Source organism: Shimia sp. (genome assembly GCF_022448905.1).
Classification (GTDB): Bacteria; Pseudomonadota; Alphaproteobacteria; order Rhodobacterales; family Rhodobacteraceae; genus Shimia.
In genome coordinates, this window is record NZ_JAKVCW010000005.1 from 55976 (window position 1) to 170301 (window position 114326).

The window sequence follows — 114326 nt, forward strand, 5'->3', positions numbered from 1 at the left end:
TGAAAGCCGGCGCACATGTCGGCGCGGTCTTGCACTGGCAGGCCGCCTTTCTCAGCGATGATGGCATCGCGCTGGCGCAGGAGGGCGGTTTTCAGGCCTGAGAAAGACATGTCACAGCCGGGACGATCCAAAAGTGGGCGCGGGAAGCGGAAGCGTTTGGGATCGCCTTTGGTGGCTTCAGCTTGCACGGCGGGGCCGCCGGGTTGGGGCATGCCCAGCAGGCGAGCGGTTTTGTCAAAGGCTTCGCCGGGCGCATCGTCGATGGTGCCGCCGAGGCGGGTGAAGTTTTCCGGGCCATGAGCAATCAAGAATTGGCAATGGCCGCCGGAGACCAAAAGCATCAGGTAGGGGAAGGCCACTTGATCGGTGAGGCGCGGGGTCAGGGCGTGACCGGCAAGATGGTTCACGCCGATGAGCGGAATGCCCAGGCTTGCGGAGAGACCCTTGGCGCACATTACGCCGGAAATGACACCGCCGATGAGGCCGGGGCCAGCGGTTACAGCGATGGCGTCCACATCTTTCAGGGACACATTGGCGGCCAAGAGCGCCTCCTCAACGCAGAGATCCACTTTTTCGGCGTGTGCGCGGGCGGCGATCTCCGGCACCACGCCGCCAAAGGGCGCATGCAGGTCGGTTTGGCCATGCACCACAGAGGCCAGGATCTCGGCGTCACCCACAATGGGTTGATGCAGGATGGCGGCGGCGGTGTCATCGCAGCTGCTTTCGATGCCAAGAATGGTGAGCGGGCCGTCCATGTGTCACAGGTCCTTGCCGTTGCGCGGAGGTTTGTTGGCAGGTAACACCACAGGGCGCCTCAAACAACCGTGGTGGGCCTTATGGCGGATGTGACCCCTTTGATTTTGCTGACCCGGCCATTGGCCGATGCAGAGCGGTTTGCCGGTCTGTTGGCGGATATGGGGATCACCGCAGAGGTCGCATTTTCACCGGTTGTGGAGATTGTGCCCACTGAGGCTCACGTGGACCTGACCACTATCTCAGGCGTGATATTCAGTTCGCGCAACGCGGTGGCGGAGGTTGCGGGGCATGACATGCCTGCCTGGTGCGTTGGCGAGGCCACGGCGGCAGCAGCGCGGGCCAAAGGCTGGCGTGCAGTGGCGGCGGATGGCGACGCGGAGTCGCTTTATGCGCGGGTTTTGGCCGATGCCCCCAAAGGCCCTTTGCTGCACATTCGCGGCCAAGTTGCGCGCGGCGATCTGGCCTGGCGTTTGACCAAAGTTGGGATAAAAACGGACGATGTGGTGGTCTATCGCCAAAAAGCACATCCGTTGTCGGAGCGGGCAAAACAGACGCTAATGCGGGAGAATCCGGTGATAGTTCCCCTTTTTTCGCCGCGCGCAGCAGCCCAATTTGCTGAGCAAGGGCCATTTAATGCTCCGCTTCATGTCGTTGTGATGAGTGAGGCCGTGGCGGAGGCATTGGGGGAATTTCCGGTGGAAACAGTTGTTTTGGCGGAGAAAAAAGAGGCAAAGGCCATGGCAAATGCGGTGGCGAGACTGTTAGACGCAGGGTGACGCATTGAGGCGCAAGGATTGCTCGCCTAGATTGGTGCTGCATTTGCAAAAAACGGATTCGAAAGGGTGACCTGTGGGAACCACGGATAAATCGGACAAGCCAAGCAAAGATCAGGTTGATCAACAGGATCAGACCGATACGCAAGCCGACGCAGAAGATGTGGTCGAGGACGCGGAAATTTTCGAAGAGATTGCGCCGGATGGGGCGTTAGATGACAGCGATGTGGACGCGGCCAATGACGCTGCGGATGGCGATGAGTCTGATGAGGCTCCCGTAGAGATTGAAGAGCCCACAGAGGACGCGGATGCAGAAGTTGATGCCGGTGAGGCGGAAGGTTCTGAAGCGGTGGACGCCGAGTCTCCTGAAGAAGACCCGGTTGCGAAGACACCTGCGCCTGTGCCAACCGCACAGGAGGCAGAGCGCAAGGGTGGCTTTGTGCCCATGGTGTTTGGCGGTGTGATTGCGGCGGTGATTGGATTTGGCGGCGCGGTGTATTTTGGCGACCAACTTGGGCTGGGCGCGGATACGGAGGCGGCGCTCAGTGAGATGACCACCAAGTTGGCGGCGCAGGACGATGCGCTTGCTGCCTTGAATGAGACGCTGGCCAAGACAGTGGACGTGTCCAACGGCGCGCAGGCTGCCTCTGGAGAGGCGGCGGCTCTGGTTGCGAAGATGGAAGAGGTCTTGGCGGCCTATACCACCGAGCTTGGCACGGTGTCTGAGGCAGTGGCGACGCTGGAAACGCGGTTGACCGAGATTGAGAAACGCCCGTTGAGCGAGGGGCTCAATGCGGCGGCGATTGCGGCCTATGAGCGAGAGGTGAAAGACCTCAAGGATTTGGTTGCGGCGCAGAAGGCTGAGGCGGCGGAGTTGAAAGACAAGGCGGACCTGTCTGCGAAAGCAGCGCTGGCGCGTTCGTCTGCCACACGCATTGTGGCGGCGCTGGAGAGCGGTGCGCCTTATCGTGCGGCTGTGGTGGATCTGCGATCGTCCACTGGGGAAGGCGTTGCCGCGGTGCTGGAAGATTATGCGGATAGTGGCGTGATCACCCTGTCGGCGCTGATCGAAAGCTATCCGGAGGCGGCGCGCGGGGCCCTGGCCAAGGCGCGGGAAGACAAAGTGGATGCGGGCACCGGCAATAAGCTGGGCAATTTCCTGAAGACACAGTTTGGTGCACGCTCGGTTGAGGCGCGGGAAGGCTCCGATACGGATGCTGTGTTGAGCCGGGCCGAAGCGGCGCTAAAGGCGGGTGATCTGACCGCGGCGCTATCTGAACTGGATACACTGGCCGAGGGGCCAAAAACCGTGATGGCAGACTGGGTTGCGCAAGCGCAGACCCGGGCCGCCGCGACGCAAGCCGCCGAAGATCTGGCGCAAACCCTAAACTCCAACTGAGGGTCGTTTCATGCTCTGGTCCCTGATTAAAATTATTGCGTTTGTTGCCATCGTCGCTGGGTTGACCTTTGGCTCGATTTACCTGCTGGAAAGCGAAGGCGGGGTGATGGTCACCGTGGCCGGGGTGGAATACAGCCTTGGGCCGTTTCAGACCGCTTTGGCGTTGATTGCGCTGGTGGCTGCGGTCTGGCTGTTCATCAAGGCGCTGGGATTGTTGGTGGCGACGCTGAAGTTCCTGAACGGGGATGAGACCGCGATCAGCCGCTACTTTGACCGCAACCGGGAAAAGAAGGGCTATCAGGCGTTGGCCGATAGTGTGACCGCGCTGGCCTCTGGCGAGGGGCGCACGGCGATGGAGAAGGCGCGGCTGGCCGAGAAAAAGCTGCACAAGCCGGAGCTGACCAACCTGATTGTGGCGCAGGCGGCAGAGATGAGCGGCGACACCAAGAAAGCGGAAGAGACCTATAAGAAGCTGCTGACAGATGAGCGCACGCGGTTTGTGGGTATTCGTGGGCTGATGAAGCAGAAGCTGGAGGCCGGAAACACCGAGGTGGCGTTGAAGCTGGCGGAGAATGCCTTTGCGCTGAAGCCGCGCCATGTCGAGGTGCAGGACACGTTGCTGCGTCTGCAGACTGAGAGCAAAGACTGGAAAGGCGCGCGTGGCACGCTGAACGCGAAGCTGCGCCATGGCACCTTGCCGCGCGACGTGCATCGCCGCCGGGATGCGGTTTTGGCGCTGTCTGAAGCCAAAGAGTTGATTGCGGAAGATGCCAGCATCGAGACGCAGGAACAGGCAATTGAGGCAAACCGCTTGTCACCGGATCTGATCCCGGCGGCGGTGATGGCAGCACGGGGCTATGTGGCCAAAGGCAAGCCGCGCAATGCGACGCGTCTGATCAAGAAAGCCTGGGATGCGCAGCCGCATCCGGATTTGGCAGCGGCCTTTGCTGAGATCGCACCAGAGGAAACGCCAGAGGCGCGGATCAAGCGGTTTAAAACCCTGACCAAGAACACCGCAGCCCATGCCGAAACCAAGATGCTGATGGCGGAGCTGTATATTGCGGCGGAGGATTTCCCAGAGGCGCGGCGTGCGCTGGGCGATCTGGTGGAAACGGACGCGACGCAACGCTCGCTGACCATTATGGCGGCGATTGAGCGGGGCGAAGGTGCAAATGATGCAGTGGTGAAAGGTTATCTGGCCAAGGCGCTGAGCGCGCCGCGTGGGCCGCAGTGGGTCTGTGACACTTGCCACAACATTCATGCGGAGTGGGCGCCGACCTGTGACAATTGCCACAGCTTTGACACGTTGAGCTGGACCGCGCCGCCGGAGACCGAAGGGTTGAGCGAAACCGGCGCGGCGATGCTGCCGCTGATCATTGGGGCGCTGGAGGATCACTCCGAGGCTGAGACCGAGGACGCGGAAGAGGCTGATGTGGTTGAAGGTGAGGCGACGGAAGCCCCTGCGGAGGCTGAAGAAACTCCGAAAGAAGAGCTGAAGTCTGCCTAAGGCTTTTGTTTGAGAGACATCGAAGCAGCGTCGCCTTTGGGCGGCGCTGTTTTCGTTTTTGGCGTCAGGAAAACCGCATTGGGCTCACCGGGGAGAGGTCGATGTTCGGCGGTGTTTCGGAGATCAGATCCGCCACCAGCCGTCCGGTTTTGGCTCCGCCGGTGAGGCCCACGTGTTGGTGACCAAAGGCAGCGTAGACACCGCTTTGCCCAATTTCGCCCACCATGGGTAGGCTGTCTGGCAAGGACGGGCGGAAGCCAAGCCATTCTTCGTCGGTTTCTGCGGTCATGGTGGGGAAGACCTCGGCGACGCGGCGGCGTAACAGGGCCAGTGGGGCTTTGGATTTCTTCTCCGACAGGTCGCCAAACTCCACGATCCCAGCGCAGCGCAATCCGTGCTGCATCGGGGTGGCGACAAATTTGGCAGAGGCAATCATCATCGGGTGGTTGGGCCGGATGGACGGCTCTTTGAAGGTGATATGATAGCCGCGTTCGGTTTCCAGCGGCACGGTGAAGCCCAGCTTGCGCATCAAGGGCTTGGACCAGATGCCGGAGGAGAGCACGGCGCGGTCACAGTCAAACTGGCCTTGATCGGTCATCACGGCGGTGACTTGCCCGCCTGAAAGGTCAAAGTCGCGCACCTCGGTCTGCACAAACCGCCCGCCCATGCCGGTGAACGTGTCCACGAGCGCCTGCACGTAGCCAGCGGGGTTGAGGATGTAGCCGTGGTCTTTGTTGACGGCGATGAAGGAGGTTTGGGCGTCGAGGATGGGTTCCAGTTCCTGCACGGCAGGGCCTTCGATGATGTCGGGGATAAAGCCAACACTGGCACGCAGGTCCCAGGTGTATTTGTCGGCCTCAAAGGCGGCGCGGTCTTTGTAGGCGTAGAGGTAATCGGTGTCGGCAATGAAGCGTTCGGCGGCGGTGCCTTTGGCGAGCGCCTTGTGTTGATCCACGCTGTCGCCAATCAGGTCGGCCAGCACATGTGTGAAGCGGCGGGCGTCTGTGTCGTTGGCAAAGCCGAGGTATTTCAGGAACCACGGGGTGAGGCGGGGCAAGTTGGCCCATTTTAAAAACAGTGGGAAATTTGGGTTCAGGAGATAGCCGGGCGCTTTGGTCAAAAGGCCAGGCGTGGCGTTTGGCACCACGGCGCAACTCGCCAACAGGCAGGCGTTGCCAAAGGAGGCGCCCATGCCGGGGGTGTTCTTGTCCAGAAGGGTCACATTTTTCCCTGCACGCCGCAGCCAAAGTGCGGTGGATGCGCCCACGATGCCTGCCCCGATCACCACCACAGTTTGCGGCATGTTTTGTCCCCTCAATCGTCTTGGGGACAGTGTTGCCAAGGGCCGCGCAGCTTTGCAATCAGAGTTGTGAGATCACGTCTTTGAGCTGGGACAGTTTGATCGGCTTGGCCATATGGGCGTTCATGCCGCTGTCCAGACAGGCGGCGCGGTCTTCCGGCGCGGAATGGGCGGTGAGGCCAATGATATGGGTGCGGAAATCGCCGTTGGCCCCTTCCAGGCGGCGGATTTCGCGGGTGGCGTCCAGACCGTTCATCACCGGCATGGAAACATCCATCAGCACCAGATCTGGGTGGACGTCTCGGTAACACTCGACCGCCTGCTCACCATCACTGGCTGAGTGGTGCGTAACACCCAAGCGGTTGAGGAAAATCTCGATCAACTTCCGGTTGGTCTTGTTGTCGTCCACAATCAATATGGTCTTGTCGGAAACAGGTTTGGTGAGTTCCGTGGCAACGCGTTTTTGAGCCGTACCATTGGCTGGCTGGTTGTCATGTATTTCCAGATCCGTTTTCCGACGGGTGTTTGCTTTGTGTGGCGTGGTCAACGCTTCGAGAAGCTTTGCGGTTTGAACCGGCTTGATCACCTCGCTATCTGTGAAGTCGTGTTCAGACCCGTTCTGATGGATGGCATCGTCCATCGGGCGCAGCGCAATCACGCGCGTGTGCGTATCCCCTTTGATGTGGTGAATCGCGCGGAATAGGTCCTCTCGGTCCATGTCGGGCAGTCCCATCTCCGTCAGGACGACATCATATGGCACGCCGTTGGTTGCCGCTTCGCGCAGGCTTTTTAGCGCCTCGTTTGCGGATTCAAAGGTGGTCACCTGCCCGTGCCAGGAGGACATTACCTCGTTCATCACAAACAGCGCTGTCGGTTCGGATTGCAGCACCATCACCTTCATATCGTTGAGGCTGGCGCCATCGATGGGGAGAGACGGCAAAGGCGTATCTGGCTGCACAAGTGGCACGTTGAAGGTGAAGGTGGTGCCGGTGCCGACAGTGGATTTTACCCAGATGCGACCGCCCATCAGCTCCACAAAGCCCTTGGCAATGGCGAGGCCGAGACCGGTGCCCTGGTGCTTGCGGCTGTAGGAGCCATCGACCTGCGTGAATTGGTCAAAGACGGTGGCCAGTTTCTCTTCGGGAATGCCGCAGCCGGTGTCACAGACATCGACCTGCATGAAGGGTTTGCCGTTCTCGTCTTTGAGGGTGGTATTGATCAGAACATACCCTTCCTCGGTGAACTTGAGGGCGTTGCCAACCAGGTTGATGATGACCTGCTTGAGCCGGGACTCATCGCCCAGCAACGATTTGGGCAAGTCCGGTTCCACACGTGTGATGAGATCCACGCCAGCTTGACCAGCTTGGTACGACAGCATCTGGGCAGTGTTTTCCACCAGCTCCAGCGGGCGGTAGGGCTCGTCACGCAGGGTCATGTGACCGCTGTCGATTTTAGAGAAGTCCAGAATGTCGTTGATGATGTTGAGCAGGGTGGTGCCGGAGGTGTGAATGGAATCCACCAGACCCAGCTGGTTGGCGGTCAGGTCGGTGTCTGACAAAAGTTCCGTCATGCCCAACACGCCGTTCATCGGGGTGCGGATTTCGTGGCTCATACGGGCCAGGAATTGTGACTTGGCCCGTTCGGCGGTTTTGGCCTGTTCTGCGACCACCTGAAGCTCTGCGTTTTTGGCGTTCAGATCGTCGGAGGAAATCTCCAGTTTGGTTTGGGTGTCTTCCAGGGATTTCACCCAGGCACGCAGGTTGCCCAGCATCAGGTTGAAGCTGTCGGCGAGGCTTTCGACCTCATCGTTGGTGCGGATCACGATGGACTGGTTCAGGTTGCCCTTGGCGGCGCGTTCGGTGGCGCTGTTGAGGCGGGCCAGTGGCTCGGTCAGGCGGCGCGAGATCCAGATCGACAGCAGGATGCCGGTGAGGGTGAAGAAAACGCCAAACATCAGGTTGCGGCGCAGCACCAGGTTGACCTCGCGGTTGGCAGCAGTGCCGTCCAGATCGAAGCGGATGGTGCCGTAGTTCACATTGCCATAGATTGCGGGCACGGCCACCTGAATGCGGCCCTCTAGGTTGCGGATATGGGTGGTTTCGGAGGCGACGGCCTCGGTGACCAGCGGATCTTCGACGCGGCCCAAAAACAGTGCGTTGCCTTCGGACGAGCCGTTCACCAGCAGGAAGCCTTCGGGGTCGATGAAGCGCAAGGCTAGGATGTCGGGCTGGCGCATCAGTTCCTGGTAGATGATGTCGAGCTCCGCCGGGCGGCCCTCAAACAGGTACGGCAGCGTGACCTCTTGAATGAGAATGCCGAGAGAGTCTGAGCGTTCTGAGAAGCGGGTGTGAACCAGTTCCAGCTGCGTGATGGTGTTGAGGTAAATCAGGGTAGATACAAAAGCCCCGATCATCAGACCAAAATACACGGTCATGCGCCGCCCAAGACCGTAGGTCAGGGACTTGCGCATTTTGGACATGCGGCTGTTGGTGTTGTCGTCAGCTGCGGCCATGGTCAGTCAATTCCCGCGTCTTCGAGATCCTGTAGAATCTCCAATATAGGTGCAAAAGTGCGTTTTGATCCCGCAGCAAATTCATCAAATCCCGCACTGTTTTGAAAGCTTTTGAGAACCGCTCGACCGTCTTCGGCTTTGTTCATGGCTTTCAGCGTGAAGCGCAGTTCGTTCAATAGGTCCTCAGACAGCCCGGGGCGATGCATCAGCACGCTGCGTGGGAACCTATCGGAGATGGCCAGAATGCGAAATTCGTCTGGGCGTGCTTCCATAAGATCAAGGTAGTTTTTCTGGTTTGTGGCGCCGGCGTCGGCGCGGCCGGAAGCGACGGAGAACATGGTGTTCTTGTCGTTGTAGGTCAGGAAGTAGCCAACCTCGTCACTGGTATGCGGGGCGCCGGGGGCGCGAAGCTGTTTCAGGCGCAGCCCGGTGTTCAGCAGCATATGGGCCGGCAGGATAAAGCCGGACGAAGAATCGTAGTCTTCTAAAGCGATGCGACGACCAGCCAGGTCTTCCAATGAGATGACACCACTGTTCACATGGGTGAAGATCACCGAGTAATAACTGGCCTGCCCATCTTTCCAATGGCGCAGGAAAGGCACGCCGCCGGAGAGTTGGGCCACTTTGGCGACCACCAGAGGGCTGTCGATGAAGATGTCCACTTCTCTGCGGGAAATTGCCTCGGCCATGAGCTGGGTGCTGGGGTGCACCACAAGGCGGACTTCGGAGATGCCAATCTCTTTCAATTCGTCTTCGAGGTAGGTGAGAAGTGGCTGGAAAATCCGCATTTGACCGCGGATGCCTTCGTTGAGAGTGCCCAAATTGAGAGTCTCTGCTTGCGCCCAAGAGGTGGTCAGCCAGGTCAGGCTGAAGACAAAGCAGAGTATGTTCCTTCTAAACATGGGCATCCGGGGTGATTTACGACCTCCTAATGGCGGTATTAGGAAAGTCTAAACCATCGCTTAATGAATGCCGCGATCGGGCGAATATCTGCAAATATGCGGTAAATTGCCCACGAATTTTTGTAAAAAAGCTTTCCGGCGCTGCCCAGAGCGCCGGAGAAAACTCACATGATTCGACTTCGCAGTGCACCATGAACAAAGATTGCCGCGAAAAGTCTTTTCACGCCAGATATTTGCCAGAGTAACACCAATTTCCCGCATTTCGGGAAATGGTGCATTAGTGTGCGTTCTTTTCGATGTGCTTGATTGGTCGATCGCGGTAGAGCAGCGACTGCGTGTCGGCGAACACATGCACTTTGGCGGGATCGGCTGTCAGCGAGACCTGTTTACCTTTCAGGTCGCGGTGGATGCCTTGCAGTTTGCCAATCACCGGCTCTGCATCGCCTTGCGGCTCAAAGTAGAGCAGGGTCACTTCGCCTAGGGCTTCGGTGATGTTCACGGTGCCGGTGTAGATTGCATCGCCTTCGGTGGTGACTAGGTCTTCGGGACGCACACCAATGTTGACCTGCCGCCCCATGTCCTCCGGCAAGGAAGGCACGGAGGAGGTGGCCGTGCCCCCAGCATCCAGCGCGATTGTGGTGGTCGCGCCGGTGCCAGTAATCTTGCCGGGGAGGAGGTTCATGGCGGGAGAGCCAATGAATTGAGCAACAAATTCGTTTTCAGGCCGCTCATAGAGCTCCAGTGGCGTGCCAACCTGGGCAATACCGCCGCTGGCCAGCACCACGATGCGTGTCGCGAGCGTCATGGCTTCGACCTGATCGTGGGTCACATAGACCATGGTGCTGTCGGGCATGGATTCTTTGAGTTGGGCAATCTCGATGCGAGTGGCCACACGCAGGGCGGCGTCGAGGTTGGAAAGCGGTTCGTCAAACAGGTAGACTTTGGGATCACGCACAATGGAGCGGCCGATGGCCACCCGCTGACGCTGACCACCGGAGAGCTCCTTGGGAAGGCGGTCGAGCAGGTTGTGCAGCTGGAGTGTTTTAGCGGCTTTCTCCACGCGCTCGTTGATCTCTGCGGTGCTCATTTTGGCAATTTTCAGCGCAAAGGACATGTTTTCGCGCACGGTGAGGTGCGGATAAAGCGCGTAAGATTGGAACACCATCGCAATGCCGCGCTCGCTGGGCGGCACATCGTTGACCAAAGTGCCGTCAATTTCCAGCGTGCCGGAGGTGATGTGCTCTAGCCCGGCGATCATGCGCAGCAGGGTGGATTTGCCACAGCCGGAGGGGCCGACAAATACCACCAATTCGCCCTTTTCGATCTCCAGATCGATATTGGCGAGGACGTTCACCGGACCGTAGGACTTTGCAACGTCTTTGAGAATGAGATCAGCCATTTCCTTTGTCTCCTCCGGCAAAGGCGGCTTGCCACGCGGGCAAGGTCACCTTTGCGCCATCTTGGCTCAGGGTGAAAGGCGCATTGGTGTCGATGGTCCAGTCGCCGGTGGGCAGGTCGAAGGTTTGTTCTTCGTCCGAAAGGTTGAAGGCGCAGAGTACGGCTTTGCCGTCATGTTCGCGCACAAAGCGGATGTGGGTCTCGTCCGCATGCAGCAGCTCGTAGATGCCTTTCAGTAGCGGCATTTGTTTTTTGCGGAAGGCAATCAGGTCGCGGTAGAAGGTCAGCATGGAGCCGGGGGTGCCGTCTTGCGCCTCAACCGATTTGGAGAGGTGTTCGGCGCTGACCGGCAGCCATGGTTTGCCTTCCGAGAAACCGCCGTTTTGGTTGTCCGATTTCCACACCATTGGGGTGCGACACCCGTCGCGGCCCTTGAACTTGGGCCAGAAGCGGATGCCGTAGGGGTCTTGCAGGTCCTCAAAGGCCACATCGGCCTCGTGCAGGCCAAGCTCTTCCCCCTGATAGATGCAGACGGAACCGCGCAAGGACATCAACAAAGCGGCATAGGTGCGCTGGGCGGCGTCAGACAGATTCCAGCGGGAGCCGTGGCGTTCCACGTCGTGGTTGGAGTAGGCCCAGCAGCCCCAGCTGTCGCTGCCAAAGCTCTCGGCGGTCTGCATGATCTCCGCCACACGGGTGCCGGTTGGGTGGGCCTGACAGAGCAGGGCAAAGTCATAGGCCATGTGCAGCTTGTCGCCACCGCCGGTGTAGATCGCCTGAATTTCGCTGCCGCGCTGGCTGTCGCCCACTTCGCCCACAGTGGTGATGGCGTCATATTCGTTCAGCAGTCGGCGCAAGTCTTGCAGGAAGCCGAGGTTTTCCGGCTGGTTCTTGTCGTAAAGATGTTCCTGATGGTTGTAGGGGTTCACGGCAGGCGCGATGTTGTCGTTGCGCTCTTCAACCGACAGGGCCGGGTTGTCGCGCAACTGTGCGTCACAGTAGTAGAAGTTCACCGTGTCCAGACGGAAGCCGTCGACGCCACGGTCCAGCCAGAAGCGGGCCACATCGAGCAGTTCCTGACGGACTTCGGCATTGTGGAAGTTCAAGTCCGGCTGTTCCGCGAGGAAGTTGTGCAGGTAATATTGCTGGCGGGAGGTGTCCCACTGCCAGGCCGGGCCACCAAAGATGGAGAGCCAGTTGTTTGGGGGCGTGCCGTCCAGCTTGGGGTCGGCCCAGACAAACCAATCCGCTTTGGCGTTGGTGCGGTTCGCGCGGCTCTCAATGAACCACGGGTGTTGGTCCGAGGTGTGGGACAGAACCAGGTCGATGATGATTTTGATGCCAAGCTCGTGAGCCTTGGCGATCAATCGATCAAAATCCGCCAGCGTGCCAAACATTGGGTCGACATCGCGGTAATCGGACACGTCATAGCCGAAATCCAACATCGGGGATGTGAAGAAGGGCGAGAGCCAGATGGCGTCCACGCCAAGCGAGGCCACGTGCGGCAGGCGCTGGATGATGCCGGCGAGGTCGCCAATGCCGTCTCCATTGCTGTCTTGGTAGGAGCGCGGGTAGATCTGATAGATCACCGCACCACGCCACCAATCGGGGTCTGTGATGAGTGCGGAATCCTGGGTCATGGTCGGGTCCTGATAAGTCATGGGTGTGTCCGGTATTCAGGCCCATTTGGGCCAAGTTAGTATCTGTTTGTTACTTGACGGAGCCAGCCAGAAGGCCGCGCACCAGGTAGCGTTGCATCGCAAAGAACACGAGCAGCGGCACCGAGATGGAAACGAAGGCGGCTGTCGCAAGGATTTCCCAATTGCCGCCGCGGGTGCCGAGCAGTTCGACAATCTGGTTGGTCATCACCGTGGTGTTGCCTGTGCTGTCGATCAGGAACACTTTGGCGACCAGCAGGTCGTTCCAGGTCCACAAGAACTGGAAGATGGCAAAGGAGGCCAGCGCTGGGAAGGACAGCGGCAGGATGATCTTTGTGAAGATCTGGAAGTCGGTGGCGCCGTCGACCTTGGCGTTTTCGATGATGTCGCGGGGCAGGCCGGACATGTAGTTGCGCAGCAGGTAGATCGCGAGCGGCAGGCCAAAGCCTGTGTGGGCCAGCCAGACGCCGAGGTAGCCTTTGCCGATGCCAATGTTGAGGTGCAATTTCAACAGTGGGATTAGCGCCAATTGAAGCGGCACAACGAGCAGTCCTACCACGGCCGCAATCAGCAAGGCACGGCCCGGGAATTCCATCCATGCCAGCGCGTAGGCGGCGAAGGCGGCAATCACAATTGGGATGATTGTGGCCGGAATAGTGACTGTCAGCGTGTTGAGAAACGCTTTGGTCATGCTGTCGTTGCTGTTGCCGGACAGGAGCACCTGATCATAGTTGGCGAGTGTGAACTCAGGCGGCAAGGTGGCGGTGATGAAAACGCGCTGACCGCGCTTTTTCAGCTCTTTGGTAGAAGTGAATCGGTAGTTGCCTTCCGCGTCCATGGTGAAGGTCTTGGTATCTTTGGTGAAGCTGGCCACCTCGCCCACGGCGTAGGCGTCCACAGCTTTGGACGAAACCCCAAAGCGAGTGATTTCTGTGCCAGTCTCGGGGCCATCTTCTGCCTCTTCCAGCAGATTGCCTTTAACCACCCAAAGCTCGCCCTCTTGCGTGGCAGCCTCAGCACCGCCGGTGCGCAGCTGCACCACCTGTTCAGAAGGGAACAAGGCTTTCCACCAGCCGGAGGCGGCAATTTGATCCGCGGTGCGGAAAGACGACACCAGTAGGCCTACGGTGGGGAACAGCCAGAGCAGTACAAGAACAACAACAGAGAGGTTCACTGCCCAGGAAAGACCGGATTTGCGTCCTGCGATATTATCCATGATCTCTCTCCTCAGCGCATTTCTTTGCGGGCCTGCACCACGTTCCAGATCAGGATCGGGGAGACGAGCAGCATGATGATGATGGCGCTGGCGGAGCCTACGCCCCAGTCGTTTGCGCGGAACAATTTGTCGTACATGTAGTTGGCCAGCACCTGGGTTTCCCACTGGCCGTTGGTCATCGCGAAGACGATGTCAAAGACCTTGAGCACGACCAGCGTGATGGTGGTCCAAACCACCACAATGGTGGGCATGATCTGTGGGACCTTGATCTTGAAGAAGATCTGGAACGGGTTGGCACCATCGACAATCGCGGCCTCGACGGTTTCCTCTGGGATGCCACGCAGGGCGGCGGAGAGGATCACCATGGCAAAGCCGGTTTGGATCCAGATCAGCACGACCATCAGGAAGAAGTTGTTGTAGAACGGAAGCGTCAGCCAAGTCTGGGGCTGGCCGTATGGGAAGTCCATGCCGATGATGTCGAGGATGTTGCGCAGCGCGATCACGGCAATATAGAGACTAACAAGGCCAGAAAAGGCGCGCAGGGCCTTCAGGACGATGTTGTCCTTGCCGTCTAAAATTGGGCGGAGCAGCAGCCAGCCGACATAGGCCACGATGGCGGCAAAGGCTGCGAGGATCAGGACAGGGACGACCTTCAGGAACAGGATGGACCCAAAGCCACCGTCAAATTGCATCCATACAGCGTTCAAGATGCCGATCTGCTCGTTGCCAGCCGGGCGGGCGTCATAGACCAATTTGAAGATCACCGAGGCGCCCACAAAAGAAATCGCCATGGGCATGAAGATCAGAGACTTGGCAAAGGCGCCCCATTTGATGCGGTCGGTGAGCTGGGCCGCCAAAAGGCCAAAAGCGGTGGAAGCGGCGGGGACAACAATCAGCCAGAGCATGTTGTTGCGCATGGCTTCCCAGAACTTGGGTTCGGCAAACATCTGTTGGTAGTTGGCGAGGCCGACAAAAGCGTCGTCTTGCGTGCGGTCTGTCAGGGACAGGCGCAGGGTCTCAAACACCGGGTAGCCGAGATAAAGGCCGAGGGCCACAATCGCGGGGCCAAGGAAGAGCCAAGGACGGACCATGTTGGCACGGTTGATGTTGCGCCCTGCGTTGGGGCCGCGTGCCGGAAACAGTACTTTGTCCAGAAATAGGTTGGAGAGGTAGAAATACCCGAGGCATCCCCCAACTCCGACAATGATGGTCACAAGACCCAGCACTGCTGGTGACATGACGCGCTCCCCCCCCGAGGTTTTAGTGGGCTCCCCCGCGCAGTGCGCGCGAGGGGGCAGTTTGTTGTCGTGTGTGAAGAATTACTTCAGCGCGTCCCAGCTATCCTGGATTTCCTGCGCCACGGTGGCGGCGTCTTTGCCGCTGGTGAAGTCAACCATGCCGGTCCAGAAGGAGCCTGCGCCGACACCACCTGGCATCAGGTCGGAACCGTCAAAGCGGAACGTTGTGGCGTTCACCAGAATGTCTGCCTGACCACGCAGCGCGTCGTTCAGGTAGGTTTCTGGGTTCACACCTTTGTGCGGGGTCAGGAAGCCGGACTGTGCCGCGAAGACTTCGTGGGCCACCGGCAGCTGGAAGAACTCCATCAGCGCGGAAGTGGCATCAGATGGATTGGTGATCGCCATCAGTGTGCCGCCACCCAGAACCGGGTTGCCGAGGTCTTTGCCTTCGTAGGATGGGAAGTAGAAGAAATCTACGTCTTCACCAAACTCGATGCCTTCTGGGAAGAACGCCGGCACAAAAGATGCCTGGCGGTGCATGTAGCATTCCAGAGGGGAGTTAAACATGCCTTTTGGGCTGTCGCGGAAGTCTGTGGTGGCCACTGCACCGGCGCCGCCGGAAACTTTGGCGTCATCACCAACAAACCAACCGAACTCTTCAATCGCAGCCACAACGCGCTCGTCGTTGAAGGCGATTTTGTTGGTGGTCCAGTCGTCGTAAACGTCTGCTGGCTGGGTGCGCAGCATGATGTCTTCAACCCAGTCCGTGGCTGGCCAACCGGTGGCGGCACCGGAGCCCAGACCGACACACCATGGGGTTTCGCCGTCAGCGACGATCTGCTCGGTCAGTGCGCGCAGGTCTTCCATGGACTCAGGCACTTCATAGCCTGCGTCTTCAAAGTTTTCCGGCACGTACCAAACGAGGGATTTGACGTTGACGTTGTAGAAGAAGCCGTAGTGCTGATCGGCGCCCATTTTGTCGGCGTAGGTGCCCAGATCAACCCAGCTTTGGCCTGCGCCGTAGTTGTCCACGGTCCATGGACCCATGGATGCTGGCAGCGGGTGCAACAGGCCGCGTGCGGCGAGGTCAGAGGCCAGACCTGGCTGTGGGAACACGGCGATGTTTGGGGCAGCGCCGGCTTCGGCGTCGATCACGATCTGCTGCTCAAAGCTGTCGGAGCCGGTGTAGATCGCCTCGGCGCCAGTGGCGTGGGTGAAATACGCCAGCACGGAGCGGAAGACGTCATCTTCGGGCTGCAACCACGGGCCAGCGACGGTCACGGTTTGGCCAGACAGATCCGGCGCGTTTTCGGCCCATGCGGTGTAGCTGTCCCAGTTGAAGGCGCCTTCGCCGGGCGCAAATTTCAGATGGCCGTCAGCCATCGCAGAGCCGGCGGTCAGGGCCAGAACGGCTGCGCCTGCGTAAAGAGTCGGTTTCATGAGAGTTCCTCCCAGTTTCATGAACTGGAAACCAATTTACCAAAGCGCTTTGAAAATTGCAACGGTGAAGAAAACGGCCTGCTTGTCACCATGATGCTTATGATTTATTAGGAAAAACGGGAGGAGCGCTGCGCAGATCGTGCAAAAACAAGAGAAAAGCACGACTCATTAATCAAAGCGCTTTGATAAATGAAAAAGAAGTCAATGAACCTAAAAGAGCTTTCGGACTTGCTGGGATTGTCCCAGACAACGGTGAGTCGGGCGCTCAATGGCTATCCGGAAGTGCGCGAATCAACGCGGCAGAAAGTGATGGAAGCGGCGCGGGCACATAATTACGCGCCAAACACGCGGGCCAAAACGCTGGCGACCGGAAAGGCCATGACCATCGGGCATGTTTTGCCGGTGTCCAAGAAGCACGAGATGGTGAACCCGATTTTTGCGGATTTCATCGCGGGTGCGGGAGAGATCTACTCGGACAATGGTTTTGACCTGTTGCTGTCGGTCGTCGATGACGATTCCGAGGAGGCGAGTTATCGCAAGCTGGTGTCGCGCGGCGCGGTGGATGGGATCATCGTGCACGGCCCCAAGGTGAATGACAGCCGGATTGCGCTGTTGCGCGAACTTGGCGTGCCCTTTGTGGTGCACGGGCGCTCCACCGAAATTGACGCAGACTATAGCTGGGTGGATGTGAACAACACCCGCGCGTTTCAGCGGGTGACAGAGTTTTTGTTAGACTTGGGGCACCGGCGGATTGCGCTGCTGAATGGTTTGGCGGACATGGATTTTGCGACGCGCCGTGGCGCTGGCTACCTCGCGGCGCTCGAAGCACGTGGGGTGCAGGTTGATCCGGCGCTGATGTTCCACGAGGAAATGACCGAGAACTTCGGCTTTGAAACCGCGCGCAAACTGCTGGCGGCGGACAATCCTCCTACGGCGTTTGTCGCGTCGTCGATTATTCCGGCCATCGGGGTGCGGCGTGCGATTTCCGATGCGGGATTGGAGATGGGCAAAGACGTGTCTGTGGTGATCCACGATGACGCGCTGAGCTACTTTAGCAATGATGGGGATGAGCCAGCGTTTACAGCTGTGCGCTCGTCCGTTCGCCAAGCCGGGCGACATGTGGCGCAGGCTTTGATCAACAAGATCGCAACGCCGGGCGCGCCGGTGCATCAAGAGATGCTGGAAGCGGTTCTGACCGTGGGGCGCTCGACTGGGCAGGCTCCAGCGTTGCGGCAAGCTATGGAACAAGAAAAGTAGAGACTGATGCAGCACAAACGCTCCGATTTTCCTGATGGGTTTCAGTTTGGCGTGGCCACGTCGAGCTATCAGATTGAGGGTCACAAATATGGCGGTGCCGGGCGCACGCACTGGGATGATTTTGCCGCCACGCCGGGCAATGTGGTGCGGGCTGAAAACGGCGCGTTGGGTTGTGATCATTACAATCGGCTTGAGGAAGACCTCGATCTGATTGCCGGTCTGGGCGTGGATGCTTATCGGTTCTCTACCAGTTGGGCGCGGGTGCTGCCGAAGGGGCGTGGCGCGGTCAATGAGGCGGGCCTCGATTTTTATGACCGGTTGGTGGACGGGCTGTTGGAACGCGGGATCAAACCGGCAGTGACACTGTATCACTGGGAGATGCCCTCCGCGCTGGCCGATCTGGGCGGCTGGCGCAACCGCGATGTGGCGCAGTGGTTTGGCGATTTCACGGAAGTGGTGATGGGGCGGATCGGAGACCGCGTTTGGTCGGTCGCGCCGATCAACGAGCCATGGTGTGTGGGCTGGCTCAGCCATTTTGTTGGGGCCCATGCGCCGGGTCTGCGCGACATTCGTGCCACCGCGCGGGCGATGCACCACATCATGTTGGCGCATGGTACGGCGATCCAGCGAATGCGTGGCTTGGGTATGAAAAACCTCGGCGCGGTGTGTAACTTTGAATGGGCGACCCCGGCGAGTGACTCGCCGGAAGATGTCGCTGCCGCCGCGCGCTATGACGCGATTTACAATCGGTTTTTCCTCGGGGGGATTTTCAAAGGGGAATACCCGGAACTGGCTCTTGAGGGGCTGGAGCCGCATTTGCCAACCGGCTGGCAGGATGATTTCCCTGTGATCAGTTCCCCGGTCGATTGGAGCGGGCTCAACTATTACACGCGCACGCTGGTGCATGATGATGCCGCAGCTCCCTGGCCGCGGTATCGGCAGAGTGTGGGCGACTTGCCAAAAACCTCGATGGGGTGGGAGATCTATCCCGATGCGTTGCGGGCGTTTTTGGTGCGCATGGCTCAGGAATACACTGGAAATTTGCCAATTTACGTGACTGAAAATGGCATGTCGGCGCCAGATGAGATTGCGGATGGTGTGGTCGCGGACCCGCATCGGATATCCTATCTCAACAGCCATTTGGCGGCGGCGAAAGATGCGATTGACGCAGGTGTGCCTTTGGCGGGCTACTATGTGTGGTCTTTGATGGACAATTACGAGTGGGCGCTGGGCTATGAAAAGCGGTTTGGTCTGATCCACGTGGATTTTGACACGTTTGAGCGCACGCCGAAGCAATCTTACCATGCTCTGGCAGAGGCGCTGCGCTACTGATCAAGCAGAGAGGCTGTCGAGTTTTTTGCGGAAAGCCAGAACGGTGGCGCGGTTGGTGATCTTCTGCGTTTTGGCAAAGCCGAAGTGGTGCAGATGCTCCGCCACCGGACTCGCCGTGCTGCAGGAGGCGTGGAACGACGTGATGCCGGTATTTTGCGCAAGTTCGGCCAGATTAGAGACTGATACGCCGCTGCCCACCATGATCTCGATCCGACCTTTAGCGGCCTCTTGCATGGCGCGCAGAGTGGCTTGACCGTCCACAGCGCGAGGGGCGCCACCGGACGTCAGGATGCGGTGAATCCCGAGTTCAATCGCCTGTTCCATGGCCGCCAGTGGATTCGGCAGCAAGTCGATAACCCGATGTAGGGTCACCTCAAGTCCTTCCGCCTCAGCGACAAGGTCACGCAGGGTGGGGAGGTCCAGTTGATCGCCTTTGGATGCACCAATCACAACACCTGCTAAACCGGCTTGTTTCGCGGCCTCGACGGAGGCGCGCATGGCTTTTTGATCAGCCACGTCATAGCAGAAATCTCCGGCGCGCGGCCGGATCATGACATGTGAGGGAATGGCGCTGTCCTGTGCGGCGGCAATCAGGCCCGGGCATGGGGTCAATCCGCCCACGTCCAGGGCGCTGCACAGTTCGATGCGGTCCACCACATCGTCGCAGGCGGTAAACCCAGCGGCGGTGTCGATGCAGACCTCAAATGTGAGACTATTCCGCGGCATCTGCGGTCTTTTGGGCCTCAAGTGCTTCGGTCAAAGTGGCACGCACAGCGTGATCGTCACCCAGAAGGAGCACGTCGTCGGTGCGGCGGTTTGCCAGCTGCCCAATGTCCGGCAGCCCAATGCAGGTGGCTGGGTTGGAGATGGCCATACGCAGCGCGGTTTCCTCAGACAGACCGACCTTGTGGATCAAACGCTGAACGCCTTCGGCTTGCGTGACATGCGCACCGGCCAGGCTGCCTTCTTTGTTGATCAGGCGGCCGTTCTTTAGCATCACACGATGGCCGTAGAGGTCAAAGTGATCGGGTCCCCCCACGGTGGCCATGGAATCCGACACAAGGATCATGCGATCGTTTTCCGGGCGCGCGCGCACGGCCAGACCCACCATGCTGTCAGCCACGTGATGGCCGTCACAGATGATACCAGAATAGATAGTTGAGTTGATCACTGCACCGACCGCGCCGGGTTCGCGGCTGGTCATTGGTGACATGGCATTGAACAGGTGGGTGGCGCAGGTGGCACCGGCCTCGATGGCCTCGTTGATCTGCGCGGCGGTGGCGTTGGTGTGGCCAATGGAGACCACAGCGCCAGTGTCTGCCAGCTTGGCGATGGTTTTCAGAGGGGTGACCTCTGGTGCCAGGGTGATCAGCACCGGAATGTTGATGTCGCGCAGATGGGTCACCACCGCCATGGTGCGGTCGTCAAACGGGCGCACGTAGTCTGCTTCGTGGGTGCCACGACGCTCTTTGGAGATATGTGGCCCTTCGATGTGCAGACCCATCACGCCCGGCAAGCCCTGCGCGGCGATGGCCGCATTGGCGGCGTTGTCCAGGACGTCGGCGCTGTCGGTGATCACTGTGGGCAGGAGCGCCACGGTGCCGAAGCGACGGTGGGCCTCTGCTATGGTGGCAATGCCGTCGCGTGTGGGAGTTTCGTTGAGAAACACGCCACCGCCACCGTTGACCTGCAAATCGACGTAGCCGGGCGTCAGCAGGCCGGAAACCTTGAGAGCATTCTTCGGGGCGGGTCCGATTTCGGTAATCTGACCGTCTTTGACGTGCACACCGACGCCAGTTTGAATGCTGTGACCGTCAAACAAACGGTCCGGGGCGATCCAACGATCGGTCATGGGGATACCTCAAAGAAATAGGGTTCCAGCGCCAGTTCGATTTGCGCATCGATCAGGCGTTGGGCGTGAGAACCAGACAATTGTTCGGCACGTTCCAGCGTGGTGGTGCCAAAGGCGGCGCGGACGTGCGCTTCAGACAGGGTGTCAGGGGTGTCCGAGAGGAGCTGCTGCACCGCGGCTTGCGCCTTGGGCTGTGGCCAGTAGTAGCGGATGCGGTCCGCAAGACCGAAGTGGCGCTGGCGACGCAGGCAATTTGTGTCGCCGTGGTAATGGCCTTGCCAATACTTTGGATCACTCAACATCAACTCTTCCATCGTGGCGCGCAGCACGCCGGAGGGTTGGCGCAGCGCATCCAGCGCATAAACCGCCTGCCGGTAAGCAAAGGTCAGCGCCGGGCCCACCTTCTGGAAGGCAAAGCCAAGTTCCGCAAGGCGCACATAGGTGAGCGGGCGTTGATAGTCGGTGGAGTGTGCTTCCAGGCATACAGTTGGGTGATCGGCGATGGCGGCGAGGAAGCCGGGATCACGATTGAGCGGCAGGTGATGCACGTCTGTGGGGCCAAACTCGACGCCGGGCTGTACCACGAGGCCGCCAATAGAGGACGCCAGTTCCCCAAAGGTGTCGATGTGGGCCTTAAGCGTGGCGGCGGCGTCCTGTGCGTTGGTTGGCGGGATGTCGCCATCTTCGTCAGCACGGGCACCTCCGGGGGGCGGCACTTCTGTACCGACCACAAACAGCAGATCGTCGCTTTCCTCCGCGCAAACACGGGCAAGATTAGCGGAGCGCTCTGCGGTTTGATCGTCGGTCAGTTGCGCAGCTTCGCCGGCGCAGCCTTCGGAACAATCGAGATGAATCTTGCCAAAGCCGGCCTTCACATAGTCGCGCACCAGAACGCGGGCTTTCTCCATCGCGTCATCGGCGGACATGGAGCGCCAGGCTTGTGGGCCAAGGTGGTCGCCGCCAAAGATGATGCGCTCGCGGGCGACATTGGCGCGGTCGGCAATGCCATAGACGAAACGGATGAAACCTTCGGGTGTGATGCCGGTGTAGCCGCCGTCTTGATTGACCTGGTTGGAGGTGGATTCAATCACGATCTGGCGGTCCAGTCGTTCGGCCAGCACTAGGGAGGCGCGCAGAACGTCGGGATGTGCGGAACAAACCGATGGGATCGCCACTGGTGTGCCAGCGCGGTTTTTCTGAATAATAGAACGCAGGGCGTGTGTCATAAGTTGGCCTCCTGCCAAGCGGCATACGCGGCCCCGCGGGCGCCGCTGCTGTCACCGCCTTGCGCCAAGGTCAGGCGGGCGGTGGAGAAATCCCCGATTTGGGCTTTTTGTGCGGCAACAGAAAGGTCCTGGATCACACCGTCGATCTGGCTCAGGCCACCACCCAGCACAATCACGTCCGGATCGGCGGTTAGAGTCAGACTGTGGATCATATCCGCGGCCAAAGTGCACCACACATCCCAGACCTCGGCCATGTCATCATGGCGGCGGGCGGCGATTTCCGGTGGCGTGACCCTCTGGCCCGTGAGGGTTTCAGCCAAAGCGGCCAAACCCGGCCCCGCGACATAGGTCTCGATGCAGCCCAAACGGCCACAGCCACAGCGGCGAATGGGCAGGTTGTAACGGGACACGATATGCGCGGGCGCAGAGGTGTGGCCGAACTCGCCGCCGGTCAAGGTTGGGCCCTGTAGCAGAGACTGATTCACCACAATACCGCCACCAATGCCGGTGCCAAGGATCAGGGACATGACAATATTCTGACCTTTGCCAGCACCAAACACCGCTTCGGACAAGGCCAATGCGCGGCAGTCATTCACGTAGGTGATGTGACGGCCGGCAGCAGCGTTGATGTCTGTTGGCAGTGGCTTGTCTGTGGCTGGCAGATTGGCGGTCAGGGCCAAGCCGGTTTGGGGATTGACCAGACCAGCGGCACCAATGCCAACGGGCAGTTTTTCACCGGACTCGGCTTCAGCCCAGGCCACCTGATTGGCCACGGTTTGCACCAGACCTTCATAGGTTTTTGGCGTTGGCTCGCGGTGGCGGGCCACCTCGTTCCATTCTGCATCAAACAGGCGGACCTCACATTTGGTACCGCCAAGATCGATCCCCGCAACGGTCATCAGCCCACTCCGTGCAGTTTCACACCAGAGACCACGCGCGAGAGCGTGCCTTGGCCAGTGAAGGGGTCGTCAACATTGAGGCCCAGATCTGCGGCCCATTTCACGCCGTCGATTTGCGAAGACGCAATGGACAGCGGTGCGGCCCAGGCGGTGCCAAAGGGCATGTCGATGGCGATGTCGCCTGCGGGGCCAATATTGGTCACACGGGCGTCTGGGAACTGCGCACGCAATTCTGCCACTAAGTCGGTGTCATAGGCGTTTGTTGGCGCCTGCGGGCTGCTGAACACGGTGATCGCGGTCACGTCGCGCACAAAGGATTTTGGACCGTGACGGAAGCCCAGCGAGCTGTCCCAGAGCGCAGGGGTTTGACCTGCAGTAAGCTCCATAACCTTCAGTGCAGCTTCACGGGCGGCAAAGGCCAGTGGGCCGGAGCCGACATAGACCGCGCGATCGGGGCGCGGGGTGCCAAACTGTGGCAGCAGACCTTCAAGCTGATCAGCCAGCGCGTTGAAGCGCGCTGGTACATCGCAAGGTTCGTCAAACAGCGCCAAGGCCGTCAGGAGCATCGTGGAGAAGCTGCTGGTCATGGCAAAGCCTGCGTCGTGGGTGACTTCAGGCAGGTTGATGACCTTCAGCGGGCTCGGCGATGTGCGGGTTGCGAGCGCGCCGTCGGGGTTGCAGGTGATGTGCAGCCGCGGGGCTTCTGGGGCCAAAGCGTCCAGAACATCCAGAGTGCCGAGGCTTTCAGCAGAGTTGCCGGAGCGGCCAAAGCTGACCACCAATGGGCGGTTGCCAGTCAGGAACGCTCGCGGGTTTGCGACCAGATCGGTGGAAGGGACCGAGCGGGTGCCCGGCACAGCTGCGGCGATGATATCGCCAATATACGCGCTTGTACCTGCGCCACAGAACCATACTTCGTCTGCGTTCTGCGCAGCAATCCAGCTGCGCAGGCCTGTTACGTCGAGCGCGTTGCCCCAGGCCCGCCAAACGGCAGGCTGCTGGTGAATTTCGCGCCACGTGGCCCAGGTGTCCAAGGTCGTGCTCATGTGGTCTGGGTCACTTTCGCCAGAGTTTCCGGAGTGTCCGGGTTCAAGCCCATTGCGAGCGCGGTTTCAAGGATGACCGGGTAGATCAGCGCAAGAAGGTAGGCGGCTGCGGCGGCTGGCTTGATTTCCGTGTCGATCAGGTCTGTCACGCGAATGCGATGCACGTCACAGCCAACAGCGGTGAAACGCGCTTCGGCTTGATCGAGGCTGTCTTGAATGTCGGCCTGGCCCGTGTCGAGGATCAGCACCATCATCGGGTTGGTCGCCAGTTGCAGCGGACCGTGCAGCACTTCAGACGCGGAATAGGCTTCGGCGTGCAGGGCGCAGCATTCTTTGAGCTTCAGCGCAACTTCGTGGGCGGCGCCAAAACCTGTGTCACGGCCAATCACATAGAAGTGGCGCGCGCGCAGGAAGGCGGCACGCAGGGCGGCGGCATCTGGCAGCGTGGAAGGCGCGGCGGCGATGGCATTTGCGGATGGCTTAACGTCGTAGGAAGACTCTATACCGGCCAAAAGTGCCATTCCAGCGGCCACAGAACCCACCACTGTTTTGGTGGCCGGAACGGCATTTTCAGGACCGGCTCCGATTGCGATGGTGGCATCAGCAGCAGCTTCCACAGGGCTGTCCGGGATGTTGGTCAGCGCCAGAACTTTGGCCCCACGGGAGGCGGCGCCTTTGGCGCTGCGCACGAGGTCTTCGGAGGCGCCGGACTGGCTCACCACCAGCGCGGCGGCGTTGTCCATAGACACACCTTTGCCGATGGAGAAAATCGACGGCGGCAGCGAGGTCACTGGCACGCCAAGTTCCCGCATAAATTCATAAGACAGGATGTTGGCGGCTGCATCGGAGGAACCGCGTGCAATGGTGTAGATCGCTTTCACAGCGTCCAGGTTTGGCAGCGAAACGTCTTGAGTTGCGGTCTTGGCAAAGACATCAAGTGCCTCTGCGCTCTCTTTGGCCATCATTGCGCCGTGTACGGGGCTGTTCATTGTCATTCTCGCAATCCAAACTTATCGAATTCGGCCCAAACAGGGGCCATGTTGATCATTTTTCCGTCGATGCGCGCTTCATCGAGCGCCATCGCGACAAGGCCTGCCTCCAGCGCGTCAACCACGCCAACCGGTAGGGTCTCGGTTTCGCCTCTTAGGAAGGCCACGATGTCGTCCACCATCATGTGGTCCGCGCCGTAGTGAGCCGAGGCCCGGGCGCTGTCCATTTGGGTGTAATCGTGGTCGGCAATCACCGAGCCATCGCGTGCGGTGGCTTTCAGATAGCCGCGGACAAAGTCGCCTTCGGCCATGCCCAGAGCGCCCATCACACAGAACCGGCGGTGCTCATCTGGCACGTTCAGGTTGGTGTGAAACGACAGGGAGGCGCCGCTCTCGTACTGCAAAATCGCGGTCTGATAGTCGATGATGTCGCCGTCTGAGTGGAACGGGTCATCAATGCTCTGCCAGACGCTTTTCTTGCGGTGCATGATTTCGTTTTCGGTGTTTGAGGCGGGCGCAAACGCCGGAACAAATGATTTGCGCCCGCCAAAGCTCGCGACCTGGGAGGGACGCGATCTTGTCACCATGTTGTAAATATCGATGTCGTGGCAGCATTTCTCGAGCATGAAGCCGCCGGACCACTGCACCATGCGCCGCCAGTCGCGCATGAAGAACGCGCCATGATAGGGAGCGATGTGCTCGTTGGCTTCCAGCGACGTGATCGGGCCAAGCTGATCCAGCACGCGGCGCAGATCGACCATATGCTGCGAATAGCGCAGCACTAGGCCGACCATAACGCTGTCGGTGCCATGCTCCGCCAGGAGCGCTGCCAGTTCCATGGTCTCCTCTTTGGTGGTGACCACAGGTTTCTCAGTAAAGATGCGCACGCCTGCAGCGAGGCCGATCTTGATATGCTCCAGATGGAAGCTGTTGGGCGAGCCGACAAAGAAGAGATCCGGCGCGGTTTCCGCCAGCATAGTCTCTACTGTGTCAAACTGGGGCACCTCGGTGCCGATCATGTCCAAATGGGTGGGTTGCGGGTCATAGAACCCGACAAACTCCACCTCCGGCATGGCCTCCTTGAGGATGGAGAGCACATGCCCGGCCCGAAGACCTATGCCTGCTGTGACAACGCGCATGGGAGGTCCTTACGCCACCAGAGCTGGCGCGGATTTGCGGCGCAGCACCTGACCATTTGATTGGAATACGTGGCAATCTTCTGGCGCCACGGACAGGCGCATGTTTTTGCCCTGCTGAATTGGTGCGTCACCGGACAGGGAGGCACAAAAGCGAGTGCCGTTGCCAATGGTACCGTAGGTGATCGAGACGCCGCCAAGGCGCTCCAGCACGTCTACAGTAATATCCAGACCTTCTTCGGCGAGGGTTACGTGCTCGGGGCGGATGCCCACTTCAACGGTGTCGCCTTTGGAAACGCCAGCGGTGTCCACGGGCAAGGACATGCGGTGGCCGCCTTCCAGTTCAACGGTCAGAGCGCCGGTGGTTTCCAGAACGGTGGCGGGCACAAAGTTCATGTTTGGCTGGCCGATAAAGCCCGCAACAAACTTGGTTGCAGGGTGGTGATAGAGTTCCATTGGCGTGCCGAACTGCTCAACCTGACCGCCGTTCAGAACCACAATGCGGTCCGCCATGGTCATGGCTTCGACCTGATCGTGGGTCACGTACACCATGGTGGCGTCGAGTTGGTTGTGCAGTTGGCTCAGTTCCACGCGCATGTCGCCCCGCAGGGCAGCGTCGAGGTTGGAGAGCGGTTCGTCAAACAGGAAGACCTTCGGGTTGCGCACAATCGAGCGGCCGATGGCGACACGCTGGCGCTGACCACCGGAGAGCTGGCTCGGCTTCAGATCGAGTTTTTCGGTGAGTTGCAGGATGTCGGCGGCGCGTTTCACGCGCGCGTCCATTTCGCCTTTTTCCATCTTCTGCACGCGCAGTGGGAAGGCAATGTTTTCGTAGACGCTCAGGTGTGGGTAGAGCGCGTAAGATTGGAACACCATGGAGATACCACGGTCCACTGGGGCTGCGTCGCTGACGTCTTCGCCGCCGATCACAATGGAGCCGGAGGTGGATTCTTCGAGGCCGGCGATGATGCGCAGCAAGGTTGATTTGCCGCAGCCGGATGGGCCTACGAAGACCACAAATTCTTTGTCCTCGATTGCCAGGCTGATGTCGTGCAACACCTTGGCCGAACCGAAGGACTTGTTGATAGCATTCAGGTTGAGCGTCGCCATGGGTCTGTCCGTTTGTCTGAGAAGTTTCGTGAGTGGAGGCACCCCGGGCACGCCGCGCAGTTTGGCGCGCCCGGAGCAGGGAGGAACCCTTAGAGGGCGTCGTCGAGCTCTTCAGCTGCGATGGTCACCAGGTTGTCGACGGTGTCGTCTTTCAGGATGATGCCCTGAACCATGTTGGTGAACACGGACTGCAGCGATTTGAAGTCTTCTACGAGCGGCTCTGGGCCACCGGTGGAGATCGATGCAGTGAAGATTGGCCAGATGCCGTCGTTGTAGTAAGGCTCGTCTTTGCCCAGCTTGGTGTAGTCGAGGATCGGTGTCAGACCCCAGCTGCTGTCCAGGTCGTACTGGCTGTCACCGGAGGTGATGCGCTGCGCCAGGTCGTGGGCCAGATCTTCGTGACCGGAACCTTTGAACACCACGATGGAGTCGGTGATCAGGATGGAGCCGCTCTCACCGGAAGGACCGGCAGGGATTGGCGCAACCAGCTGGTTGATGTCTTCGTTGTGCTGGCCGTGACCCCAAGGACCGGTCACATACATGGCGATCTTGCCGTCGTTGAACAGATCACGCAGCTGGCTGCGCTCCCATGCGGTTGGGCCGTCCTGTGCAACGTCTACGAGCTTGCCGTAGAATTCCAGCGTTTCGCGGGTCTCTTTGCTGTCCAGTTTGTTTTCGCCGGTCGCGCCGTCGATCACAGTACCACCGTTGGAGTACAGGTAGTTTAGGAACTGGTGCATTGTGTTGTCGAAGTCTTTGCCGGAGAGGCCAACGCCTGCAACTTCGGTGTTGTCCACAACGCCTTTGGCCATTGCGTACATGTCATCCCAAGTTGCTGGAGCCACACATTCCTGACCGGACTCTTCGATGATGCCACAGTTGATGTAGAGCGCTTTGGTGGAGAAGGCGTGTGGGTAGCCCCACTGAGTACCTTCGATGGTCACGGTGTCCAGAACGCCAGGCTGGTAAGGGGCTTCTGGGTCGATGTTGGCGGAAACGATCAGGTCGTTGTTGGCCAGCTGACGCAGGGTACGGGACCCCATGTAAGCGATGGAAGGTGGATCACCAGCGGCTGCCAGAGTCAGAGATTTGTCCTGGCAGGTGCCCCACGGAACCGCCTCGAGGTTTACGGACACACCTTCGTGGTCTTTTTCGAACTGATCAACAACAGCTTGGTCGGCTTCGCGAACTTCGCCGCCGCACATGATGAAGTGCAGTTCTTTGTCCGCTGCCAGTGCGCCGCTTGCTGCCCCAGACAGCAGGGCCGCGCCCAATGTGAGTTTCACGAGTTTCATAGTCTTCTCTCCCTTGATTGAACTCATTCTTTCACCGCGCCTGCCGTCAAACCGGCGACGAGGTACTTTTGTAGGAACAGGAAGATGAGCATGACCGGTAGGACACCTACCAAGGCCGCAGCCATCATTTCGTTCCAGGTCACCGACTGATAGCCGATGAATTCGAACAGACCGGCAGGCAACGGCTGCAGCTCACGGGTCTGGTTGAATGTGATTGCGAACAGGAACTGCTGGGCATAGGCGCCGATGAAGACGGCAACGCTCACCACGATCAGGCCAGGCACGGCCAGAGGCAGAACAACGCGGCGCAGGGTGTACATACGGGAGGCCCCATCGACAAAGGCTGCTTCTTCCAGTTCGCGTGGAATTTTCTCCAGGTAAGAGCGCAGCAGCCAGATACCGGTTGGGATCAGGAAGGCCACGCCAGGGACGATCATCGCCCAGTAGGTGTTCAGCAGGCCCATGGTGCGCAGCACGCGATACAGAGGGATCAGCAAAACAGCGCCGGTGAACATGTTCACGCCCAGGAAGATACCCAGAGTGATGTTTTTGAACGGGAACTGCAGGCGGGCATAGGCGTAGGCCGCAGGCACCACAAAGAACATCGTGATCAGGGTCACCGAGGTAGCGATGAAGATCGAGTTGAAGATGTAACGTCCCAGCAGCGGCACGGTCACCCACATGTCCTTATAGGCCTGGAAGCTGAAGTCGTCGGACCAGAACTGGTAAGGGCTGCGGAACAGGTGCTCCAGAGGGCGCAAGGACGCCATGAACATTTCGAAGAACGGCAGCAGGATGAAGGTCAGGAAGACAGCTAGGGCTGCGTAAATGCCCACCATCTGCAATTTGGAATAGCGATCCATCATATCACTTCACCCCGTAGCGTTTGTTGATTTTGTTCAGGAAGAACAAGTAGATGAGCGAGAATGCGGCGAGCAGGACAACGATGATCACGGCCCGTGCGGCCCCTTCGCCGAATTTGTAGTTCCCGATCGCAACTTTATAGGTGTCGATGATCAGGGTGGTGGTTGCGCCACGTGGGCCACCTTCGGTCAAAATCCAGATGATTTCGAAGCTGTTGAAGGTGAAGATTGCGGACAAGAGCGCCATGGAGACAATCACCGGCATGATCTGCGGAATGGTGATGCGGCGGAAGCGATACCAGCGCCCGGCGCCGTCCACCCAAGCGGCCTCATAGAGGTCACGAGACACACCCTGCATGGCGGCCAGGAAGAACAGGGTCACCATCGGAGTGCCAACCCAGACGTCGGTGACAACGGCGGAGTAGAAGGCGGAGGATTTGTAGGCGAGGAATTCAAACGGACCGTCGGTGATTCCCAGTTTCATCATCACGCCGGACAGAACGCCGAAGTAGCCATTATAGAGCCACAGCCAGCCGATACAACCAATCGCCATTGGGATGACCCAAGGCGGCATAACCAGGACGCGGAACAGGGCGCGGCCTGGAACAGCGGCATTCAGGAGTGTCGCGCCGATCAGGCCCATCACCAGCTTGATGCCCACAGAGAGGAACATCCAGTAGAAGGTGCGGACAACGGTTTGGTGGAATTTGCGGCTGTCGGCCAGGTCTTCGTAGTTTTCCAGGCCAACAAATTTCTCGCCGCCCAAACCGGCCTCCATAAAGGAGAGGCGGATTGTTTCGGCCAGTGGCCAGGCAACAATCACAGCGATGAAGATCATAGCCGGAGCCACAAGCAACCATCCGAAGAGTCCTTCAGACATGGAGCGGCTACGGGCGTCGGCGGCTGGTTGTGATGCCTGTGCGGATAGTTCGGCCATCAATTTCCCCCCTTGGTTTCGAGCGGCGAATCAGTGAGCGAATCACCGCGTTGCAATTATGGTACCTCAAAAAAGCCAAAATGCTACCAATATAATACCAAAATAGGCGTTGTGAAAATTACGGAGCTTTTACAATATGATATTAGATAGTTTCCAAAGGCCTCTTGCGTAACTTTGGTAGATTGGTACTGTTTTTTAAACCATGTCAGGAAACCAGATGACCATTGCAGACACGATCTTTAATCCGGAGACCTGGTACCGCGCGGGCCGTGGGCCGCGGTATCAACAGTTGTCTCGGCACATCGCGACGGAGATTCGCACAGGGCGTCTGCAACCGGGAGATCAGCTGCCACCGGAGCGCGATTTGGCAGAGAAAGCGGACATCAGTCGTGTGACTGTGCGCAAGGCTGTGGCGCAGCTGGTTGAGGAAGGTCTGATCGAGCAGCGCCGTGGCGCGGGCTCATTTGTTGCCGAAGCCTCGCCGCGTCTGGAGCAATCTTTGTCCTCGCTCGTGTCCTTTACGGAAACCATGCAGGCGCGCGGTATGACGGCCACGTCCAAGGTTCTGTCGCGTGGCTTGTTTTCCCCCAATCCGGACGAAATGGTCACGCTCGGGCTGGCGGCACACGAAAAGGTCGCGCGCATCAATCGGTTGCGCAGCGCGGGTGGTGTGCCCATTGCACTGGAGAACTCATCGCTTCCGCGCGACATTCTGCGTGACCCCGAGGAGATCGAGACGTCTCTCTATGCGCTTCTGCGCGAGGACAATAGCGCCCCAACACGTGCCATTCAGCGGGTCACCGCACTCAACTTGTCCTCCAACGATGCGGACCTGATGAAACTGCCGGAAGGCAGCGCAGTTTTGCAGATTGTGCGGACCGGGTACCTGAGCTCCGGGCGCCCCATTGAACTGACACGCGGGCTTTATCGCTCTGACATTTACGACTTTGTTTCCGAACTCAGATTGGACTGACATGCACTACGACAGCCGTATCACGGGCGACACCATCTCATGTGTTTTCACACCGGAGCGCGCCCTGACGGCCCCGGTTTTCTGTTTCTCCGGTATGGGGCCATTTGAGGCGCTTTCAGGTGGAACAGTGACAAAAACCCTGGGCAGCTACACCGAGATTGCCTTGCCAAATCTCAAGGCGAATGAAGCCTATACATTGGAAATCCAGTATGCGGGTGGGTTCAAACCCGCCAACCGCGCCTGGTTGCCACTTGGCCCGTATCTGCGCCATGGCAAAGAAATCATCGAACTGCCCAAGGCTGACTCCGGCTGCCGCCCGCAGATATTGCCGGATTTGGGCCCAATCGACGGCCTGCCGCTGGTGCCGCAGCCTCAAAGCTGGACACCAGCTGAAGGCGTGCTTGAGGTTTCTGGATTTGTCTGTGATCGCGCGGCGTTTGAAAGCGTGGCGGCCTTGGCCGCGCGTCGTGGTTGGTCTTTTGTGGGTGACACTGAGGTGTCGGTTGAGGCTGCAGACTTGCCAGAAGATGCCTATGAGCTGGAGATTTCTGAAGATGGCGTGACCCTGCGTGCAGGTGATTTTGGTGGCGAGTTTTACGGCGCGATCACCCTGCTGACGTTGCTGCAACACAGTGCGCTTCCCTGTGGTGTGATCAAGGATGCGCCTCGGTTTGCCTGGCGGGGTCAACATCTGGACACAGCCCGTCATTACTATGAACCGCAGACCATTCTGGACCTGCTCGACCTGATGGCGCTGTTGAAGTTCAACCGCTTCCATTGGCATTTTGCCGACGATGAAGCCTTCCGCTTGGAGATCGAGTGTTTCCCGGAGCTTTGGCAGAAGACGGCTATCTGTGGCGAAGGCCACCTGTTGCCAGCCCTGTTCTCCGGCGCGGTTGAGGCCGGTGGCAGCTATTCCAAAGACACCGCGCGGGAGATCATCGCCCACGCCAAGGCGCTCAACATTGAGGTGTTGCCGGAAATCGAAGTGCCGGCGCATGCGATTGCCCTGACCCATGTGTTCCCTGAGTTGCGCGATCCAAGCGACAACGGTGCTGAGGTCAGTGTGCAGGGTTACAAAGGTAATGCGGTGAACCCGGCGATCGCCCGCACTTGGGATGTGCTAGAGGCGATCATGGCCGAGGTTGGCGCGTTGTTCCCGTTCAACCACCTGCACCTTGGGTGTGATGAATTGCCAGAAGGCACCTGGATGGGCAGCCCGTTGGCGCGGGATCTGATGAAGCGTGAAGGCCTGGAAACCACTGATGACCTGCAGGGTTGGATGATGCAGAAGCTGGGCGCAAAGGCCGTGGAAAACGGCCAGCGGCCCTGTGCCTGGGAAGAAGCCGCCAAAGGCGCCAACGGCGGGATTGCCAATGGCGCGATCCTGTTCAGCTGGACCGGACAGGGGCCAGGTTTGGAGGCGGCGCGCAATGGCTATGACGTGGTCATGAGCCCGGCGCAGCACGTTTATCTCGACATGGCGCACACCAGCGACAAGGACGACTGGGGAGCGAATTGGGCTGCGTTTGTCTCGCTTACAGACACGATCAACTGGGAGCCGGTGCCGGAAGCGGACCTTGTAGAGCGCATCATTGGCGTGCAGGGCACCTTCTGGTCAGAGTTCACCACACGGGACGATCAACTTTGGCCAATGTTGATGCCGCGTATGTTGGGAGTCAGTTCCAAAGCCTGGCAGGTCGAGTGCGTGAGTGCCGACGACCTGATCCGTCTGGCGCATGTCTACAATAGTCTGCCGGGGGCAGAGGTCTGGACTGGATAAATCGGGAAAAATGGTGCCGCTGATAGGACTCGAACCTACGACCCCATCATTACGAATGACGTGCTCTACCAGCTGAGCTACAGCGGCGCCGATGCGGTGTATAAAAGTGCCCCGCAGCCATGGCAAGCCCATTTCAAAACGCGCGCTCCGGTGGGCGTTTTCTTTGTTAATAGTCGGGCTTTTCGACAATGTACCTGAACGCGAAATTTTCGCGAATTAAACATGTGCCATCAAGACACCTTTAATGCCTTTGCCTCTATTTAGTGGCAATGCTGACGCGCGGCGCAAACCTGTTTGGGGGCGCATGAGGCAGCGGTCGGTTTGGTCATTTTGAAGCGAAGAGGGTTTGGTATGCACGGTGATGACAACACACTGCTCTTCGTGGACGCTGTCTCTCAATCCTTTCGTCCGGCCAAAAGTGGCTGGTTTGGTTCCAAGGCGGAAACCCGTCCCATCCATAACGTGACTTTGCAAGTGGCGCAGGGGGAGGTTGTGGGCATCGTCGGTAAGCGCGCGGCAGGAAAACAGACATTGGCGCGGACCATCCTTGGTCTCACAAAGCCGGAAGTGGGTAAGGTGACCTTTCTGGGACAGGACATTGCCAAGCTGACCCGTGCAGACAAGCGCAAGTTGCGGCCTTTGATGCGGCAAGTGACGCCGCAATCGGTTGCGGAACTGGATGAGAGCCTGACCTCCCACGCGCTGTTGAGGGAGGCGTTGGTCGACGCCAAAGTCAGCAACGCGAACGAGCAGAAGCGGCGCATCGCAGAGGCCTTACGGCTTGTTGGTCTGGATCATGTTGCGGCGCAAAGTGAGCTTGAGGACTTGTCGCTGTTTCAGCAGCAGTTGGTGGCGATTGCCCATGCCATTGTGACCCGCCCACGGCTTGTGGTGGTGCAGGATCCCGCGCAAGGCTTGGATGTGTCGGTGCAGGCGCGCCTTCTGGATGTGCTGTTGAAGCTTCAGGATGAGCTACAGCTCTCCATGGTGATTTCCAGCACGGACATCGTGATGCTGGGCAGCCTGTGTGATCGGCTGGTTGTGCTCCGCTCTGGTGAGATTGTCGAGGAAGGGCTTGCGCAGCAATTGCTGGAAACGCCGCAGCATGCGCATTCAAAGATGTTGTTGCAGCAGGCGCGGGACAAAGAGCAGGCGGCATGACTATTCAGGAATGAGTTCCTGCCGTCCCTCTGCGGTGAGTTGCCAGACCCGCCCGTTTTCAAACACAGCCGCCGTGATCGCCTCGCCATAGCCAGCACCGGTGTCCAGATTCACGTGATTGCCAAAATGCGTGGGTCGCAACACCGGCGTGTGACCATGCACAACCAGCCAGGGGTGAGGGTGCGGATAGTTCAGGAAATCCTCTTTGATCCAGCACAAATCGTCATCCAACTGATCTTCCAAGGTGACTTCTGGGCGGATGCCGGCGTGCACAAACAACAAGGCGCCGTGCAACTTGGTATAGGGCAGCTGGGTTAAAAACGTGACGTGCTCATCAGGCACAGTGGCGCGGGCGGCGGCGTGGATTTCAGACAGGCGGGCTTCGGCGTCAAAGGTGAGGCCATAAGAGGCGAGGGTCTCGCGCCCGCCAAGGCGTTCATGCAGCCAATACAGATCGGGCCGCAGTCGCATGTCCACCCGGGGCGACGGCTCCAGAAAGAAGCGGAACATGCGGTCATGGTTGCCGGTCAGAACGGTCCAGTTTCGACCCTGTTTCAGCCCATTCAGAACAAATTCAATCACGCCCTTGCTGTCGGGGCCGCGATCTACGAGGTCTCCAAGGAACACAACTTCTGCATCCGGTCCACCATCAGCGACGATACGCGCCATCACCTCTTCAAGCTTGTCGAGGTGTCCGTGGATGTCGCCGATGGCGTAAATAGGCATGGTCATTTAAGGGCGTCTACAGATTGAATGATGCTGCCGCACAGGCCGTAGTCGATGGCCTCTTGCGCGGTGAGCCAAAAGTCACGTGCGGTGTCGGCGGCGATTTTCTTTTTGGGTTGGCCGGTTGCGTCAGCAAACAGCGTATCAAAGCGGTCCCGCATGATGCGGATCTGTTGTGCTTGGATTTCCATGTCGGTGGCTTGACCACCAATGCCGCCGGAGGGTTGATGCAGCAGAAACCGCGTGTTGGGCAGGCAGAAGCGGTTTTCGGGTTTGGCGCCGACAAAGATCAATGCACCCGCGCTGGCCACCCAGCCAGTGCCGATGGTGCGCACGGTGGGTTTGATGAAGCCAATCATGTCATGCACCATGTCGCCGCTTTCTACATGACCACCTGGGGAAGAAATGAACATATTGATGGGCGCGTCGCTTTCTTCCGCCAAAGCCAGCAGATGTGTGGCGGTGCGCTGTGCCAGTTTGTCGTCGATTTGACCCGCCACAATCACATTGCGGCTTTGAAAGAAAAGCTGGTCAACGCGGGCTGGGGTTGCGGTGTCGTCTTGGGGTTTTTCGAGCAAAGTTGTGGTCATATCGCGGTCCTCGGTAACATGCATTGGATCAATGCCTACAATGTTCCTTGCCTTTGTCGGGAGTGCAACCAATCGGCGAATGAAAAACGCCGCCCCAAAAGGAGCGGCGCTTCAAATTTTGCAGAGGTCACACTTTAGGCAACGTCAAACACCAAAGGCTTGATCTGGCGGAACATGTCGGTTTCAGCCAGTTTAGCACGGGCGTCTGCTGGAACCGGTTCATCCACATACAGCAGGGCGATGGCTTCGCCACCGACATCTGCGCGGCCCAAGGTAAAGTTCGCGATGTTGACGCCATTGTCACCCAGAGTCTGACCCAGCGTGCCGATGATACCCGGCACATCTTCGTTGGTGGTGTAGAGCATGTTCTCACCCACCTCGGCGTCGATGTTGATGCCTTTGATCTGGATGAAACGTGGCTTGCCATCTGAGAACACGGTGCCCGCAATGGAGCGTTCGCGTTTGTCGGTCACCACGGTCACCTTGATGTAGCCATCAAAGGTGCCGGACTTGTCCTGGTTGGTGGTGGAGATCTGAATGCCACGCTCTTTGGCCACAACCGGCGCGGAGACCATGTTCACGTCCGGGTTGGCTTTTTTCATGATGCCCGCCACAACCGAGCAGTTCAGCGCCGCGAGGTTCATGTCAGAGACAACACCGTCATAGAGGATGTTGATGGCTTTGATCGGCTCGTCGGTCATCTGACCGGAGAACGCGCCAAGGTGGTCGGCCAGCTTGATCCATGGACCCATGACTTTGGCTTCCTCAGCCGTCACGGATGGCATGTTCAGCGCGTTTTCCACCGCGCCGGTCAGCAGGTAGTTGGACATCTGCTCGGCAACCTGCAGCGCCACGTTTTCCTGTGCCTCTGTGGTTGCCGCGCCCAGGTGCGGGGTGCAGACCACGTTTGGCAGGTTGAACAGGGCGTTTTCCTTGGCGGGCTCTTCTTTGAACACGTCAAAGGCGGCGCCAGCGACATGGCCGGATTTCAGCAGCTCGGCCAGCGCTTCTTCGTCCACCAGACCACCGCGGGCACAGTTGATAATGCGTACGCCTTTTTTGGTTTTGGCGAGGTTCTCGGCAGAGAGAATGTTGGCAGTCTGCTCAGTGAACGGCACGTGCAAAGTGATGAAGTCGGCACGTGGCAGCAGCTCTTCAAGCTCAACTTTCTCAACACCCATTTTTGCGGCTTTTTCTTCAGACAGGAAGGGATCGTAGGCGATCACTTTCATCTTCAGGCCACGGGCGCGGTCACAGACGATGCCACCGATGTTGCCCGCGCCAATCACGCCGAGGGTTTTGTTGGTCAGCTCGGTGCCCATGAATTTGGACTTTTCCCATTTGCCTGCGTGGGTGGACTCGCTGGCCTCAGGGATTTGACGCGCCACGGCGAACATCATTGCAATCGCGTGCTCGGCGGTGGTGATCATGTTGCCAAACGGCGTGTTCATCACGATCACGCCTTTCTTGGAGGCTGCTTCTTTGTCGACGTTGTCGGTACCGATGCCGGCGCGGCCGATGACTTTGAGGTTGTCGGCTTTTTCCAGCAGTTTGGCTGTGGCTTTGGTGGCGGAGCGGATCGCCAGACCGTCGTATTGGCCGATCACCTCGGCCAGCTTGTCTTTGTCCTTGCCGAGGTCAGGCATGAAGTCGACGTCGATGCCACGGTCGCGGAAGATCTGAACGGCGGTTTCGCTGAGTTTGTCGGAAACGAGTACTTTGGGAGCCATGTGGAGCGTCCTTTGATGTCGGTGGCCGAGTGCGGCCTGAATGGGGAAGGGGGTGCCCGGCGATGCCGCCGGGCTAAAGTCGCTTACGCTTGAGCGGCGATCTCGGCCTCAAAGGCCCAAGTCAACCATGGCAGCATGGCTTCAAGATCCGCGGTTTCAACCGTGCCACCACACCAGATGCGCAGACCGGCTGGCGCGTCGCGGTAGGCACCGATGTCCAGCGCGATGTTTTCCGCTTCCAGACGTTTGGCGACGGCCTTGGCAAAGGCTGCGCCGTCCTGAATACGGTCATCGGTGAACTTCAGACACACGGAGGTGTTGGAGCGGGTCGCGTCATTCTCGGCCAGATTGGCAATCCAGTCGTTGGCGTCGCAGAAATCAAACACGGCTTTGGCGTTGGCATCGGCGCGGGCGATCAGGCCATTCAGGCCGCCCTCGGAACGGGCCCAGTCCAGCGCGAAGAGGTAGTCTTCGACAGCCAGCATGGAGGGCGTGTTGATGGTCGCGCCGGTGAAGATGCCTTCGATAAGCTTGCCGCCTTTGGTCAGGCGGAAGATTTTTGGCAGCGGCCAGGCCGGGGTGTAGCTTTCCAGACGTTCTACGGCACGTGGCGAGAGCACAATCACACCATGAGCTGCTTCACCGCCCAGCACTTTCTGCCAGGAGAAGGTGGTCACATCCAGCTTGTCCCATGGCAGGTCCATGGCGAACGCAGCGGAGGTGGCGTCGCAGATGGTCAGGCCGTCGCGGTCATCGGCAATCCAGTCGGCGTTGGGCACGCGCACGCCGGAGGTAGTGCCGTTCCAGGTGAAGACAACGTCGTTGTTTTTGGTATCAACGGTGGCGAGATCCACGATCTGACCATAGTCAGCGGTCTTCACCTCAGCGTCGATTTTCAGCTGTTTCACCACGTCGGTGACCCAGCCTGCGCCAAAGCTTTCCCATGCGAGCATTTCAACTTTGCGCGCGCCGAGAAGGGACCAGAGTGCCATTTCAACCGCGCCGGTGTCAGATGCTGGCACAATGCCAATGCGGTAATCTGCGGGGATGCCCAAAACCTCGCGGGTGCCTTCGATGGCGTCCTTCAGCTTGGCTTTGCCAACAGCTGCGCGGTGGCTGCGACCCAGAGCGGCGTCGGCCAGTTTTGTGACATCAAATGTGGGGGGTTTGGCACAGGGGCCAGAGGAAAAACGCGGGTTGGCCGGCCGCGTAGCCGGTTGCTGAGTAGCCATCAATGCTATCCTTACAGATAAATGCCTCTCGTTGGGGAGAGGTGTCCCACCGACCGAGATAGAAGGGATGCTGCGGCTGCACAACAGGCAAAATTCGCGATCACGACAGTTTGCACATCAAAAGCGACGTGCGGCGACCACTATCGGAAACTTTTCGTTTCGCGGGGGTTAAAGCCGGACGGCCTCTAAAGTGTCTTTTAACAGTTGGGCGGAGGCTTTCAGCGCGGCTTGCTCCAGCGAGTCAATCTCTGGCGTGACGTCTTCAATCACACCGCCTTTGCCCACCACGCGGGGAAGAGAGAGGGGCGCATCACGGACCCCTGCGACCTCAGATGTCATAATTGACACGGAATGTACCGAGCGTTCATCCCCACCGATGGCGGCCACCAATCGGGCCAGTCCGGCGCCGATGCCGTAGTACGTCGCGCCTTTGCCTGCAATGATGCGATAGGCAGCGCGACGCACACCTTCGTCAATGGCGGTGCGGACCGCGCCGGTGATTGGATTTCCCTTTTCTTCGGCAAAGCTCAACAGGTGACGTGCGCCTACTTGGGCGGAGGACCAAGACAACACTTCGCTGTCGCCGTGTTCGTCCAGCACATAGGCGTGAATCGAGCGTGGGTCTATATCGAGGTGCTGCCCCAACAAGACGCGGAAGCGCGCGGTGTCCAGAATGGTGCCAGACCCAATCACGCGGTGGCTCGGCAAGCCGGTAAGACGCTGCGTGATGCCGGTCATAATATCGACCGGGTTGGAGGCGATCAGCAAAATGGCCTCTGGCGCGTAGGTGAGCACTTCGCTGGTAACCTCCTTGAAGACGGCGGCGTTGCGCGCCAATAGGTCCAGCCGGGTTTCGCCGGGCGCTTGATTGACGCCAGCGGCGATGATCACCACCTCGGCCTCTGTGAGGTCTGCGTACCCGCCACTGCGAAGTTCGGTGGTGGCAGCAAAAGGCATGGCGTGGCTGATGTCTTCGGCCTGAGCAGCGGCCATCGCTGGATCAAGATCGATCAAGACAATTTCGCGGGCTTTTCCCAAGAGCGCGATGGCGTAAGCGGCAGATGCACCAACCTGACCGGCGCCCACAATTCCGATTTTCATGCCTAAAACTCCCAAAATATCACGCGCGCGCCAATGCGTTAGCGATAACGCATTCGGGGGGTGGTGTTAAGCGGCTCTGCGTGGTCTATGCAGCGGTAGATTGCCGCGACCCTGTAAAACCGAGGTTTTGATGTATACCGCCACGCTTCTGACATCCCCGACATCCGCCAATTTGGACCCTGCTTTGGTTGATAACCTGCGCAATGCCTGGGGCGGTGGAGATGCTGTTTGGCTGGCACCGGATGAGGCGGCGGAGTTCAGCTTGCCAGCGATGCCAGACAACCGGTGGGACGTTTGGGCGGACTTACAGAAGATGGGTGTGGACCTTGTGGTGCTGCCTACCGAGGGGCGTCGTAAAAAGATGCTGCTGGCGGATATGGACAGCACCATGATCGAGCAGGAGTGCATCGATGAGCTGGCCGATGAGGCTGGCGTTGGTGAACGCGTCAAAGATATCACCGCGCGGGCGATGAACGGCGAGTTGGATTTCGAAGGTGCGCTGACGGAGCGGGTTGGGCTTCTCAAAGATCTTGATGAAGCTGTGATTGGCAAAGTGCTGGCGGAGCGCATCACCTTTATGCCCGGCGGCAAAGCGCTATTGGCAACGATGAAGGCGCAAGGTGCTTATGCCGCGCTGGTGTCTGGTGGGTTTACAGCGTTCACCGCCAAAGTTGCGGATGAACTGGGTTTTGATGAGAACCGCGCCAACACCTTGCTGGCGGAAGAGGGTAAGCTGACGGGAGATGTTGGCCGTCCGATCCTTGGGCGGGAGGCCAAAGTGCAGGCGCTCAAAGAGATCACTGAGCGCCTTGGGCTTGCCCATGATGATGTCATGGCCGTTGGGGATGGCGCCAATGATTTGGGCATGCTGGGTCTGGCGGGCGCCGGTGTTGCACTGCATGCCAAACCTTCGGTGGCGGCGGAATGTGACATCCGCATCAACCATGGGGATTTGACCGCGCTGCTCTATATTCAGGGCTACGCCCAATCTGACTTCGAAGGCGTCTGATCTGTGTTTGAATTTGGACTGGAAGGCCTGCTGATCCTTTTGGCAGCGGGATTTTTTGCCGGGTTTGTCGACGCGATTGCGGGCGGCGGGGGTTTGATCACCTTGCCGGCTTTGATGATCGCTGGTGTGCCACCGGTGGCGGCGCTCGCGACCAATAAGATCCAGGGCATGTTTGGCTCCGGCACGGCGGCGTATTCCTATGCCAAAAGCGGTCTGGTGAACCTGCGCGAGCAGCTTTTGCCCGCCGGTCTGGCCTTTGCTGCCTCTTTGGCGGGGGCCTTGCTGGTCTCCGTGCTGCCCACCGACTGGATCCGCCTCATCTTGCCGGTTTTGCTGATTGGTATCGCGCTGTTCTTTGCCTTCCGCAAAGACCCGGGCGACATGGACAAAACCGCGCGCCTGTCGCCTTTGGCCTTCACCCGGACAGCGGTGCCCTTTGTTGGCGCGTATGACGGTTTGCTTGGTCCGGGGGCTGGCAGTTTCTACATGATCGCTTTTGTCGCGCTGGGCGGCTACTGCATTCTGAAAGCCACGGCCCACACCAAGCTTTTGAACTTTGCCTCCAATGTCGGCGGCTTGGCTGGCTTCATCCTGGTGGCTGAACCCCTCTGGGCGATCGGTCTGGCGATGGGCGTGATGCAGATGCTTGGCGCGGCTTTGGGAGCCAAGATGGCAATGGCCAAAGGCGCAAAACTCATCCGCCCGTTGCTTGTGGTCACATCCATGGTGCTGGCGTTGAAGCTGTTGTGGGACGTGCTGTGAGGTAGATGGTGTCACCAAGAAGCATCGTCGGCAAACACTCAACCAACACAGCCAGAATGGCAGATGCAGCCTAAACATTTTCTCATGTTAACGTTGGCTTAAGGCTGGGTTTTTAGGAGTGAGATCGGGACCTTTGGCGCGCATCTGAGACGCTCCGAAGTTCTAGCTGGTAGATTGGCGGTTCCCCGCAATTTTTACAGGCGTTCCTGCTTGAAAAGCAACGTCTGCTTGCGTTGATCCGTCAACCACCTTATGTCCTCGCCATGCCCGAAATGGGCGAATTTAACGCAGTTATCCAAGGCTATTGCTTATGACCCGGATTTTGATGCGCGGTGGAAAATCCCCGTTTCAATATATCTCTTACGAAGACACATTAGCTCGCAACAAATTGGGTACCAACAGCGGAAACCTGATTTTCGCGGAGTCGGTTTGGCGGACCCTGTCGACAAAAAACACGACTCTCCGCATGAACGGCTATTCGGCGAGGCCCAGCCGCGCGGCCGTCGTGAATTCGGACTATGATGTGGTGGTGCTTCCGTTTGCCAATGCGTTTCGCACGTCCTTTTTGCCTCATCTGCGCAAATTTACCGATTTGGTAGAGCAGCTCAAAATTCCGGTTGTAGTCACTGGCGTGGGAGCGCAGGCTGGTTTGGATGCGACGCCTGAGGCAATTGCCGAAATGGGGCCAGATGTGGCTGCATTCTGTAAGGCAGTGTTGAAGCGTTCTGCCTCTATTGGGGTTCGGGGTGAGTACACCTATGAATTTCTGCGCAGCCTCGGATTTTCGGATGACGAAATCGATGTGATCGGATGTCCGTCGATGTTTTATCATGGCGCAAGTCTTCCGCAGATACAGACCCGCGAGGAGCTTTTGCCCTCTGATAAAGTCTCGATGAATGTCTCCCCTTATGTGAGAGGTATCAGCAAAATTTTTGAGCGGAACTATAAGCACTATGAAAAACTAGTGTATATTCCGCAAAATAATGAAAGCCTTGATCAAATACTATGGAATGGCGAGTTTTTGGAACAGCCTGGCAAGGTTTTTCCCAAGACCACAGACCACCCGATGTTTGAAGAGGATCGGCTGCGCATGTTCATAGACACCAAAACCTGGCTTGATCATTTGCGCAAATACGATTTTGTGTTTGGCACACGCATTCACGGCAATGTTATGGGCCTTCTAGCGGGCACGCCTTCCTTTGTTATGGCGCATGATAGCCGCACACTGGAACTAGCACGCTACTTCGAAATCCCACACAAACCGATGTCGGATATCTCTCCCAAGGTGCTGGCTTGCGAGCTTTATGCGGAAGCCGATTACGGTCCATTGCAACGGAACCACGCGGCCCGCTTTGAAACCTGGTTGTCTTTCCTTGAGAAAAACAATTTGCGCCATGTCTATCAAGAAGGCGAGGACAAAGGTGAAGCTTTCGAGAAAAAGTTGGCCCAGGCTCATTTCCCCGGTGAAATGCCCACCTTGCCTCACCAAACTGAAGCTCATCGGACCGAACGTTTGAAGTGGCAAGCCAATCAAACAAAGAAAAAACACCGTGGGCTGAAGACATACGTGAAACGAGTCACACAAGCGGTGCTAGGAAAATGAGCGAATCTGCCTTCATCATTCTTGCTGGCGGTTCTGGGACGCGCTTCCGGTCGGAAAAGCCAAAACAGTTGGCCATGTTGGCGGGAAAGACGATTTTGCAGCACACGTTGGAAAACGTCGCGGCCTGCGAAAACGTGAAGCAGATCATTTTGGTCAGCCGCGGAACAATCCTGGACGAAGCGAAGAAAATTGTCTCCGATATTGCGCATCCTTCGATCAAAATTGTTGAAGGTGGATCAAATCGTCTGGAATCCACCCGAGCGGGTTTGCAGGCAGTTGAAGGCCCAGCCGAAACCAAGGTTCTGGTGCATGACGGCGTGCGCCCATTCATCAAGCACGACGTAATCAACGCCTGTTACAGTGGCTTGGATATTTACGATGCTGTGGACGTGGTGATCCCGTCCGCGGATACGTTGGTTGAAGTGGATCCGGGTGCCATAGATCTGATTGGGCGGATTCCCCGTCGCGAAGCCTTTCGTCGGGGACAGACACCGCAAGGTTTTTGGCTCGGAAAACTGCGTGACGTGATCGACGAGGTGCCGGATCTGGCCGCGGCAACGTTTACTGATGATTGCGGCATGTATCTGGCGGCCCGCCCGCAGGCAAAGATCGGTTTGATTGACGGGGATGAAAGCAACATCAAAATCACCCATCCGATTGATCTGTTCATGGCAGAGCAACTGATCATGACCGGTCAAACCGGGGCTCAGGCGCGTGCTTCTAACGTGGACGTCTCGGCGATGAATATCGTGATCTTTGGCGCCAGTTCCGGTCTGGGTGAAGATGCGAAGATCTACCTTGAGAACCTTGGAGCCACTGTTCACGGCGCATCGCGCAGTGCAGGCTGTGACATTTCAAGGGCCGATGATGTGGCCGCGACGCTAGAAGCTGCCGCGGCGAAAGGGCCAATCGATGCGGTCATCAATTTTGCGGGTGTGCTACACATCGGAAAACTGGCGGAGATCGATCCAAACGATCTGGAGCGGGTTGTGCAGACCAATTATATGGGGGCGCTAAATATCGCGCGCCTGTCTTATGACTTCTTAAAGGCGTCCAAAGGCCAGTTGATGCTGGTGTCTTCGTCATCCTATTATCGTGGCCGTAAAGACTACGCTGTCTATTCTTCTTCCAAAGCCGCAGTGGTCAACCTGACACAGGCGCTGTGTGAGGAATGGGCACCAGACGATGTGCGGGTGAATTGTATCGTGCCGCGACGGGCAAATACGCCTATGCGCCACGCGGCCTTCCCCGGGGAAGATCCAAGCACTTTGTTGCAGCCGAAAGAGGTGTCTTTGCAAGTGCTCAAGTTGCTGAAGTCGCCGGATTCCGGAATAATAAATCATGTTTATTAAGCTGCTCAAAAACGTCGGAAAAGAAGCTGCCAGGGCTTTTGTGACGCGCGAAAATGTGCAGTCGATCAAAAAGTACGCAGGTTCCGGGGTTGCGGTTCGCTCAGCGTGTTTTCATGCGATTTCCGCAAATGAAATGGACCTGAAAACACCTCTGCCAGACATAGAGTATGTAGTCTACTATGCTGAGAAGAACGCGTTGAGCCACTACAATATGTGGAACCCGGTCTTTTCGAAACGGCCGGGAACTCACGCTTCGATTTTTCGCCTTTCCGCTGGCTGGTGGTCAGTAAATGACGACCCACACGTTTACCCCATTTCAACAATGGCTCAAATTGAGCCGTTGTTGAACCGCATGCCAAATCTGAAGGCTGTTTTCTACCCGGCCAACAATGGCGCGAATATGCAAGTCGTGCGCAACACGGATCTGACCCATGTGTTTCTTGGCCATGGCGATAGCAACAAAGCCTCCAGCGCCAACAAATGCTTCCGTCTTTATGATGAGGTTTGGGTGGCAGGTCAGGCGCATCGCGACCGTTTTGACCGGGTGTCCGGCGATTATTCTGCGCTGAAGTTTCCTATTGTGGGTCAGCCGTGGATGCAGGACTGGTTCAAGTCGTTGCCAAAATACGGCTTGGAAGAGCGGAACCAATGGGGCTATTTCCCTACTTGGCGTGGGTATTACGCCAACACCAATTATTCCTCCCTTGATATCATCAAAGGCATCGCGGCCGTTGCGCAAGAGAGTTTGGGAGACACGGCGGCTGGCTTCCTGAAGCTACACCCTTGGTCCACGAACGCCGACGTGAAAGCGGTTTCAAGGGTTGTGGAAGCGCATAAGCCACCGCAGATCACTAAGACGATTGATGAGAATGGTGAGGCGTTATCAGCTCCTGAAGTTGGACTGTTTTTGCCGGACCAGGGCACTCAACTGCGCGATATCTTGAAAAAGCCACTGCGCTTTGTCGTTTGTGATATCTCGGCGGCGGTGACGGAGTGTCTTTTCATCAATGTGCCGATCTTTTTGTACTATCCGCAGCCGCCTGCATTGGTGGCGGACGATTTTGAGGAGAGAAATGCGTTTTGCTATCTCTACCGAAATGTGGATGAGCTGAAGGCGTTGCTGAAGCAGGTGATTGTTGACGGTGACGATTACCTCGCCGAAGAACGCGCGCAGGCCATGAACTACCGCGTTGATCTTGAGAAGACGGCAAACGGTCAGTTTTTTAAAGAACTGGATCGGCTGCCGAAGATAAAAGGCTAATTGGCCGTGACTTGCTTGTAGGGGGCCTCCCTGCTGCAAGACCAAACCAGTAAAATGTGGTACACTGGACAAACGCGTCATCCTGCGGGGTGTTGCGTTTGTTTCAGGACTTTCAAGACAGTTCTTTTGTCGGAAGGAGACGTACCATGCCCAAGTTTATGTTTATCTACCACGGTGGCGGACGACCTGAGACGCCGGAGGAAGGCGAGCAGGTCATGGCGGCCTGGACGAAATGGATGGAAGGCATCGGCGAGGATCTCGTTGATGGCGGCAATCCTGCGGGCATGTCCAAGACTGTGACGGTGCATGGCGTTGCGCATGACGGTGGGGCCAATCCTGTGTCCGGCTACACTCTGGTGAATGCCGCCGATATGGATGCCGCCTGCGAAATCGCCAAGGGTTGCCCCATACTTGAACACGGCTTGGGCACCGTAGAAGTCGCAGAGGCGATGGAGATGTAAGGCGGCCGGCGGGCCGCCTTTTGTTTAGTTCAATGTAGACGCCGCGCGCATGACGCCGGTTTGCAGGCCATCCCAGTTGCGGATCGGCGCATCGAGGTATTTTTGTGCCTCGGGATGGTTCGGATCCAGAACGCCTAGTTTCACCAGAATAGCGGCCAGGGCATTCTCCGAGGCGCGGGTGGCGCCGTCGATGATTTTCAAAGCCACGCCCAGTTTTTGCTCTGGCAGCATGGCAACAAAATAGGCTTCCGCCCCGGTTTTAATCGCCACAGTGTGCCCCATAGCGCGCATCAGATTGGTACAGGCGCGGCCTTCGCCTGCGACATATTCAGGATGCTTCGCCATCGCGGTGCGCAGGCGGGCAGCGGCGGTTTCGCGGGTGCCATTGCCTTCCCGCGCCGCCGCGTAAAACGCCATCGCGCGTGCCATGCCTTTTAGGGTGCTGGCGTGGTTTGGCGCAGAACAGCCGTCGATGCCGTAGCCTGCGCTGGCCTCATGGGTCAGCTCTTCGTGTGCCGCCTGAACGGCCTTTTGCACCGGATGATCGATGTCAGTGTAGTTGCCACCTGCGCCGAGATGTTTGGACAGGGTCAGAAAGCCGGTGTGTTTGCCGGAGCAGTTATTATGCACCCGGCACACCGGATCGTTGCAGCGGATCAACTCGTCACGAATGCCAATGTCGCGGGGTTCCTGGGGGCCACAGATCAGGTCTTCATCGCTGAAACCCTGTGCCGCCAACCAGTCGTTGACCATGGTGTTGTGGATCGCAGAGGCGTTGTGGGACGCGCAGGCCAGCGCCAGATGCTGGTCCGTCAATCCAGCCGCGTCCGCCGCGCCACTTTCCACCAAAGGCAAGGCCTGGATCATCTTGGAGGAGCTGCGCGGCAGCACAATTGCGTCCGGATCGCCCCAGGCATGGAGAATATCCCCATCGACATTACAGACCACCGCATGGCCGGAATGCATGCTCTCCAGGATGTCTCCCCGCCGGATTTCGGTCATAGGCACGGCTTTGGTCATGATTTCTCTCGCAATTGTGGGCAATTTTGTGCCAACGGGTCTTTCGCGCGGCAACAAACATGGGCTAAACTCTGCGCATCGCGTATAACAATGTCCAGCCCACTTCAAATGGTGCAAAGCCAACGGGCGGACGACAGAGGCAATACACAGCTTGGAGGCTGTAAGAGCAATGACATCACGTTGGGTGAAAGCGCTGGCCGTGACCGCTACTGCGGTTTGGGGCGGTATGGTATCGGCACAGGCCGCAAGCGAAAATCAGGTCAATGCGATCACCGACTGGAGCGTGTTTGAGCACAAAGACGGTGGCAAGCAGGAATGCTGGGCAGTGAGCACCGCCAAAGAGACTGTGAACACCCGCAACGGCCAGGTTGTGGCCGTGCGCCGCAGCGACATCCTGTTGATGGTGTCCTTTGTGCCAAGCGCCGATGTGGCGGCCCAAGTGGGCTTCACTGGCGGCTATCCCTTTGCGGGCGGCTCTACTGTGGATGTGTCCATTGATGGCCAAGCCTTTGTGATGATCACCGACGGCGAATGGGCCTGGCCCGCGTCTTCCGGCGATGACGCCAAGATTGTTGCGGCGATGAAGCGCGGCGCGGATGCGACCTTTGTTGCGCGCTCCTCGCGTGGCACCAAAACCAGCGACACATTCTCTCTGCGCGGCTTCACCGCCGCTGTGGAAGACGCCGAAAAGCGCTGTAAGTAACTGCTTCGCGCAAACCGAAGCAGGGCCCCTGCCAGGGTCCTTAAATGCCTGACATTGCCACCATGGGGGAGGCCAGCCGGATCAACCGGCTGGGTCACAAGCCATGGGAGAGCAGTCAATGGCCCAGGACGTACAAACACAGGCACCAGCAATCGCGCTGGAGATCAGCAATCTGGAATTGGGCTGCGTGGCACGTGGCACCAAAATTGCGACACGACTTGGCGAAGTGGCCATTGAAGAGCTGCGGGCTGGCGACGAGGTTGTCAGCCGGGATCACGGGCTGACGCCCGTGCGCTGGGTTGGGCGGCTGTTTGCACAGAACGCACCGGTTAAAGTGCCTGCAGGCGCGATGGGGCGCCGGGTACCCGCACGCGATTGCTGGCTGTCGCCAGATGCGCGGCTGTGGATGAAAGGCGCGGAGTTCGAAGAGGCCTTTACCGCGTGCGAAGTACTTGTGCCGGTCAAAGACCTAGTGGGCTGGCGTGGCATCTCCGAGGACACCGCAGGTTCTTCGGAGTTTTATCTCTTTGTCTGCGACACGCCTTGTGTGGCGACGGTGGACGGTATGCATGTGGAAATGCGCCATCCCGGGCGCAATGTGGATCTGTTTGAACAGCTGGACGCCGATGAAATGGCGGAGCTGTTTCCAGAGCTCTTGGCAATGAAACAGAAAACGGACAAATGGCGGCGGCGACTGGATAAGATCGAAGCAGCGCAGGTTGTCGACGTGAAAAAGCGGGCCTAACCTGCCTCAAACCGCTTGAGGTAATCCACCAAAGTCTGGCCCGGTTCCTGCTCGAACCGGTCGCCGGGCACGAGGATGTCATTGATGCGGTCGACGCGGAATACCCGGAAATCGCTGCGCTCCTCGCACCAGCCGGTGCAGGTCCAGGCGCGGCCCCAGTATTCCATTTGCAGCGGGCGAATACGGCGGCGGCTGTGGCGACCATCTAGCGCCGTGTAGTCAATCAGCATCACCAGCTGCTCACGGATCGCGCGGCGGATGGTGGGCATGTTGCCGAAACTCGCCTCGACCTCGGGCGCGGCAAATATCTCTTTGCCAAAGCCATCCAGCGCGCCAAACATCGGCTCCGGCATCGATTGATCAATCTTGGTCAGCACCCGTGTGGCCGCCTCTTGCAACTCAGTATCCGCAGTCTGACGTACCAATGCCGCCCCAAGGTGCAGCGCCTCCAGCTCCACTTGTGTGAGCGCCATGGGTGGCATGAACACCGGCGCGCGCAGGATGTAGCCCACCCCGCGTTCGCCTTCGACCGGAATGCCAGAGGCCACCAGCGTGTCCATGTCGCGATAAATGGTGCGGACCGACACCTCCATCTGTTCCGCCAAATCGGACGCGGTGTGCAGACGCCCATCGCGTAGGAGCTGGATCAGATCAAAAAGACGGTCGGTCCGACGCATTTTAGGATGTACTGCCTTGAATGGTGTAGTGGGTCATGCTCATGGAACTTTGATCCAGAACCGCCATGAGGTCCATCAGTTCAGGATAGGTTTCGGGATTGAATGCGGACGCTGCAGCATGGGCATGTTCAAGGCTTTCCCATTCCACTTCGTCAATCCATTCCCCATCGGCCGTGGTGGCGATGCGACGCCCGATGAATCCCGGCTGTGCCTTGGCAAAGCTTTGGGATTTCCCCCAGGCGGCAACGGCTTGGTCCTGCGTTGCTTCGTCTTTCAGACGGTAGCGCACAATTTCGATAACAGACATGATGGTCTCCTGTGTTGTCCGTTTGTGATATGCGCCTTTTCCCACAGGCCAACTGACACGGGCTGTCAGTTGGATTAGGCGTTAAGCGCGTTTTCTGGCATTATTTGCAAAACGCCCTAAATGGTGTATCTGCACCGCTTGAATTCCCAGATGAGTCACAGAGCCATGAGTACCTCCGCGCCAATCACGCAGGACGTGATGACCATTCCCCGCAAGCTGCCTGAAGGTGGTAAGATCAACCTTGTTGGGTTGACGCGTGATCAGCTGCGCGAAGTTCTGATTGCCAATGGCACCAAAGAAAAGCAGGCCAAGATGCGCGTCGGGCAGATCTGGCAGTGGATTTATCAGTGGGGCGTGCGCGATTTCCACGAGATGACCAACCTCGCCAAAGCCTATCGCGCGGAGCTCGACAAAAAGTTTGAGATCGCACTGCCCGAGGTGGTGACACGGCAGGTGTCAGAAGATGGCACGCGCAAATATCTGGTGCGCATTGCTGGTGGTCATGAGGTTGAGGTCGTTTACATCCCCGAAGAGGATCGCGGCACGCTGTGTATCTCTTCGCAGGTGGGCTGCACGCTGACCTGTTCCTTCTGTCACACCGGCACGCAAAAACTGGTGCGCAATCTGACGGCTGGCGAAATCATCGGTCAGCTGATGGTGGCGCGGGATGACCTTGGTGAATGGCCGGTTCCCGGTGAACCCAAAGATGAAACCCGTCTGCTGTCCAACATCGTGCTGATGGGCATGGGCGAGCCGCTTTATAATTTTGACAACGTGCGCGACGCGATGAAGATTGCGATGGACCCTGAGGGCATTTCTTTGTCTCGCCGTCGGATCACACTGTCGACTTCTGGCGTGGTGCCGGAGATTGCGCGCACGGCAGAGGAGATCGGCTGCTTGCTGGCAATATCTTTCCACGCGACGACGGATGACGTGCGTGACGTGCTGGTGCCGATCAACAAACGTTGGAAAATCGATGAGCTGCTGCAAGCGCTTTCGGATTACCCGAAGGTGTCCAATTCCGAACGCATCACCTTTGAATATGTGATGCTCGACGGTGTGAACGACTCTGATGAGGACGCGCACCGTTTGATCGATCACATCAAACGCTACAACATTCCGGCGAAGATCAACCTGATCCCGTTCAACGAATGGCCCGGCGCGCCGTATAAGCGCAGCTCCAACAACCGCATTCGCGCCTTTGCCAACATCATCTATCAGGCGGGCTATGCCTCCCCGATCCGCAAAACGCGGGGCGAGGATATTATGGCGGCCTGTGGCCAGTTGAAGTCGGCCACCGAACGCGCGCGCAAGTCGCGCAAGCAAATCGAGGCCGAAGCGGGCATGTCGCAAGTTTGAACAAGCACCGTTCGGCAAGCCGCCGTAACAGCAAGTAGTGCCGCTGATTGAGACGGTGCGGCAGATCGAATGCGACCGTGCCCAAACGAGATTTCCCAGGCAGTTCCAAAAACTCTGCCGACGGGCCCCGAAGTATTGACTTGACCGGAAAATTTGGAGATGTGTCTGTGAAAATTGGCGCTACTCGCAAGATCTTTCTAGAATCCAGTAATAAAGTGGCCATGTAAATAAACTGCACTGTAACATTAGAAATGAATTCCATGCCCAAAAAATCTGCTAAAAAGACTGTTGCGAGAAAATATTTCAAAGGCTTGCCAGCGGCCACTCGAGCAGTGATCCGGAGCAAGTTTCGGGGAGCAGTGAAGCGACTTGGGATGGGGCGCTCGGCAACCGCTACGTATTGGCAACTAGAGAAACTGCCGAGGCCCATTTTGCCCTATCTCCGGTCCAGCAAAGCTGCCGCGGAAAGTGGCGATTGGGCGCGTGCAGATGAGATTTTGCGCGACGCCAAAGCGAAGTTCCCAGATGACGATGCCTTGTCGGAAGCCTATTGCCGTTTGGCATTGAAGACAAAGCGCTCGGGTGACGTGGTTCAACGGTGGGAATTGATTGAGAATGGGAAATGTCTTGTCAGTTCGCGACTGCAGATTTCTGTAGCAGATGTGTTTGTGCAGATAGGCAACTTAGAGAAAGCGGATGCCCTCTTGGCGGAGCAACGTATAGCTAAACCTCACAATGAGAGGTTGCTTCGCGTCGAAGGTCTTCTGGCAGAAGCTAAAAAGGATTGGTTGTCTGCTGCGGAAACATGGTTTTTACGCGGTGAAAAAGCAAGAGGCAAAGCAAGGATAAACAGCTACGTCAGAGGTGTTCGCGCGCTCATCAATGCTGGTGCTCTAGACCAGGCCGAAGAAAAAGCGCAGGCTTTGGTGAGGAAGTATCCAAGACAAATGCCCTTGCTAAAGCTGCATGCGGAAGTCGCAATTGCCTCTGATGCTTGGGCTGTTGCGCTTGAGCGTTGGAAAAATCTTGAGTTGCGGCACCCCGGTAAAGCCGGCTCAATGCCATCTGAGTGGGTCTTCCGAATTGGGGTGGATGACGCCCGTGAACGTACTGCCGCGATTAGTATCGATCGGCTACGTGCCACAGGCATGCTTACGCTGGCAACAACCATACAGCCAGTGGACGAAGTCGGTGCCCTCACGCTTGGACGTCACGCCAAAAAATTCTATTCCGAGAATGTCCAGGTGATGACGGCAGAAATACTATTTGCGAATAGTCGCCACTCGGCGGCAATTTGGTGGGCGCGCCGGCTTATAGACACATCAAAACGGCCAAAAGAACACTACCCTCTCCTGATCGAAGCCCTCATAAAGGCCTCGCGCCTTGAAGAGTGTGAAGACGCGTTGGCTGTTTATGAAGCGGAATACGGAAGAAACTCCCTCTGGTTGAGAGGGATGGTCGAGATTCATTATCGGCGCGGTGATTTCTCTGCCATGCGCGATGTTATGCAGTTCGCAGTTACAAATAATCTGCCGATACCCGCCAAGCGGACGCCTGTCATGCGTTGGCTTTATGATTTGGTTTACTATCATCCCACTCCTGCTTCATTTCTGCCAACCGAAATCCATAGTCTCGTTTTGCGAACGACCACTATGTATGATGGCAAGTTTTTGTCGGACTCGCTGGGTTTGATGTTCGATCCCAGTCGCGGTGATGCCGCTGTGGATCGGTATAAACAAATGATTGCCCAAAATGCCTCTGGTGATCTGGAGATTGACCCTGTTCAGCGCGAAGAAATATTACGGTTCTTTATTCGCCGGCGTGAATGGGAACAGGTTAAGGCACTTCTTGATCTCCCTTTGACGCTAGAACTTGATGCCACTTCCGCAAAAAAGATCTGGAACGTTGTTCGCAGCAATATAGATACCCGTCTGGGAGACGCCGACGTTGCCGGGGCCGAAGCTATTGCGGTGAAATTCTTGGACCAGCTGTCTGAGGCCCAACTCGATAGTTACGCCATGTCACTGACGCATTTTTTGCTCGCTCGGCTCCCTACATCCGAGGCTCTTACCAGTCGGCTCTTGGATGTTGCGCAGCGTGTAGGGTATGCGCAAATGGGCGCGCGTATTTCAGATTGGCAACAACGTTATGTCGGCTTTGACACAAACTCGATTGTGAACACTGCAGAACGTAAGCGTTGCTTTATCGTTGGGAATGGCCCGTCGATATCCGAAATGCCCCTAGACGCCCTGGCCGGCGAAGATATCTTTTGCGTGAACCGCGGCATGCGTGCGCTTGACATCGGCTTGCCGAATCCGAGGTATTTGGTTGTGGCAGATCCGCTGGTTTATAAAAACCATGCACGAGAAATCGATGCTGATGGTGCATCGGTTGAGAAGTACTTTTTGGCCACAAATTGTCTCTGGCGTAGGCCGCCGAGCGTACCTGTTATTCCCGTCGGATCGTCAGGTAAGAAATTGTCGCTGGTTCCCTTCCGACATGCGTCATTGCATTTGCATCGTGGTAATTCCGTTGTGGTAATGGCAGCACAAATCGCACATTTGATGGGGTACAAAGAAATCTACATCATCGGTGTTGACCTGGATTATTCTGGTGCAACGACCCATTTCTACGGTGGAGGGGGCAAGGAAACGGAGCGACTGGACCATTTCCGTCCAGGGGGTTCGGGAACTGAGTTGGTGAATCTTGCTTTTGCGAACCTACAGGATGTTATCGCTGAAGACGGTTGTCGACTTTACAACGCTGCGCCCGGAGGCAAGCTCGACATGATTGAGCGTGTGGATTTCTATGATGTTCTTGGTTTGCCAAAGCCTGACACGACCGATGAAAAAAATGCCGTCGCGTAAGCGCGGTGGCATAAAACACCCTGAAGTAATTGGACGCCAAGCTTCTTTGGACGGCCGAATAACGGGCGCTTAAGAGACCCTTGTTGTTTTCTTTTGTCAGGCGCCAATGTCTATGGATCGCTTAAGAAGGAGCAAAGGTAAGCCGCGCAATAGTGGGAAGGCCAGCGACCCAGAGATTTTGGTCTGCCGCCCGAAAAGGGGGCTATCAGGACAAATTCGAGCTGGGCGTCTCGAGGCTAGGTAAACTCAAAGACGCTGCCAACATTGCGGCCTGTGTCAGGAATGGCTGCAGGCTGCTTGGTTCTAGTCAATGCGTTATGCTTGGACCAAAACGCTGTGAAGGCCAAGCCAGTCATGCACCTACACTCAAACTTAACCAATTAACCTGAGCTGTTCGTTGCGAAAACTTGGTTTGACGATCCCTCAATTATGGGGGTATTTGATGGTTCAAAGCGTCCGTGCTGATCAAGAGTGATTTGGCACGAGACTATATCGAAATCAAATTGAGCCGCGAGCGCAAGAAAATAATACACTACGTCAGCCTTTGTCTCGAAGAGGCGAAAAGTGAAATGGAAGTTACTGTTTTAAAAGCCTCTAAGGCTAAACCAAAGATAGTCGCCACATGTTTAACGTCGGCCCAGAAGGTACACGGCTTTACTAGAGCGGGGCGACTTTCACAGTCTAGACTTTCGACCCAATTAGGACCACGACAATGACTGAAATGTCTACCACCAGTTTTGGTGATGCCCCTCCCGATCTAGCAGCTACACGCGCACTGATGCATGGATTGATTGATTTGATAGCAGCCAACATGGAGCATATCCTGGCCAAACGCTATGATATCACTCTAAAACCTGACAACAGCCCTGTGACGGCAGCCGATGTATTCTTGGAAGATCTGATCCAAAAATACTTGGTTGACCGCATTCCTGGCGTCACATTTGCGGGCGAGGAGACTTTCAGTGCTGACACGCCATTGGCGAGCGAAGGGTATTATGCCATTCTTGACCCTATCGACGGCACAGAAAACTTCTGTTCTGGCCTCAAGGAATGGGGTGTTTCGTTTACGTTGTGGCATGGCGGAACTCACTTAGGCAGTATGCTTTTGATGCCAGAACTTGGCGAACACCTTATGACAGGTGACTCGTTGCTTCCGATCCGGTCACGGATCCGTGGGTTCTCCTCATCAATGTGCGATGAGATTTTTGAAGGCATGGGCTCAAGCCAAGAGAACCGTGTTACCGGGTGTGCAGTTTATAATCTTTATAATGTAGTGCGTGGAGCATTCGCCCGCTTTACCAATCCCAAGGGGGCATACTCTTGGGATCTTTTGCCGGGGCTTATGCTTGCCCTAGAACATAACTGTGAAATCGAAGTAGAGGGCAAATCATATCATGGGGAATTTCTTGAACCGGGTAAGAAGTATCGCGTCGACATTCAGCACCGATACGATCTTCATTCTGGGTAAAGGAGCGTCGATCGACGAAATTGATCCGGAAATTTTAGTTGGGGCTTTGGTCATTGGGGTCAATGATTCAGAGCGAATTGCCCCCTGTGATATCACGGTGTTTCATGATTCATGGGTGCATCAAGCTCTAGAGGAAAGCGGCTGGCGCTCGCGCCTCTATGTAACGTCAACAGATCTGGATCCGCCCCGTGGAGAGGTGGAAAGGGTGCGGTATGTCGCCGGCTCTCAAGACGGCAGCGACATGATGATGACTCGGCTGGTTTCTGACAATCCTGACAGTGAGTTTGTCATTGAGGATGTGCTGTTTTTGTCAGCGCTGAGATTGGCGCGGATCATTGCCCAAATTCGCGGAAAGACACAAAAAGTCTATATGCTCGGCTTTGATTTTTCCGCGGACCAAGGCTACTCCGCGGCCATTGGCAAGGATTACTCATTAAACAGCACAGATGATCGTGCCTTTATCATCGCGCCGCAGGAATACTACTTTATTAATGCGCTCTACATGCTTCGCGAGAGCGAGCTGGACATACATCACGTCGGCAAACGTCGCTTTTCAAGCTTGTCTGGCTCCGAGTTGAATGCCCAGCTTATTCCAGAAAAGAAGGGTACTTCCGAGCGTGCGCATCAAGGTGTCTTGATTACAGCTGAATTGACAACCAATCACTTTGGCGATCGGCAACGGTTGGAGCGCATGGTGCGTGCCGCCAAGGCTGCAGGTGCTGATTTTGTAAAAGTTCAGAAGCGCGACGTCGAAACATTCTATTCCAAAGAACAGTTGGATGCCAAATATGTCTCGCCGTTTGGGGACACGTTTCGGGATTACCGCAATCAGCTAGAGCTAAGTCAGAGTGACTTTGAATTCCTGGATCAGCTATGCAAAAGCTTGGGGGTACGTTGGTTTGCATCTGTGCTAGACCAGCCGTCGTTTGAGTTCATGATGCAGTTCAACCCAGAGCTGGTCAAATTGCCGTCAACCATCTCTGAACACACAGATTACTTAGCTTATGTGGCCAAAAACTATCGTGCTGGGATCGTTTTATCGACGGGAATGACCGATACAACTTATGAAAATTGGGTGATAGAGACCTTCACTGATTGCGAAAAGCTGTACCTCATGCAGTGCAACTCTGCTTACCCAACGCCACAGCACGATTGCAACATTGGCGTAATCCGTCACTACCGGGATCTCTCGCTGAAACACCCCCATCTGGCACCAGCCTATTCTAGCCATGATTTTGGATGGATGCCTTCTGGAATGGCGGTCGCTGCTGGGGCAGTCATGGTGGAAAAACACGTGAAGCTGGGCAACACCGAATGGGCGCACTTTGACGCCGTTGCTCTTGATCTCGCGACCTCAGAATTCCGTGAATTCGTAGCAAAAATTCGTGAAGTTGAAGTGGTTGTCGGGTCTGAAGAGAAAAAGGTGAACGAAAGCGAGCACCACAAGTATTTTCGGGGCACCGCCTGACTAAATAAAATGCACCGCATGTCATAGAATCTATGACATGCGGTTTCTAAAGATTTGTCGCGCATGCAGGGACAGGGGGCATAGATGTCCGCTGTTCCATATGTTTAACGGCGGCGCAAATCGGAGCAGTGCAATATTCCGATCCTAGAGTAGGCTGTCACCCCGTTGCACCTTGGCCAGCGCGATATCTTCCAGCAAGTGAAACTGTTCTTCCCAGTCGATATCCATCGTTACGCGTTCGGGTAATTCGTGCAAGCAAGGGTTGGTGCCGATACGGTCACCAACGGCGCGCATACGGGCAAACGGCATTAGGTAGGCGGCGTGATTGATTTCAAACAACGGTTTGATGTCCTGGCTGCGCGGCCATTTTTCAACGGTATTGTCGTAATTATAGGGCCCATTTTCATCCCAGATGAATTTGTGGAGCTTTGTCACGGTAACAAGGCTGTCATGCCCCTCTGCCTCAGCCCTGCGCCAGGCCTCAATCAGATCACTAAACACAGTTGCGGTCACGAAAGGATGGGTAACATGGGTCATCAGTTGAACTCCCTCTTCGGAAAGAGTCGCAGAGTATTTGATATATTCACTCATCGGAGTAGATGACCGGCCAAGCTCATCCGGGCGTTCTAGTGCGACAAATCGGCTGTCTACATTACGACCAAAAGCGGCAGTGTAATCAAGAATAGCGGGATCGTTGCTAGATACGATGACCTTTTCGACCTCCTTGACGCCTTTCAACTGGTTCAGTTTCAACTCCAAGAGACCGCCTGGGATATCTGCAAAAGGGCGCGTGTTTTTGTGTTTTACACGCTCACTTCCAGCGCGGGCGGGGATAACGGCGATGATGGGGTCCATGGGAGCTTTCTTGGTTTGAGTTGCGTGCAAGCTTTTTGGAGATTTCTTGCTTTTGAGATCGTTTCATAGACTATCAGACATCCTTTGATTTTAAAGCCTTAGAATGGACCTGTCACGTTTTCGTGCCGCCCCAAGTGCTCGTTTAGGCCACTTTCCGTTCGAATGCGACAGGGCTTTTCCAGCCCAATGCTGAGTGCCGCCGGCGCGGATTGTAGAAGCCGTTGATGTATTCGAAGATCGCCATCTCAGCTTTGCGTCTTGTTTCCCAAGGATGTCGCCAGATCAGTTCTGCCTTGATGGTTTTGAAGAAGGTCTCAACAGCCGCATTTTCGTAGCAATTGCCTTTGCCAGACATCGATATTTTGAACCCATGTTGACGCAGTAGCTTCTGGTAGTCGTGTGAACAATATTGCGACCCACGATCCGTGTGATGAATGCAACCATTGGGCGGTTGCCGGAACGCGATGGCCATCTTCAATGCTCGGATTGCCAGGTCACGTTTCATCCGATTGCTCACCGCCCAGCCGATCACACGCCTTGAATGAAGGTCCAGGATCACTGCCAGATAAATCCAACCCTCGCGTGTCCAGACATAGCTGATGTCACCGGCCCATTTCTGGTTTGGTGCATCTGCCACGAAGTCACGATCCACCAGATTGGGCGCAATGTTGAACTTGTGATCGCTATCCGTTGTCACCTTGTGTTTGCGGGTTCTGACCACTGATATGCCGTTTTGGCGCATCAGACGACCAACACGACGATGGCCAACATCCAGGCCGATCTCTTTCAGCTCTTCCGTCATGCGTGGTCGACCATAGCTGCCCAAACTAAGACGGGATTGCTCTTTAATATGGGCCAACGTGATCAAATCCGACCGCTGTCTGCGGCTGGCTGGACGGCTGCGGAACGCACGCAAACCACGTGAACTGACGCCAACAACCTCACACAACCGATTGGCTGGAAAGCTGGACCTGTGTTCTTCGACAAACCTAAATCTCATTGCTTTAGGCCCGCAAAGAACTGGGTGGCCTTTTTTAGAATTTCCCTCTCCTCCTTGAGGAGCTTGATCTCGCGCCGAAGTCGGTCATTTTCTTTGGCGAGATCTAAATCTTCTTTCGACACCACATCAGTGTCTCGATGCGCGGCGATCCATTTGTTCAGCGTCGACATCCCGACACCCAGATCGTCAGCCACTTGCTTGCGCTTAAGCCCACTTGTCAGCGCGATACGCACCGCATCAGCGCGGAATTCGTCCGTCCGTTTCAGTCGCATAGTCAGTCTCCTTTGTTGCAGTAAATGCTATCAAAGGAGCGGCATCAAACCGCGACAGGTCCAGAAGGTTTCGATTACGCCTGAATCGCCTAAATATATTACGTCGGTTTGAGTTGAACACGATAGAGCGCCCTGGGCGCCCCACGACAAAGAACTGCCCTTTTCACAACAATGCGTTGATGCAGCGCGGTTCCCTGTTGAATTGTTTGGCCCTGAAGTGTCCCACCTTTGCGGATAGTCTCTATTATTTAGCTAAAGTGCGTCGGGTTTAGAGCCGGGATTCATAACCAGAACATGACCGATGGTGCTCAAGCGCCGGCTGAAGGGAGGACTTTTGAGCGCCTGTGGCAGGGTTTCGTGTCATGCAACCAACCCTTGGGGTGGGCAAAGAAACGCTCGATTTCTTGGCGTTTATTGTGCCGGGCCACGTCATAAAGGCTTAGTGCCGTGAGGTCTTCGCAAATAGGGGTGCTGGACGCAATGCCTCTGTCTTTAAGCGCTTCACATGGCTAGCCCGGGTTATATACTCGATCCGCCAGCATGTTTTTGGCGTCTGGCAGATCGCGCGACCCGGTCCTGTCTGGGAACGGACATTGCCCCCTACCTCACTGAAGGACTTCTGGCTGTCCGATAAATATAGGACATCGTGGCGACTGCAGCCAAGATCAAGAAACACAGCTCTGCACAAATACTCAAACTCTGTGTGATTGGAAGCGGAGAATGAGTTGTTCAGGCGAGTGGTTTGGGCGCTGACACAGGGCGATCGAATCTTCAGCAAACATCTGAGCTCCGCTCTTCATCGCTATTGAAACGTACCGGTGCGAGTTGTTTTGACAAAACAGGCAAAGCGCCATCCTGAAGGCTGGCTAGCAAATCGGTCGAAGTCCGGCGTATCCGTGTTTCTTACGGTACACGCGGGAGACATCAGATGCAGGCAGAATACAAAGCCGTTGCGCGGCAATCGCTGCTGTTTAGCAGCATGCCCGAAGAAGACGCGGAGATGCTGCTGTCGACGGCGCATGTCTCAGAATACGAACGCGGACAGACCATTTTTCTGCAAGGCGAGACGGCCACTGCCATTTTTATCGTGATATCCGGGTGGGCCAAACTCTACCGGATCGCGCCCAGCGGAACAGAGGCGGTTGTTGGCGTTTTCACAAAAGGGCGTAGCTTTGGCGAAGCTGTTGCGTTTCAAGGGGATGCGTATCCGGTGTCAGCTGAAGCGGTGACCTCTCTCAAGTTAATGCGCATCGAAACCGACGCTTACTTGCGCCGTATCCGAGAAACGCCTGAGGCTGCACTTTCATTGTTGTCTTCCACCTTTCGCCATCTGCACAGTCTAGTGGCGCAAATTGAAGCGCTCAAAGCGCGAATCAGTGCGCAGCGTGTGGCGGAATTTCTTTGTGAATTAAGCAATGCTGAGGAAGGGGCCTGCGAGGTCGTTCTGCCTTATGACAAGATCCTGATTGCGGGGCGTTTGGGCATGAAACCGGAAAGCCTCAGCCGGGCCTTCGCCAAGTTGAAGGCCGAGGGGGTCCAGATAAAGCAGAACCGCGCCAATATTGATGACATCGAACACTTGCGCACGTACAGCGAAGAAGACCCCGCGCAGGCTTGGGCGCGCTAACCGACATTCGAAATTGCCAATACGCTCTGGATTGCAGGGTGTGCTCCCGTTTAGAGTGCAGGGGATTTCTATCAGGAAAGGCGCATCATGCCCCGTTTTGTTCTCTCCGCCGCGGCCCATTTGATTGCCAATGCCATTGGTCTGATCCTCGCGAATATTCTGCTACCCGGCTTCACCATCGGCTTTCTCGGCATTGTGATTGTCACGCTGGTGTTCACCGTGGTCTCTGTTGTGCTCTTGCCAATCATCCGCAAAGTGTCTGAGAAAAAACTGCCGGAACTGCTGGGTGGCTTGTCGTTGGTCGTCACTTTTGCCGGCCTGCTGATCACCGAAATGCTGGTCAGTGACTTTACCATCGGCGGCATTGCCAACCTTCTGGCGGCCACTCTGATTGTCTGGCTGGGCGCGCTGATCGCCGGGGTGCTGTTGCCGAAGTATCTCTTCCCGTCGCTCGCCAAACCCAAAGCACACACATAAAGTTTGCCTAAAACTTTTCACAATTGAGCGCTAATTGCGCCTCGATCAACGGTCAGTTTCCATTCTGTAAACAATCAGAAAGGAACTGACACATGGCACATGCAGATATCGGCGGCGCAATGATCGACGCGCCTGTACTGGACATCCTGACACGCGAGAAACACAACTCGCTGAGCACACGGGAATGGAAATTCCGCCTGGCAGGCTACGGGTATGCCATCAAAGACGTGGCGGGTGCACAGGTTGTGACCAAACTGCCCCAAGGGACCGAAATTGGCGTGCTTCCGGCACATTTCCACTAAGTGGACCTGGTACCTGTAACGATCACTTGAGTAACTCAAGGCAGCGCCCCGGCTTTGGCCGGGACGCCTTGCAACAAAACGGCTCTAACGGCCCGGGATTTGATCCCGACGGGAATAATCCTGCCAGTTATTGAGCACCTCAACCGCTTCTTCTGCGGTCTCCACAAACTGGAACAGATCGAGGTCTTCTGCGGAAATTGTGCCCGCATCCGACAGCGCCTCCCAGTTGATAATCTTTTGCCAGAACTCTTTGCCAAACAGCAGGAACGGCACCCGCTGCATGCGGCCGGTCTGGATCAGCGTCAGCGATTCAAACAACTCGTCCAAGGTGCCAAAGCCCCCCGGGAACACACAAATCGCATTGGCGCGCATCAGGAAGTGCATCTTGCGGATCGCAAAGTAGTGGAAGTTGAAGCACAGCTCCGGCGTCACATATTCATTGGGCGCCTGCTCATGCGGCAACACGATGTTGAGGCCAATCGAGCGTCCGCCCGCATCCAGTGCGCCACGGTTGCCCGCTTCCATCACGCCGGGGCCGCCGCCGGTGACAATCACGTTCTTCTTGCCATCGCTGGCCTCTGTGACCAGTTTCGCGAATTTGCGGGTTTCATCATAAAACCGCGATAGCTCTGCTAGTGTTTCGGTGCGGGCGCTGTCTTTCTTGGACGGCTCAGGGATACGCGCGCCGCCAAACAGCACCACGGTGCTTTCAATCTCATGCTCGTCCAGCGCCAACTCAGGCTTGAGCAATTCCAGCTGCAAACGCACCGGGCGCAGCTCAGGACGGCACAGGAAATCTTCATCAGCAAAGGCCAGCCGGTACGACGGCGCACGGGTTTGCGGCGTGTCCGGAACCTGGGAGGCAGACTGACGGTCAGAATGGGCATCTGACAGAGGGTGGCGGCGATCATCTTTCATCGTTACTCGTCCTTGCTTGCGCGTTTTTCTTTTGCCTATAGGGTTCGCGGAAACAAAACCAGTGACAGGGATGTGAAAATGGACTGGAGCGCGGAAATCGCAGCGGCGGCAGAGCGGATCAAAGGGCATGTGCTGCGCACCCCGGTGGTAACCGTTGAAAATGGCTTTGGTCTGGATTTCCCGGTGCAGATGAAGTTGGAGCAGATGCAACACACCGGCACCTTCAAGGCGCGCGGCGCGTTCAATACGCTGTTGTCCTCTGAGGTGCCTGAAGCCGGTCTGATCGCCGCCTCTGGAGGCAACCACGGCGCGGCTGTGGCCTATGCCGCTCATAAACTCGGTCACAAAGCCCGCATCTATGTGCCGGAAATGGCTGGCCCTGCCAAAGTTGCGTTGATCCGCGACGCTGGTGCCGACCTAGCAGTGGTGCCGGGGGCGTATTCTGACGCGCTGGAGCAGGCGCTGGCTTATGAAGCCGAAACCGGCGCGATGCAGATCCATGCCTATGACGCGCTTGGCACAGTAGGTGGCCAAGGCACCGTGGCGCTGGAGTGGGAAGAGCAGGGGCTGGATGCCGACACAGTGATTATCGCTGTTGGTGGCGGCGGGTTGATTGGCGGATCGATGGCTTGGTTTGATGGCCGTCGCCGGGTGATCGCGGTGGAGCCAGAAACATCTTGCGCCCTAAACGCCGCCTTGAAAGCTGGCGAGCCTGTAGACGTGGAAGTGTCTGGCGTGGCTGCCAACGCGCTGGGCGCCAAACGCATTGGCCAGATTTGCTTTGATCTTGCGGTCTCCACCGGCGCGGAGTCCGTATTGGTCACAGACGATGCCATCACCCAAGCGCAACAGGCCTTGTGGCGGGAACGCAGACAGCTTGTGGAGCCTGCAGGCGCCACCGCTTTGGCAGCGCTGATGTCTGGGGTATACGTGCCCGAACCGGGCGAAAAAGTTGCCGTTTTGGTCTGTGGCGCCAACATTGCGCCGGACCCGTTTGAACAAGCGACATAATGAGCGCGTGACGCCCGCGCTCTATCCCGTTAAAACACCCCAAATTCCAAGACATCCGGAGCCTTAAACATGTCGAATGCCCAACTGGAACAAGCCATCGAAGCCGCGTGGGACGCGCGCGACACCATCACCTCCGCCACCACTGGCGAAACCCGCGACGCAATTGAATCCACGCTGCACGCGCTGGACAGCGGCAGCCTGCGCGTGGCCGAGAAACTGGAAAACGGCGACTGGCATGTAAACCAGTGGGCCAAAAAGGCCGTGCTGCTGGGCTTTCGCATCAAAGACATGGAAATCCAAGACGGCGGCCCACAGGGCTCCGGCTGGTGGGACAAGGTCGACAGCAAATTCAAAGGCTGGGGCGAGAAGCAGTGGCAGGACGCCGGTTTTCGCGCCGTGCCAAACTGCGTTGTTCGCAAGTCCGCATATGTTGCCCCCGGCGTGGTGCTGATGCCGTCTTTTGTGAACCTCGGCGCCTATGTGGATGAGGGCACCATGGTCGACACATGGGCCACCGTCGGCTCCTGCGCCCAGATCGGCAAAAACGTGCACCTCTCCGGTGGCGTTGGCATTGGCGGCGTGCTGGAGCCAATGCAGGCTGGTCCAACCATCATTGAAGACAACTGCTTCATCGGCGCGCGCTCTGAGGTTGTTGAAGGCTGTATCGTCCGCGAAGGCTCTGTGCTGGGCATGGGTGTGTTCATCGGCCAGTCCACCAAGATTGTCGACCGCGAAACCGGCGAAGTCATGTACGGCGAAGTGCCGCCTTACTCGGTGGTTGTCGCAGGCTCCATGCCCTCCAAGAACGGCGTGAACCTCTACTGCGCGGTGATCGTGAAGCGCGTGGACGAGAAAACCCGCTCCAAGACCGGCATCAACGAGCTGCTGCGCGACTAAGACTGCGCTCCATTAAAATCTTGGGCCAGTCTCCATTCGGAGGCTGGCCTTTGTTTTTAGTATTCCGTCAGAAAAGCGCGGGAGCCAACGACGCCACAAGCGCCAACGCAGCGACGATATTAAATGTTTTGAGCCGTCGCCCCGTCGACAGGAACCGTCGGATAACTGTCCCAAACCAGCCCCAAGCCGAATTGGACAGCAGCCCAACACCCGCAAAGGTCAAAGCCACCAAAACCACGCTTTGCGGCGCAAACCCTGGTGCAAAGAGCGCCACAGCGGCCATGCCCAACGCCCAGACCTTTGGATTGACCGCCTGAAACAAAAGCGCCTGCGCAAAAGTCAATGGCGAGCCCGCTGTATCGGCCTCCGCCGTTGGCGCTGCATTTGCGATTTTCCATGCCAGATAGAGTAGGTAGGTGGTGGATGCGGCCAAGAGCGCCCACTGCACGAAGGGGAAAAGGTCGAGAATGGCCCCAATGCCAATCCCAGCCAGGCTGATCACAAAGGTGATTCCCACAGCAACGCCAAGGATATGCGGCACCGTGCTGCGAAAGCCAAAGTTCACACCTGAGGCCATGATCATGATGCTGTTTGGACCGGGTGTGATCGTGGATGCGGTCACAAACGCGACCATTGGTATCCATGCCGCAAAATCCATACCCAAACCCCTGTTTAACACCGCACCAATCGTTGGTCCTTTCCGCACCCGTCACAACTTTTTTGGGGGGACTAACGCTATTCGTTACTCATAGACCAATCACCGCAACCACAGCAATTGCGAACGGCCCTTATTTGATAGGGGGCTTGCAATGGCCCCGCCGGGTCACCGCCGGAAGGTTGCCCCAAACCAATGCTCAAGCAGCGCATCATAGGTGCCGTCCTCGCGCAGTTTGAGCAAAGATTGGTCAATCTCTTCGCGCCACGGGCTGCCCGTTGGTAGAGCAATGCCGTAGTTCTCTGGGCGGTACACCCGTTCAATCAGGCGGGATTCATTGCGCCCGTCATTGGTGGCAAAATAGGCAAGGATCGGCCCGTCAAACACCACCGAGTCGATGTCCCCATCTTGAAAAGCCGCCAGCACCTCATGCGGCGTGTCAAAATCTCGGAAGCGGATGTCACGTGTTGTCAGGAACTGAGCAGAGGTGGAGCCGCGCACAGAGCCCACTTTGCGCCCGTCCAGATCGTTGATGCTGTCGACAGAATCCTGCAACGCCTCTACCGTCACCGCTGCGGTAATCGTCGCAACAAAGACCGACACCACAAACAGGCTGGCCACCACCAGGATCACCGCAAAGAACCGGCCCGGGCGGGACAAAGGCATGCGCTCTTCAAAGCCGCCGTTCACCACCAGATTGAGCGCCCACCAGAAAGACGGGAACAATGCATCTTTGGCGGGGCGATCAAAATAGGGCTGATGCCGGCGTTCAAACAGCCACATTAACATGCCGCCGCCAAACAGCATCCCCAAAGCCGCCATAATGGCGGTGAGGATTTCTCGGGTCAGCAGCCCGCCTATCCGCGCCAGACTGCCGGGCTCGGATGGCAGCAAGATCTGAATGCCGCTCTCAAAAATCGGCTGGCTGAAATCCATCACCGTTTCACGCGAGGCGGTGATCGAGATGTTGGCAATGGCGCCATCCACCGTGGCAGCTTCCACTGCGCTTAACATGTCGGGGAAGCTGTCCTGTGGGGCAAAGGTGATCTCTTTGCCCAGGTCTTCACCAATGGCCCGCATCAGGTCCACGCTGAAGCCGCGCGGCGTGTTGTCATCCAGGAAAACAAACGGAGGCCGGTCCACGGTGGCAAAGGTCAACGTTTCCGCCGTCTGCGCAGAGGCGGCGAACACCCATGACAGGAGGGAGGCGATGGAGATGAGGACTGCGGGGAGGAAGCGCATAGTAAGTACCGGAGTTGCTTGGCTCCCCCTATCGCGCACCGCTTGAGCCGGTCAACCACGCTCCGACGTTTACCCAGAGTTATTTGGCTCTAATTAGGACTTTTTGACCCTTATGCCGCCGCCATGAGGGCCTCGGCCTCATATTTGCGCAACGACACCCTTGCGGACGGTCCAAAGCCATAGCCCATCAGGGCGTCAGAATTGGGCATGAGTCGCAAGATTTCATCGCGGGTTTCCGCATCAAAACTGTCGAGCGTTTCCTGACCGGGGTGGTAGCTTTCGCTGTCCAATCCATTGGCCCGCACAATCTCGTGGCGGTCAAACAGGATATGCACATAGGTCACAGGCCTATGATCCTCGCGCACTGTGATGGTGTCGCCATTCACAAGGTCTTTGGCTTTCACCAGCACCTCGGATTCACCAAACAGCATTGCCGCCAGGGACGATTTGATCAGGATGCGGTGATTGGGCGAAAATTCCACTGCCTCGTGGTTGCCCAAAGCATCTTTGGCGAGACGGATCGGGGCGTCAGAACCAGTGGCTTGACGCATGGTGGTGCCGATCCACAAGAGCGGTTGGAACCCATTGTCGCGGGTCAGAACCATATCTCCGGGCATCAACGCTTCGACCTTTTTCAGGCCGCTTTGGGTGACAATCTCAGTCCCGGCCACAAAACACGGCGCCGTTGTGGTTGTGACCTTCACAAAACCGGTGTCGGTGTTGCCGTCGGAATCCTCGACCTCATAGGTGAAGGCCTCGCTGCCCAAATCGCCATCGGTCTGGATCGACAGCGTGCCGTCCGGGTTGAGCGTGACCACTTCTCCGGTGTTCAGCGTCACCGAATCGCCCGCGCTGACCTCCTGACCGTTGATCTTGGTGATGGTCATGGTGGCGCCATCCGGCGCGGCGTCATTGGCCAGCACGTCCACGGTTTTAGTGGCGTTGGCGCCGATCTCGTATTCGTCGTCCTGCGCCACCAATGCACATTGGATGGAGTCGCCAGCGATCAGCAGATTGGAGTCGTATTTGTCGTCTCCGGCGTCTGCGATGCCGATCTTTATCGTGTTGACCTCGCCCGGATTAACCGGCGCTTTCACGGTGAGCGTGATCGTCAACCCGTCCATCTCACTGTTCACGGTCTCGCCGTCCGCCGGGTTGTCGATGTAGAGGTTCGCGTTGTCTTCGTCATTGATGTTGTCGACAGTGACGTCGCCATCGCCAACGGACAGGGTGGCCTTCTCGCCGTTCACCCAAATGCCAACCGCGTCGTTGTAGCCGCTGTCGACATATTCCAGATATTCTTCTGAGGAGAATACGATCTGCATGGTCAGAGTGTCACCGTCCGGAATGAAACTGGCCTCAAAAACCGCCGCATCGTAGGTGTCCCCGCCGGCAATTTCAGACAGATCGTCGTCGCCGTCCCGGTCCATTTGTCCGGTTGTGTTGGCGTCGGCATTGACGTCCCCGTCGGCGTTGGTGAAATCACTGGTGTAACCGGTTGAGAGGATCACGCCGCTATCTGAAGGGATGGCATCCGGGGCGACGGAATCACCATCCGAGTAAATCCCGCTGGACATGGCGTGCCCGGTATAGCTGGCGCCCAACACCTGAACACCGGAGCCGAACATGGCGTCCGCCATCTGCGTCGCACTGGCGCTGTTATCAATCGGCAGTTCTGATGCAGTTGGCATAGTGGTCCCCTATATGCATTCCCAAACAATAGCTGTGGCGCCTCTGCCCGATTTCTTTTGGGAACGTGGTCAAAAGCTTTGGAATGCCGGACAGATTTCTGGCCTTGGCGTCAGCTCCGGCCCATCAATTGCCGATAGGAGATTCGAAAGTCACCATTAGAAAGAGGGCACGTTCTGCGCGCTAACAGTTTGGAATAAAACCCTTTCCAAATCGTAACTGCCTCCCTTCAAGACTCTGAAAAATCGAAGTAAATTTTGCACATTGTTGCGTGGTTGCTTGAACCAACTGCGGCGGGCGGTTGACCCCTTGCCATGAGCCGCGCTAAGGCCCGTTCAACAGAAAGGCACCGGCATGACCCAGGACCAGAAAAAGAAGAAGACCCGCCAGCAGGTCTACACGTTGCTCGTTCAGGTCGGGCGCAAAGACGGCGACGGTCTGCCGGACGAAGCCACCGGCGGTGCGCTGATGATCTATGCCAGCGGCGTGGACGAAGCAGAAGCGGTGCGTGAGACCGTGGCGATCCTCAAACAGGCGGATTTGAACCCGCTGGACGTGACCGGCTATGGCACGATTGAGGAGCGCGAAGCACAGGGTCACGAGATTGACGGGCAGGAACGCGGCCTTATGCAGCGTGCCCTGGATGAGAACTCCGTGGTCGTGGCGCAAATGACGCCCTTCTATCACGGCGAAGAATCCGAGGACGCTGCCGCGACCGAGCACTAACGCGAAAGTTAGCGATCAGGCGGCGCGCTGTGCCGCCAAGGTGAGTGCATCAAACTCCCGCAGGACTGGAAACGCAGTGCGCGAGTGTTCCGGCAACAACCGCCGCGGATAGCCCGACAGCAGGCTGGCGCTCAGCAAGTCCCGCCGACGGCGCATCCGTCCCACATCCATACTTTCCACATAGGTATCGGCAGCCAAAATCGCTTCGTGATTGGGCAACAGAAGCTGGCAATAGGTCACCAAAGGCGCAGTGCCACCATTTTCCGCAGCATTGCCGTGCAGCAGATGCCCGGCCGGGACCAAGACAAACTCGGAGCCAAACATATACTCCACCCGACTGCCGCCAATTAGCAGACGCTGGGTTGGGCTGGTGACAATGTCGCGGCTGAGCCCAAAGTACGGGGCGCGCAACCGGATCGGGGCAAAATGCCCTGAGGCTGGCACGGTCCGGCGGATGTTGGCCAGAACCGGGACTAGATCACCAGAGGGTGTCTGCACCACGTCACCGCGTTTGAGGTCTCCCACCTTACGATAGCCCTGCGCGGTCATCACCGGGGTGTCTTCCGACAGGCTGGGCATGGGGCCAATCGGCTCAATGCGATTTGAATAGGCAATGTAGGACAAATCGCTGGACAACACCCGTGCATCATCGTCCTGCACAGTTTCCCGGATTTCGGCAGGCGTGAGCGCCACAGGGCGGGACAAAGTCCGCACAGCCACACGCCAGGTGCCAGGCTGCTCCACTGCCAGTCGACCGACATTGGCTGGCACATCCCAAGAATAGGTCACCCGCAACACATCCGCACGCCCGCCGGTGTCCAGATTGACCGCCACATGCGCCGTGCGGCTGCCGCGATTGAGCACCAGCACCACGCCACCGCCGGGCACCGCTTGCAAAGACAGGCGAAAGCCGCTGCCGGTTTGAGACGCCATACCCATAAGCGTTTGTGGTCGATCATAGGGCGACACCCGCGTTTCCACGACCATACTGCCCCTTGGCAACGGCGTGCCAGACAGCGCCTGAGGGTCTGTGGTGGCTGTCCCAAGCGGATGGGCCACGCCGTTGAGGTCGCACAGGGCGTGCCGTTTGTTCCAAAGGGCAATCCAGCTCATCGTTTAGACCTCGCCAAAGGCAATTTGCGACAGCGTGGCCACCTCAAAGCTGCGCAAGCCGCGCCGTGCCATTTGCCCGTAACCTTCGCCAGACACCGGATCGAGTTCTGGGAACAAGGCACAGATCTCTGCAACAATCTCCGGCTCAAAACTGCTCGCAGTCTGTGGCCCCGGCAAGTAGCTCTCCGTCATCAGCTTTTCGGAATAAATGATCTGATGGTCATCAAACAGAAGATGCACATATTCCACCTCGCCGCCGGGCACTTGGCGGATGGTCTTGTCATTCACCAGATCGCGCGCGGCCACCAATACCTCTTCTTCGCCAAACAACAGTTCGGCCCAGGCATTTCGGATCAGCACCCGATGCAGCGGGGAGAGCAACAATTCGCGGTGGTTGCCAAGGGTGTTGGCCATAATCCGGATCGGCGCCATGGCGCCTTCTGCCGCCACTTTGCGCCGTCCCATCCAGCGCAGCGGTTGGGGGCCATTGTCCACGGTTTCGACCAAGTCCCCCACGTTTAGGCACTCAATGGGCACCTCACCAAATGGCGTGCGGATGAAGGTGCCCACTGTGAAACAAGGTGCTTGATTGATCTTGATATAGCCAACATCGGTCGTGCCGTTGCCGTCATCAATGGTGTAGGTCAGGTTGAGCTGCTCTTCGTCGCTGTCGCCTTCAAAGGTGATGGTGCCGTCGCCATTCACCGTAATGATCTGCCCGCTGGGCAAGGTGATCGGGCTGCCAACGGTGACCGGTTGCCCGGAAATATGCGTGATGGTGATGGAATTGCCGGTGTTGTTCACGTCATTGGCCAGCACATCAATGGTGCGGGTGCCATCAATTGGCAGTTCCACCTCATCCGTGTTGGCAATGAGTGACGTTTGAATCGAGTCCGCCGCAATCAGCAACGAACTGTCATACCGGCTGTCGGACACATCGGCGACCACAATGCGGATGTCATTCATGCCTTCAACAATGTCAAAGGTCAGCGTCATGGTGAGGGTGAACCCATCCATCTCCGTGTTGTAGATCCCGCCTGTGTTGTTCACAAACAGGCTTTCGTTCTCACCATTGTTGATGTTGCCGGGGTCCACATCCCCATCGCCTATTTCCAGCGGCACATAGCTGCCGTTGATCGAGACTGCGACGAAGTCCTGATAAATTGAGTCGACGTATTCCGGGTATTCTTCGGAGGCAAAGACAAACTGCATCGTCATTTGCCCGGCTTCATTGGCGATGAACGACACATCCAGATAAGAGGCGTCATAGGTGTTGGTGCCGGCGACCGCGTTGAACTCTGGGTTGTTGTTCTCACCGCTTGTGTCGGTGGAGCGGTCAGAACGCTGGTTGTTGCCGCCCCAACGGTTGGAGAAGTTTCTCGCGTGCCCCGTGGACAGGATCACCCCTTCGTCGCTGGGGGTAACCCCAGGCGAAACGCTGTCCCCATTGGTGTAGATCCCGGACGAAGAGTTTTGCCCATTGTAGTCAGCGGAGACGATGGTCACGTCATCGCCAAAAATGGTTTCCGCCATATCCATGGCCGAAGCGCCGGTGTTTACGGGCAATCTGGGCATGTCTGCTCGCCTCATGTGTTTGAGGCACGCCACACAACAACGCCCACCTGCTCATGGGGCGCTCATACAGGTCTCGTCGCATTTCGAGATGCGTTTGTTGGAAACCCTTGGCTGTTTTAGCCGAACTGCTGGTGACCTGCCTCGGTCGATTTTTATTAACTCTAACTAAACAGCAAATTTTTCCGCTTGTTAAGAGGTGCCCCACCGCTTTGTGTTCCAAATGTGGCTTTCCGGTCCGGCGCGGCTGTGCCACAACCCTTGGCGCAAGCTTCTCAGATATAGGACCCTCGCCATGACCAAGACCGATGCCGCACAGTTGACCGCTGATCTGATCCGCTGTCCCTCTGTGACGCCGGAGGAGGGCGGGGCGCTGGTCTTGCTGGAAAACCTGCTGTCTGACGCCGGGTTTGACTGCACCCGCGTGGATCGAGGTGACGTCAGCAACCTGTTTGCCCGCTGGGGCCGCAAAGGCGACAGCAAGACGTTTGGGTTTAACGGCCACACCGATGTGGTACCTGTCGGGGACGAGGCCGCCTGGACGGTGGATCCTTTTGGTGCGGAAATCAAAGATGGCATTATGTACGGCCGAGGTACCACCGACATGAAATCCGGTGTCGCCGCCTTTGCTGCCGCCGCCATCGATTTTGTCTCGAACACGCCGCCGGATGGCGCCATCATCCTCACCATCACCGGCGATGAAGAAGGCGACGCCATCGACGGCACCACCGCGCTTCTGGACTATATGTCCACCGAACAGGAACGCATGTCTGTCTGTCTGGTGGGCGAGCCTACCTGCCCCAACGAGATGGGCGAGATGATGAAAATTGGCCGTCGCGGCTCGATGACCGCATATTTCACCTTCACCGGCAAACAAGGCCATTCCGCCTATCCGCACCGCGCCAACAACCCGCTGCCGGTGATGGCCCGCCTGATGGATCAGTTCTCTTCCGAACCGCTGGACAATGGCACCGATCACTTTGATGCGTCCACCCTCGCAGTTGTCACCATGGACACCGGAAACCCGGCCACCAATGTGATCCCGGCGGAGTGCAAAGCCACGCTCAACATCCGCTTCAACGACTCCCACTCCGGCGCGTCCCTTACAGAGTGGATGCAGGCCAAAGTAGACACTATTTCGGCGGAATCCGGCGTGGGTATCGACATGAAAGTCACCATCTCCGGCGAAAGTTTCATCACCCCACCCGGTGACTTGTCCGAGCTGGTGGCCAGCTCTGTGGAAGCTGAAACCGGCCGCCGCCCGGAACTCTCCACCTCCGGCGGCACCTCGGACGCGCGCTTTGTTCAGCACCATTGCCCAGTGGTGGAATTCGGCCTCGTGGGCAAAACCATGCATCAGGTGGATGAACAGGTGCCGGTTGCGCAAATCCATCAGCTCAAAGACATCTACAGCCGCATTTTGCGAGACTATTTTGCCTGAACACCGCCCCAACCTTGTGGTGATGATCAAGGAACCGCGCCCCGGACGTGTGAAAACCCGACTGGGCCGAGACCTCGGGATGACCGCCGCCGCCTGGTGGTTTCGCCACCAATCCGCCGCGCTGCTGCGCCGTCTTGATGATCCGCGCTGGAACCTGATCCTGGCCGTCGCCCCAGATCACAAAGGCCTCTCATCGCGCGTTTGGCCCGCTCACTTGCCGCGTGTCCCGCAAGGCACTGGCAATCTTGGGGATCGCATGGCGCGACAGCTGCGTTTCCACCAAGGCCCCACCTGCATCGTCGGGGCCGACATTCCCGGCATCCAGCCGTCTCACATCGCGCAGGGCTTCAAGGCGCTGGGCGATCACGATGCGGTCTTTGGCCCCGCGCCGGACGGTGGCTATTGGCTGGTGGGTCTGAAACACACACCCAAACCGGGCCTCTTTGCCAATGTGCGCTGGTCCACGGAACATGCTTTGGCCGACAGTTGTGCCACCCTGCCCGATGCGCGGATTGCCACTGTCGCCACGCTTGCAGATGTGGACACCGCCGCCGATCTGGCGTGTCTCTGAACGTTCTCATTCGCCAAGTATCCCGGGGTTGAATTGGGCCGCAGGCCCAAGAAGGGGCTGGCCCCTTTCCTTTCTCACGTGACGCCGCCCATCCCCCGTGCTAGGGCCAACCCATGCCTATGCCCAGCAAAGAGGAAGTCCTTGAGTGGATTTCCGAGAACCCGACCCTCACCTCCAAACGTGACATCGCCAAAGCTTTTGGCATCAAAGGGGCTGCGCGCATCGACCTGAAGCGCCTGCTCAAGGAGCTGGAGGCCGAAGGGCATCTACAAACGCGGCGCAAGACCTACCGTGATCCGGAAAGCCTGCCGCCGGTCACCGTGCTGCAAATCCTTGAGGCAGATGCCGATGGCGATCTCTTTGCCCGCCCATTGGAGTGGCACGGCGAAGGGCAAGAACCCAAAATTCTGGTGCTGCCCCGCGCGTCCGATCCAGCGCTGGGCGCGGGCGACCGCATTCTGGGGCGTCTGACCAAACTGGACGACGGCGACATCCAGTATGAGGCGCGTCTTATCCGCCGCATCGGCACCAACCCACGCCGCGTGTTGGGCATGTTCCGCAAAACCGCCGAGGGAGGCCGCATCCTGCCCATCGACAAGGGTGACGGCAAAGAATGGTCCGTGGCGTCGGATCAAACCCATGGCGCCAAAGACGGCGAGCTGGTGGAGGCCGAGCAATCCGGCCCTAAAGGGCGTCTTGGTTTGCCCCGTGCCCGTGTTGTGGCGCGCATTGGCGATCCGACTGCGCCCAAGGCTGTGAGCCTGATCGCCATCCACCAACATGGCATCCCAGACACCTTCCCCGATGAGGTCGTATCAGAGTCTGATAAGGCCAAACCGGCGCCTTTGGGCCAACGTGAAGATTTGCGCGACATGCCCTTTGTCACCATCGACCCAGCCGACGCCCGCGACCATGACGACGCTTGCTGGGCGCATGCCGATGATGACCCGAAAAACGAGGGCGGCCACGTGCTTTGGATCGCGATTGCCGATGTGGCGCATTACGTGCGATCCGACACCGCGCTGGATCGGGAGGCCCGCAAACGCGGCAACTCAAGCTACTTCCCGGACCGCGTGGTGCCAATGCTGCCGGACCGTCTGTCTGGCGATCTCTGCTCTTTGCACGAAGGCGTGCCCCGCGCCGTACTGGCGCTGCGTATTCAGATCGACAGCAAGGGCAGAAAGATCGGTCACCGTTTCATCCGCGCCATGATCCGCTCCGTGGCCTCGCTGAACTACGGCGAAGTGCAGCAGGCGCAGGACGGTCATCCAAACGCGCGCTGCGCGCCGTTGATGGATGAGATCATCAGCCCGCTTTACGCCGCATATAAGGCTCTAACAAAGGCCAAAGCCGAGCGTCAGCCGCTGGCGCTTGACCTGCCGGAACGCAAAATTGAGCTCTCTGACGCGGGCGAAGTCACCTCTGTGAACTTCCGGGATCGGTTTGACGCGCACAAACTTGTCGAAGAGTTCATGGTGCTCTCCAATGTCTGTGCCGCTGAAACGCTGATTGCCAAAAAATCCCCGCTGCTGTTCCGCGTGCACGAGGAACCCAGCCCTGAAAAACTTAATGCCTTGCGTGATACCGCCCAGGCCGCGGGCCTGACGTTGGCCAAGGGGCAGGTGCTGCAGACACGCCATTTGAACCAGTTGCTGGACGCCGCCGCCGGCACGGAGCAGGCGGAGCTGATCAACATCTGCACCCTGCGCTCCATGACACAGGCCTATTACGCGCCATCTAACTTCGGCCACTTCGGCCTCGCGCTGCGCGATTATGCCCACTTCACCTCCCCAATCCGTCGCTATGCAGACTTGATCGTACACCGTGCGCTCATTTCGGCGCATGGTTGGGGCGATGACGGCCTCACACCTGAGGCCACCGAAGTTCTAGAAAAAACCGCCACGCATATTTCGGACACCGAACGCCGCTCGATGTTGGCGGAACGGGATACCACGGATCGCTACCTTGCCGCCTATATGTCCGAACGCATCGGCAACGAATTCACCGGCCGCGTGAGCGGCATCGCCCGCTTTGGGGTGTTTGTGAAGCTGGATGAAACCGGCGCTGATGGCCTGATCCCGATGCGGGAACTGGGCCGCGAGTATTTCCACTTTGACAGCGAAACCAACTCGCTCACCGGATCGGACACGGGCATCGTGATTGGCCTCGGCCAACGTGTGACCGCGCGCTTGACCGAAGCTGCGCCGGTGACCGGTGGCATCGCGTTGGAGTTGATTTCTCTGGATGGCGAGCTGGTCAAACGCGCCGGACGTGGTGGTGGAAAAGGGTGGAGCCGGGGTGGCCCCATCCGTCGTAAGGCCGCCAAAGCAAAGCACAAGGCGGCCAAAACCAAACGCAAGGTCACTCGGCGGCGGCGCTAAACGCGGACATCACCCGCGCCGGATCTGGATAAATCGCCTCCCGCACCCGCGCCACATAAGCTGCCAGCGCAGGGCGCGCCTCAACCGCTTTGCGCAGGTCGGTGGCCACCGGCAGGGTCAAGATCATGTCCAACACCGGTGCGACCGCCGCATCCGCGGCTGTTGGCGTGTCGCCAAACAGGAACGACAGCCCGTCCAGCTTCGCGTCAATCACCTCCAGATCTTTGTCAAACCGCGCCTGACGGTCCTCTGGCGAGAACCGCGCGATGCCCTCAGACATCAAACCAGCCCGCACATGACCGCGCGCCTCTTCCGCTGCCTGATCCCGCATTGGCGCAGGCACAGAGGCAAAGAAAATCTCCTTCATCACCGCCCAGCAGTCGTCATTGAGCCAGCGATCGTGCACCAGCCCAAGCCGCAGGCTCTCTTCCACGGTACGGATTAGCGCGTGGGTCGCCGCCTTCTCAATCCGGCTCAAACCCGGCATGAAATCTGCGCCATGTGACTCTAAATAGGCCTGAATGTTATGACTGTCCGGGATCAAAGCATCGCCAACACGGGCCACCGGCACCTTGCCCAACGGCAGCGCTTCAAAGTCCTGGATCAGCTCCGGCTGCCAATCGACCTTGGCCATTTCCAACAGGCACATGGCCTTCAGGCAGAATGGCGAATGGGTGGGAAACTGCGCGTCGCCGGGGAAAACAATAAGATGCATGGGAACTCTCCACTGATTGATTGTGGAGCCTGTCTTAAACACCCCTCTTGTCAGTTTCTGTCAGTAGAGTGCAGTATCCCAAAATCATGAGCCGCACCGACCGACTGTTCCAACTCATGCAGGCCCTGCGCGACCTGCCGCCCCCCGCCACCGCGCAAGCCTTGGCGCAGGAAACCGGCGTGTCAGAGCGCACAATCTACCGCGACATCGACAGTCTGCGCAGCCTCGGGGCCGTGATCGACGGGGAGGCCGGGTTTGGCTTCACCCTTATTGAAGACGCCACCTTGCCGCCGCTGGGTTTTGTCCCGGAAGAAATTGAGGCGCTGGTGGTCGGGCTGAAAGAGGTTATGGAAGTGGCCGATCCTTCCTTGGCCAACGCGGCACAAACGGCTCTAACCAAGCTGAAATCGCGTCTTCCAGAGGCCCAGGCCCATCGCTTGAAACATGCGGTGTTGACCGCCAAACGCTTCCACAAGCCCCCCGAGATCACCATCGATGCGGGCGCCCTGCGCCAAGCCGCCTGGGAGGAACGGACCGTGGCCTTTGACTATGGCGATGCGGAGGGCCGACGGACAACGCGCGAAGTTGATCCGCTCTCCATCGTCTTCATGCAAAATGTGCATTGTCTTCTGGCCTACTGCCACCTGCGCGCGGACTATCGCGCCTTTCGCCTGGATCGCATAGACAACCTCAATATCAGCGACCGCTCCTTCCGCCCGCGCCGCATTCCCATGCTGCGGGAATTCAAAGCGCGGCTTCAGGCGGAAATAGACGTATCGGCAAATCCCCGCGCCTCCGGCTGAGAGCGCTTTTGCCGCCCCCATCCCCGCGCTACACTTCCACCAAACAGGCAGGGAAAGTTGCGATGCGTCTATCTGGTTTAGTGGTGAGTTTGGTTATTGGCACCGTTGTCGCGTCCACGGTCTCTGCCGGGGCACCGTCGCAGTCTCTCCGTCCTGTGCTGCGCCCATTGGCGGATGCTTTGGCGGCGCAACAACTCATCGAAGCTGCTGCCTCTACCAAAGGTTTGCAAAGTTGGATCAAGCGCTACAAATCACGCGCGCTTAAGGCGGGGATCAGTGCTGCGGTGTTTGATCAGGCCTTTCAAGGCGTTCAGTACAATGCCGACATCATCAAGAAAGACCGCAATCAAAACGAGTTCACCAAGACCATCTGGGATTATCTGGACACTGCTGTCTCTGACGCGCGCATAAAAAACGGCAAGGCGGCGTTAAGCAAGCACAACACCACGCTGCAGAAGATCGAAAAGCGTTACGGTGTCGATAAAGAGATTGTGGTTGCGATCTGGGGGCTGGAAAGCGCCTATGGTACCTTCAAAGGCAGCACGCCTGTGATCGAGGCTCTCGCCACGCTTGCCTATGACGGGCGACGCGGCGATTTCTTTGAGGAACAGCTCACCGCCGCGCTCAGCATCCTGCAAAACGGGGATGTCACCGCGCAAAACATGAAAGGCAGCTGGGCCGGCGCCATGGGCCATACCCAGTTTATGCCAACCTCATTCCAGTCCTACGCAGTTGATTTCACCGGCGACGGCAAGCGCGACATCTGGTCAGGCGACCCCACCGACGCGCTGGCCTCCACCGCCGCCTATCTCAAGCACTTCGGCTGGAAGAAAAACCAGCCTTGGGGCGTGGAAGTGAAGTTGCCCAAAGGGTTTGACTACGCCTCTGCCAACCGCGAGAACCTGAAGAACCCCAGCGAGTGGGCGCGTCTGGGCATCAAGGACATGCGCGGCCGTGCGGTGCCCAACCATAGCAAGGCGTCTATCCTTTTGCCGGCCGGTGCACAGGGGGCGGCTTTCATGATCTTCCAGAATTTTGACGTGATCGAGCACTACAACACCGCGGATGCCTATGTGATTGGCGTCGGCCATCTCAGCGACCGCATCATGGGCGGCCCAGCCATTCAGGGGAATTGGCCTCGTGGCGACCGCGCATTGACCTACAAGGAGCGGATCGAGCTGCAAAAACGCCTGACCAAAGCTGGCTTTGACACCAAAAAGATCGACGGCAAAATCGGCCCGCTCACCATCGCCGCTGTGCGCGAATATCAGCGGGCCGAAGGCATGGTGCCAGACGGATATGCGTCTCTAACCCTGCTGAAAACCTTGCGCTAAGACATGAGAAAAGGCGCGTCCTGATCCGGCGCGCCTTTTGTTGTGTCTGGGGCAGTCTGGCTTACTCGCGGCCGCTGATCACAATCACCTCGGTGCCCAGAGGCACCTGCTCATAGAGCTGTTCGATGTGCCAGTTGGCCATGCGGATACAGCCGTTGGAACTTGGCGTGCCAATTGACTGCGGTGCGGTGGTGCCATGGATGCGGAACAGCGTGTCGCGGCCGTTCTGGTACAAATACATCGCCCGCGACCCCAGCGGGTTGTTTGGCCCACCCGGCATGCCGTCTTCGTATTTGGCGTAGGCCGGATTGCGCTCGATCATCTCTTGTGTTGGACGCCAGCTGGGCCATTCCACCTTGCGCTCAATGGTGGCACGGCCGGAGAAGTTCAGACCCTCTTGCCCAATTGCCACGCCATAGCGGATCGCGTTGCGCTCATCCTGCATGTGGTAGAGGTGGTAAGAGGCCAGCACCACAACAAGCTGTCCTGGCTGGAAGCCGTATTTCTTCTTCACCCGCACCTCTTTGGGTTTCAGGTGCTCCATCAATTCAAACTCACCACCTTGGGCGGCACGCAGGACATGGGGGGTGGCAAGAAGGCTGGCGCCAGCGGCAAGGAAGTAACGTCTATGCATAAGTACTCGTTCCGTTTACGTGCAAAATCTATGCCACAGACGTGACAGCGGACAAAGTCGGGAGTGCCCGACTTTGTCCATGTTGCTCAAAATGTGCTGTGAAATCCCTAACGGGGTTTAGCTCGGGGACATGCCCCGCAGCCGCTCAGACCGACGGCGCAGCATTTCCACGGTGGCGAGCAGCAGGATCGAGATGCCAACCAGGATCGTGGCCACCGCCAGAATGGTTGGGCTGATCTGCTCGCGCAGGCCGGTGAACATCTGCCATGGCAGGGTTTTCTGACCGGCTGAGCCGACAAACAGCACCACCACGACCTCATCAAACGACGTGATAAAGGCAAACAGGCCACCGGAGATCACGCCAGGCAGGATCAGGGGCATCTGCACGCGGAAGAAGGTGGTCACCGGATTGGCACCCATATTGGCCGCCGCCCGTGTCAGGGAGCGGTCAAAGCCCACCAGCGTGGCGGTCACGGTGATGATCACAAAGGGAATGCCCAGAACCGCGTGTGCCAGGATCACTTTCACGTAGCCCACAAAGGTTTTGTTCAGGCCCAGCGTGGCTTCCATCCAGTTGCCGATCTGGCTGTAGAAGAAGAACATGCCGGTGGCGGAAATGATCAGCGGCACAATCATTGGCGAAATCAGGATCGCCATGATCGCGCGGCGGCCCGGCACATGCGCCTGGCTTAGGCCAATCGCGGCCAAGGTACCCAAGCTCACCGAGATGACGGTGGCAACAGGTGCAATGATCAGCGAGTTCTTGAAGCTCCGCTGCCATTCGTTGTTGGTGAAGAAGTCTTGATAGTGCTTTAGCGAGTAACCCGCCGGATCGAGCCGCAGCATTTCTGGGGTGAAGGTGAAGAAGTCCTGCGCGTTAAACGACAGTGGCATCACCACCAGCACCGGCGTGATCAGGAACACAAAAATCGCGCCACAAATCACACGGAAGCTGTAGTGCCACAGCGCTTGGCCAGGGGTCAGATACGGCAACAGGCGCGCGCGGTAGCGGCCTTCGTAGAGCCAGTAGGTGAACCAGTGGATGAACCAGCCATAAAGCAGCCCGATCAGAGCCGCCGCAATGCCGCCACCAAAAACAAAACCCAACACGCCAAACAGCGCGATGTTGATCCATTTGGACAGGGCTTCGTTTTTTAGCACGTTGATGTAGACCACGGCCAGGATAACCGCCATCGCGGCGCCAATCAGAACGCCGAGCAGGCCAGAGCCATTGGCGGTGCCAACAAAGAGACCAAAGAAGCCCCCTGCCGCTGCGACCGTGGGCAGCACCAGAGACATAGGTTTGCGGGAAATTGGAGTGAGTGCAGCCATGGTTCTTATCCCAATTTCACGTTGTCGATGCCGACGATCTTGTCATAGGCCCAGTAGAGGATCAGCACGACCGCCAGCAGGATGGTTCCCAACGCCGCAGCGAGGCCCCAGTTCAGGGAGGTCGAGATGTGGAAGGCGATCCGGTTGGAGATGAACACCCCTTTGGTGCCGCCCACCAGTTCCGGCGTGATGTAGTAGCCAATCGCCAGAATGAACACGAGGATCGAGCCCGCGCCAATGCCCGGTACGGACAGCGGGAAGTAGACCCGCCAGAAGGCCGTCCAATTGGTTGCGCCCATGGATTTAGCCGCGCGCAGGTAGGTCGGTTGGATGGTCTGCATCACCGAATACATCGGCAGGATCATGAACGGCAGCAGGATGTGGGTCATCGCAATGATGGTACCGGCTTGGTTGTTGATCATCACCAGTCGGGTGTCATCGGCCACAAGACCAATCCACACCAGCACGTCATTAATCACACCTTGCTGTTGCAACATCACTTTCCAGGCCGAGGTCCGCACCAACAGCGAGGTCCAGAAGGGCAGCAACACCAGGATCATCAGAAGGTTGGCTTTGGAAGACGGCAGATTGGCGAGCAGCCAGGCCACCGGATAGGCCAAAGCGATGCAAGCAGCAGTGATCGCCAGCGACATGATCAAGGTGCGCTTGAACAGCGTGAAGTAGATACGCTCGTTCTCCGGCCGGATTTCAGCGCCGTCAGGCCCCTTTTGCATATCCGCGGCATTCAGGAAGTAGCCGTTGGTGTATTTCGGGCTGTAGGTCTGGATGGTACGCCAGACATTGGGATCACTCCAACCTTTGGCAATATCGATGAACTTCTCTTTGTACGGCCCGTCTTTTTCCACGTCCCACTTCTTGGCTTTGCGCCCGGCTTTGCGGAACAGGGAGCTGATGCCCGGGGTTTCGTAGTTCAAGCGGCTACCCACGCGGGTGTGGGTCTTGGCGTTGGACGCCACGTAAAGGTCCGCGGCCAACGCGGCATAGACCGCTTCATCGGGCGCTTCGCCAGAGGCGGCGTCCCAGTCCTGAAGCGCAATCACAGTTTTTGGCAGTGTGTTTGCGACAATGTCATTCTCAACCGAACGGAACAGCATCTGTCCAATCGGGATAATGAAAGTCAGCAAAACAAAGGCCAGCAAAGGCGTAATCAAAGCCAGCGCACGGATTTTTTGCATGCGCAACGCGCGGTTCAAGCTTTTTTTCAACGGCGTGCCGTCGGCCGCAAGCATCGGGCCGGTTTGGGTTGAATCGCTCATTGATGGTCCCCGTCACAGAATTTCCGGATTGCCGTTGTGTCTCGGCGGTTTTTGTCCGGTTGGGTCAGGGAGGCGGTGGCCGCCTCCCTGTAAAGTCATAGCAAGTGGATTACTTGGACAGCCACGCCTGGAACTTCGCGTCCAGATCGTCACGGTTGTCGGCCCACCACTCGTAGTCATAGATGTGCACGTTGCCAGCGTTGGCTGGGTCGGTTGGCATATGTGGTGCCATGTCGATGCCCAGCTCGGCGTGCTTGCCCACCAGCGGTGCGGAAGATGCACGTGCCGGACCGTAGGAGATGTACTTCGCCTGATCCGCCAGACGCTGGGTGTCAGTTGCGAAATACAGGTAGTCCAGAGCCGCTTGCTTACGCTCTGGGGACAGGCCCGCTGGGATGATCCAGCCGTCCAGGTCGAAGGACTGCATGTCCCACAGCATACCGATAGGCTGGTTCTGCTCTGCAATGGCAGAGAACAGACGACCGTTGAAGGTCGACCCCATCACAACTTCGCCGTCAGCCAGCAGCTGAGGGGTTTCCGCGCCTGCGGTCCACCACACAACCTGGTCTTTGATGGTGTCCAGCTTTGCCAGCGCACGATCCACACCTTCTGGGGTGCTCAGAGTGTCGTAGATGGCGTCTTTATCAACACCGTCGCAGTACAGAGCCCATTCCATGTTGTCGATTGGGCGCTTCTGCAGGGAGCGCTTGCCAGGATAGGTCTCCAGGTCAAACACGTCACAAACAGTGGTTGGGGCTTTGTCGCCAACCATGTCGGTGCGGTAACCGAAGGTCGTGGAGTACACGATCTGCGGTACGAAGCAGTCGCTGACGATCAGATCGCCGAAGTCATCGGAGGCAGAGGTGCCATCAGGTGCTGCTGCCAGAACCGCATCGTGATCCAGCTCTTCTGCCAGACCTTCGTCGCACAGACGCATCGCGTCGGAGGCCACAACGTCTACAACGTCCCAGGTCACGTTGCCGGCTTCGTTCATCGCGCGGATTTTCGCCACGGCTTCAGCAGAGCTGTCGTCGTTGATGATGTTGATGCCGGTTTTTGCAGTGTAGGGCTCGTGATAGGCGAGCTGCTGCGACTTGGAGTATGCACCACCCCAAGACACGATGGTCAGTTCTTGCGCAATAGCGGCTGGTGCCACCAGTGCGGTCGTGACAGCAAGCGCAGTCATCTTTGTTTTCATTGGATACACTCCTTGTTGAATTCTTAAGTCAGGTCTTATTGGCCCGGATCTTACGCCCGGTTGGTGCGCGCCAGCCCGTTCAGGCGTCCAGCGCGCGGCAATCTTCAGGCAACCAGCCAATCTCGATCTGCTGACCCGGGGTCAGACGATCCACATCCGGTGCGTTCCGGGTTTTGATGATGAACTCATCATTGCCGGCCACGGACAGACGTGTGCGGAAGATGTCACCCATATAGATGAACTCTTTCACTTCGGCTTTCAGCGTGTGGGCGCCTTCCTGAATCCGGTCTTTGTTGTACTCAACACGTTCCGGACGGATCGACACGCGGGTGCGGGCCCCCGGCTTCACACTTTCATGCACTGGCTTACAGTCGATCAGCTCGCCGTCATCCAGTTCCACCAAAGCCACGCCGTTGTTGATCTCTTTGACAAGACCTTCCAGCGTGTTGTTCTCGCCGATGAACTGCGCCACGAAGCTGTTTTGCGGCTCTTCATAGAGCGTGTCAGGCGGATCCAGCTGCTGAATACGGCCATCGTCAAACACCGCCACACGGTCAGACATGGTCAACGCCTCTGTCTGGTCGTGAGTCACATAAACGGTGGTGATGCCGAGGTTGTGTGCCAAGTTGGTGATCTCAAACTGCATCTTTTCGCGCAGCTGCTTGTCGAGCGCGCCCAGCGGCTCATCCATCAGCACCAGCTCGGGTTCAAACACCAGCGCCCGCGCCAGCGCGATTCGCTGTTGCTGACCACCGGACAATTGTGCCGGACGGCGGCCGCCAAAGGCGCCCATCTCAACCATGTCCAAGGCGCGCTTGATTTTCTCTTCGCGCTCGGTTTTGCCCATCTTACGCACTTCCAGTGGGAAGCTCAGGTTCTCCGCAATCGTCATATGCGGGAACAGCGCGTAGTTCTGGAACACCATGCCAATGCCCCGTTTGTGGGGCGGGATGTTGTTGATCGAGGTGCCACCCAGTCGGATGTCCCCATGTGTTGCGGTTTCAAAGCCTGCCAACATCATCAGGCAAGTTGTCTTGCCTGAGCCTGATGGCCCCAACATGGTCAGAAACTCACCTTTCGGCAGGCTTAGGTTCAGATCTTTGACGACGAGGGTCTCACCATCATAGCTCTTTTGCACGCGGTCAAATTCGACAAACGCGTCGTTCGATGCACTATCAGCCAAAAAATCGGCTCCCTGTGTTGTCCGTCGGCAGATTTGCTCTGCTCGTCTGTTTCAAGTGTAACCACACCTGAGCTTGAATGCGCAAGCCAGCATTCCGTATGGGAAAGTCTGCCAGCCTATCGGAAGGCCCGACGTCGGTTTGCGACACATTGATGACGATTTTCGCCAATTATGATCAAATGGTAAACCCATAAGTATGCAAAATGCCGAAGTTTTTCCGCCCAAAGTTGCAAAGCCTCCGTTAGAGCGGACAATAAAAAAACCCGAAGCGATGCTCCGGGTTCTTTAAGTTTGCGCAAACAATGGGCAGATTATTTATAGAGCCCCTCGGCTTTGATCTGTTCATAGGTCAGGTCCAGCGCCCGAGTCGCGCGCTCGATCAGCACGTCTACCTCGTCACGGGTCATCACAAGGGGTGGGGAAATGATCATGCGATCACCCACATGACGCATTACGAGATTGTTGCCAAAGCAGTGCTCGCGGCATTTGTAGCCCACGGTGCCCGCTTCGGCTTCAAACGGGGCACGGGTTTCCTTGTTGGGAGTCAGTGCAATCGAGCCCATCATGCCAACAATCTTGGCTTCCCCCACCAGCGGGTGATCGGCCAGCGCTTCCCATTTCTCTTTCAGATACGGCGCCACATCATCGCGCACATGCTCAACGATCTTCTCTTCTTCGAGAATACGTAGGTTCTCCAGCGCCACAGCACAGGACACAGGGTGGCCGGAGTAGGTGTAGCCGTGGTTGAATTCGGTTGCACCGACCACTTCGGCGACTTCGTCACAGACAATGCTGCCGCCAATCGGCGCATAGCCGGAGGACAGGCCTTTGGCGATCGACATGATGTGCGGCTTGATGCCCACCGTTTGGCTGCCAAACCAATTGCCGGTCCGGCCAAAGCCACAGATCACTTCATCTGCGATCAGCAGGATTTCATATTTGTCGCAGATGCGCTGGATTTCCGGCCAGTAGGTCTCTGGCGGCACAATCACACCACCCGCACCCTGGATCGGCTCGGCGATAAAGGCTGCCACGCGGTCTTCGCCCAACTCAAGAATAGCCTCTTCCAGCTCTTGCGCGCGCTGCAGGCCAAACTCTTCCGGAGACATGTCGCCACCTTCGGCCCACCAGTTTGGCTGGTTGATGTGGTGCACATCCGGAATCGGCAGACTGCCCTGCTGATGCATGGGCACCATGCCGCCCAGGCTCGCGCCGGCCACTGTGGAGCCGTGATAGGCGTTTTTGCGGCTGATGAAGATGGTCTTGGACGGCTTGCCTTTGGCAGACCAGTAGTGTCGCACCAGACGCAGGTTGGTGTCATTCGCTTCCGAGCCGGACCCGGCATAGAACACATGGTTCAGATCGCCCGGCGCCAGTTGCGCCAGCTTTGCCGACAGGGCAATCACCGGCACATGGGTGGTTTTGAAGAAGGTGTTATAATACGGCAGCTCTTTCATCTGCCGCGCCGCCACCTCGGCCAACTCTTCGCGGCCATAGCCGATGTTCACACACCACAGACCGGCCATCGCATCGAGGATCTGCTCGCCTTCGCTGTCGGTCAGCGTCACGCCTTTGGCTTGGGTGATCACCCGCGCGCCGGTGTCGTGAAAATCGTTCTGCGTGGAAAACGGGTGCATATGGTGCGCCACGTCCAGCGCCTGGAGCTCCGCAGTGGGCAAGTGATTGGTGATCGCGTTCATGGCAAACCTCGCAACAGAATCAGGGTGGGCAAAACGGCTAAATCACCGCTTCACATCTCTTGCCATGAAAATATGATCAAATTCTGATTAGTCAATCGTGTCGCTAAATGCGGTCCCATCCAGCAGCGCGGCGCGGATCTGTTCCATGCCTTGAACCACATCTTCACGCATCGCATCGGCGGTCGCTTGCCCATCTTTAGCCTTCAAAGCGTCCAGCGCGGTCTTGTGATTGTCTGGCAAATTCTGCGTGCCCATACGTCCGCAAACCACCCGCATCGACGGGCCGAATCGCAGCCAGACAGAGTTGGCCACATCCATCAGAATCGGCGCATTGGCCACGGCATATAGCTTCGCGTGAAAGGCATAGTTCTGGCGCAAATAGGCGGACACATCGCCCCGCGTGATCGCCTCATCCACCTGCCCGTCAATCTTCTCCAGCGCCGCAATATCTTGTGCTGTAATCTTTTCTGCCGCATGGGAAGCCAGCCGGGATTCCACCGTTTCTCTTAGGAAAATAAGGTCGTCAATCGCATCGGCTGTCAGCATCGGAACCACCACCCGGCGGTTGCCGCGGAACTCCAGTGCCCCTTCACTGGTCAGGCGGCGAATCGCCTCCCGAATAGGGGTCATGCCAGCACCGGTGCGTTCGATCAAACCCTGGATTGTGACCGCCTGACCCGGCGCCAATTCGCCAAACAACACCGCGTCACGCAATTGCGCATAGACCTGCTGATGCACCGGGACGCGAGGCGTGTTTTCGTCGCTGTGTTCAAAACCTTGTCCCAATTTCCCAGTGCCTTCCATTTGTGCAAACCAATCCTCAAAGCGATGTGCTAGAACGTATATTCATCGGCAAAATGCACAAGCATATTGCCATAACGCAAAAACTTGATCAAATTAATCTCACAGAATGCGACCGGGTCTGAACCTGGCGTCCAACGGGAGAACATCATGAAGACATCCTTCATCGCACTCGCGGCCTCACTGGCAATTGGTGCAACTGCGGCCACCGCCGAAGAGGTGCGTGTTTACAACTGGTCTGATTACATCGACGAAGAACTGCTGACCAAGTTTCAGGACGAAACCGGCATCAAGCTGATCTACGACGTGTTTGACAGCAACGACGTTCTGGAAACCAAAATGTTGGCGGGCAACTCCGGCTACGACGTGGTTGTGCCATCCGGCACCTTCCTGCAGCGTCAGATCGCGGCAGGCGCGTTCCAGAAGCTCGACAAATCCAAACTGTCCAATTCCGGTAACATGTGGGACGTGATCGCCGACCGTACCAGCAGCTACGATCCCGGTAACGAGTACTCCATCAACTATATGTGGGGCACCACCGGCATCGGTGTGAACGTTGGCAAAGTGAAAGAAGTGCTGGGCGAAGATGCCCCAGTCGGATCGCTCGCGCTGATCTTTGATCCGGCCAACATGGAAAAGCTGGCGTCTTGCGGCGTGCACGTGCTGGACGCGGCGGATGAAATGATCCCGGCGGCGCTGGCGTATCTTGGCGAAGACCCTGATAGCCACAACCCAGACGTGATTGCCAAGACCGAACCTCTGTTCACCGCGATTGCCCCTTACATTCAGAAGTTCCACAGCTCCGAGTACATCAACGCACTGGCCAACGGCGACATCTGCGTGGCAGTGGGCTGGTCTGGCGACATTCTGCAAGCGCGTGACCGTGCGGACGAAGCCGAAAACGGTGTAGAAATCGCCTACAACGCCCCATCTGAGGGCGCGCTGATGTGGTTTGACCAAATGGCGATCCCGGCGGACGCGCCAAACGCCGAAGCCGCGCATAAGTTCCTGAACTTCATCATGGACGCGCAGAACATGGCGGATGCCTCCAACTACGTTTACTACGCCAACGGCAACAAGGCGTCTCAGCCGCTGTTGGAAGAAGACGTGATCGGCGATCCGGCGATCTACCCAGATGAAGCCACACTGGAAAATCTCTACACCACCTCGCCGTACCCACCAAAAGTACAGCGCGTCGTGACCCGTATGTGGACCAAAATCAAATCCGGCACCTAAGCCCGATTGACCCAGGCTCGCGCAGGCGCTGCGCGGGCCTATTTTGACTTCTCCAACACTGCCGGAGCCTGCCATGGCGCTTGATGTCTTTGCCCCTTGGGATGATCCCAACGCAAAACCCCTCATTCAGTTTCAGAACGTGACCAAACGCTTTGGTGATTTTACGGCGATTGATGATCTGACCGTGGACATCTTCGAGAAGGAGTTCTTTGCCCTTCTTGGTCCGTCCGGCTGTGGCAAAACCACGATGATGCGCATGCTCGCCGGTTTTGAAACGCCCACCGAAGGGCAAATCCTTCTGGCGGGTGAGGACATTGGCCCGGTGCCGCCTAACAAGCGCGCCGTGAACATGATGTTCCAGTCTTACGCGCTGTTCCCGCATCTCTCGATCTGGGAAAACATCGCCTTTGGCCTGCGTCGCGACAAGATGCCCAAGGACCAGATTGGTGAACGCGTCGAAGAGATGCTGCGCCTGACCCGACTGGAGAAATTTGCCCGTCGCAAACCGCACCAAATCTCCGGTGGCCAGCGTCAGCGTGTGGCCCTTGCGCGGTCTCTGGCGAAAGCCCCCAAACTGCTGCTGCTCGACGAACCGCTCGGTGCGCTCGACAAAAAGCTGCGCCAGGAAACGCAGTTCGAGCTGATGGACATTCAGGAAACCACCGGCACCACCTTTGTGATTGTGACCCACGATCAGGAAGAGGCGATGACCGTGGCGAGCCGCGTGGCGGTGATGGATCACGGCAAGATCATTCAGGTGTCCACACCGGATGTGATCTATGAGGCGCCCAACTCCACCTATGTCGCGGACTTCATTGGCGACGTGAACCTGCTTTCCGGCAAGGCCGATCCGCAAGGCGACAAGCTGCACATGCACTGGGCCGAAGGCCAGCCCGCCGTGGTGGGATCTCCGCTGGAAGGGGCTATCAAAGGGCAGGATGTGCACTACGCAATTCGACCCGAAAAAGTCTCTATTTCGGCTGAAAAGCCCGAAAATGCTGCCAACGCCATCCAGGGCGAAGTGCATGACATCGCCTATCTTGGCAACATCTCGACCTACCATGTGCAGCTGCCGGGGGGCCAAATCATCAAAGCGCAATCCGCCAACAACCGCCGTATTTCTCGCCGCGCGTTTACTTGGGAAGACAAGGTGTGGCTCAGCTGGACAGACACCGCCGGTGTCTTCCTGGAGCGCTAAGCCATGCGCCGCCTGCTGATTGCCATACCGTATCTCTGGCTTCTGGCACTCTTCATTGTGCCGTTTGTCATTGTCTTCAAAATCTCCCTGTCCGATCTGGCGGTGGCGATCCCGCCCTACACGCCAACTTTGGACATTGCAGAGGGTTGGGCAGGGTTCAAAGCCTTCCTCGCGGAGCTGGATTTTGAGAACTACATCTGGCTGACCGAAGATGCGCTTTATTGGAAGGCCTACCTTTCCAGCCTCAAGATTGCGGTGATTTCGACTCTGTTGACACTGCTCGTCGGCTATCCCATCGCCTACGGCATGGCCCGCGCACCGGAAGAATGGCGCGCTATGCTGTTCATGCTGGTGATCCTGCCGTTTTGGACCAGCTTCCTGATCCGCGTGTACTCGTGGATGGGCATCCTAAGCCAAGAGGGCTACCTAAATCAGGTGCTTCTCTGGATTGGCGTGATCAACGAGCCTCTTGTGATCCTCAACACCAACATCGCCGTCTACATCGGCATTGTGTACACCTACCTGCCGTTCATGATCCTGCCGATCTACGCAGCTTTGGAAAAGCTCGACATCAGCCTCTTGGAAGCCGCCGAAGACCTCGGCTGTTCGCGGTTCTCCGCCTTTTGGCTGGTGACGATCCCGCTCTCCAAACAGGGCATCATCGCCGGCAGCTTCCTGGTTTTCATTCCGACCATCGGCGAATTTGTGATCCCATCGCTCTTGGGCGGCTCGCGTACCCTGATGATTGGTAAAGTCCTCTGGGAGGAGTTCTTCTCCAACCGCGACTGGCCGGTGGCCTCCGCCGTGGCCGTGGTGCTCTTGCTGATCCTGATCATCCCCATCGTGCTCTTCCAGCGCAACGAGCAAAAACAGCGGGAGGCCGACCAATGAGACGTATGACCTGGTTCAACGTCACCTCGCTGACGTTTGGCTTTGCCTTCCTGTATTTGCCGATGGTGATCCTCATCATCTTCAGCTTCAACGAAAGCAAACTCGTCACTGTTTGGGCTGGATTCAGCACGAAATGGTACGGTGAAGTGCTGCGCAACACGGCCTTTCTGGACGCCGCCTGGGTGACCGTGAAGGTCGCCTTCCTAAGCTCCTGCCTCGCCACCATCCTGGGCACCATGACCGCCATCGTCATGGTCCGCGCCGGTCGTTTTAGAGGCCGCACACTGTTCTCCGGCATGATTTACGCCCCCATGGTGATGCCCGAAGTCATCACCGGCCTCTCTCTGCTCTTACTGTTCATCAGCCTCGGCATGGACCGCGGCGTTTTCACTATCGTTCTGGCGCATACCACCTTTGCTATGTGCTACGTCTCCGTCGTGGTCAGCTCGCGCCTGGTGAGCTTTGACCAAAGTCTGGAAGAAGCCGCGCTCGATCTTGGCTGTTCGCCAGTACAAGCCTTCCGTCTCGTGACCCTGCCGATCATTGCCCCTGCGGTGATTTCCGGCTGGCTCCTGGCCTTCACCCTGTCGCTGGATGATCTGGTGATCGCCTCGTTTACTTCCGGCCCCTCGGCCACCACCTTGCCGATGAAGATCTGGTCTTCGGTGCGTCTTGGCGTGAGCCCGGAAATCAACGCGCTATCCACCATCATGATCCTCGTGGTGGCGATTGGCGTGATCACCGCCTCGCTGATTAACAAGCGCAACGTGATGCGCCAGCGGCGTGAGGAAGAGGCGGCAGACAAGCTGGCATGAAACGCATCTGCGACCCGTTTGCCTACTCGGATGGACCGGTAGAAGACAGCTTTTGGGCTGAAACAGTGCCTGTTTCGGCCCGCTCCGCTCTGTCGGGCAACGTCACCACAGAAGTCGCGATCATCGGCGCGGGGTTCACCGGTCTCAACGCCGCGCTGAAACTGGCCGAGGCGGGCGTCGACGTCACCGTGCTGGACGCCAAACAGGTTGGCTGGGGCGCGTCTGGACGCAACGGTGGATTCTGTTGTCTGGGCGGTGCCAAAGCATCTTATCAGTCTCTAAAAAGACGCTTTGGCGAGACGGCGTTGTCTGACTACATGTCTGCCGAACGCGCCGCCGTCGATCACGTCGACGGCCTTCTGGCGCGGTTTGGCTGGGATGTAGACCGGCACAGTGACGGCGAAACCATGTTGGCGCACAACGCCCGCGCCGCCGCAGGCTTTGCGCAAGAGGCCGAAGAGCTTGCCACGCTCTACAAAAAGCCAATCGACGTGATCGCCAAAGAAGACCTCGCGGATCGCGGCTTTGGTGGTGGGTTTTACGGGGCGATCACGACGCCTATCGGTTTTGCCCTCAATCCACGAAAATACGTCTCTAACTTGGCCCAAACCGCTGAAAGTGTCGGTGCTACAGTTTATGGCGATACGCCTGTAGTAGAGACCAATAAACAGGGCGGCTTGTGGCAGCTCACCACGCCAGCCGGACAGGTGACGGCCAAAAAACTGGTGATCGCCACCAATGGCTATTCCAGCGAGTCGACCCCGCCGTGGCTTGCCGGGCGCTTCCTTCCGGCACAATCCAGCGTGATTGTCACGCGACCGATCTCACCAGAGGAGCAGACCGCGCAAGGCTGGACCTCGCGACAAATGTCCTATGACAGCCGCAATCTGCTGCATTACTTCCGCCTTATGCCGGACAACCGCTTTCTGTTTGGCATGCGCGGCGGGCTCTCAACTTCCAAGCGCACCAGTGATCAGATCAAGCTGCGCATCCGGCAACATTTTGAGCGGCTCTTCCCCGCTTGGGCACACATTGAAACGCCGTATTACTGGTCTGGTTTTGTCTGCTACAGCAGCGGTCAGACGCCTTTTGCTGGTCGCGTTCCCGGTGTGGACAACCTCTATGCGGGCTTTGCCTACCACGGCAACGGCGTCGCCATGGGCAGCTACGCGGGCGCTTTGATCGCGCAGGACATCCTTCAAGAGCCGAGCCTAATCCACCCGGATATCATGCGCACCACTCCTGGTCGCTTCCCTTTTGGGCGTTTCCGGCGCTTGGCGATGTACCCGGGCTATCTCTACTACGGCCTCAAAGATCTCTGAAGCGCCGCCACTTCCAGATGTAATCCGTCGGCATAAGCGGGGCGGTCACTCTCAACCTGCCACAGACAATAGGCCGCCATGCGCGCATGGTAAAACGGCGCCAATCTGCGATAGCGCGCGACCATGTTGTCATCACCATATGCAGCCAAAAACGCGTCAATATCAGTCTCTAATAAGGGAGATTGTCGATACAGATGTTGCATCGCCGGAGACAGAAACACCGCTATGTCCTCGCATGGATCACCCACCGCCGGGCATTGCCAGTCTATCAGGTGCAACCCGTCCTCACTCTGGATCAGGTTGCCAGGCACAATATCGCTGTGCAACAGCGCGGCTCGCCCGGATGGGGGTACCACCTCGGCTGGCAAGTCGGACATAAACGCCGGGATCTTTTCACAGCGCCCAACAATCTTAAGCGTCTGCGCAATTAACGCGGCCGAGCCATCCGCCACCCGCCGCAACCCGCTGGGCGCTCTCAGGCCATGCAGTTTGCACATGAGTGTGGCAACGGATTGCACACCTGCTTGCCAGGTGTTCCCAGGCACATGAGCATAGACATTGCAAACGCCCAGATCAGTCACAAATCCAGCCAAAAACGCCGGTGATAGGCCCGTTGGCTGCAAGTGCCGAAGCAGCGTCGCTTCGGCCTCTGGGTCATTTGGGAACAACGGATTGCGCGCGGGACCGGCGTAAAGCTTCAGCACGATGTCGCCGTTCTCGGCGCATTCCCCGTGCCAAGCCGTGTTGGTGCGCCCGCCAAACAACGGATGCCAGGCATGTGGCACCGCGTGCGCGGGCAGCGCGTCGGCCAACGCCGCAATCACGGCATCAGGTGGGGCAGGGGGCAGATCAGTCAGCGCGGCGGTCCTTGAGCAAAGCGCCGCGACGCTAATTCACGTGCTGAGCCGAGGCAAGCCTTAGGTGGTTGGCTCGCGAAGCGACACAACAGAGTCTGCGGCAAATTCCACGCCACCGGGCGAGATCAGCACCACGCCCTGATCGGTGTTCCGCGCTTCGGTCACGCGCGCGTAAATGTCGGCATACACCGTGTCGAGCGTTTCGCCATTGGCGCGGCTTTCGGTCACGAAAGTGTAGTTGCCATTCGGGAAGGGTTTGCCTGCATCATCAAGGCCGCTCCAGGTAACAGTTTCGGCTTTTGGATCGATGGCGTAGCGCTGTACTTCTGCGCCGGATTCATTGCGCACGATCAGCGTGGCCTCTGCTGCGAGCTCATTGGCGTTCGGCACCACTTGCACCGGTTCGCCGGTAAAGTGCGCCGGCGCGGTCACCCGGGCCTCCATGCCGACCCAGGTCGCCAAGTTGCCCATGCCCATTGCACCAAGCTGCGTGCCGAGATTGGTCAAAAGCGTGTTCGTCAGGGTCTGTTGTTCCACGGTCGAGAACTGCGCCAACTGCGAGGCAAATTCCGTCGAATCGGTTGGGTTCAACGGATCCTGGTTCTGCATCTGCACCGACAGCATGGTCAGAAAAGTCTCAAAATCCGAGGCCAGCGCTGCAGAGCCGTTTGTGGGCTCCTTGGCGGCGGCCGCCGCTGCTGAGGCTTGTGCGGCGCTACTCTGAGGCGCGGCGGATGTTGCGGTAGGGGTCATGTCTCTCTCCTAGACGCGGATATCAAGGCCGCTGCTCACAAGCGTTTGTGGCGCGGCGGTTTGGGCGGCCAAAGTGGCGGAATCAGGCAGAAGTGACCCATCGCCTTGGGCGGTGCCGCCCTGTCCACCTTGGGCAAATTCATTTCCACCTTGGGCGTTCTGGCCGTCGCTGCCCTGCTGTTCAAAACTGAAGGTGACGTCCTGATAGCCCATCTCCATAAAGTCTTTGCGCAGCATATCGATGTGACGGCGCATCAATTCGGAGGTGGCCTGGTTCTCGGCGGCGATGTTCACGGTCATCACGCCGCCGGTCTCGGTTATGGACATGCGCACCTTGCCGAGCTCCGGCGGATCCATCGCCAGCTCGATCAGGTTCTTGTCCGCCATTTTAAAGGCATCGGCCACCTGCCGCACCACATACGCCGGGTTCGGCGCGCTGTTGTTCAGCCGGGCTTGCGAGGCCGCTTCCTGTGAACTCATGATGGAGCGCGAGCTGTTGTTGGTCTCATCCGCCGCGGCAATCACCATATCAACACTCTGGTTTGTCTGGATGTCCGCCGCCTTGCCACTCATCTGCTGAATGCCGGCGTTGACCTGCTCCATGATGGCGCGGGCCTGCATCTGCTGGGTGGTGGATGTGGTTGGCACGGATGGTGTTTCCAGCTTCGGCGCGGTTGGTTCATCCACAGCCTCTACGCTCTGTTGGATCGCGCCACGGCGGCCTGCATCTAGTGTGGCCACCTCTTGCACAACCTGCTGCGGCGCAGCCTGCGCGGCTTGCTGGCTCACCTGGGAGCGCACCTGAACCTTCATGGGGTCCAGACCCTCGCCAACTTCCGCTGCCATCTTGGAGCCCTGGGCATTGGCCAATTGAACCGCCTCGGCGGCCTTTGGCGCGGCCTGCTCGGGCAGAGGCGTTGCTTTCATGTCAGTGGTCTGTGTGGCTTGCGCCGCCGCTTTTTTGGCCGCGTCACCGGCCTGATCCGCCAGCTTCATAAGTGCGGCATTCTCAGGAGAGCCTTTGATGGCTTTCACCACCATGTCGCCTTCGCCCGGAATCTCGGGGACATCGTCCAGCACCTTGGCTACCTGCACCGCCGCATACTCCGCCTCTTCCGGCGCATCCGAGTCCTGGTCACGTCCCTCAGGTTGCGTTTGTTTGCCGTCTTTATCAGGCCGCGAATCGGCGTCTTTCGGCGTGTCTTCCGCTTTGTCCTGATCGGAAGAACGGGTGTCCTTCACGTCCTCGTAAGGCCGATCTTCACCTGCATCAGACGCCTCATAAGCCTTGGAAAAGTCGTCGCTTTCCCGCTTTTCTTTCGGCGCATTCTTGGTGGCGGTCGTCTCGTTGGTGGCGGACGGTTGGGTCAGTTGAGGCAGATGGATCATTACGGTCTCCGGGAATTCTTCCACGCCGACCTCTTTACCTGAGTCTTCCTTACCACTTTCTTTACCGTCCTCGGCCACAACTGAAAAAATCCGCATGTAGACTGTGAGGCAAGAAATGCTCAACACATCCCCCATTGTGGCGCCCGCTGCGCCGCCCATTCAACCGACGCCCAGCGCTCGCGAAACTGCGCTGCGCGACGCCGCCAAAGAACTCGAAGCCGGGTTCCTGGCCGAGATGCTGAAATCCGCAGGCCTCGGAAAAACCAGCGAATCTTTCGGCGGTGGCGCTGGCGAAGACCAGTTCTCCTCGTTCCTGGTTCAGGAACAGGCCCGCGCCATGGTGGACGCTGGCGGCATCGGCCTGTCGGAGGCTTTCTTCAACGCCCTGAAGGAGCGCGCCGATGTCTGATGAAACCGTAGACTTCCCGCTGATCGATTCGCTTCAGGAGCTGCTGGAAGAGGAGCGCACCGCGCTGATCGAAGGCAAACTGAACGCGCTGCCTGATCTTCTTGAACGCAAAGAAGCGCTGTTTGAGGAACTCTCCACCTTGCAGGAGGAAGAGGAGATCGACGCCGACGACCTCGCCCCGTTGCAAGAGGGGTTCGCCCGCAACCAGCAGCTTCTGGAATCGGCACAGGCCGGTTTGCGCGCCACCCAGGAACGTATGGGCACCCTGCGCCGCGTGCGCACCTCTTTCGAGTCTTATGACAACCGTGGCCAGCGTCAGTCTGTTCAGCTAAGCGCCGGTCAACGTGTTGAAAAGAGAGCATAAATCGCACTCTTCCAAGTTTGTTTAAAATGCCACCGATTGTCTGTTTTGGGTTTAGGGAAACGTTAGCACTTACCGCGCCATGTTGATCCCGCATCCCAATGAGGGTGGCACCGGACACGGACCTGAGCCGACCGGTAGATGTCAGAATGACGTTCAGGAGTGCCCCCAATGCGTAGGGGCGCAAAATACAAACCGACGCAAAAGCGTCACGACATATAGGAAATGCCATGTCCAGCATTCTGACAAACAACGGCGCAATGGTTGCGCTGCAAACCCTGAAATCCGTTAACTCCAGCCTGTCTGACACCACGTCCGCTATCTCGACTGGTAAGAAGGTTGCCAACGCCAAGCAAAACGCCGCGGTGTGGGCGATTTCCAAGACCATGGAATCTGACGTAAACGGTTTCAAATCGGTGAAAGAGAGCCTTTCGCTGGGTGAATCCACTGTTGCTGTTGCCCGTAACGCAACTGAAACAGTGACCGACCTGCTGGGTCAGATGAAAGAGCGTATTGTTGCCGCACAGGGTGACAACGTGGACCGCACCAAGTTGCAGGCCGAAGTTTCCGAACTGCGTGACCAGATTGGTTCCGTTGTGGGCGCAGCCCAGTTCAACGGTCTTAACCTGGTTAATGGCGGCAGCAGCACCGACGTTCTCGCGTCTCTGGATCGTGACGCTACTGGCGCGGTAACTGCGTCCTCGATCACTGTGGCTGCACAAGACCTTTCCGTAGGTGGTTATTCCGCTAAGGCCGTTCTGGCTGGTTCGGATAACGCCAGCACCGACAACGACGCTGCTGGTTTCACCATGGACAAGGACAGCGGTACCGGTACCCTGATTATTGACAGTACTACTGACAACTTCGCTGCTGGCGATAAAGTCTCTATCACCATCAATGATCAGTCCGTATCTTACACTGTTCAGGAATCTGACCTTGATCCTTCCGGCACCTATGACGCGGCGCACACCGATGCGCTGGTTGCAGTGGGTCTGAAGAACGCGGTTGACCAGCTTGGTATCCAGGGCGTTGACATCGACTACGACTCTGGTTCTCCAAATGAACTGGCCTTCATCACAGGCACTGGTGCAGATGCGGCAGACCGTGACATTACTGTCTCCGCTCAGTTCTCCAACGCCGGCTCTGGCGGTCTGGCTGCTCTGTCCGCAATTGACGTATCCACCGCAGGTGGCGCGGCAGCGGCTCTGGGCAACATCGAAAGCCTGATCACCACCACCATCGACGCAGCCGCAGCATTCGGTACCGTTGAATCCCGTATCAGCACTCAGAACGACTTCGTATCGAAGCTGTCTGACTCCCTGACTTCGGGCATCGGTTCCATGGTTGACGCCGATATGGAAGAAACTTCTGCACGTCTGCAGGCTCTGCAGGTTCAGCAACAGCTGGCGACTCAGTCGCTGTCTATCGCGAACCAGGCGCCACAGCAGCTGCTGTCGCTCTTCCGCTAATGGACTTAGTTGGGGGCGCTCGAACGGCGCCCCCAGAATCTCCATCTTTCTAATTTCTGTCTCGCATATCGGGAGAACTCCGACGTGACACCAAATGCTCTCGCAAAACGCGCCTACGGGCAGGCCGCAGCGCCAACAAAGTCCACAGGAAAGCTAGAATATGATGTGATCGCGCGGGTCACCCACAAGCTGAAACAAGCTGCCATGCAAGGCAAACGTGGTTTCCCAGCCCTCGCCGAAGCCATCCACGAGAACCGCTCCCTTTGGACCCTTCTCGCGGTGGATGTAGCCGGCACCGACAACGGTCTTCCCGAACAGCTTCGGGCCCAGATCTTCTATCTCGCGGAATTCACGGATCATCACAGCACAAAAGTGCTGGCGGGCGACGCTAACGTGCGGCCCCTACTGGAAGTCAACACCGCGATCCTTCGCGGCCTTCGAAGCGGAGCAGCAGCAGCATGAGCGGCCTTGTTCTTAAATTGAGCCCTAAAGAGCGGGTTCTGGTTAACGGTGCAGTTATTGAAAACGGAGACCGCCGGTCCCGTCTGTCCATCATGACCCCAAATGCCAACATCCTGCGCCTGCGGGATGCCATCCACCCGGAAGAAGCCAACACCCCAGTGCGCCGCGCCTGTTATGCGCTGCAACTGGTTCTGTCTGGCGACTCCGATGCCGATGACGTGGAACGCACCCTACTGCGCCACATCGAGGATCTGAGCCAGGTGTTCACCGACAACGACAGCCGCCAGATGATCGCAGCCGCCACCGACGCGGTGATCGCGGGCCGTCACTATCAGGGCCTCAAGGCTTTGCGCGCCTTGTTGCCGCGTGAGGACCGTCTGATGGCGGTGGCACGCCAATGACCTATCAGCCCATCGTCGCAGGCAGCGGTCTCGTTGCGTGGAATTTTCTCCAGCGCACGATGGACACGCAAACCAAGGCGTTCGAAAGCTCGCCGGTCATTCAGCGTGACCTCGACTATTTTGAAGAAAACATAAAAAATGTCGAGACCGCTGACGATTTGGCCAATGACCGGCGTTTGCTACGCATCACGCTTGGCGCCTATGGTTTGGACGAGGACGTCAACAACACGTTCTTTATGAAGAAAATCCTAGAGGAAGGCTCTCAGGCGCCTGACTCTTTGGCCAATAAAATGGCGGACAAGCGCTATCTCGCCCTGGCTGAGGATTTTGGCTTTGGCGACTTGGGCGGACCGTGGCACAAATCTGACTCTTTTGTTGCCAACATCAAAGAGCAATACACCACCCGGCAGTTTGAGATTGCGGTTGGAGAGCAGGACGAGAGCCTGCGTCTGGCGCTCAATGCCGTGCGCGAGCTGGAAGAGATTTCCGTTTCCGGGTCCAGCGACACCACCAAGTGGTTTTCGGTGCTTGGCTCCCCGCCATTGCGCAGTGTTATGGAGCAGACCTTCAACCTGCCGTCGTCTTTTGGCGCGCTGGACCTCGACAAACAGCTTGAAGTCTTCCGTGGGCGCATGGAGAAGCTGACCGGCGACTCCGAGATCAGCCAGTTTGTGGGCGAAGACGCGCAACAGAAGCTTGTGGACCGCTATTTGATCATGTCCCAGATCAACACCTCACAGGGCTTGAGCGGCGGACAGATCGCTTTGACCTTGTTGCAGTACTGATCTGAACCACAACATATAGAACCGTCGCAATACAGTCGCGATACCGACGCATTACCGACGTGAAAATTCAGCAAAAAGCGCGCCTCAATGGGCGCGCTTTTGTCATTTCGTGAAAGGCTTGTTTACGCCTTCGCCCCCGCGCGGCGCAGAAGTAGCGTAAGCTTTTGAAATGCATTCATAATCGACGCACTATTGCCGTCACCCATATAGGCATCCAGCTCCGGCCAGGCGTTGATCGCCACATCCAGAACCGGATCAGACCCCGCCGAATACAGCCCGGCCCGGATCATCGTGGCGCTTTGTTCATAGGCCCCCAAAAGTCTGCGAGCCTCTGAAATCGTTGCGTTTTCCTGGTCCGTTGCGCAGTGCGGCAGGCTCCGCGAGACCGACCGCAGCAGGTCTACCGCCGGGTATCGGCCGCGCTCCGCAATCTTCCGATCGAGCACCACATGCCCATCCAACACCCCGCGCAGGATGTCAGCAATCGGTTCATCCATGTCTGAGCCCGCGACTAAGACACTGAAAACACCGGTAATATCGCCTTGCCCTTCCAGTCCCGGACCGGCGCGTTCGCACAGTGACATGATCATATGGGAGGTTGACGGCGGATAGCCCCGCAGCGCGGGCATTTCACCGGATGCAACGGCCACCTCGCGGTGGGCCTCGGCGAATCGCGTGATCGAATCCGCCATAAAAATCACGTGCTTACCCGCATCCCGGAAGTGCTCTGCCACGCTCATAGCCGCGAGCGCGCAACGCCTACGTACCAGGGGAGATTGATCCGACGTCGCGGCCACAACAATAGACCGCTTAAGCCCTTCCGGCCCCAACACATTCTCCACAAATTCCCGCAGTTCCCGCCCCCGTTCCCCGATCAAAGCAATGACCGCAATATCGCCGGTCATATGCTTGGCGAACTGTCCCATAAGACTGGATTTACCAACGCCGGAACCTGCAAACAAACCAATACGTTGGCCTTTCACAATCGGCAGCATCGTATTGAAAATCGCCATACCGGTTTCCAGCCGATCGCCCAGCGCCCGCCGCGCGGCTGGCGGCGGCGGCGCGTTCTTTAACGCTCGCATCTGAGGTCCGCGCAACAACGGTTTGCCGTCCAGTGGGTTGCCATAAGGATCAATGATCCGCCCAATCCAAGCATCTGACGGCGCAATGCCCACTTGGTCGCGCAAGGCCACGCGGTCGCCAATAGACACCCCGTCCGGCGCCGCATCGGGCAGCATGGTCATATCTTGTGTGTGCAGCTGGATCACTTCACCGGCAATTTTTGCCCCGTCATGAAGCGTGACTTCCAGCAGATCTCCGATTCGTGCGACCGCATTGAGACCACTCACGCGCAGCAGGTTGCCTTCAACCGCGCAGACTCGTCCTATGTCTTTGATTGGGCGCACTCTTTTGAGTTCTGCGCCAAGGCTTTCTAGCCCTTTAGCGTCCATTTGGATTCTCCAAAGTTCCTTCGAAACCCTTTCTAAAGGAATCAGGGTTAAGCCTTGATTTAAGCCATCGAGGGAGAAACCCCGTGTTCAAGAATTTGAACGTATTTAAAACTGCACATGCCATGAGCCAACACGCCGCTGTACGCCAGTCGGTTGTGGCTCAGAATATGGCAAACGCCGATACGCCGGGCTACAAAGCTCGCGACATTACGCCGTTTAAAGAGGTCTACCGCAATGACGGTGGTGCCTCCAGTATGCGTGCCACCCGCTCCGGTCATCAAGGGCATGGGCTGGAAGCCTCCGCATTGCGCCCGTCCCTCGCTACCGCCGAAGTTGCCCCAAGCGGCAACAGTGTCTCTCTGGAAGAAGAGATGCTGAAGGCGGTTGATGTCAAACGCCAGCACGACCGCTCGCTGGCCATCTACAAATCCTCCCTGTCCGTGCTTCGAACTGCACTTGGACGTTAAGTAAGACAGAAAGTCATGAGCAATGAGTGATTTTGGTTCCGCATTAAGCGTCACCTCGTCAGGTTTGCGTGCCCAGGCCGCCCGCTTGCGCCACGTGTCCGAGAACATCGCCAACGCCGACACCCCCGGCTATCAGCGTAAGACCGTGAGCTTTGAGGCCGACACATCCTCCCGCGATGGTCAGGTCTCCGTGAGCCCGGTGCAGCTGGACCGCTCTGAAGGCAAAAAGATCTTTGATCCAAGCCACCCGATGGCAGACGCCACCGGCAACTACCTTGGCTCCAACGTCGATATGATCATCGAAATCGCTGACGCGCGCGAAGCGCAGCGCAGCTACGAAGCCAACCTCAAGATGTTTGACCAGACCCGTCAGATGTCCTCGTCGCTCATGGAACTCTTGCGCAAATAAATTTAACTAAGGAGACCCAGAATGGATGTCCGTACAGTACTAGCCGCTCAGAATTACACCGCCTCCAAGCCCGCGACCGGGCCGGCTGAAAACGGCCAGGGCGGGAATGCTCTGTTTGGCCTGGCAAAAGACTTTGCCGCCACCCTTCAAGAAAGCGAGCAGGTCTCGATGCAGGCGATGACCAGCAAAGCAGACCCGCACACATTGGTACAGGCGTTGGCCCAGTCTGAACTGGCCGTTGAAACCGCCGTGACCGTGCGCAACAAGGTGGTCGAAGCCTACCAAGAAATCCTGCGTATGCCGGTCTGATGCTGGATCAGGCCCTCTTCTTTGACACTCTCCGCCAGGGCCTTTGGGTCGCGGTGATGATCTCCATGCCTATTCTGGCAGTGGCGCTGATCTCGGGTGTCTTGGTTGGTCTGTTTCAGGCACTGACGTCGATCCAGGAGATGACGCTGACCTTTGTGCCGAAGGTGCTGTGCATTGTCATCGTCTTCTGGGCGACCATGGGTTTCATGAGCCAAACCCTCGTTTCGTTTTTTCAATCCACCCTCGTTCCGTTGATTGCTGGAGGCTAACTATGGACAACGCAGGCTACACAACGCTGACCCGTCAGTCCGGTCTCACCCGTGAGATGAACGTTCTGGCAAACAACATTGCCAACGCGGCCACCACCGGCTACCGCGCCGAGGGCATCGCGTTTTCAGAATTCATCAAATCCGCCCCCGGAACCGAGAGTATCTCCATGGCGACGGCCAATGTGCAGATGACCTCGTTGGAGCAGGGCGCGTTGAAGCAAACAGGCGGAAGCCTGGACTTTGCCGTTGAGGGCCCCGGCTTCTTTATGGTGCAAACCCCAAATGGTGAGCGTCTGACCCGCGCTGGTGCGTTCTCTCCGAATGAAAATGGTGATCTGGTGAATATGGACGGCCACTTGGTGCTTGATGCCGGTGGCGCGCCTATCTTCATTCCGCCAGATGCCAAAAGCGTGGATGTCTCCTCTGACGGTACCTTTAGCGTCGATGGCAACCCGCTTGGTCAGCTCGGGATCTATCGTCCAGTCAACCCTCTAGATCTGAAGCGGGAATCCGGCGTTTTGTTTGAGGCGCCTGATGGGGTCGAGCCCATCGAAGAAGCCCGCGTACTGCAGGGGTTTCTTGAAAACTCCAACGTGAACCCGATCACCCAATTGTCCCGCATGATCGAGGTGCAGCGCGCCTATGAGATGGGACAGACCTTCCTGGAAAACGAACACAATCGCATCCGTGATGCGGTGAAGACCTTCGTCAGATAACATCTAGAAAGAGGACAGCAGAATGCGTGCCCTGACAATTGCAGCCACCGGTATGAGCGCTCAGCAACTGCGTGTTGAGACGATTTCCAACAACCTCTCCAACATGTCGACCACCGGCTATAATGCCCGTCGCGCCGAATTTGCCGACCTGCACTACCAGCAGGTCTCGCGCGCCGGCGCGATTAGCGCCTCAGACGGCTCGGTTCTGCCCACTGGCGTGCAGGTTGGTCTGGGTGTGCGTGCCGCCGCGATCAACGTGAACCTGGAGCAAGGCTCCCTGTCCAACACCGGCGGTGATCTGGACGTGGCCATCGAAGGCAAAGGCTATCTCGAAGTCACCCTGCCAAACGGCGAAGCGGCCTACACCCGCGACGGTGGTCTGAAGCGCAGCGCAGATGGTCTGATCGTCACCTCTGACGGCTACCCTGTGGCCCCTGAAATCACCATTCCGGAGGATGCGACCAGCATCTCCATCAACGGCGATGGTCAGGTGTTTGCCTATTTTGACGATGCCACCGAGGCCGAAGAGCTTGGCCAGTTTACTTTGGCAGGCTTCACCAACGCCAAAGGTCTTGAGGCGCTGGGCGGTAACCTCTTTGGGGAAACCGAAGCTTCTGGTCCGCCCAATGTGACCAACCCGGGTGAAGACGGCCTAGGCACCCTGCGTCAGGGTTACTTGGAAGACAGCTCCGTGGATGCGGTGCGCGAAGTGACCGAACTGATCGAGGCGCAGCGTGGTTACGAGCTCAACGCCAAAGTCATCACCGCAGCAGACCAGATGATGGCTGCAACAGCGCAGGTGCGCTAAGATGAAACGCGCTCTGGCCCTCATCCTCACCGTTCTGGCCGCTCCGGTTTCTGCGGAAATCGTGGTCGCCACCGAGATCATTCGCGCCAACACCATCATCGAACCTGGTGTGGTCGGCCTCAAGCAAGGCGATGTGCCTGGCGTCCACACCGATCTGGAAGCCGTCATCGGCAAAGAAGCCCGCAAAGCCATCTATCCCGGCCGTCCTATCCGCAAAGGGGACATTGGCGAGCCGGCGCTGGTCGAACGCAACCAGATTGTCACCCTGATCTACAGTGCCAACGGGTTGAACATTGAAACCGAAGGCCGCTCTCTGGCCCGTGGCGGCGAAGGTGAACGTCTTCGTGTCATGAACCTCAGCTCCCGCTCCACCATCACCGGAACCGTATTGCCCAACGGCAATATCCAGGTCGCCAATTAAAGGAACACACCAGTGCGTATTTTCTCGACAACACTTCTTCTTGTGGCGCTGGCCGTGTCCGGCTGCGGTCGCACCGATCACATGGGCAAAGCGCCCAGCTTCACCCCAACCACCGACAACCAAGAACACTACGCGATGATGAACCCGCCGCTGCCGCAGCAGGCCAGCGTGTCACGTCGTTCTGATACCGCATCGCTCTGGAGCGGCAACAAAGCCTCCCTGCTTGGCGACCGCCGTGCCGCCAGCCGTGGTGATATTCTGACCGTGGTGATCGAGGTGGACGAAAAAGCCCAGATCAAAAACGAATCCGAGCGCAATCGCAGCGGCTCTGACAGCCTGAGTTTGCCAGCGCTGGCGGGCCTGCCTCAACGGATCAACGAGCGTCTGCCAACCGGGGCGACCACCGATCCACTTGTCGACATCAGCTCTGACAGCAAAAGTTCCGGCGATGGCTCTGTGAAGCGCAGCGAGAAATTGACCCTGCGTGTTGCGGCCACTGTGGTGGACGTGCTGCCAAACGGCGTTCTGGCCATCGAAGGCTCCCAAGAGCTGCGCGTGAACTACGAGTTGCGAGAGCTGCTGGTGTCCGGCTTTGCCCGCTCCGAAGACATCTCTCGTAAGAACGAAATCACCTTCGACAAAATTGCCTCCGCACGTGTGTCTTATGGCGGCCGTGGCCAGATCACCGACATGCAGCAACCACGTTGGGGTCAACAGGTCATGGACGCGGTCCTGCCTTACTAATCGGGTGATCTGATGAAGAAACTTCTCCCCATTATCCTTCTTCTGGTTGGCATCGGTGCTGGCGTTGGCGCAGGGCTTGCCCTGCGACCGGAGCCTGCTCCGGTAGAAGTAACCGAAGCAGGCGAAAGCGAAGAGCACGCCGAAAAATCAGCCAAAGGCGACGAGGAGGAGGGCCCGCCAACAGGTCGCGAGTACATCGATCTGGTGGACCAGTTTATTGTCCCTGTTGTGAATGATGATGCTGTTTCATCGCTGATTTTGATCACCCTGACGATTGAAGCGGAAGCAGGCAGTCGCGAAGCGATTTTTGAGGCAGAACCACGCATTCGTGGGGCGCTTTTGCAAACGATGTTTGACCACGCCAACATTGGCGGTTTCAGCGGTGCCTTCACCAACTCAAGCAAGCTGGACCGGCTGCGTAAAACCTTCCTGGAAGTGGCCCAAAAAGCCTACGGCGACGAGATCACCGATGTGTTGATTGTGCAGATCACACGTCAGGACATCGCGTAATCACGCAGGTGCACATGACAAAAAAGGCGGCGCTCATCAGCGCCGCCTTTTTTTGGTCTCTGAAAGATCAGTTGGCTCACATGCCGCAGCTCAACTTGCCTTCCATGATCGAATCCACCAGCGCCACCGCCCGCATTTGACGGCGGGTTTGCACCTCGTGCTCCAGCAGTTTTTCCATCACATTGGCTTTGCCAAAATGCTTCTGGAGATCCTTATAGGCCATCTCCTTACGTACCATCACATTGGCCAGCTGATGGTTCAGGATCTTGCGGTTGCGCCCGATCCAGCTGTTCCAGGCCAGGTCCCCGCCGGTGATGCGCATGGCGGTATCGCCAGTCAGCGCGTCACGTCCGTTCTTTTCCTGCTCCGTCAGATCGTTAAGCAACCCGCGCAGTTTATTTTCTTCCGCCTGAATGGACTGCATCGCCGCCTGCGCCTTCTGATAGCGCGCCTGGGTGATCACATTCAGCTCTTTCAGATCGTCGCTCATACGCGGCCTTTCATACGTTGACGCATGGCGTCGGCAAATCGGATGGCCGCCGCCACCGGTGCATAGTGGTCCGGCGGTACTTCTTGACCAATTTCCACAACCGCGTGCAGCGCCCGTGTTGAGGGTGGATCGCGGTGAATAGGTACGGCATTTTCCTGTGCCACTTCGCGGATTTTGGCCGCAACTTCGTCTACACCTTTGGCCACACAGACCGGCGCGGCACCGGGCATGCGGGACCACTTCAGCGCGACGGCGTAGTGCGTCGGGTTCACCATGACCACATCCGCGTCCGGCACATCCGCCAGCATTTGGTTCATCGCAATTTCCTGACCTTTTTGGCGCCGCTGCTGTTTCATATGCGGGTCGCCTTCGGCCTCTTTGCTTTCGTCGGTCATTTCCTTACGGGTCATCATGTTTTTGCGAATGTGCTCGGCGCGTTGCCAGAAATAGTCGATCACCGCGATCGAAGCGGAGACGACAATCACAATCATCAAAAACTCAAGCATCAGGCGGCCCAGAAGGGCTGGCACCATCATCGCATCAAGTTGAATGGCGGAGGCCATTTCGGCCATGCGTGCCTTCAGAAAAAACCCAAGACAGACCGAGAAGATCACCAGCTTGGCAAAGCTCTTGCCAAATTCAAACAGACCGCTGCGGCCAAACTTGTTTTTGGCGTTAGAGATCGGATTGATGCGCGACAGTTTGGGCGCCAGCTTGGACGGCGTCACCAGAAAAGCGCGCTGCGCTATCACGCTCAGGATCACCGCGACCATCGGTACGACAAACCAAGGGGCTACGGACGTTATGGTTTCCAGCATGATCCCGCCAAGCGGCGTAGACGGATTGCCCTCAAACACCATTGGCGCAAGTTCATCTGCCTGATCCAGTAGCACCATCAAACCGTTGCCAGCCGATTTGATGGTGGCGGGGCCAACGGTCAGAAACGCCAGAGTTAGGCCAAGGTAACCCGCCGCCACGGAGACATCCATGGACTTGGCTATCTCACCTTTCTTTCGCGCATCATCCAGTTTCTTCTGGGTGGGCTCAAAACTCTTTTCGCTGTCGTCGTCCTGACCGCCGCCGCTCATCTCAGGCCCTCAACCGGGTTGATCATGAACGCCTCCATTGCGCCCCACCACAGGGTGAGCAGCGCAGGCGCCACAAGGAACAAAAGGAACAGGCCGCCCGCCGTGATCAGCGGCGCCCCCACAAAGGCCACCATCAACTGCGGCATGGCGCGGTTGATCACGCCAAGCATCAGGTTGTAGATCGCCGAAATGATCACAAACGGCGCCGCCAAACGGAACGCCATGTTAAACGCCTGCGCCATATGCGGCACACCCCATTCGGTCATGATTTCCCGTGGCGGAAAGGTGCCAGAAGGGAACAGCATGTAAGATCCGATCAAATAACGCGCGACATAGACGTGCAGCCCCATGGTCACCGCCAGCGCGAGACCGGCGATCACCAGAACATTACCAATCGCTGGCAGCGGTTCGCCCGCCGCGCCGCCCAAAAGCTGCGCCAAAGATGTCGACTGACCGGCAATTGTACCTGCGGTCTGCAATGCAAACACAAACATGCGAATGCCAATGCCCATCAAAAATCCGCTGATGGTTTCGGTTAGCGCGTATTGCGCGATCAATGGGAAGGTCGGCTCGGCGCTTTCAAACACCGGCACGGCTGGCGCAACAATGACAGTGAACGCCAATGCCAAGCCCAGCTTGATGCGGGTCGGCACCGAGGTCTCGCCAAAGGCTGGCAGCAAGGCCACCGCTGTGCCCACCCGCAAAAACACCAAAAAACCGTGCCAAAGCGCGGCTTCTGTGGTGTTCAGAAGGAAGAGGGCGGTCTCCATCATGCGGCAACAACCCCAACAAGCGCGGGCCGTGCATCCAGTCCGATTTCCTCAAAGCTGAGCACAGGATTGGAGATGCCTTTGGCGCTGAGCACCGTGCGCAGGAATCTCCGGCGCCTGGTTGACGTCACAAGCGCGGCAAAAATCCCACTGTTGCCTGCATCAGTCATCCGGTCGGAAATCGATTGGGCCAGCGCGTTGAACACATCCGGTGGCAGCGCCACGTCCATGCCGCCTGCGTCGCCATCCACTTGATAGGTCGCAAAGGTGTCTTCCCACTCCGGCGCCAGCTGGACCAATGGAATGGTTCCGTCGTCGCGCTTCAGATCGGAAATCAGCTGGAAGCCCAGACGTTGACGTACATTCTCGCAGATCGCTTCCGGCTGCACGCTCACATGGCGGGCCTCGGCGATGGATTCCAAAATCAGCGGCATATTGCGGATAGATACTTGCTCATCCAGCAGCATGCGCAGAATGCGGTGCAGCAGATCTAGCGGGACTTTGTCTGGCACAAACTCATCCATCATCCGGCGGTTGGCATCGGCCCGCACCGGATCAGACAGGTTCATCATCTCATCAAGAATGCGACGCAGCGCCTTAAACGTCAGCAGACGGCCAAAGTTGGATTTGATTGTTTCCAGCAGGTGGGTCGCCAGAACCTCCCCCGGTGTCACAATGGTGATGCCGGCGAGAGCGGCTTTCTCCTGCGCGGCGCTGTCGATCCAGCGGGCAGGGGCGCCATAGACCGGCTCGGATACATCCTCACCGGAAGGCAGCGAGTCCGGGCTGTCGCCTGCCAAGGCAAGAACTTTCTCCGGCTCCAGTCGGTCGCGCACCTGCTCTACACCTTGAATGCGAATAGTGTAGGTGCCGTTTGGCAGCGACGGCTCGTCGGTCAGGCGGATTTCCGGCAGGATCAGGCCATAGGTCGAGGCCACATGGGTGCGCATATTGGTGATGCGCGCATCGAGACCTGCGCCGGGATCGAGCACCATGTTTACCAGATCGGTGGCAAACTCCACGTGGATGTCGTCCAAGTCCAGCACGTCGCCGATGGGCTTGTCACGTGGCAGAACCGGTGCGTCTTCCTCATCGATTTCAAGGCTGGCATCGGCCTCTTCTTTCTTCTTCTGGTGCAGGTAATACGCCGCAAAACCAAGCACGCCGCCGCCTGCAAGGAAAGGCAGGAATGGCAGACCAGGCACCAGCGCAAACAACATCATCAGCACGGCCACGGTGGCAATCGCAGGCGGGTAGTTGCCCAGCTGTTTCAGCAGGGTCAAGTCGGTGGAGCCGGTGGTGCCGCCCCGTGCCAGCAGCAAGGCAGAGGCAATCGAGATAATCACGGCCGGGATCTGGGTCACCAGACCGTCACCCACGGTCAGGATGGCATAGGTCTCAAACGCCTGGCCGATTGGCATGCCATGAATGGCGACGCCCATGATCAGGCCCATCACCAGGTTCAACAGCGTGATCAACAGGCCGGCAATCGCGTCGCCTTTTACGAACTTTGACGCACCATCCAGCGATCCAAAGAAGGTGGTTTCCTGCTGTTCCCGCTCCCGGCGGGCTTTGGCTTCGGCGTGGTCAATCGCACCGGCGGACATGTCGCTGTCAATCGCAAGCTGCTTACCTGGCATGCCGTCCAGCGCAAAGCGCGCGCCCACTTCGGCCATCCGAGTGGCACCTTTGTTGATCACCATGAAGTTCACGATGAGCAGCACACAGAACACCACGAGGCCCAAAAACACGCTTCCGCCCATCACAAAGTTGGCAAAGCCTTCGATCACATCACCCGCGGCATTTGTGCCGGTGTGGCCTTGCCCAATGATCAGTTTGGTCGAGGACACGTTGAGCGACAGGCGCAACATCAGCGAGGCCAGCAAAATGGTTGGGAAGGCGGAAAAGTCCAACGGACGCTCAATAAACAGCGTCACGGTGAAGATCAGAATCGCGAGGGCAAAAGACGCGGCCAATCCGATGTCCAACACCCAGGAGGGCATCGGCAGGATCATCATGACAATAATCGCCATCAGGGCGAGGGCGAGCAGGATCGTCGGGCTGAAAAGCGCTTTGATGGAGAAGGTTGGGTTCACGGATTACCCTCCATTGCTCAGCAGTGATCGGCCCGATCCAGATCCAAGCGGCACAAGCGATCCCATCGCGCCAGCTGAACCGCTGCGCTGAAGCAGCGGGAAATTGTTTTCGCGGATCACAGTGGCCGTGCGCTTCACCGGCATCAGCGCCTGATCCGGCGATTGCGCCAGATCGCGTTTAAAAATGGCTTTGATTGTGGCGGCATTATTGGAGGGGCGCGCCTGATCGGCCGCGTCATCCCTGTTGTGGGTTTCCGCGCTGTCGGTGCTGTCTTGTACAAATGTGGTGAAAACCAAAAAGAGACTTGTCACAAGTCCCAGAAGACCGATTGTGACGGTCTTGAGTGAGTCGCCATAGAATCGCGACATCGCGTTGAAAACGTACTGTTTTTTCATACCGATAGCTTTCTGCCCCAGTTCAAGGCCCAAGCTATCGGCGCATGGTTAAGATGTGGTAACCGGTGTTAAGAAGATGGCTCGGTCACGCTGTGCAGATCGAGCAATTCGCCCAGCACGCCCCGGCTCTCCGCCGCGCCTTCCAGCAAGGCGCGATTGCGCGCCAACATGCCTTCGGTCACACGATCTGTGGCCGCCTCGGACTCGCTGCCCTCTTCCGGCGGCAAGAGATAGGTGGAGGCCCGTCGCAAGACTTCGTTCTCTGAAGCTGTCAGAGACGCCAGGTCACCGTCAAGCCAGGCTTCGGTTTCCGCCAATCCACGTTCGCCAAGCTCAGCCAGCAAACGCGCCGCTCCGGCATGATCGCCAGCCATGGCTTTGGCTTGCGCCCGCAAACGATCCGCAACTGGGGTTTCCATACCCATAAGTTCCGCTTCCGCGCGTTTCGGCAAGGCTTCCGCCAGCGCCAAACGGGCATTCAACAGGCGTTTTTCATCCGTCGGAATCACCGTCTGCGCGGCTTGCATCAGACGTTTGGTTTCCCCCAGGAAGCCCATCTCGAAGGTCTTATGGGCCAGCTGCAACGCAGCCGCTGTCGAAATACGCCCAGGGGAGGCCAGACGTTCCTGAATTGACCAGGAGATCACCTCAAAATCATCGGCCTGCTCCAGCACCGCCATAACCAGCTGGCTGCGCACATCTTCGGCCGCCTCAGCCCCGTCGCGGGTTTCGATGTCATTGATGATTTTGAAGGCTTCGCCAAATTCATGGCCCATCATACGCGCCAAAGCATGGGCACGGCGCAAGTCTGGCCCCATGGCGCCGCCCTTGTGTTCCACAGCCAAAGCGCCGACCAGAGACACGGTCTCCGGCGAGGGGGAGTCACCCTGCGCCACATGGTTCTCAATTAGGTCAATCACCGCCTTGGTGGAGATATCAGCGTTTTGCGTAGCAATTTCGGTAAGCGCCTCGGTGGCTTCCTCGGTGTTGCCCAGTTCCGCGTTCAGCGTGGCTTCGGCAAACTCAAAGTTGATGTCCGGCTTGGGCGATGTGCGCTCAATTCCGTTCAGAACCAGCATCGCGGCCTCGGTTTGGCCTTGCGCCACCAACCGATTGCTCAGCTGCGGCCCAAGATATTCACGCAGATGGCGTGGCATCTTCTGCAGTGCATCCAATGCGCCGTTGACCGCGCTTTCTCCCACCAGGGTTTCGCCGGACAAGGCGGCCCACATGGCAGAGTTTCCTGCGCAATGCCCTTGGCTGGCAAAAGACGGGTTGTCCTCAGGGGGCGTGCGTCCATCCATGATATGCGCCATGGCGATCAGGATGCTGTTCTCGCCACTTTCCGGCAGCAGATTCATGATCTGCAGAGCTTCCGCGCCAAAGGTGTAATGCACGTAGAGCTGCGCCAGCTCACGCAAAGCATCCTTGTTGGTGCGGTCAAATTCGCCCACAACTTCCTGACGCAGACGGCCAAGCTCTTGCACAAAGGTGCCTTCGCCACTCCAGTCGGCGATGTTCACCGCCGAATCCGGCAGACACATGCCGGTGGCCACTTGCCCGCTGAGCAGCGCCGCGATGTCGCGGCCCACTTCGTCAAGCACGTTATAGGCGACGATGTTCAGGTCTTTTCCAACGGCCGCTTGCGGCGGCACATGGTCCGAGCTGTTGAGCTGCGGCATTTGCGACTCAGCGGTTTTCACAGGTTTGCCAACCAGCCCGCTGGTGTCTTCCACCTCGGGAGTTTGTGCCTGCAACAGGTTCTGATTGGCCGCGCGGTCGACCTGTTTGATCAGATCACCCCGCAAGACCTGCACCTGGGCGCTGCGGTCGACAAAATTATCGATTGCCAGTAAGTCGGAAAAATCCGGCTTGGGCTCAGCGGCGGCCACCTGAACCGGCGGTGGTGTTGGGCTAGCCGCCTCAAACGACGAGAACCGGAACTGCCGCTGAGGCTTTTTTTCAACCGGCACAGCCTCGCCAAAAGATAGCGGCACCTGTGGCAGGTCGTCGTTCTGCGCAGGTGGCAGGTCGTCGCGAATGTCAAAGATCACATAGCGCCCATCGTAAGGGATCGACACAACACGGCAGGCACAGGCCAGTTCCAGTTCCAACTCACCAGCGGCGTCATTGGCCACAACATTGGCCAATCGGTCCCGCGGGATTTTGTCAAAAATGGTGCTGGTGCGCAGGTTGACGTCATCACCCTCGATTTTGATGGTGTAAAACCGCCCGTCACGCGACACGGTCCAATCGGTTTCCGAGGAAGGCAGGGTGGCCACCAAACGGGTGAAATCTTCGTGCTCGCCGGACCGGAACAGCACGTCTTGTGCGGCCCCCGCAGAGGCCGCCAATACCATCGGAACAGCAAGCAGAAGCTGTTTCATGCCGCTTCCTTCTTCACTTCGGCCAGCGCCTCTTCCAGCTCCGCAAACTGCGGACGGTTGTGGCCCGGCGTGTTCTGACGCCCCACCTCGATACAGATGTTTGGCGAGTGGTTGTGCAGGTTCGCAATCAGCACCTCACGGATAAGCTGATAGAAATGCGCTTCATCCTCGACCACACCTTTGATTTTGGCGGCAAACGGACCTACCAGACCATAGGCCAGGAAAACCCCGAGGAACGTCCCCACAAGCGCGCCACCGATCATGCCGCCCAGAACCTCTGGTGGTTGGTCGATCGAGCCCATGGTTTTGATAACACCCAAAACCGCCGCAACAATTCCCAGCGCCGGAAGCGCATCCGCGAGTGACTGCAACGCGTGGTTGGGGTGCATCGCATGGTGGAAATTGGCTTCGATTCGCTTCTCCAGAACCTCTTCCACCTGATGCGGGTCGTCATAGTTCATCGACGCAGAGCGCATGGTGTCGGCAATCAGGTTGATCGCTTCTTTGTCCGCAGTGATGCGGGGGTATTTTTGGAAAATGTCGGATTCATCCGGGTTTTCGATGTGCTCTTCGATGGCCACAGGGTTTTTCCTGGCCAATCGTATGAGCTCAAACAGCAAACACAGCAGATCCTTGTAATCGTCCGGCTTCCATTTCGGGCCTTTGAAGACTTTGCCGAGATCCTTCAGCGTGTGCTTTACCACCGAGCCGTCATTGGACACCAAAAAGGCACCAACACCGGAGCCGCCGATGATGATCATCTCAAAGGGAAGGGCCTTCATAATCGGGCCAAGACTACCACCGGCAAGAACGTATCCGCCCAACACCATGATAAAAACAACAGCGATGCCAATAATGCCTAGCACGGGTTCAAACTCCTAGTAGCGTTTCAGTCCGACCATAGGCCGACGCCGGTTAACAAGTTCTCATTCGGTGGGGGTATTTGCGTTCCGACCGGCCAAAATTACGCTGATTGTGTAGGCCGCATCCGGGGCCATGCCCGCCATAACGCCCGCAGCGCTTTCAGGTTTCATACGACCGATGAAACCAGCGGCAAATTTCGGGTCCATCTCTTCAAACAGAGCGGCCACATCTTTGGGCTTCATGGTCTCATACACTTGGGTGAGTCGCCCCAAATCGTCTTCGGCAGCGGTCTCAGACAAGGCGATCAAGCTGCGCAGACGCCCTTCGGCATCCTCCAGAGCGGCCAGTTTGCGGGTCACTTCGCCATCCGCGACGTTGAGCGCTTGCAGGCGATTCTTGATCTCTTTCTCACGCTGCTCGATGCGCTGTTCGCGTTCCTTGAACACAGCCATCAACTCGCGCAGGTCTTCTGGCGGCTCGCAGGTTTCTGGTTTGGCCATGCTGGCCAAGGGCGATTCAAAAAGCGGCTCTTCGCGCGCCAAAGCTTCATTGGCGCTGATACCCACGCGCACGGTGGCGGAGCCAATCAAAAACGTCGCGATCAGAAACAGACTTCCCTTGGACTGTTTCCGGCGCGCTTTCTTTTTGGCCTTCGCTTTCCCTGCCGGAGCGTCCGGCTTGGTCAACGTTTCCGCAGCCGCCTTGGCGCGGGTTTTCTTGGCGTCTTTTTTCATCACATACGCTCCAGTTAGGCGACGTGGCGTTTAAACATGGTGCCAGCTTCAGGCGCTTTGTCCTCTGCCGCAGGCTTCGCGGCCGCCGGTGCGGCCTCTGCCTGCATGGCTGCCAGAGCCATCGCCGCCTTTTTCTTGGCTTTTTTCTTGGCTTTTTTCTTGGCGCGACGGATCAACTTGGCTTCTTCTGCTGCAATGGCTTCTGCCTGCATCCGGGCCCAGTTTTCATCCTCGGCTGTTTCTTCCGCCGATTCGGGTTCCGCAATCTCTGCCTCTACAGGGGCCTCTGCCTTCGGTTCAGGGGTGTCTTCTACCTCTTCCGGTTCCGGCGCGGCCTTTGCTTTGGCAGGTTTTGCGTCTTCGATGTCGTGCATCGCGGCCATCATCAGCTCAAGACGTTTAGAAACCCCTTCTGCTCGCTGCGTTAGCGCTTCCAGGCGTTCGGTGGATTTACCAGCGGTGCCTTGTGCGGCCTTCAGGGTGCGGGTCATGTCGTCCACCTGGGCGGACAAAACCGCCACGGCTCCGCCCACACCTGATTCCAAATCGTTGAATTTGGACAGGCGGCGCGCTAGCACAAAACAATAGATGCCTGCCCCGAGGGCACCGGCTACCAACAAGATATCTGCGATCAAGTTCATCTCGACACTCCTCAGTTCAACACGAATTCCATGACCAGAAGGTCGGAAACTCGTTCAGGTCCGGTTACAATTTGTACGCGACGCAGCATTTGCGACCGCAGGGTCACCAGCGCATCCGGCGATTCGATGTCCGATGTGTTCAGCGCCCGCAGATAGCCGTTCAGCACATCCACAACACGCGGCAACACCCGCTCGACTTCTTCCTGATGATCGCTTGGCACTTCCAACTGGGCGCGGAACCGCAGGTAGTCGGCGCCGCCACTGGAAGTCAGTGAAACAA

Annotated in this window: 109 protein-coding genes and 1 tRNA gene (2 of these 110 running past the window's edge); 51 read left to right on the forward strand and 59 right to left on the reverse strand. The window is 57.7% G+C overall.

Annotated features, from left to right (window positions below; translation table 11 throughout):
* On the reverse strand, positions 1-755 hold the 5' portion of the coding sequence (gene tsaD, locus MK208_RS07115; protein ID WP_294115372.1) for a tRNA (adenosine(37)-N6)-threonylcarbamoyltransferase complex transferase subunit TsaD. It extends 343 nt beyond the left edge of the window; only the first 755 of its 1098 coding nucleotides appear in the window; the start codon lies at positions 753-755; the stop codon falls past the left edge of the window.
* 81 nt (positions 756-836) lie between these two features.
* Here tsaD and MK208_RS07120 point away from each other — a divergent pair, with 81 nt between their 5' ends.
* The 3 genes from MK208_RS07120 to MK208_RS07130 all read left to right on the forward strand — a co-directional run bounded on the left by MK208_RS07120 (position 837) and on the right by MK208_RS07130 (position 4435).
* Positions 837-1532, forward strand: a complete 696-nt coding sequence (locus MK208_RS07120) for a uroporphyrinogen-III synthase (protein ID WP_294115373.1) — start codon at positions 837-839, stop codon at positions 1530-1532.
* A 73-nt stretch (positions 1533-1605) separates the two neighbouring features.
* Positions 1606-2928: a mitofilin family membrane protein gene (locus MK208_RS07125; protein ID WP_294115374.1), complete on the forward strand. Its 1323-nt coding sequence runs from the start codon at positions 1606-1608 to the stop codon at positions 2926-2928.
* Positions 2929-2938: 10 nt separating this feature from the next.
* Complete coding sequence (locus tag MK208_RS07130; RefSeq protein ID WP_294115375.1) at positions 2939-4435, forward strand: heme biosynthesis HemY N-terminal domain-containing protein; 1497 nt, start codon at positions 2939-2941, stop codon at positions 4433-4435.
* A gap of 64 nt (positions 4436-4499) precedes the next feature.
* Here MK208_RS07130 and MK208_RS07135 read toward each other — a convergent pair whose 3' ends face one another.
* The 8 genes from MK208_RS07135 to MK208_RS07170 all read right to left on the reverse strand — a co-directional run bounded on the left by MK208_RS07135 (position 4500) and on the right by MK208_RS07170 (position 16099).
* Positions 4500-5753, reverse strand: coding sequence for an FAD-dependent oxidoreductase (locus MK208_RS07135; RefSeq protein ID WP_366010650.1), 1254 nt, complete (start codon positions 5751-5753; stop codon positions 4500-4502).
* 43 nt (positions 5754-5796) lie between these two features.
* Positions 5797-8247 carry a response regulator gene (locus MK208_RS07140; RefSeq protein WP_294115377.1) on the reverse strand — a complete coding sequence of 817 codons (2451 nt, stop codon included), beginning with the start codon at positions 8245-8247 and terminating at the stop codon, positions 5797-5799.
* A 2-nt stretch (positions 8248-8249) separates the two neighbouring features.
* Entirely contained in the window at positions 8250-9149 is a 900-nt protein-coding gene (locus tag MK208_RS07145) for a phosphate/phosphite/phosphonate ABC transporter substrate-binding protein (protein ID WP_294115379.1), read from the reverse strand.
* A 277-nt stretch (positions 9150-9426) separates the two neighbouring features.
* On the reverse strand, positions 9427-10548 hold the full coding sequence (locus MK208_RS07150; protein ID WP_294115380.1) for an ABC transporter ATP-binding protein: 1122 nt from the start codon (positions 10546-10548) through the stop codon (positions 9427-9429).
* Complete coding sequence (locus MK208_RS07155; RefSeq protein ID WP_294115381.1) at positions 10541-12187, reverse strand: alpha-glucosidase family protein; 1647 nt, start codon at positions 12185-12187, stop codon at positions 10541-10543. The genes MK208_RS07150 and MK208_RS07155 overlap by 8 nt, the downstream gene beginning before the upstream one ends.
* Positions 12188-12257: 70 nt before the next feature.
* Positions 12258-13421 carry a carbohydrate ABC transporter permease gene (locus MK208_RS07160; protein ID WP_294115382.1) on the reverse strand — a complete coding sequence of 388 codons (1164 nt, stop codon included), beginning with the start codon at positions 13419-13421 and terminating at the stop codon, positions 12258-12260.
* An 11-nt stretch (positions 13422-13432) separates the two neighbouring features.
* Positions 13433-14659: a sugar ABC transporter permease gene (locus tag MK208_RS07165; RefSeq protein ID WP_294115383.1), complete on the reverse strand. Its 1227-nt coding sequence runs from the start codon at positions 14657-14659 to the stop codon at positions 13433-13435.
* Positions 14660-14740: 81 nt separating this feature from the next.
* Positions 14741-16099: an ABC transporter substrate-binding protein gene (locus MK208_RS07170; protein WP_294115384.1), complete on the reverse strand. Its 1359-nt coding sequence runs from the start codon at positions 16097-16099 to the stop codon at positions 14741-14743.
* A 204-nt stretch (positions 16100-16303) separates the two neighbouring features.
* On the opposite strand from MK208_RS07170, the gene MK208_RS07175 reads away from it, so the two are divergent.
* Both MK208_RS07175 and MK208_RS07180 read left to right on the forward strand, forming a co-directional pair.
* Positions 16304-17356 (forward strand): substrate-binding domain-containing protein, encoded by a 1053-nt coding sequence (locus MK208_RS07175; RefSeq protein ID WP_294115788.1) that lies wholly within the window; start codon positions 16304-16306, stop codon positions 17354-17356.
* 6 nt (positions 17357-17362) lie between these two features.
* Positions 17363-18688: a GH1 family beta-glucosidase gene (locus MK208_RS07180; RefSeq protein ID WP_294115385.1), complete on the forward strand. Its 1326-nt coding sequence runs from the start codon at positions 17363-17365 to the stop codon at positions 18686-18688.
* On the opposite strand, the gene MK208_RS07185 is transcribed toward MK208_RS07180, so the two are convergent.
* The 11 genes from MK208_RS07185 to MK208_RS07235 all read right to left on the reverse strand — a co-directional run bounded on the left by MK208_RS07185 (position 18689) and on the right by MK208_RS07235 (position 30041).
* Positions 18689-19414, reverse strand: a complete 726-nt coding sequence (locus MK208_RS07185; protein WP_294115386.1) for a copper homeostasis protein CutC — start codon at positions 19412-19414, stop codon at positions 18689-18691.
* Positions 19401-20540, reverse strand: coding sequence for an N-acetylglucosamine-6-phosphate deacetylase (nagA, locus tag MK208_RS07190; RefSeq protein ID WP_294115388.1), 1140 nt, complete (start codon positions 20538-20540; stop codon positions 19401-19403). The genes MK208_RS07185 and nagA overlap by 14 nt, the downstream gene beginning before the upstream one ends.
* Entirely contained in the window at positions 20537-21766 is a 1230-nt protein-coding gene (locus MK208_RS07195) for a class II D-tagatose-bisphosphate aldolase, non-catalytic subunit (RefSeq protein WP_294115390.1), read from the reverse strand. The genes nagA and MK208_RS07195 overlap by 4 nt, the downstream gene beginning before the upstream one ends.
* Positions 21763-22665, reverse strand: coding sequence for an ROK family protein (locus MK208_RS07200; RefSeq protein ID WP_294115391.1), 903 nt, complete (start codon positions 22663-22665; stop codon positions 21763-21765). Before MK208_RS07200 ends, MK208_RS07195 begins: the two co-directional genes overlap by 4 nt.
* Complete coding sequence (locus MK208_RS07205) at positions 22665-23711, reverse strand: SIS domain-containing protein (protein WP_294115393.1); 1047 nt, start codon at positions 23709-23711, stop codon at positions 22665-22667. The genes MK208_RS07200 and MK208_RS07205 overlap by 1 nt, the downstream gene beginning before the upstream one ends.
* On the reverse strand, positions 23708-24706 hold the full coding sequence (locus tag MK208_RS07210; protein ID WP_294115395.1) for an SIS domain-containing protein: 999 nt from the start codon (positions 24704-24706) through the stop codon (positions 23708-23710). Before MK208_RS07210 ends, MK208_RS07205 begins: the two co-directional genes overlap by 4 nt.
* Positions 24703-25839: a Gfo/Idh/MocA family oxidoreductase gene (locus MK208_RS07215; protein ID WP_294115397.1), complete on the reverse strand. Its 1137-nt coding sequence runs from the start codon at positions 25837-25839 to the stop codon at positions 24703-24705. The genes MK208_RS07210 and MK208_RS07215 overlap by 4 nt, the downstream gene beginning before the upstream one ends.
* A gap of 9 nt (positions 25840-25848) precedes the next feature.
* Positions 25849-26946, reverse strand: coding sequence for a sn-glycerol-3-phosphate ABC transporter ATP-binding protein UgpC (ugpC, locus tag MK208_RS07220; protein ID WP_294115399.1), 1098 nt, complete (start codon positions 26944-26946; stop codon positions 25849-25851).
* A gap of 89 nt (positions 26947-27035) precedes the next feature.
* Complete coding sequence (locus tag MK208_RS07225) at positions 27036-28241, reverse strand: sugar ABC transporter substrate-binding protein (protein ID WP_294115401.1); 1206 nt, start codon at positions 28239-28241, stop codon at positions 27036-27038.
* A 23-nt stretch (positions 28242-28264) separates the two neighbouring features.
* Positions 28265-29107 (reverse strand): carbohydrate ABC transporter permease, encoded by an 843-nt coding sequence (locus MK208_RS07230; RefSeq protein ID WP_168591256.1) that lies wholly within the window; start codon positions 29105-29107, stop codon positions 28265-28267.
* Position 29108: 1 nt separating this feature from the next.
* Entirely contained in the window at positions 29109-30041 is a 933-nt protein-coding gene (locus MK208_RS07235) for a sugar ABC transporter permease (RefSeq protein WP_294115406.1), read from the reverse strand.
* Positions 30042-30258: 217 nt separating this feature from the next.
* Here MK208_RS07235 and MK208_RS07240 point away from each other — a divergent pair, with 217 nt between their 5' ends.
* The gene (locus MK208_RS07240) at positions 30259-31014 is read left to right on the forward strand and encodes a GntR family transcriptional regulator (RefSeq protein WP_294115408.1); all 756 of its coding nucleotides are present in this window, start codon (positions 30259-30261) and stop codon (positions 31012-31014) included.
* A gap of 1 nt (position 31015) precedes the next feature.
* Positions 31016-32797, forward strand: a complete 1782-nt coding sequence (locus tag MK208_RS07245; RefSeq protein ID WP_294115409.1) for a family 20 glycosylhydrolase — start codon at positions 31016-31018, stop codon at positions 32795-32797.
* A gap of 11 nt (positions 32798-32808) precedes the next feature.
* On the opposite strand, the gene MK208_RS07250 is transcribed toward MK208_RS07245, so the two are convergent.
* Positions 32809-32884 (reverse strand) — tRNA-Thr (locus MK208_RS07250).
* Between the two features lie 264 nt (positions 32885-33148).
* Here MK208_RS07250 and MK208_RS07255 point away from each other — a divergent pair.
* Positions 33149-33958 (forward strand): ATP-binding cassette domain-containing protein, encoded by an 810-nt coding sequence (locus MK208_RS07255; protein WP_294115413.1) that lies wholly within the window; start codon positions 33149-33151, stop codon positions 33956-33958.
* On the opposite strand, the gene MK208_RS07260 is transcribed toward MK208_RS07255, so the two are convergent.
* The 5 genes from MK208_RS07260 to MK208_RS07280 form a co-directional block, all read right to left on the reverse strand.
* Positions 33959-34690 carry a metallophosphoesterase family protein gene (locus MK208_RS07260; RefSeq protein WP_294115414.1) on the reverse strand — a complete coding sequence of 244 codons (732 nt, stop codon included), beginning with the start codon at positions 34688-34690 and terminating at the stop codon, positions 33959-33961.
* Positions 34687-35274 (reverse strand): ATP-dependent Clp protease proteolytic subunit, encoded by a 588-nt coding sequence (locus MK208_RS07265; RefSeq protein WP_294115416.1) that lies wholly within the window; start codon positions 35272-35274, stop codon positions 34687-34689. The genes MK208_RS07260 and MK208_RS07265 overlap by 4 nt, the downstream gene beginning before the upstream one ends.
* A 134-nt stretch (positions 35275-35408) precedes the next feature.
* Entirely contained in the window at positions 35409-37004 is a 1596-nt protein-coding gene (gene serA, locus MK208_RS07270) for a phosphoglycerate dehydrogenase (RefSeq protein ID WP_294115417.1), read from the reverse strand.
* Positions 37005-37087: 83 nt separating this feature from the next.
* A complete protein-coding gene (locus MK208_RS07275; RefSeq protein WP_294115420.1) occupies positions 37088-38236 on the reverse strand; it encodes a phosphoserine transaminase in 1149 nt (382 codons plus the stop codon).
* Between the two features lie 168 nt (positions 38237-38404).
* Entirely contained in the window at positions 38405-39337 is a 933-nt protein-coding gene (locus MK208_RS07280; RefSeq protein ID WP_294115423.1) for an L-lactate dehydrogenase, read from the reverse strand.
* Between the two features lie 130 nt (positions 39338-39467).
* Here MK208_RS07280 and serB point away from each other — a divergent pair, with 130 nt between their 5' ends.
* The 6 genes from serB to MK208_RS07310 all read left to right on the forward strand — a co-directional run bounded on the left by serB (position 39468) and on the right by MK208_RS07310 (position 45785).
* Complete coding sequence (gene serB / locus MK208_RS07285; protein ID WP_294115425.1) at positions 39468-40346, forward strand: phosphoserine phosphatase SerB; 879 nt, start codon at positions 39468-39470, stop codon at positions 40344-40346.
* Positions 40347-40349: 3 nt separating this feature from the next.
* Positions 40350-41108, forward strand: a complete 759-nt coding sequence (locus MK208_RS07290; protein WP_294115426.1) for a TSUP family transporter — start codon at positions 40350-40352, stop codon at positions 41106-41108.
* 310 nt (positions 41109-41418) lie between these two features.
* The gene (locus tag MK208_RS07295; RefSeq protein WP_294115428.1) at positions 41419-42711 is read left to right on the forward strand and encodes a polysaccharide pyruvyl transferase family protein; all 1293 of its coding nucleotides are present in this window, start codon (positions 41419-41421) and stop codon (positions 42709-42711) included.
* Positions 42708-44063 (forward strand): bifunctional cytidylyltransferase/SDR family oxidoreductase, encoded by a 1356-nt coding sequence (locus MK208_RS07300; RefSeq protein ID WP_294115429.1) that lies wholly within the window; start codon positions 42708-42710, stop codon positions 44061-44063. The genes MK208_RS07295 and MK208_RS07300 overlap by 4 nt, the downstream gene beginning before the upstream one ends.
* Positions 44053-45324, forward strand: coding sequence for a hypothetical protein (locus MK208_RS07305; RefSeq protein WP_294115430.1), 1272 nt, complete (start codon positions 44053-44055; stop codon positions 45322-45324). The genes MK208_RS07300 and MK208_RS07305 overlap by 11 nt, the downstream gene beginning before the upstream one ends.
* Positions 45325-45470: 146 nt before the next feature.
* Positions 45471-45785: a hypothetical protein gene (locus MK208_RS07310; protein WP_294115431.1), complete on the forward strand. Its 315-nt coding sequence runs from the start codon at positions 45471-45473 to the stop codon at positions 45783-45785.
* A 24-nt stretch (positions 45786-45809) separates the two neighbouring features.
* On the opposite strand, the gene MK208_RS07315 is transcribed toward MK208_RS07310, so the two are convergent.
* Complete coding sequence (locus MK208_RS07315; protein ID WP_294115432.1) at positions 45810-46805, reverse strand: asparaginase; 996 nt, start codon at positions 46803-46805, stop codon at positions 45810-45812.
* A gap of 169 nt (positions 46806-46974) precedes the next feature.
* On the opposite strand from MK208_RS07315, the gene MK208_RS07320 reads away from it, so the two are divergent.
* Positions 46975-47508, forward strand: coding sequence for an invasion associated locus B family protein (locus MK208_RS07320; protein ID WP_294115434.1), 534 nt, complete (start codon positions 46975-46977; stop codon positions 47506-47508).
* A gap of 118 nt (positions 47509-47626) precedes the next feature.
* A complete protein-coding gene (locus MK208_RS07325) occupies positions 47627-48253 on the forward strand; it encodes a Hint domain-containing protein (RefSeq protein ID WP_294115436.1) in 627 nt (208 codons plus the stop codon).
* On the opposite strand, the gene MK208_RS07330 is transcribed toward MK208_RS07325, so the two are convergent.
* Together MK208_RS07330 and MK208_RS07335 are read right to left on the reverse strand one after the other, a co-directional pair.
* Positions 48250-48930: a YafY family protein gene (locus MK208_RS07330; protein WP_294115437.1), complete on the reverse strand. Its 681-nt coding sequence runs from the start codon at positions 48928-48930 to the stop codon at positions 48250-48252. The two genes, MK208_RS07325 and MK208_RS07330, sit on opposite strands and share 4 nt — an antisense overlap.
* A 1-nt stretch (position 48931) precedes the next feature.
* On the reverse strand, positions 48932-49237 hold the full coding sequence (locus tag MK208_RS07335) for a hypothetical protein (RefSeq protein WP_294115439.1): 306 nt from the start codon (positions 49235-49237) through the stop codon (positions 48932-48934).
* Between the two features lie 165 nt (positions 49238-49402).
* On the opposite strand from MK208_RS07335, the gene rlmN reads away from it, so the two are divergent.
* From rlmN to MK208_RS07355, 4 genes are all read left to right on the forward strand, one after another.
* A complete protein-coding gene (rlmN, locus tag MK208_RS07340) occupies positions 49403-50596 on the forward strand; it encodes a 23S rRNA (adenine(2503)-C(2))-methyltransferase RlmN (RefSeq protein ID WP_294115441.1) in 1194 nt (397 codons plus the stop codon).
* Positions 50597-50856: 260 nt separating this feature from the next.
* Positions 50857-53463 carry a hypothetical protein gene (locus tag MK208_RS07345; protein ID WP_294115442.1) on the forward strand — a complete coding sequence of 869 codons (2607 nt, stop codon included), beginning with the start codon at positions 50857-50859 and terminating at the stop codon, positions 53461-53463.
* 712 nt (positions 53464-54175) lie between these two features.
* Positions 54176-54931, forward strand: a complete 756-nt coding sequence (locus MK208_RS07350) for an inositol monophosphatase family protein (RefSeq protein ID WP_294115444.1) — start codon at positions 54176-54178, stop codon at positions 54929-54931.
* The gene (locus tag MK208_RS07355) at positions 54870-56399 is read left to right on the forward strand and encodes an N-acetylneuraminate synthase family protein (RefSeq protein WP_294115446.1); all 1530 of its coding nucleotides are present in this window, start codon (positions 54870-54872) and stop codon (positions 56397-56399) included. The genes MK208_RS07350 and MK208_RS07355 overlap by 62 nt, the downstream gene beginning before the upstream one ends.
* Positions 56400-56543: 144 nt before the next feature.
* Here MK208_RS07355 and MK208_RS07360 read toward each other — a convergent pair whose 3' ends face one another.
* Entirely contained in the window at positions 56544-57254 is a 711-nt protein-coding gene (locus tag MK208_RS07360; RefSeq protein WP_294115448.1) for an acylneuraminate cytidylyltransferase family protein, read from the reverse strand.
* 142 nt (positions 57255-57396) lie between these two features.
* A protein-coding gene (locus MK208_RS07365; protein ID WP_294115450.1) for an IS3 family transposase occupies positions 57397-58526 on the reverse strand; the annotation gives its coding sequence in 2 pieces (ribosomal slippage) (positions 57397-58283 and positions 58283-58526; 1131 coding nt in all).
* A gap of 928 nt (positions 58527-59454) precedes the next feature.
* On the opposite strand from MK208_RS07365, the gene MK208_RS07370 reads away from it, so the two are divergent.
* The 3 genes from MK208_RS07370 to MK208_RS07380 all read left to right on the forward strand — a co-directional run bounded on the left by MK208_RS07370 (position 59455) and on the right by MK208_RS07380 (position 60932).
* Positions 59455-60153: a Crp/Fnr family transcriptional regulator gene (locus tag MK208_RS07370; protein WP_294115453.1), complete on the forward strand. Its 699-nt coding sequence runs from the start codon at positions 59455-59457 to the stop codon at positions 60151-60153.
* Between the two features lie 87 nt (positions 60154-60240).
* Positions 60241-60630 carry a phage holin family protein gene (locus tag MK208_RS07375; RefSeq protein WP_294115455.1) on the forward strand — a complete coding sequence of 130 codons (390 nt, stop codon included), beginning with the start codon at positions 60241-60243 and terminating at the stop codon, positions 60628-60630.
* Positions 60631-60722: 92 nt separating this feature from the next.
* Positions 60723-60932, forward strand: a complete 210-nt coding sequence (locus MK208_RS07380) for a hypothetical protein (protein WP_294115457.1) — start codon at positions 60723-60725, stop codon at positions 60930-60932.
* An 84-nt stretch (positions 60933-61016) separates the two neighbouring features.
* On the opposite strand, the gene MK208_RS07385 is transcribed toward MK208_RS07380, so the two are convergent.
* Positions 61017-61850: a TIGR00730 family Rossman fold protein gene (locus MK208_RS07385; protein ID WP_294115458.1), complete on the reverse strand. Its 834-nt coding sequence runs from the start codon at positions 61848-61850 to the stop codon at positions 61017-61019.
* 78 nt (positions 61851-61928) lie between these two features.
* On the opposite strand from MK208_RS07385, the gene MK208_RS07390 reads away from it, so the two are divergent.
* Together MK208_RS07390 and dapD are read left to right on the forward strand one after the other, a co-directional pair.
* Entirely contained in the window at positions 61929-62861 is a 933-nt protein-coding gene (locus MK208_RS07390) for a threonine/serine dehydratase (RefSeq protein ID WP_294115460.1), read from the forward strand.
* A gap of 69 nt (positions 62862-62930) precedes the next feature.
* Positions 62931-63758: a 2,3,4,5-tetrahydropyridine-2,6-dicarboxylate N-succinyltransferase gene (gene dapD, locus MK208_RS07395; RefSeq protein ID WP_294115463.1), complete on the forward strand. Its 828-nt coding sequence runs from the start codon at positions 62931-62933 to the stop codon at positions 63756-63758.
* Between the two features lie 67 nt (positions 63759-63825).
* On the opposite strand, the gene MK208_RS07400 is transcribed toward dapD, so the two are convergent.
* The 3 genes from MK208_RS07400 to MK208_RS07410 form a co-directional block, all read right to left on the reverse strand.
* On the reverse strand, positions 63826-64380 hold the full coding sequence (locus MK208_RS07400; RefSeq protein ID WP_294115466.1) for a LysE family translocator: 555 nt from the start codon (positions 64378-64380) through the stop codon (positions 63826-63828).
* Positions 64381-64581: 201 nt separating this feature from the next.
* A complete protein-coding gene (locus MK208_RS07405) occupies positions 64582-65655 on the reverse strand; it encodes a transporter substrate-binding domain-containing protein (RefSeq protein ID WP_294115468.1) in 1074 nt (357 codons plus the stop codon).
* Between the two features lie 110 nt (positions 65656-65765).
* Positions 65766-67346 (reverse strand): choice-of-anchor L domain-containing protein, encoded by a 1581-nt coding sequence (locus MK208_RS07410; protein ID WP_294115470.1) that lies wholly within the window; start codon positions 67344-67346, stop codon positions 65766-65768.
* A gap of 352 nt (positions 67347-67698) precedes the next feature.
* Between MK208_RS07410 and MK208_RS07415 the strand changes: the two genes are divergently transcribed.
* Positions 67699-68070: a hypothetical protein gene (locus tag MK208_RS07415; RefSeq protein WP_294115473.1), complete on the forward strand. Its 372-nt coding sequence runs from the start codon at positions 67699-67701 to the stop codon at positions 68068-68070.
* 15 nt (positions 68071-68085) lie between these two features.
* Here the strand turns inward: MK208_RS07415 and MK208_RS07420 are convergent, their stop codons facing one another.
* Together MK208_RS07420 and MK208_RS07425 are read right to left on the reverse strand one after the other, a co-directional pair.
* The gene (locus tag MK208_RS07420; protein WP_294115475.1) at positions 68086-69183 is read right to left on the reverse strand and encodes a Hint domain-containing protein; all 1098 of its coding nucleotides are present in this window, start codon (positions 69181-69183) and stop codon (positions 68086-68088) included.
* A gap of 3 nt (positions 69184-69186) precedes the next feature.
* Positions 69187-70758: a Hint domain-containing protein gene (locus tag MK208_RS07425; protein WP_294115476.1), complete on the reverse strand. Its 1572-nt coding sequence runs from the start codon at positions 70756-70758 to the stop codon at positions 69187-69189.
* 292 nt (positions 70759-71050) lie between these two features.
* Here MK208_RS07425 and dapE point away from each other — a divergent pair, with 292 nt between their 5' ends.
* The 3 genes from dapE to rnr all read left to right on the forward strand — a co-directional run bounded on the left by dapE (position 71051) and on the right by rnr (position 75148).
* On the forward strand, positions 71051-72196 hold the full coding sequence (gene dapE, locus MK208_RS07430; protein WP_294115478.1) for a succinyl-diaminopimelate desuccinylase: 1146 nt from the start codon (positions 71051-71053) through the stop codon (positions 72194-72196).
* A gap of 22 nt (positions 72197-72218) precedes the next feature.
* On the forward strand, positions 72219-72767 hold the full coding sequence (locus MK208_RS07435; protein WP_294115479.1) for a TIGR04282 family arsenosugar biosynthesis glycosyltransferase: 549 nt from the start codon (positions 72219-72221) through the stop codon (positions 72765-72767).
* A 113-nt stretch (positions 72768-72880) separates the two neighbouring features.
* The gene (gene rnr, locus MK208_RS07440) at positions 72881-75148 is read left to right on the forward strand and encodes a ribonuclease R (RefSeq protein WP_294115481.1); all 2268 of its coding nucleotides are present in this window, start codon (positions 72881-72883) and stop codon (positions 75146-75148) included.
* Here rnr and MK208_RS07445 read toward each other — a convergent pair.
* The gene (locus tag MK208_RS07445) at positions 75129-75863 is read right to left on the reverse strand and encodes a glutathione S-transferase family protein (protein ID WP_294115482.1); all 735 of its coding nucleotides are present in this window, start codon (positions 75861-75863) and stop codon (positions 75129-75131) included. The genes rnr and MK208_RS07445 overlap by 20 nt on opposite strands.
* 86 nt (positions 75864-75949) lie before the next feature.
* On the opposite strand from MK208_RS07445, the gene MK208_RS07450 reads away from it, so the two are divergent.
* Both MK208_RS07450 and MK208_RS07455 read left to right on the forward strand, forming a co-directional pair.
* Positions 75950-76666 carry a YafY family protein gene (locus MK208_RS07450; protein WP_294115483.1) on the forward strand — a complete coding sequence of 239 codons (717 nt, stop codon included), beginning with the start codon at positions 75950-75952 and terminating at the stop codon, positions 76664-76666.
* A 62-nt stretch (positions 76667-76728) separates the two neighbouring features.
* Positions 76729-78000, forward strand: a complete 1272-nt coding sequence (locus MK208_RS07455) for a lytic murein transglycosylase (RefSeq protein ID WP_294115485.1) — start codon at positions 76729-76731, stop codon at positions 77998-78000.
* A 61-nt stretch (positions 78001-78061) separates the two neighbouring features.
* Here MK208_RS07455 and MK208_RS07460 read toward each other — a convergent pair whose 3' ends face one another.
* From MK208_RS07460 to MK208_RS07490, 7 genes are all read right to left on the reverse strand, one after another.
* On the reverse strand, positions 78062-78544 hold the full coding sequence (locus MK208_RS07460) for a L,D-transpeptidase (protein ID WP_294115790.1): 483 nt from the start codon (positions 78542-78544) through the stop codon (positions 78062-78064).
* 207 nt (positions 78545-78751) lie between these two features.
* The gene (locus MK208_RS07465) at positions 78752-79966 is read right to left on the reverse strand and encodes an ABC transporter permease (protein WP_294115486.1); all 1215 of its coding nucleotides are present in this window, start codon (positions 79964-79966) and stop codon (positions 78752-78754) included.
* A 5-nt stretch (positions 79967-79971) separates the two neighbouring features.
* Positions 79972-81243 (reverse strand): ABC transporter permease, encoded by a 1272-nt coding sequence (locus MK208_RS07470; RefSeq protein ID WP_294115488.1) that lies wholly within the window; start codon positions 81241-81243, stop codon positions 79972-79974.
* A gap of 109 nt (positions 81244-81352) precedes the next feature.
* On the reverse strand, positions 81353-82441 hold the full coding sequence (locus MK208_RS07475; protein ID WP_294115490.1) for an extracellular solute-binding protein: 1089 nt from the start codon (positions 82439-82441) through the stop codon (positions 81353-81355).
* A 79-nt stretch (positions 82442-82520) separates the two neighbouring features.
* Positions 82521-83624 (reverse strand): ABC transporter ATP-binding protein, encoded by a 1104-nt coding sequence (locus MK208_RS07480; RefSeq protein ID WP_294115492.1) that lies wholly within the window; start codon positions 83622-83624, stop codon positions 82521-82523.
* Positions 83625-83935: 311 nt separating this feature from the next.
* Complete coding sequence (locus MK208_RS07485; protein WP_294115494.1) at positions 83936-85324, reverse strand: aspartate aminotransferase family protein; 1389 nt, start codon at positions 85322-85324, stop codon at positions 83936-83938.
* 87 nt (positions 85325-85411) lie between these two features.
* Complete coding sequence (locus tag MK208_RS07490; protein ID WP_294115495.1) at positions 85412-86128, reverse strand: GntR family transcriptional regulator; 717 nt, start codon at positions 86126-86128, stop codon at positions 85412-85414.
* A 147-nt stretch (positions 86129-86275) separates the two neighbouring features.
* On the opposite strand from MK208_RS07490, the gene MK208_RS07495 reads away from it, so the two are divergent.
* The 5 genes from MK208_RS07495 to MK208_RS07515 all read left to right on the forward strand — a co-directional run bounded on the left by MK208_RS07495 (position 86276) and on the right by MK208_RS07515 (position 91587).
* Complete coding sequence (locus MK208_RS07495; RefSeq protein ID WP_294115496.1) at positions 86276-87361, forward strand: polyamine ABC transporter substrate-binding protein; 1086 nt, start codon at positions 86276-86278, stop codon at positions 87359-87361.
* Between the two features lie 73 nt (positions 87362-87434).
* Positions 87435-88559, forward strand: coding sequence for an ABC transporter ATP-binding protein (locus MK208_RS07500; RefSeq protein ID WP_294115498.1), 1125 nt, complete (start codon positions 87435-87437; stop codon positions 88557-88559).
* A 3-nt stretch (positions 88560-88562) separates the two neighbouring features.
* Positions 88563-89450 carry an ABC transporter permease subunit gene (locus tag MK208_RS07505; RefSeq protein ID WP_294115500.1) on the forward strand — a complete coding sequence of 296 codons (888 nt, stop codon included), beginning with the start codon at positions 88563-88565 and terminating at the stop codon, positions 89448-89450.
* Positions 89447-90265, forward strand: a complete 819-nt coding sequence (locus tag MK208_RS07510) for an ABC transporter permease (RefSeq protein ID WP_294115503.1) — start codon at positions 89447-89449, stop codon at positions 90263-90265. The genes MK208_RS07505 and MK208_RS07510 overlap by 4 nt, the downstream gene beginning before the upstream one ends.
* Positions 90262-91587, forward strand: coding sequence for an FAD-binding oxidoreductase (locus tag MK208_RS07515; protein ID WP_294115505.1), 1326 nt, complete (start codon positions 90262-90264; stop codon positions 91585-91587). The genes MK208_RS07510 and MK208_RS07515 overlap by 4 nt, the downstream gene beginning before the upstream one ends.
* Here MK208_RS07515 and MK208_RS07520 read toward each other — a convergent pair.
* The 3 genes from MK208_RS07520 to MK208_RS07530 form a co-directional block, all read right to left on the reverse strand.
* Positions 91566-92411 (reverse strand): phosphotransferase, encoded by an 846-nt coding sequence (locus MK208_RS07520; RefSeq protein WP_294115508.1) that lies wholly within the window; start codon positions 92409-92411, stop codon positions 91566-91568. The genes MK208_RS07515 and MK208_RS07520 overlap by 22 nt on opposite strands.
* 93 nt (positions 92412-92504) lie before the next feature.
* Entirely contained in the window at positions 92505-93197 is a 693-nt protein-coding gene (locus tag MK208_RS07525) for a flagellar hook capping FlgD N-terminal domain-containing protein (RefSeq protein ID WP_294115511.1), read from the reverse strand.
* 9 nt (positions 93198-93206) lie between these two features.
* Positions 93207-94682 (reverse strand): flagellar hook-length control protein FliK, encoded by a 1476-nt coding sequence (locus MK208_RS07530; protein WP_294115513.1) that lies wholly within the window; start codon positions 94680-94682, stop codon positions 93207-93209.
* Positions 94683-94701: 19 nt separating this feature from the next.
* On the opposite strand from MK208_RS07530, the gene MK208_RS07535 reads away from it, so the two are divergent.
* The 6 genes from MK208_RS07535 to MK208_RS07560 all read left to right on the forward strand — a co-directional run bounded on the left by MK208_RS07535 (position 94702) and on the right by MK208_RS07560 (position 98473).
* Positions 94702-94995, forward strand: coding sequence for a rod-binding protein (locus MK208_RS07535; RefSeq protein WP_294115515.1), 294 nt, complete (start codon positions 94702-94704; stop codon positions 94993-94995).
* A complete protein-coding gene (locus MK208_RS07540; RefSeq protein WP_294115517.1) occupies positions 94988-95359 on the forward strand; it encodes a flagellar biosynthesis protein FlgN in 372 nt (123 codons plus the stop codon). Before MK208_RS07535 ends, MK208_RS07540 begins: the two co-directional genes overlap by 8 nt.
* Positions 95360-95586: 227 nt before the next feature.
* Complete coding sequence (locus tag MK208_RS07545) at positions 95587-96825, forward strand: flagellin (protein ID WP_294115519.1); 1239 nt, start codon at positions 95587-95589, stop codon at positions 96823-96825.
* Positions 96826-96909: 84 nt separating this feature from the next.
* Complete coding sequence (gene flaF, locus MK208_RS07550; protein WP_294115522.1) at positions 96910-97287, forward strand: flagellar biosynthesis regulator FlaF; 378 nt, start codon at positions 96910-96912, stop codon at positions 97285-97287.
* Positions 97284-97688: a flagellar biosynthesis repressor FlbT gene (gene flbT, locus MK208_RS07555; protein ID WP_294115524.1), complete on the forward strand. Its 405-nt coding sequence runs from the start codon at positions 97284-97286 to the stop codon at positions 97686-97688. Before flaF ends, flbT begins: the two co-directional genes overlap by 4 nt.
* Positions 97685-98473: a DUF1217 domain-containing protein gene (locus tag MK208_RS07560; RefSeq protein WP_294115526.1), complete on the forward strand. Its 789-nt coding sequence runs from the start codon at positions 97685-97687 to the stop codon at positions 98471-98473. Before flbT ends, MK208_RS07560 begins: the two co-directional genes overlap by 4 nt.
* 122 nt (positions 98474-98595) lie before the next feature.
* Here the strand turns inward: MK208_RS07560 and MK208_RS07565 are convergent, their stop codons facing one another.
* Positions 98596-99927: a FliI/YscN family ATPase gene (locus MK208_RS07565; RefSeq protein WP_294115527.1), complete on the reverse strand. Its 1332-nt coding sequence runs from the start codon at positions 99925-99927 to the stop codon at positions 98596-98598.
* A gap of 122 nt (positions 99928-100049) precedes the next feature.
* On the opposite strand from MK208_RS07565, the gene MK208_RS07570 reads away from it, so the two are divergent.
* From MK208_RS07570 to MK208_RS07610, 9 genes are read left to right on the forward strand one after another with little or no spacing between them, the layout of a single operon-like run.
* A complete protein-coding gene (locus MK208_RS07570) occupies positions 100050-100394 on the forward strand; it encodes a FlgB family protein (RefSeq protein ID WP_294115528.1) in 345 nt (114 codons plus the stop codon).
* 22 nt (positions 100395-100416) lie between these two features.
* Positions 100417-100803 carry a flagellar basal body rod protein FlgC gene (gene flgC / locus MK208_RS07575; RefSeq protein WP_294115529.1) on the forward strand — a complete coding sequence of 129 codons (387 nt, stop codon included), beginning with the start codon at positions 100417-100419 and terminating at the stop codon, positions 100801-100803.
* A 21-nt stretch (positions 100804-100824) separates the two neighbouring features.
* Positions 100825-101112 carry a flagellar hook-basal body complex protein FliE gene (gene fliE / locus MK208_RS07580; protein WP_294115530.1) on the forward strand — a complete coding sequence of 96 codons (288 nt, stop codon included), beginning with the start codon at positions 100825-100827 and terminating at the stop codon, positions 101110-101112.
* Positions 101112-101381, forward strand: a complete 270-nt coding sequence (locus MK208_RS07585) for a flagellar biosynthetic protein FliQ (protein WP_294115531.1) — start codon at positions 101112-101114, stop codon at positions 101379-101381. The genes fliE and MK208_RS07585 overlap by 1 nt, the downstream gene beginning before the upstream one ends.
* 2 nt (positions 101382-101383) lie before the next feature.
* A complete protein-coding gene (locus MK208_RS07590) occupies positions 101384-102097 on the forward strand; it encodes a flagellar hook-basal body complex protein (RefSeq protein WP_294115534.1) in 714 nt (237 codons plus the stop codon).
* 22 nt (positions 102098-102119) lie between these two features.
* Positions 102120-102905 carry a flagellar basal-body rod protein FlgG gene (flgG, locus tag MK208_RS07595; protein ID WP_294115536.1) on the forward strand — a complete coding sequence of 262 codons (786 nt, stop codon included), beginning with the start codon at positions 102120-102122 and terminating at the stop codon, positions 102903-102905.
* A 1-nt stretch (position 102906) separates the two neighbouring features.
* Complete coding sequence (gene flgA / locus MK208_RS07600) at positions 102907-103326, forward strand: flagellar basal body P-ring formation chaperone FlgA (protein WP_294115538.1); 420 nt, start codon at positions 102907-102909, stop codon at positions 103324-103326.
* 12 nt (positions 103327-103338) lie between these two features.
* Positions 103339-104070, forward strand: coding sequence for a flagellar basal body L-ring protein FlgH (flgH, locus tag MK208_RS07605; protein ID WP_294115541.1), 732 nt, complete (start codon positions 103339-103341; stop codon positions 104068-104070).
* Between the two features lie 12 nt (positions 104071-104082).
* Complete coding sequence (locus MK208_RS07610) at positions 104083-104580, forward strand: flagellar basal body-associated FliL family protein (RefSeq protein ID WP_294115543.1); 498 nt, start codon at positions 104083-104085, stop codon at positions 104578-104580.
* A gap of 76 nt (positions 104581-104656) precedes the next feature.
* On the opposite strand, the gene MK208_RS07615 is transcribed toward MK208_RS07610, so the two are convergent.
* The 10 genes in view from MK208_RS07615 to MK208_RS07660 are tightly spaced (at most 60 nt apart) and all read right to left on the reverse strand, a layout consistent with a single transcriptional unit that may run on beyond the window.
* Positions 104657-105070: a hypothetical protein gene (locus MK208_RS07615; protein ID WP_294115545.1), complete on the reverse strand. Its 414-nt coding sequence runs from the start codon at positions 105068-105070 to the stop codon at positions 104657-104659.
* Positions 105067-106158: a flagellar type III secretion system protein FlhB gene (locus MK208_RS07620; protein WP_294115547.1), complete on the reverse strand. Its 1092-nt coding sequence runs from the start codon at positions 106156-106158 to the stop codon at positions 105067-105069. Before MK208_RS07620 ends, MK208_RS07615 begins: the two co-directional genes overlap by 4 nt.
* A complete protein-coding gene (locus MK208_RS07625; RefSeq protein ID WP_294115548.1) occupies positions 106155-106931 on the reverse strand; it encodes a flagellar biosynthetic protein FliR in 777 nt (258 codons plus the stop codon). The genes MK208_RS07620 and MK208_RS07625 overlap by 4 nt, the downstream gene beginning before the upstream one ends.
* Positions 106928-109024 carry a flagellar biosynthesis protein FlhA gene (gene flhA / locus MK208_RS07630; RefSeq protein WP_294115550.1) on the reverse strand — a complete coding sequence of 699 codons (2097 nt, stop codon included), beginning with the start codon at positions 109022-109024 and terminating at the stop codon, positions 106928-106930. The genes MK208_RS07625 and flhA overlap by 4 nt, the downstream gene beginning before the upstream one ends.
* Positions 109025-109027: 3 nt before the next feature.
* A complete protein-coding gene (locus tag MK208_RS07635; RefSeq protein WP_294115551.1) occupies positions 109028-109453 on the reverse strand; it encodes a hypothetical protein in 426 nt (141 codons plus the stop codon).
* A gap of 35 nt (positions 109454-109488) precedes the next feature.
* Positions 109489-111807 (reverse strand): hypothetical protein, encoded by a 2319-nt coding sequence (locus MK208_RS07640; RefSeq protein ID WP_294115553.1) that lies wholly within the window; start codon positions 111805-111807, stop codon positions 109489-109491.
* The gene (motA, locus tag MK208_RS07645) at positions 111804-112673 is read right to left on the reverse strand and encodes a flagellar motor stator protein MotA (protein WP_294115554.1); all 870 of its coding nucleotides are present in this window, start codon (positions 112671-112673) and stop codon (positions 111804-111806) included. Before motA ends, MK208_RS07640 begins: the two co-directional genes overlap by 4 nt.
* 60 nt (positions 112674-112733) lie before the next feature.
* The gene (locus MK208_RS07650; protein WP_294115556.1) at positions 112734-113405 is read right to left on the reverse strand and encodes a hypothetical protein; all 672 of its coding nucleotides are present in this window, start codon (positions 113403-113405) and stop codon (positions 112734-112736) included.
* A gap of 14 nt (positions 113406-113419) precedes the next feature.
* Positions 113420-114046, reverse strand: a complete 627-nt coding sequence (locus MK208_RS21080; protein ID WP_366010679.1) for a hypothetical protein — start codon at positions 114044-114046, stop codon at positions 113420-113422.
* An 11-nt stretch (positions 114047-114057) separates the two neighbouring features.
* Positions 114058-114326: the 3' portion of a flagellar basal body-associated FliL family protein gene (locus MK208_RS07660; protein WP_294115557.1), read on the reverse strand. Its footprint extends 226 nt past the window's final position; the window shows 269 of its 495 coding nt (coding positions 227-495); its start codon lies beyond the right edge, outside the window; its stop codon occupies positions 114058-114060.

Excerpts from the sequence above, each read along its gene's own strand:
- MK208_RS07120 (WP_294115373.1), top strand. The coding sequence starts at position 837 with ATGGCGGATGTGACCCCTTTGATTTTGCTGACCCGGCCATTGGCCGAT.
- MK208_RS07130 (WP_294115375.1), top strand. The coding sequence starts at position 2,939 with ATGCTCTGGTCCCTGATTAAAATTATTGCGTTTGTTGCCATCGTCGCT.
- MK208_RS07140 (WP_294115377.1), bottom strand. The coding sequence starts at position 8,247 with ATGGCCGCAGCTGACGACAACACCAACAGCCGCATGTCCAAAATGCGC.
- MK208_RS07145 (WP_294115379.1), bottom strand. The coding sequence starts at position 9,149 with ATGTTTAGAAGGAACATACTCTGCTTTGTCTTCAGCCTGACCTGGCTG.
- MK208_RS07150 (WP_294115380.1), bottom strand. The coding sequence starts at position 10,548 with ATGGCTGATCTCATTCTCAAAGACGTTGCAAAGTCCTACGGTCCGGTG.
- MK208_RS07155 (WP_294115381.1), bottom strand. The coding sequence starts at position 12,187 with ATGACCCAGGATTCCGCACTCATCACAGACCCCGATTGGTGGCGTGGT.
- MK208_RS07160 (WP_294115382.1), bottom strand. The coding sequence starts at position 13,421 with ATGGATAATATCGCAGGACGCAAATCCGGTCTTTCCTGGGCAGTGAAC.
- MK208_RS07165 (WP_294115383.1), bottom strand. The coding sequence starts at position 14,659 with ATGTCACCAGCAGTGCTGGGTCTTGTGACCATCATTGTCGGAGTTGGG.
- MK208_RS07170 (WP_294115384.1), bottom strand. The coding sequence starts at position 16,099 with ATGAAACCGACTCTTTACGCAGGCGCAGCCGTTCTGGCCCTGACCGCC.
- MK208_RS07175 (WP_294115788.1), top strand. The coding sequence starts at position 16,304 with ATGAACCTAAAAGAGCTTTCGGACTTGCTGGGATTGTCCCAGACAACG.
- MK208_RS07180 (WP_294115385.1), top strand. The coding sequence starts at position 17,363 with ATGCAGCACAAACGCTCCGATTTTCCTGATGGGTTTCAGTTTGGCGTG.
- MK208_RS07185 (WP_294115386.1), bottom strand. The coding sequence starts at position 19,414 with ATGCCGCGGAATAGTCTCACATTTGAGGTCTGCATCGACACCGCCGCT.
- nagA (WP_294115388.1), bottom strand. The coding sequence starts at position 20,540 with ATGACCGATCGTTGGATCGCCCCGGACCGTTTGTTTGACGGTCACAGC.
- MK208_RS07195 (WP_294115390.1), bottom strand. The coding sequence starts at position 21,766 with ATGACACACGCCCTGCGTTCTATTATTCAGAAAAACCGCGCTGGCACA.
- MK208_RS07200 (WP_294115391.1), bottom strand. The coding sequence starts at position 22,665 with ATGACCGTTGCGGGGATCGATCTTGGCGGTACCAAATGTGAGGTCCGC.
- MK208_RS07205 (WP_294115393.1), bottom strand. The coding sequence starts at position 23,711 with ATGAGCACGACCTTGGACACCTGGGCCACGTGGCGCGAAATTCACCAG.
- MK208_RS07210 (WP_294115395.1), bottom strand. The coding sequence starts at position 24,706 with ATGACAATGAACAGCCCCGTACACGGCGCAATGATGGCCAAAGAGAGC.
- MK208_RS07215 (WP_294115397.1), bottom strand. The coding sequence starts at position 25,839 with ATGCGCGTTGTCACAGCAGGCATAGGTCTTCGGGCCGGGCATGTGCTC.
- ugpC (WP_294115399.1), bottom strand. The coding sequence starts at position 26,946 with ATGGCGACGCTCAACCTGAATGCTATCAACAAGTCCTTCGGTTCGGCC.
- MK208_RS07225 (WP_294115401.1), bottom strand. The coding sequence starts at position 28,241 with ATGAAACTCGTGAAACTCACATTGGGCGCGGCCCTGCTGTCTGGGGCA.
- MK208_RS07230 (WP_168591256.1), bottom strand. The coding sequence starts at position 29,107 with ATGATGGATCGCTATTCCAAATTGCAGATGGTGGGCATTTACGCAGCC.
- MK208_RS07235 (WP_294115406.1), bottom strand. The coding sequence starts at position 30,041 with ATGGCCGAACTATCCGCACAGGCATCACAACCAGCCGCCGACGCCCGT.
- MK208_RS07240 (WP_294115408.1), top strand. The coding sequence starts at position 30,259 with ATGACCATTGCAGACACGATCTTTAATCCGGAGACCTGGTACCGCGCG.
- MK208_RS07245 (WP_294115409.1), top strand. The coding sequence starts at position 31,016 with ATGCACTACGACAGCCGTATCACGGGCGACACCATCTCATGTGTTTTC.
- MK208_RS07255 (WP_294115413.1), top strand. The coding sequence starts at position 33,149 with ATGCACGGTGATGACAACACACTGCTCTTCGTGGACGCTGTCTCTCAA.
- MK208_RS07260 (WP_294115414.1), bottom strand. The coding sequence starts at position 34,690 with ATGACCATGCCTATTTACGCCATCGGCGACATCCACGGACACCTCGAC.
- MK208_RS07265 (WP_294115416.1), bottom strand. The coding sequence starts at position 35,274 with ATGACCACAACTTTGCTCGAAAAACCCCAAGACGACACCGCAACCCCA.
- serA (WP_294115417.1), bottom strand. The coding sequence starts at position 37,004 with ATGGCTCCCAAAGTACTCGTTTCCGACAAACTCAGCGAAACCGCCGTT.
- MK208_RS07275 (WP_294115420.1), bottom strand. The coding sequence starts at position 38,236 with ATGGCTACTCAGCAACCGGCTACGCGGCCGGCCAACCCGCGTTTTTCC.
- MK208_RS07280 (WP_294115423.1), bottom strand. The coding sequence starts at position 39,337 with ATGAAAATCGGAATTGTGGGCGCCGGTCAGGTTGGTGCATCTGCCGCT.
- serB (WP_294115425.1), top strand. The coding sequence starts at position 39,468 with ATGTATACCGCCACGCTTCTGACATCCCCGACATCCGCCAATTTGGAC.
- MK208_RS07295 (WP_294115428.1), top strand. The coding sequence starts at position 41,419 with ATGACCCGGATTTTGATGCGCGGTGGAAAATCCCCGTTTCAATATATC.
- MK208_RS07300 (WP_294115429.1), top strand. The coding sequence starts at position 42,708 with ATGAGCGAATCTGCCTTCATCATTCTTGCTGGCGGTTCTGGGACGCGC.
- MK208_RS07305 (WP_294115430.1), top strand. The coding sequence starts at position 44,053 with ATGTTTATTAAGCTGCTCAAAAACGTCGGAAAAGAAGCTGCCAGGGCT.
- MK208_RS07310 (WP_294115431.1), top strand. The coding sequence starts at position 45,471 with ATGCCCAAGTTTATGTTTATCTACCACGGTGGCGGACGACCTGAGACG.
- MK208_RS07315 (WP_294115432.1), bottom strand. The coding sequence starts at position 46,805 with ATGACCAAAGCCGTGCCTATGACCGAAATCCGGCGGGGAGACATCCTG.
- MK208_RS07320 (WP_294115434.1), top strand. The coding sequence starts at position 46,975 with ATGACATCACGTTGGGTGAAAGCGCTGGCCGTGACCGCTACTGCGGTT.
- MK208_RS07325 (WP_294115436.1), top strand. The coding sequence starts at position 47,627 with ATGGCCCAGGACGTACAAACACAGGCACCAGCAATCGCGCTGGAGATC.
- MK208_RS07330 (WP_294115437.1), bottom strand. The coding sequence starts at position 48,930 with ATGCGTCGGACCGACCGTCTTTTTGATCTGATCCAGCTCCTACGCGAT.
- MK208_RS07335 (WP_294115439.1), bottom strand. The coding sequence starts at position 49,237 with ATGTCTGTTATCGAAATTGTGCGCTACCGTCTGAAAGACGAAGCAACG.
- rlmN (WP_294115441.1), top strand. The coding sequence starts at position 49,403 with ATGAGTACCTCCGCGCCAATCACGCAGGACGTGATGACCATTCCCCGC.
- MK208_RS07345 (WP_294115442.1), top strand. The coding sequence starts at position 50,857 with ATGCCCAAAAAATCTGCTAAAAAGACTGTTGCGAGAAAATATTTCAAA.
- MK208_RS07350 (WP_294115444.1), top strand. The coding sequence starts at position 54,176 with ATGACTGAAATGTCTACCACCAGTTTTGGTGATGCCCCTCCCGATCTA.
- MK208_RS07360 (WP_294115448.1), bottom strand. The coding sequence starts at position 57,254 with ATGGACCCCATCATCGCCGTTATCCCCGCCCGCGCTGGAAGTGAGCGT.
- MK208_RS07370 (WP_294115453.1), top strand. The coding sequence starts at position 59,455 with ATGCAGGCAGAATACAAAGCCGTTGCGCGGCAATCGCTGCTGTTTAGC.
- MK208_RS07375 (WP_294115455.1), top strand. The coding sequence starts at position 60,241 with ATGCCCCGTTTTGTTCTCTCCGCCGCGGCCCATTTGATTGCCAATGCC.
- MK208_RS07380 (WP_294115457.1), top strand. The coding sequence starts at position 60,723 with ATGGCACATGCAGATATCGGCGGCGCAATGATCGACGCGCCTGTACTG.
- MK208_RS07385 (WP_294115458.1), bottom strand. The coding sequence starts at position 61,850 with ATGAAAGATGATCGCCGCCACCCTCTGTCAGATGCCCATTCTGACCGT.
- MK208_RS07390 (WP_294115460.1), top strand. The coding sequence starts at position 61,929 with ATGGACTGGAGCGCGGAAATCGCAGCGGCGGCAGAGCGGATCAAAGGG.
- dapD (WP_294115463.1), top strand. The coding sequence starts at position 62,931 with ATGTCGAATGCCCAACTGGAACAAGCCATCGAAGCCGCGTGGGACGCG.
- MK208_RS07405 (WP_294115468.1), bottom strand. The coding sequence starts at position 65,655 with ATGCGCTTCCTCCCCGCAGTCCTCATCTCCATCGCCTCCCTCCTGTCA.
- MK208_RS07410 (WP_294115470.1), bottom strand. The coding sequence starts at position 67,346 with ATGCCAACTGCATCAGAACTGCCGATTGATAACAGCGCCAGTGCGACG.
- MK208_RS07415 (WP_294115473.1), top strand. The coding sequence starts at position 67,699 with ATGACCCAGGACCAGAAAAAGAAGAAGACCCGCCAGCAGGTCTACACG.
- MK208_RS07420 (WP_294115475.1), bottom strand. The coding sequence starts at position 69,183 with ATGAGCTGGATTGCCCTTTGGAACAAACGGCACGCCCTGTGCGACCTC.
- MK208_RS07425 (WP_294115476.1), bottom strand. The coding sequence starts at position 70,758 with ATGCCCAGATTGCCCGTAAACACCGGCGCTTCGGCCATGGATATGGCG.
- dapE (WP_294115478.1), top strand. The coding sequence starts at position 71,051 with ATGACCAAGACCGATGCCGCACAGTTGACCGCTGATCTGATCCGCTGT.
- MK208_RS07435 (WP_294115479.1), top strand. The coding sequence starts at position 72,219 with ATGATCAAGGAACCGCGCCCCGGACGTGTGAAAACCCGACTGGGCCGA.
- rnr (WP_294115481.1), top strand. The coding sequence starts at position 72,881 with ATGCCTATGCCCAGCAAAGAGGAAGTCCTTGAGTGGATTTCCGAGAAC.
- MK208_RS07445 (WP_294115482.1), bottom strand. The coding sequence starts at position 75,863 with ATGCATCTTATTGTTTTCCCCGGCGACGCGCAGTTTCCCACCCATTCG.
- MK208_RS07450 (WP_294115483.1), top strand. The coding sequence starts at position 75,950 with ATGAGCCGCACCGACCGACTGTTCCAACTCATGCAGGCCCTGCGCGAC.
- MK208_RS07455 (WP_294115485.1), top strand. The coding sequence starts at position 76,729 with ATGCGTCTATCTGGTTTAGTGGTGAGTTTGGTTATTGGCACCGTTGTC.
- MK208_RS07460 (WP_294115790.1), bottom strand. The coding sequence starts at position 78,544 with ATGGAGCACCTGAAACCCAAAGAGGTGCGGGTGAAGAAGAAATACGGC.
- MK208_RS07465 (WP_294115486.1), bottom strand. The coding sequence starts at position 79,966 with ATGGCTGCACTCACTCCAATTTCCCGCAAACCTATGTCTCTGGTGCTG.
- MK208_RS07470 (WP_294115488.1), bottom strand. The coding sequence starts at position 81,243 with ATGAGCGATTCAACCCAAACCGGCCCGATGCTTGCGGCCGACGGCACG.
- MK208_RS07475 (WP_294115490.1), bottom strand. The coding sequence starts at position 82,441 with ATGAAAACAAAGATGACTGCGCTTGCTGTCACGACCGCACTGGTGGCA.
- MK208_RS07485 (WP_294115494.1), bottom strand. The coding sequence starts at position 85,324 with ATGAACGCGATCACCAATCACTTGCCCACTGCGGAGCTCCAGGCGCTG.
- MK208_RS07490 (WP_294115495.1), bottom strand. The coding sequence starts at position 86,128 with ATGGAAGGCACTGGGAAATTGGGACAAGGTTTTGAACACAGCGACGAA.
- MK208_RS07495 (WP_294115496.1), top strand. The coding sequence starts at position 86,276 with ATGAAGACATCCTTCATCGCACTCGCGGCCTCACTGGCAATTGGTGCA.
- MK208_RS07500 (WP_294115498.1), top strand. The coding sequence starts at position 87,435 with ATGGCGCTTGATGTCTTTGCCCCTTGGGATGATCCCAACGCAAAACCC.
- MK208_RS07505 (WP_294115500.1), top strand. The coding sequence starts at position 88,563 with ATGCGCCGCCTGCTGATTGCCATACCGTATCTCTGGCTTCTGGCACTC.
- MK208_RS07510 (WP_294115503.1), top strand. The coding sequence starts at position 89,447 with ATGAGACGTATGACCTGGTTCAACGTCACCTCGCTGACGTTTGGCTTT.
- MK208_RS07515 (WP_294115505.1), top strand. The coding sequence starts at position 90,262 with ATGAAACGCATCTGCGACCCGTTTGCCTACTCGGATGGACCGGTAGAA.
- MK208_RS07525 (WP_294115511.1), bottom strand. The coding sequence starts at position 93,197 with ATGACCCCTACCGCAACATCCGCCGCGCCTCAGAGTAGCGCCGCACAA.
- MK208_RS07530 (WP_294115513.1), bottom strand. The coding sequence starts at position 94,682 with ATGCGGATTTTTTCAGTTGTGGCCGAGGACGGTAAAGAAAGTGGTAAG.
- MK208_RS07535 (WP_294115515.1), top strand. The coding sequence starts at position 94,702 with ATGCTCAACACATCCCCCATTGTGGCGCCCGCTGCGCCGCCCATTCAA.
- MK208_RS07540 (WP_294115517.1), top strand. The coding sequence starts at position 94,988 with ATGTCTGATGAAACCGTAGACTTCCCGCTGATCGATTCGCTTCAGGAG.
- MK208_RS07545 (WP_294115519.1), top strand. The coding sequence starts at position 95,587 with ATGTCCAGCATTCTGACAAACAACGGCGCAATGGTTGCGCTGCAAACC.
- flbT (WP_294115524.1), top strand. The coding sequence starts at position 97,284 with ATGAGCGGCCTTGTTCTTAAATTGAGCCCTAAAGAGCGGGTTCTGGTT.
- MK208_RS07560 (WP_294115526.1), top strand. The coding sequence starts at position 97,685 with ATGACCTATCAGCCCATCGTCGCAGGCAGCGGTCTCGTTGCGTGGAAT.
- MK208_RS07565 (WP_294115527.1), bottom strand. The coding sequence starts at position 99,927 with ATGGACGCTAAAGGGCTAGAAAGCCTTGGCGCAGAACTCAAAAGAGTG.
- MK208_RS07570 (WP_294115528.1), top strand. The coding sequence starts at position 100,050 with ATGAGCCAACACGCCGCTGTACGCCAGTCGGTTGTGGCTCAGAATATG.
- flgC (WP_294115529.1), top strand. The coding sequence starts at position 100,417 with ATGAGTGATTTTGGTTCCGCATTAAGCGTCACCTCGTCAGGTTTGCGT.
- fliE (WP_294115530.1), top strand. The coding sequence starts at position 100,825 with ATGGATGTCCGTACAGTACTAGCCGCTCAGAATTACACCGCCTCCAAG.
- MK208_RS07585 (WP_294115531.1), top strand. The coding sequence starts at position 101,112 with ATGCTGGATCAGGCCCTCTTCTTTGACACTCTCCGCCAGGGCCTTTGG.
- MK208_RS07590 (WP_294115534.1), top strand. The coding sequence starts at position 101,384 with ATGGACAACGCAGGCTACACAACGCTGACCCGTCAGTCCGGTCTCACC.
- flgG (WP_294115536.1), top strand. The coding sequence starts at position 102,120 with ATGCGTGCCCTGACAATTGCAGCCACCGGTATGAGCGCTCAGCAACTG.
- flgA (WP_294115538.1), top strand. The coding sequence starts at position 102,907 with ATGAAACGCGCTCTGGCCCTCATCCTCACCGTTCTGGCCGCTCCGGTT.
- MK208_RS07610 (WP_294115543.1), top strand. The coding sequence starts at position 104,083 with ATGAAGAAACTTCTCCCCATTATCCTTCTTCTGGTTGGCATCGGTGCT.
- MK208_RS07615 (WP_294115545.1), bottom strand. The coding sequence starts at position 105,070 with ATGAGCGACGATCTGAAAGAGCTGAATGTGATCACCCAGGCGCGCTAT.
- MK208_RS07620 (WP_294115547.1), bottom strand. The coding sequence starts at position 106,158 with ATGAGCGGCGGCGGTCAGGACGACGACAGCGAAAAGAGTTTTGAGCCC.
- MK208_RS07625 (WP_294115548.1), bottom strand. The coding sequence starts at position 106,931 with ATGATGGAGACCGCCCTCTTCCTTCTGAACACCACAGAAGCCGCGCTT.
- MK208_RS07640 (WP_294115553.1), bottom strand. The coding sequence starts at position 111,807 with ATGAAACAGCTTCTGCTTGCTGTTCCGATGGTATTGGCGGCCTCTGCG.
- MK208_RS07650 (WP_294115556.1), bottom strand. The coding sequence starts at position 113,405 with ATGAAAAAAGACGCCAAGAAAACCCGCGCCAAGGCGGCTGCGGAAACG.
- MK208_RS21080 (WP_366010679.1), bottom strand. The coding sequence starts at position 114,046 with ATGAACTTGATCGCAGATATCTTGTTGGTAGCCGGTGCCCTCGGGGCA.